General features: G+C 47.5%; 100 protein-coding genes, 1 rRNA gene, 1 pseudogene and 1 riboswitch (1 of these 103 running past the window's edge). Of the genes and pseudogenes, 46 read left to right on the forward strand and 56 right to left on the reverse strand.

Annotated elements, in window-relative coordinates:
- The first annotated feature begins 173 nt into the window (after positions 1-173).
- The 3 genes from rrf to metH all read left to right on the forward strand — a co-directional run bounded on the left by rrf (position 174) and on the right by metH (position 5,274).
- Positions 174-289, forward strand: a 5S ribosomal RNA gene (gene rrf, locus GVI43_RS04030).
- Between the two features lie 271 nt (positions 290-560).
- A complete protein-coding gene (gene metA, locus GVI43_RS04035; RefSeq protein WP_159565473.1) occupies positions 561-1,490 on the forward strand; it encodes a homoserine O-acetyltransferase MetA in 930 nt (309 codons plus the stop codon).
- Between the two features lie 103 nt (positions 1,491-1,593).
- The gene (metH, locus tag GVI43_RS04040) at positions 1,594-5,274 is read left to right on the forward strand and encodes a methionine synthase (RefSeq protein WP_159565474.1); all 3,681 of its coding nucleotides are present in this window, start codon (positions 1,594-1,596) and stop codon (positions 5,272-5,274) included.
- A 67-nt stretch (positions 5,275-5,341) separates the two neighbouring features.
- Here the strand turns inward: metH and GVI43_RS04045 are convergent, their stop codons facing one another.
- The 3 genes from GVI43_RS04045 to GVI43_RS04055 are packed head-to-tail and all read right to left on the reverse strand — an operon-like array spanning position 5,342 to position 8,548.
- Positions 5,342-6,355, reverse strand: a complete 1,014-nt coding sequence (locus tag GVI43_RS04045) for a D-threonate 4-phosphate dehydrogenase (protein WP_425482124.1) — start codon at positions 6,353-6,355, stop codon at positions 5,342-5,344.
- On the reverse strand, positions 6,315-7,595 hold the full coding sequence (gene dtnK, locus GVI43_RS04050; RefSeq protein ID WP_159565476.1) for a D-threonate kinase: 1,281 nt from the start codon (positions 7,593-7,595) through the stop codon (positions 6,315-6,317). The genes GVI43_RS04045 and dtnK overlap by 41 nt, the downstream gene beginning before the upstream one ends.
- Positions 7,592-8,548: a 2-keto-3-deoxygluconate permease 1 gene (locus GVI43_RS04055; RefSeq protein WP_159565477.1), complete on the reverse strand. Its 957-nt coding sequence runs from the start codon at positions 8,546-8,548 to the stop codon at positions 7,592-7,594. The genes dtnK and GVI43_RS04055 overlap by 4 nt, the downstream gene beginning before the upstream one ends.
- Positions 8,549-8,951: 403 nt before the next feature.
- On the opposite strand from GVI43_RS04055, the gene GVI43_RS04060 reads away from it, so the two are divergent.
- Positions 8,952-9,710 carry a DeoR/GlpR family DNA-binding transcription regulator gene (locus GVI43_RS04060; protein ID WP_159565478.1) on the forward strand — a complete coding sequence of 253 codons (759 nt, stop codon included), beginning with the start codon at positions 8,952-8,954 and terminating at the stop codon, positions 9,708-9,710.
- Between the two features lie 73 nt (positions 9,711-9,783).
- On the opposite strand, the gene GVI43_RS04065 is transcribed toward GVI43_RS04060, so the two are convergent.
- Both GVI43_RS04065 and lysC read right to left on the reverse strand, forming a co-directional pair.
- The gene (locus tag GVI43_RS04065; protein ID WP_159565479.1) at positions 9,784-11,238 is read right to left on the reverse strand and encodes a DASS family sodium-coupled anion symporter; all 1,455 of its coding nucleotides are present in this window, start codon (positions 11,236-11,238) and stop codon (positions 9,784-9,786) included.
- Between the two features lie 391 nt (positions 11,239-11,629).
- Positions 11,630-12,979, reverse strand: a complete 1,350-nt coding sequence (gene lysC / locus GVI43_RS04070; protein ID WP_159565480.1) for a lysine-sensitive aspartokinase 3 — start codon at positions 12,977-12,979, stop codon at positions 11,630-11,632.
- A gap of 112 nt (positions 12,980-13,091) precedes the next feature.
- Positions 13,092-13,356, reverse strand: a riboswitch (Lysine riboswitch).
- Between the two features lie 535 nt (positions 13,357-13,891).
- Here lysC and pgi point away from each other — a divergent pair.
- The 4 genes from pgi (at position 13,892) to ubiA (ending at position 17,550) form a co-directional block, all read left to right on the forward strand.
- Positions 13,892-15,535: a glucose-6-phosphate isomerase gene (gene pgi, locus GVI43_RS04075; RefSeq protein WP_159565860.1), complete on the forward strand. Its 1,644-nt coding sequence runs from the start codon at positions 13,892-13,894 to the stop codon at positions 15,533-15,535.
- A 78-nt stretch (positions 15,536-15,613) separates the two neighbouring features.
- Positions 15,614-16,021 carry a phosphate-starvation-inducible protein PsiE gene (psiE, locus tag GVI43_RS04080; protein WP_159565481.1) on the forward strand — a complete coding sequence of 136 codons (408 nt, stop codon included), beginning with the start codon at positions 15,614-15,616 and terminating at the stop codon, positions 16,019-16,021.
- A 149-nt stretch (positions 16,022-16,170) separates the two neighbouring features.
- Positions 16,171-16,677, forward strand: a complete 507-nt coding sequence (ubiC, locus tag GVI43_RS04085) for a chorismate lyase (protein WP_159565482.1) — start codon at positions 16,171-16,173, stop codon at positions 16,675-16,677.
- A gap of 12 nt (positions 16,678-16,689) precedes the next feature.
- On the forward strand, positions 16,690-17,550 hold the full coding sequence (gene ubiA / locus GVI43_RS04090) for a 4-hydroxybenzoate octaprenyltransferase (protein ID WP_425482119.1): 861 nt from the start codon (positions 16,690-16,692) through the stop codon (positions 17,548-17,550).
- A 78-nt stretch (positions 17,551-17,628) separates the two neighbouring features.
- On the opposite strand, the gene plsB is transcribed toward ubiA, so the two are convergent.
- Positions 17,629-20,079, reverse strand: a complete 2,451-nt coding sequence (gene plsB, locus GVI43_RS04095) for a glycerol-3-phosphate 1-O-acyltransferase PlsB (protein WP_159565483.1) — start codon at positions 20,077-20,079, stop codon at positions 17,629-17,631.
- Positions 20,080-20,203: 124 nt separating this feature from the next.
- Here plsB and GVI43_RS04100 point away from each other — a divergent pair, with 124 nt between their 5' ends.
- Together GVI43_RS04100 and lexA are read left to right on the forward strand one after the other, a co-directional pair.
- Positions 20,204-20,569: a diacylglycerol kinase gene (locus tag GVI43_RS04100; RefSeq protein WP_159565484.1), complete on the forward strand. Its 366-nt coding sequence runs from the start codon at positions 20,204-20,206 to the stop codon at positions 20,567-20,569.
- Between the two features lie 99 nt (positions 20,570-20,668).
- Positions 20,669-21,280 carry a transcriptional repressor LexA gene (gene lexA, locus GVI43_RS04105; protein WP_159565485.1) on the forward strand — a complete coding sequence of 204 codons (612 nt, stop codon included), beginning with the start codon at positions 20,669-20,671 and terminating at the stop codon, positions 21,278-21,280.
- Positions 21,281-21,343: 63 nt separating this feature from the next.
- Here lexA and GVI43_RS04110 read toward each other — a convergent pair whose 3' ends face one another.
- Together GVI43_RS04110 and zur are read right to left on the reverse strand one after the other, a co-directional pair.
- Entirely contained in the window at positions 21,344-21,886 is a 543-nt protein-coding gene (locus GVI43_RS04110; RefSeq protein ID WP_159565486.1) for a hypothetical protein, read from the reverse strand.
- Positions 21,887-22,046: 160 nt separating this feature from the next.
- Positions 22,047-22,493 (reverse strand): zinc uptake transcriptional repressor Zur, encoded by a 447-nt coding sequence (zur, locus tag GVI43_RS04115; RefSeq protein ID WP_159565487.1) that lies wholly within the window; start codon positions 22,491-22,493, stop codon positions 22,047-22,049.
- 290 nt (positions 22,494-22,783) lie between these two features.
- On the opposite strand from zur, the gene dusA reads away from it, so the two are divergent.
- Positions 22,784-23,782: a tRNA dihydrouridine(20/20a) synthase DusA gene (dusA, locus tag GVI43_RS04120; RefSeq protein WP_159565488.1), complete on the forward strand. Its 999-nt coding sequence runs from the start codon at positions 22,784-22,786 to the stop codon at positions 23,780-23,782.
- A 59-nt stretch (positions 23,783-23,841) separates the two neighbouring features.
- On the opposite strand, the gene GVI43_RS04125 is transcribed toward dusA, so the two are convergent.
- The 4 genes from GVI43_RS04125 to GVI43_RS04140 all read right to left on the reverse strand — a co-directional run bounded on the left by GVI43_RS04125 (position 23,842) and on the right by GVI43_RS04140 (position 26,646).
- The gene (locus GVI43_RS04125; protein ID WP_159565489.1) at positions 23,842-24,813 is read right to left on the reverse strand and encodes an aldo/keto reductase; all 972 of its coding nucleotides are present in this window, start codon (positions 24,811-24,813) and stop codon (positions 23,842-23,844) included.
- Entirely contained in the window at positions 24,813-24,965 is a 153-nt protein-coding gene (locus GVI43_RS04130; RefSeq protein ID WP_159565490.1) for a hypothetical protein, read from the reverse strand. Before GVI43_RS04130 ends, GVI43_RS04125 begins: the two co-directional genes overlap by 1 nt.
- Before the next feature lie 109 nt (positions 24,966-25,074).
- The gene (locus GVI43_RS04135) at positions 25,075-25,566 is read right to left on the reverse strand and encodes a YfbM family protein (protein ID WP_159565491.1); all 492 of its coding nucleotides are present in this window, start codon (positions 25,564-25,566) and stop codon (positions 25,075-25,077) included.
- A gap of 96 nt (positions 25,567-25,662) precedes the next feature.
- A complete protein-coding gene (locus GVI43_RS04140) occupies positions 25,663-26,646 on the reverse strand; it encodes a quinone oxidoreductase (protein ID WP_159565492.1) in 984 nt (327 codons plus the stop codon).
- Between the two features lie 145 nt (positions 26,647-26,791).
- Between GVI43_RS04140 and dnaB the strand changes: the two genes are divergently transcribed.
- Both dnaB and alr read left to right on the forward strand, forming a co-directional pair.
- Positions 26,792-28,216, forward strand: a complete 1,425-nt coding sequence (gene dnaB, locus GVI43_RS04145) for a replicative DNA helicase (RefSeq protein WP_159565493.1) — start codon at positions 26,792-26,794, stop codon at positions 28,214-28,216.
- A gap of 152 nt (positions 28,217-28,368) precedes the next feature.
- Entirely contained in the window at positions 28,369-29,466 is a 1,098-nt protein-coding gene (gene alr / locus GVI43_RS04150; RefSeq protein WP_159565494.1) for an alanine racemase, read from the forward strand.
- Between the two features lie 118 nt (positions 29,467-29,584).
- Here alr and GVI43_RS04155 read toward each other — a convergent pair whose 3' ends face one another.
- Entirely contained in the window at positions 29,585-30,898 is a 1,314-nt protein-coding gene (locus GVI43_RS04155) for a cation:dicarboxylate symporter family transporter (RefSeq protein WP_246201509.1), read from the reverse strand.
- Between the two features lie 585 nt (positions 30,899-31,483).
- Here GVI43_RS04155 and GVI43_RS04160 point away from each other — a divergent pair.
- Positions 31,484-31,843 carry an MmcQ/YjbR family DNA-binding protein gene (locus tag GVI43_RS04160; RefSeq protein ID WP_159565495.1) on the forward strand — a complete coding sequence of 120 codons (360 nt, stop codon included), beginning with the start codon at positions 31,484-31,486 and terminating at the stop codon, positions 31,841-31,843.
- 239 nt (positions 31,844-32,082) lie between these two features.
- Here GVI43_RS04160 and uvrA read toward each other — a convergent pair whose 3' ends face one another.
- Positions 32,083-34,914, reverse strand: a complete 2,832-nt coding sequence (gene uvrA, locus GVI43_RS04165) for an excinuclease ABC subunit UvrA (RefSeq protein WP_159565496.1) — start codon at positions 34,912-34,914, stop codon at positions 32,083-32,085.
- Between the two features lie 214 nt (positions 34,915-35,128).
- Here uvrA and GVI43_RS04170 point away from each other — a divergent pair, with 214 nt between their 5' ends.
- Positions 35,129-35,647, forward strand: coding sequence for a single-stranded DNA-binding protein (locus tag GVI43_RS04170; protein WP_159565497.1), 519 nt, complete (start codon positions 35,129-35,131; stop codon positions 35,645-35,647).
- A 308-nt stretch (positions 35,648-35,955) separates the two neighbouring features.
- Positions 35,956-36,468 carry a deoxycytidylate deaminase gene (locus GVI43_RS04175; protein WP_159565498.1) on the forward strand — a complete coding sequence of 171 codons (513 nt, stop codon included), beginning with the start codon at positions 35,956-35,958 and terminating at the stop codon, positions 36,466-36,468.
- 87 nt (positions 36,469-36,555) lie between these two features.
- Here the strand turns inward: GVI43_RS04175 and GVI43_RS04180 are convergent, their stop codons facing one another.
- Entirely contained in the window at positions 36,556-36,885 is a 330-nt protein-coding gene (locus tag GVI43_RS04180; RefSeq protein WP_159565499.1) for a hypothetical protein, read from the reverse strand.
- A gap of 191 nt (positions 36,886-37,076) precedes the next feature.
- On the opposite strand from GVI43_RS04180, the gene GVI43_RS04185 reads away from it, so the two are divergent.
- A complete protein-coding gene (locus tag GVI43_RS04185; protein WP_159565500.1) occupies positions 37,077-37,829 on the forward strand; it encodes an HNH endonuclease in 753 nt (250 codons plus the stop codon).
- A gap of 55 nt (positions 37,830-37,884) precedes the next feature.
- On the opposite strand, the gene GVI43_RS04190 is transcribed toward GVI43_RS04185, so the two are convergent.
- Together GVI43_RS04190 and GVI43_RS04195 are read right to left on the reverse strand one after the other, a co-directional pair.
- Positions 37,885-38,766, reverse strand: a complete 882-nt coding sequence (locus tag GVI43_RS04190) for a DMT family transporter (RefSeq protein ID WP_159565501.1) — start codon at positions 38,764-38,766, stop codon at positions 37,885-37,887.
- A 186-nt stretch (positions 38,767-38,952) separates the two neighbouring features.
- Positions 38,953-39,567 (reverse strand): LysE family translocator, encoded by a 615-nt coding sequence (locus GVI43_RS04195; RefSeq protein WP_159565502.1) that lies wholly within the window; start codon positions 39,565-39,567, stop codon positions 38,953-38,955.
- Between the two features lie 225 nt (positions 39,568-39,792).
- On the opposite strand from GVI43_RS04195, the pseudogene GVI43_RS15850 reads away from it, so the two are divergent.
- Positions 39,793-40,014: pseudogene (locus tag GVI43_RS15850) on the forward strand (hypothetical protein); the annotation flags it as partial.
- Here GVI43_RS15850 and kdpE read toward each other — a convergent pair.
- From kdpE to GVI43_RS04225, 6 genes are read right to left on the reverse strand one after another with little or no spacing between them, the layout of a single operon-like run.
- Entirely contained in the window at positions 40,011-40,700 is a 690-nt protein-coding gene (kdpE, locus tag GVI43_RS04200) for a two-component system response regulator KdpE (RefSeq protein ID WP_159565503.1), read from the reverse strand. The pseudogene GVI43_RS15850 and the gene kdpE overlap by 4 nt on opposite strands.
- Positions 40,697-43,396: a two-component system sensor histidine kinase KdpD gene (kdpD, locus tag GVI43_RS04205; RefSeq protein ID WP_159565504.1), complete on the reverse strand. Its 2,700-nt coding sequence runs from the start codon at positions 43,394-43,396 to the stop codon at positions 40,697-40,699. The genes kdpE and kdpD overlap by 4 nt, the downstream gene beginning before the upstream one ends.
- A gap of 8 nt (positions 43,397-43,404) precedes the next feature.
- Complete coding sequence (kdpC, locus tag GVI43_RS04210) at positions 43,405-43,983, reverse strand: potassium-transporting ATPase subunit KdpC (protein ID WP_159565505.1); 579 nt, start codon at positions 43,981-43,983, stop codon at positions 43,405-43,407.
- Positions 43,984-43,998: 15 nt separating this feature from the next.
- Entirely contained in the window at positions 43,999-46,065 is a 2,067-nt protein-coding gene (gene kdpB, locus GVI43_RS04215) for a potassium-transporting ATPase subunit KdpB (RefSeq protein ID WP_159565506.1), read from the reverse strand.
- A gap of 16 nt (positions 46,066-46,081) precedes the next feature.
- Positions 46,082-47,758: a potassium-transporting ATPase subunit KdpA gene (gene kdpA, locus GVI43_RS04220; protein WP_159565507.1), complete on the reverse strand. Its 1,677-nt coding sequence runs from the start codon at positions 47,756-47,758 to the stop codon at positions 46,082-46,084.
- On the reverse strand, positions 47,758-47,847 hold the full coding sequence (locus GVI43_RS04225) for a K(+)-transporting ATPase subunit F (RefSeq protein ID WP_159565508.1): 90 nt from the start codon (positions 47,845-47,847) through the stop codon (positions 47,758-47,760). The genes kdpA and GVI43_RS04225 overlap by 1 nt, the downstream gene beginning before the upstream one ends.
- Before the next feature lie 292 nt (positions 47,848-48,139).
- On the opposite strand from GVI43_RS04225, the gene GVI43_RS04230 reads away from it, so the two are divergent.
- Positions 48,140-48,469: a 1,4-dihydroxy-2-naphthoate prenyltransferase gene (locus GVI43_RS04230; RefSeq protein WP_159565509.1), complete on the forward strand. Its 330-nt coding sequence runs from the start codon at positions 48,140-48,142 to the stop codon at positions 48,467-48,469.
- Between the two features lie 125 nt (positions 48,470-48,594).
- On the opposite strand, the gene GVI43_RS04235 is transcribed toward GVI43_RS04230, so the two are convergent.
- Positions 48,595-48,879, reverse strand: a complete 285-nt coding sequence (locus GVI43_RS04235) for an IS1/IS1595 family N-terminal zinc-binding domain-containing protein (protein WP_159565510.1) — start codon at positions 48,877-48,879, stop codon at positions 48,595-48,597.
- A gap of 96 nt (positions 48,880-48,975) precedes the next feature.
- The gene (locus GVI43_RS04240) at positions 48,976-51,510 is read right to left on the reverse strand and encodes an autotransporter family protein (RefSeq protein ID WP_159565511.1); all 2,535 of its coding nucleotides are present in this window, start codon (positions 51,508-51,510) and stop codon (positions 48,976-48,978) included.
- Between the two features lie 1,553 nt (positions 51,511-53,063).
- Here GVI43_RS04240 and GVI43_RS04245 point away from each other — a divergent pair.
- Entirely contained in the window at positions 53,064-54,431 is a 1,368-nt protein-coding gene (locus GVI43_RS04245; protein ID WP_159565512.1) for an NCS2 family permease, read from the forward strand.
- Between the two features lie 294 nt (positions 54,432-54,725).
- Here GVI43_RS04245 and fis read toward each other — a convergent pair whose 3' ends face one another.
- The 5 genes from fis to GVI43_RS04270 form a co-directional block, all read right to left on the reverse strand.
- Entirely contained in the window at positions 54,726-55,022 is a 297-nt protein-coding gene (fis, locus tag GVI43_RS04250; RefSeq protein ID WP_159565513.1) for a DNA-binding transcriptional regulator Fis, read from the reverse strand.
- Between the two features lie 24 nt (positions 55,023-55,046).
- The gene (gene dusB, locus GVI43_RS04255) at positions 55,047-56,012 is read right to left on the reverse strand and encodes a tRNA dihydrouridine synthase DusB (protein WP_159565863.1); all 966 of its coding nucleotides are present in this window, start codon (positions 56,010-56,012) and stop codon (positions 55,047-55,049) included.
- Positions 56,013-56,439: 427 nt separating this feature from the next.
- The gene (gene prmA, locus GVI43_RS04260; protein WP_159565514.1) at positions 56,440-57,327 is read right to left on the reverse strand and encodes a 50S ribosomal protein L11 methyltransferase; all 888 of its coding nucleotides are present in this window, start codon (positions 57,325-57,327) and stop codon (positions 56,440-56,442) included.
- Positions 57,328-57,372: 45 nt separating this feature from the next.
- Positions 57,373-58,815, reverse strand: coding sequence for a sodium/pantothenate symporter (panF, locus tag GVI43_RS04265; RefSeq protein WP_159565515.1), 1,443 nt, complete (start codon positions 58,813-58,815; stop codon positions 57,373-57,375).
- Positions 58,805-59,047, reverse strand: a complete 243-nt coding sequence (locus tag GVI43_RS04270; RefSeq protein WP_159565864.1) for a YhdT family protein — start codon at positions 59,045-59,047, stop codon at positions 58,805-58,807. The genes panF and GVI43_RS04270 overlap by 11 nt, the downstream gene beginning before the upstream one ends.
- A 260-nt stretch (positions 59,048-59,307) precedes the next feature.
- On the opposite strand from GVI43_RS04270, the gene GVI43_RS04275 reads away from it, so the two are divergent.
- A complete protein-coding gene (locus GVI43_RS04275; RefSeq protein ID WP_425482120.1) occupies positions 59,308-60,057 on the forward strand; it encodes an FCD domain-containing protein in 750 nt (249 codons plus the stop codon).
- 70 nt (positions 60,058-60,127) lie between these two features.
- On the opposite strand, the gene GVI43_RS04280 is transcribed toward GVI43_RS04275, so the two are convergent.
- On the reverse strand, positions 60,128-61,213 hold the full coding sequence (locus tag GVI43_RS04280) for a mandelate racemase/muconate lactonizing enzyme family protein (RefSeq protein WP_159565517.1): 1,086 nt from the start codon (positions 61,211-61,213) through the stop codon (positions 60,128-60,130).
- Positions 61,214-61,883: 670 nt separating this feature from the next.
- Here GVI43_RS04280 and GVI43_RS04285 point away from each other — a divergent pair.
- The 4 genes from GVI43_RS04285 to GVI43_RS04300 all read left to right on the forward strand — a co-directional run bounded on the left by GVI43_RS04285 (position 61,884) and on the right by GVI43_RS04300 (position 66,990).
- The gene (locus GVI43_RS04285; RefSeq protein ID WP_159565518.1) at positions 61,884-63,362 is read left to right on the forward strand and encodes a mannitol dehydrogenase family protein; all 1,479 of its coding nucleotides are present in this window, start codon (positions 61,884-61,886) and stop codon (positions 63,360-63,362) included.
- A complete protein-coding gene (locus tag GVI43_RS04290; protein WP_159565519.1) occupies positions 63,359-64,375 on the forward strand; it encodes a zinc-binding alcohol dehydrogenase family protein in 1,017 nt (338 codons plus the stop codon). The genes GVI43_RS04285 and GVI43_RS04290 overlap by 4 nt, the downstream gene beginning before the upstream one ends.
- A gap of 13 nt (positions 64,376-64,388) precedes the next feature.
- Positions 64,389-65,411, forward strand: coding sequence for an Ldh family oxidoreductase (locus tag GVI43_RS04295; RefSeq protein WP_159565520.1), 1,023 nt, complete (start codon positions 64,389-64,391; stop codon positions 65,409-65,411).
- A gap of 331 nt (positions 65,412-65,742) precedes the next feature.
- A complete protein-coding gene (locus tag GVI43_RS04300) occupies positions 65,743-66,990 on the forward strand; it encodes an MFS transporter (RefSeq protein WP_159565521.1) in 1,248 nt (415 codons plus the stop codon).
- 103 nt (positions 66,991-67,093) lie between these two features.
- Here the strand turns inward: GVI43_RS04300 and GVI43_RS04305 are convergent, their stop codons facing one another.
- The 7 genes from GVI43_RS04305 to acuI form a co-directional block, all read right to left on the reverse strand.
- On the reverse strand, positions 67,094-68,017 hold the full coding sequence (locus tag GVI43_RS04305; protein WP_159565522.1) for a hypothetical protein: 924 nt from the start codon (positions 68,015-68,017) through the stop codon (positions 67,094-67,096).
- 117 nt (positions 68,018-68,134) lie between these two features.
- Positions 68,135-69,505, reverse strand: coding sequence for an acetyl-CoA carboxylase biotin carboxylase subunit (gene accC, locus GVI43_RS04310; RefSeq protein WP_159565523.1), 1,371 nt, complete (start codon positions 69,503-69,505; stop codon positions 68,135-68,137).
- A gap of 11 nt (positions 69,506-69,516) precedes the next feature.
- Positions 69,517-69,981, reverse strand: coding sequence for an acetyl-CoA carboxylase biotin carboxyl carrier protein (gene accB, locus GVI43_RS04315; protein ID WP_159565524.1), 465 nt, complete (start codon positions 69,979-69,981; stop codon positions 69,517-69,519).
- 41 nt (positions 69,982-70,022) lie between these two features.
- Positions 70,023-70,466 carry a type II 3-dehydroquinate dehydratase gene (gene aroQ / locus GVI43_RS04320; RefSeq protein ID WP_159565525.1) on the reverse strand — a complete coding sequence of 148 codons (444 nt, stop codon included), beginning with the start codon at positions 70,464-70,466 and terminating at the stop codon, positions 70,023-70,025.
- A gap of 229 nt (positions 70,467-70,695) precedes the next feature.
- The gene (gene msrQ, locus GVI43_RS04325) at positions 70,696-71,301 is read right to left on the reverse strand and encodes a protein-methionine-sulfoxide reductase heme-binding subunit MsrQ (RefSeq protein ID WP_159565526.1); all 606 of its coding nucleotides are present in this window, start codon (positions 71,299-71,301) and stop codon (positions 70,696-70,698) included.
- Positions 71,301-72,302: a protein-methionine-sulfoxide reductase catalytic subunit MsrP gene (msrP, locus tag GVI43_RS04330; protein WP_159565527.1), complete on the reverse strand. Its 1,002-nt coding sequence runs from the start codon at positions 72,300-72,302 to the stop codon at positions 71,301-71,303. The genes msrQ and msrP overlap by 1 nt, the downstream gene beginning before the upstream one ends.
- A 142-nt stretch (positions 72,303-72,444) precedes the next feature.
- A complete protein-coding gene (acuI, locus tag GVI43_RS04335; protein WP_159565528.1) occupies positions 72,445-73,425 on the reverse strand; it encodes an acrylyl-CoA reductase (NADPH) in 981 nt (326 codons plus the stop codon).
- A 351-nt stretch (positions 73,426-73,776) separates the two neighbouring features.
- On the opposite strand from acuI, the gene csrD reads away from it, so the two are divergent.
- The 13 genes from csrD (at position 73,777) to GVI43_RS04400 (ending at position 89,791) form a co-directional block, all read left to right on the forward strand.
- A complete protein-coding gene (gene csrD / locus GVI43_RS04340; RefSeq protein ID WP_159565865.1) occupies positions 73,777-75,681 on the forward strand; it encodes an RNase E specificity factor CsrD in 1,905 nt (634 codons plus the stop codon).
- A gap of 301 nt (positions 75,682-75,982) precedes the next feature.
- A complete protein-coding gene (gene mreB, locus GVI43_RS04345) occupies positions 75,983-77,026 on the forward strand; it encodes a rod shape-determining protein MreB (protein ID WP_029097016.1) in 1,044 nt (347 codons plus the stop codon).
- A 180-nt stretch (positions 77,027-77,206) separates the two neighbouring features.
- Positions 77,207-78,319, forward strand: coding sequence for a rod shape-determining protein MreC (mreC, locus tag GVI43_RS04350; RefSeq protein ID WP_159565529.1), 1,113 nt, complete (start codon positions 77,207-77,209; stop codon positions 78,317-78,319).
- The gene (gene mreD, locus GVI43_RS04355; protein WP_159565530.1) at positions 78,316-78,804 is read left to right on the forward strand and encodes a rod shape-determining protein MreD; all 489 of its coding nucleotides are present in this window, start codon (positions 78,316-78,318) and stop codon (positions 78,802-78,804) included. The genes mreC and mreD overlap by 4 nt, the downstream gene beginning before the upstream one ends.
- An 8-nt stretch (positions 78,805-78,812) precedes the next feature.
- Positions 78,813-79,409, forward strand: coding sequence for a Maf family protein (locus tag GVI43_RS04360; RefSeq protein ID WP_159565531.1), 597 nt, complete (start codon positions 78,813-78,815; stop codon positions 79,407-79,409).
- A complete protein-coding gene (gene rng, locus GVI43_RS04365) occupies positions 79,406-80,875 on the forward strand; it encodes a ribonuclease G (RefSeq protein ID WP_159565532.1) in 1,470 nt (489 codons plus the stop codon). The genes GVI43_RS04360 and rng overlap by 4 nt, the downstream gene beginning before the upstream one ends.
- A 94-nt stretch (positions 80,876-80,969) precedes the next feature.
- Positions 80,970-84,797, forward strand: a complete 3,828-nt coding sequence (gene yhdP / locus GVI43_RS04370; protein WP_159565533.1) for an AsmA2 domain-containing protein YhdP — start codon at positions 80,970-80,972, stop codon at positions 84,795-84,797.
- Between the two features lie 5 nt (positions 84,798-84,802).
- On the forward strand, positions 84,803-85,651 hold the full coding sequence (gene nit1 / locus GVI43_RS04375) for a deaminated glutathione amidase (protein ID WP_159565534.1): 849 nt from the start codon (positions 84,803-84,805) through the stop codon (positions 85,649-85,651).
- Between the two features lie 4 nt (positions 85,652-85,655).
- Complete coding sequence (gene tldD / locus GVI43_RS04380; protein WP_159565535.1) at positions 85,656-87,101, forward strand: metalloprotease TldD; 1,446 nt, start codon at positions 85,656-85,658, stop codon at positions 87,099-87,101.
- A 132-nt stretch (positions 87,102-87,233) separates the two neighbouring features.
- Positions 87,234-87,734: a DUF1993 domain-containing protein gene (locus GVI43_RS04385; RefSeq protein ID WP_159565536.1), complete on the forward strand. Its 501-nt coding sequence runs from the start codon at positions 87,234-87,236 to the stop codon at positions 87,732-87,734.
- Positions 87,735-87,991: 257 nt separating this feature from the next.
- Positions 87,992-88,858, forward strand: a complete 867-nt coding sequence (locus GVI43_RS04390) for a DUF817 domain-containing protein (protein ID WP_211959066.1) — start codon at positions 87,992-87,994, stop codon at positions 88,856-88,858.
- A 160-nt stretch (positions 88,859-89,018) separates the two neighbouring features.
- Entirely contained in the window at positions 89,019-89,525 is a 507-nt protein-coding gene (locus GVI43_RS04395) for a ribonuclease domain-containing protein (RefSeq protein ID WP_159565537.1), read from the forward strand.
- Positions 89,525-89,791 carry a barstar family protein gene (locus tag GVI43_RS04400; RefSeq protein WP_159565538.1) on the forward strand — a complete coding sequence of 89 codons (267 nt, stop codon included), beginning with the start codon at positions 89,525-89,527 and terminating at the stop codon, positions 89,789-89,791. The genes GVI43_RS04395 and GVI43_RS04400 overlap by 1 nt, the downstream gene beginning before the upstream one ends.
- Positions 89,792-89,825: 34 nt before the next feature.
- Here the strand turns inward: GVI43_RS04400 and GVI43_RS04405 are convergent, their stop codons facing one another.
- The 6 genes from GVI43_RS04405 to yjgA all read right to left on the reverse strand — a co-directional run bounded on the left by GVI43_RS04405 (position 89,826) and on the right by yjgA (position 97,910).
- Positions 89,826-91,280 carry an AAA-type ATPase lid domain-containing protein gene (locus GVI43_RS04405; RefSeq protein ID WP_159565539.1) on the reverse strand — a complete coding sequence of 485 codons (1,455 nt, stop codon included), beginning with the start codon at positions 91,278-91,280 and terminating at the stop codon, positions 89,826-89,828.
- A 424-nt stretch (positions 91,281-91,704) separates the two neighbouring features.
- Positions 91,705-93,351: a thiosulfate reductase cytochrome B subunit gene (gene phsC, locus GVI43_RS04410; RefSeq protein ID WP_159565540.1), complete on the reverse strand. Its 1,647-nt coding sequence runs from the start codon at positions 93,349-93,351 to the stop codon at positions 91,705-91,707.
- Positions 93,352-93,358: 7 nt separating this feature from the next.
- Positions 93,359-93,793, reverse strand: a complete 435-nt coding sequence (locus GVI43_RS04415; protein WP_159565541.1) for a cytochrome c3 family protein — start codon at positions 93,791-93,793, stop codon at positions 93,359-93,361.
- 15 nt (positions 93,794-93,808) lie between these two features.
- Positions 93,809-95,434, reverse strand: coding sequence for a flavocytochrome c (locus GVI43_RS04420; protein WP_159565542.1), 1,626 nt, complete (start codon positions 95,432-95,434; stop codon positions 93,809-93,811).
- 19 nt (positions 95,435-95,453) lie between these two features.
- Positions 95,454-97,115 (reverse strand): HAL/PAL/TAL family ammonia-lyase, encoded by a 1,662-nt coding sequence (locus tag GVI43_RS04425; protein ID WP_159565543.1) that lies wholly within the window; start codon positions 97,113-97,115, stop codon positions 95,454-95,456.
- A 243-nt stretch (positions 97,116-97,358) separates the two neighbouring features.
- Entirely contained in the window at positions 97,359-97,910 is a 552-nt protein-coding gene (gene yjgA, locus GVI43_RS04430; RefSeq protein WP_159565544.1) for a ribosome biogenesis factor YjgA, read from the reverse strand.
- 281 nt (positions 97,911-98,191) lie between these two features.
- Here yjgA and pmbA point away from each other — a divergent pair, with 281 nt between their 5' ends.
- Positions 98,192-99,532, forward strand: a complete 1,341-nt coding sequence (pmbA, locus tag GVI43_RS04435; protein WP_159565552.1) for a metalloprotease PmbA — start codon at positions 98,192-98,194, stop codon at positions 99,530-99,532.
- A 101-nt stretch (positions 99,533-99,633) separates the two neighbouring features.
- Here the strand turns inward: pmbA and rapZ are convergent, their stop codons facing one another.
- From rapZ to kdsD, 8 genes are all read right to left on the reverse strand, one after another.
- Positions 99,634-100,503, reverse strand: coding sequence for an RNase adapter RapZ (gene rapZ, locus GVI43_RS04440; RefSeq protein WP_159565553.1), 870 nt, complete (start codon positions 100,501-100,503; stop codon positions 99,634-99,636).
- A gap of 211 nt (positions 100,504-100,714) precedes the next feature.
- Positions 100,715-101,227 carry a PTS IIA-like nitrogen regulatory protein PtsN gene (ptsN, locus tag GVI43_RS04445; protein ID WP_170324311.1) on the reverse strand — a complete coding sequence of 171 codons (513 nt, stop codon included), beginning with the start codon at positions 101,225-101,227 and terminating at the stop codon, positions 100,715-100,717.
- A gap of 18 nt (positions 101,228-101,245) precedes the next feature.
- Positions 101,246-102,676: an RNA polymerase factor sigma-54 gene (gene rpoN, locus GVI43_RS04450; RefSeq protein WP_159565557.1), complete on the reverse strand. Its 1,431-nt coding sequence runs from the start codon at positions 102,674-102,676 to the stop codon at positions 101,246-101,248.
- A 49-nt stretch (positions 102,677-102,725) separates the two neighbouring features.
- The gene (lptB, locus tag GVI43_RS04455; protein WP_159565558.1) at positions 102,726-103,451 is read right to left on the reverse strand and encodes an LPS export ABC transporter ATP-binding protein; all 726 of its coding nucleotides are present in this window, start codon (positions 103,449-103,451) and stop codon (positions 102,726-102,728) included.
- 46 nt (positions 103,452-103,497) lie between these two features.
- A complete protein-coding gene (gene lptA / locus GVI43_RS04460) occupies positions 103,498-104,022 on the reverse strand; it encodes a lipopolysaccharide ABC transporter substrate-binding protein LptA (protein WP_425482125.1) in 525 nt (174 codons plus the stop codon).
- A complete protein-coding gene (gene lptC, locus GVI43_RS04465; RefSeq protein ID WP_159565559.1) occupies positions 104,018-104,593 on the reverse strand; it encodes an LPS export ABC transporter periplasmic protein LptC in 576 nt (191 codons plus the stop codon). Before lptC ends, lptA begins: the two co-directional genes overlap by 5 nt.
- The gene (gene kdsC / locus GVI43_RS04470) at positions 104,590-105,138 is read right to left on the reverse strand and encodes a 3-deoxy-manno-octulosonate-8-phosphatase KdsC (RefSeq protein ID WP_159565560.1); all 549 of its coding nucleotides are present in this window, start codon (positions 105,136-105,138) and stop codon (positions 104,590-104,592) included. The genes lptC and kdsC overlap by 4 nt, the downstream gene beginning before the upstream one ends.
- A gap of 48 nt (positions 105,139-105,186) precedes the next feature.
- Positions 105,187-106,155: an arabinose-5-phosphate isomerase KdsD gene (gene kdsD, locus GVI43_RS04475; protein WP_159565561.1), complete on the reverse strand. Its 969-nt coding sequence runs from the start codon at positions 106,153-106,155 to the stop codon at positions 105,187-105,189.
- 541 nt (positions 106,156-106,696) lie between these two features.
- Between kdsD and mlaF the strand changes: the two genes are divergently transcribed.
- From mlaF to murA, 7 genes are all read left to right on the forward strand, one after another.
- Positions 106,697-107,500, forward strand: coding sequence for a phospholipid ABC transporter ATP-binding protein MlaF (mlaF, locus tag GVI43_RS04480; RefSeq protein ID WP_159565562.1), 804 nt, complete (start codon positions 106,697-106,699; stop codon positions 107,498-107,500).
- The gene (gene mlaE / locus GVI43_RS04485; RefSeq protein WP_159565563.1) at positions 107,500-108,282 is read left to right on the forward strand and encodes a lipid asymmetry maintenance ABC transporter permease subunit MlaE; all 783 of its coding nucleotides are present in this window, start codon (positions 107,500-107,502) and stop codon (positions 108,280-108,282) included. Before mlaF ends, mlaE begins: the two co-directional genes overlap by 1 nt.
- Before the next feature lie 4 nt (positions 108,283-108,286).
- Positions 108,287-108,811 (forward strand): outer membrane lipid asymmetry maintenance protein MlaD, encoded by a 525-nt coding sequence (mlaD, locus tag GVI43_RS04490; protein WP_159565564.1) that lies wholly within the window; start codon positions 108,287-108,289, stop codon positions 108,809-108,811.
- Positions 108,812-108,850: 39 nt separating this feature from the next.
- Entirely contained in the window at positions 108,851-109,483 is a 633-nt protein-coding gene (mlaC, locus tag GVI43_RS04495; protein ID WP_159565565.1) for a phospholipid-binding protein MlaC, read from the forward strand.
- On the forward strand, positions 109,483-109,803 hold the full coding sequence (gene mlaB / locus GVI43_RS04500; RefSeq protein ID WP_159565567.1) for a lipid asymmetry maintenance protein MlaB: 321 nt from the start codon (positions 109,483-109,485) through the stop codon (positions 109,801-109,803). Before mlaC ends, mlaB begins: the two co-directional genes overlap by 1 nt.
- A 201-nt stretch (positions 109,804-110,004) precedes the next feature.
- Positions 110,005-110,259, forward strand: a complete 255-nt coding sequence (ibaG, locus tag GVI43_RS04505) for a BolA family iron metabolism protein IbaG (protein WP_159565569.1) — start codon at positions 110,005-110,007, stop codon at positions 110,257-110,259.
- A gap of 123 nt (positions 110,260-110,382) precedes the next feature.
- Positions 110,383-111,642, forward strand: a complete 1,260-nt coding sequence (murA, locus tag GVI43_RS04510; RefSeq protein WP_159565571.1) for a UDP-N-acetylglucosamine 1-carboxyvinyltransferase — start codon at positions 110,383-110,385, stop codon at positions 111,640-111,642.
- A 71-nt stretch (positions 111,643-111,713) separates the two neighbouring features.
- On the opposite strand, the gene degS is transcribed toward murA, so the two are convergent.
- The 4 genes from degS to dpiA form a co-directional block, all read right to left on the reverse strand.
- Positions 111,714-112,799: an outer membrane-stress sensor serine endopeptidase DegS gene (gene degS, locus GVI43_RS04515; protein ID WP_159565573.1), complete on the reverse strand. Its 1,086-nt coding sequence runs from the start codon at positions 112,797-112,799 to the stop codon at positions 111,714-111,716.
- 89 nt (positions 112,800-112,888) lie between these two features.
- A complete protein-coding gene (gene degQ, locus GVI43_RS04520; RefSeq protein ID WP_159565575.1) occupies positions 112,889-114,262 on the reverse strand; it encodes a serine endoprotease DegQ in 1,374 nt (457 codons plus the stop codon).
- Positions 114,263-114,514: 252 nt separating this feature from the next.
- Complete coding sequence (zapG, locus tag GVI43_RS04525) at positions 114,515-114,925, reverse strand: Z-ring associated protein ZapG (protein WP_159565577.1); 411 nt, start codon at positions 114,923-114,925, stop codon at positions 114,515-114,517.
- Between the two features lie 271 nt (positions 114,926-115,196).
- A protein-coding gene (dpiA, locus tag GVI43_RS04530; protein ID WP_159565579.1) for a two-component response regulator DpiA crosses the window boundary here: on the reverse strand, positions 115,197-115,343 show its end. The gene runs 549 nt beyond the window's last position; 147 of the gene's 696 nt are visible here — the last part of the coding sequence; its start codon lies off the right edge, out of view — the gene reads right to left on this strand; the stop codon is at positions 115,197-115,199.

Below are 115,343 nucleotides of genomic sequence, written 5' to 3' on the forward strand. Positions count from 1 at the left end.
GTGTAAGCGTAGCGATACGTTGAGCTAACCAGTACTAATGAACCGTGAGGCTTAACCTTACAACACCCAAGGTGTTTTGGGTGAGATTGAAGAGACGAAGACGAATTTCAGCGAAGTTTTGGATTGAGATTGATGGTTATACGCAGGTATAACGGTTGATGAAACGGAATATGCCTGGCGGCAATAGCGCGGTGGTCCCACCTGACCCCATGCCGAACTCAGAAGTGAAACGCCGTAGCGCCGATGGTAGTGTGGGGTCTCCCCATGCGAGAGTAGGGAACTGCCAGGCTTTAATTAAACGGATAAGCCCTCTGCGAAAGCAGAGGGCTTTTTCTATGGAATTTTTTAATCAAATTGACCTTAATGACAACTATTCTGGCTATAGCGTTATTAACCTCCAGCCCTATATACCCTCTGTTATCCTTCATTTTTTCAAACTCATTTATTGATTATAAGCAAATAGCAAATTATCGAATTTCTGGCTCGACACGTCATGTAAAAAACGCTATTGTTGGCTATCTAGAAGTCTAAACGTATAAATGGATATTGAGGAATAAGTAATGCCGATTCGTATACCTGATGAGCTACCTGCCGTTAACGTCTTACGTGAAGAGAACGTTTTTGTGATGACCTCTACGCGCGCCAGTCATCAGGATATTCGTCCGCTTAAAGTTCTCGTACTTAACCTCATGCCTAAAAAAATTGAGACTGAAAATCAGTTTTTGCGCTTGCTATCAAACTCGTCTCTACAGATCGATATTCAGCTACTGAGAATTGATAACCATGAGTCGAAGAATACGCCGAGTGAGCACCTGAATAATTTCTACTGCAATTTTGAGGATATTCAGGACCAAAACTTCGACGGGCTTATCGTTACCGGGGCACCATTAGGATTAGTGGAATTTGATGATGTTGCCTACTGGCCGCAGATCGCACAGGTTATTGATTGGGCAAAAGAGCACGTCACTTCTACTCTATTTGTTTGTTGGGCGGTTCAGGCCGCGCTGAATATATTGTATGGTTTGCCTAAATTAACGTTGAAAGAGAAACTGTCAGGGGTATATACACATAAGATCTTACAGCCACAGGCCCCGTTAACCCGCGGTTTTGACGATCAATTTCTAGCGCCGCACTCTCGTCATGCTCATTTTCCCACCGACTATATCCGTGAGCATACCGATCTGGATATTCTGGCAGAATCAGACGTAGCCGGTGCCTACCTTTTTGCCAGTCACGACCGCCGAATGGCGTTTGTAACCGGGCATCCTGAGTACGATGCAACGACACTTGCCGGTGAATACTTTCGGGATCGTGAAGCCGGGTTAAATCCTAAACTGCCGCTCAACTACTTTCCTCAGAATAATCCGGATTTGCATCCGAGCGCCACGTGGCGTAGCCATGGGCATTTGCTATTTAACAACTGGCTTAACTACTTCGTATATCAAATTACGCCTTACGATTTACGCCAGATGAATCCGACGCTAGATTAATTTTTAGACATAGCTAATGTCAAAACATAGCCTATGTTGTAATCTTATTATTCAGATAGTTATGCCTGATTTCTGCAAGCAGCTTTGTTAAGAGATAAACCGGATGAGCAAAATAGAACAATTACGCCAGCAGCTAGCGAAACGCATTATGCTTCTCGATGGTGGTATGGGAACCATGATCCAAAGCTACAAACTAAGCGAAGAAGATTACCGGGGAACACGTTTTTCTGACTGGCAAAGCGATCTGAAAGGGAATAATGATCTATTGGTGCTGACTCAGCCTGAGATTATTTCGGCTATTCATAACGCTTATCTGGAAGCTGGCGCTGATATTTTAGAGACCAACACGTTTAACTCCACGACGATAGCGATGGCTGATTACCATATGGAATCACTGTCGGCTGAAATTAACTATGAAGGCGCTCGTTTGGCTCGAGCCTGCGCCGATGAATGGACAGCCCGAACTCCCGATAAACCGCGCTACGTGGCCGGTATTCTCGGACCAACTAATCGTACGGCTTCAATCTCTCCGGACGTTAACGATCCTGCATTTCGCAACGTTACTTTTGACCTGCTGGTTGAAGCCTATCGAGAATCCACCCGCGCCTTAGTCAAAGGCGGGGTGGATATCATTATGATTGAAACCATTTTTGATACCCTGAATGCCAAAGCGGCGACCTTTGCTGTGGAAACTGAGTTTGAGGCATTGGGCGTTGAACTGCCGATCATGATTTCTGGTACTATTACCGATGCCTCTGGCCGAACTTTATCCGGTCAGACGACGGAAGCCTTCTATAACTCTCTGCGCCACGTTAGGCCGCTTTCATTTGGCCTGAACTGTGCGCTGGGTCCTGATGAACTACGTCAGTATGTTGCTGAGCTTTCCCGCATATCTGAATACTCGGTTTCTGTTCACCCTAATGCCGGTTTACCCAACGCTTTTGGTGAATATGATTTAGGTCCTGAGGACATGGCGGTTCAAATTGGAGAATGGGCGCGGTCAGGTTTTCTGAATATTGTCGGTGGCTGCTGTGGCACAACTCCGGCTCATATAGCGGCTATTGCGCGAAAATTAGAGGGTGTAGCTCCGCGCGCATTACCCGATATTCCCGTGGCCTGTCGGCTGGCAGGCCTTGAACCTCTAACGATTGATGCCAATACGCTTTTTGTCAACGTGGGTGAACGTACTAACGTAACCGGTTCGGCTCGCTTTAAGCGCCTCATAAAAGAAGAAAAATATGGGGAAGCATTAGACGTTGCGCTACAGCAGGTTGCAAGCGGCGCTCAGATTATCGATATCAATATGGATGAAGGCATGTTGGATGCCGAAGCTGCCATGGTGCGCTTTCTGAATCTGATAGCCGGTGAGCCTGATATTGCCCGGGTTCCCATTATGATCGATTCATCAAAGTGGGACGTTATTGAGAAAGGGCTAAAGTGTATTCAGGGCAAAGGCATCGTTAACTCTATTTCGATGAAAGAGGGCAAAGACAAGTTTATTCAACAGGCTAAGCTGGTTCGTCGCTACGGTGCGGCGATGGTGGTGATGGCGTTTGATGAAGACGGTCAGGCCGATACCCGCGAACGTAAAATTGAAATCTGCCGCCGGGCTTATCGCATATTGACTGAAGAGGTTGGCTTTCCGCCGGAAGATATTATCTTTGATCCGAATATTTTCGCCGTGGCCACCGGTATTGAACAACATAACAACTACGCCGTTGATTTTATTGAAGCCTGTGCGGATATTAAACGTGAACTTCCCCACGCTTTAATTTCAGGCGGAGTCTCTAACGTCTCGTTTTCATTTCGCGGTAACGACTCGGTACGCGAAGCCATTCACGCCGTATTTCTCTATTACGCCATCAAAAATGGCATGGACATGGGGATAGTGAACGCCGGGCAATTAGCTATTTACGACGATCTCCCCGCTGACCTTAAACAAGCCGTTGAAGACGTTGTACTTAACCGCCGGGCCGACGGTACTGAGCGGTTGCTGGATATAGCAGAAAAATACCGTAGTACTGGTAATGATGGTGAAATCGAAAAGCAGCAGGCCGAGTGGCGCGGCTGGCCTGTAGTAAAACGGCTTGAATATGCGCTGGTTAAAGGGATTACCGAATTTATTGAGCTGGATACAGAAGAGGCCCGCAAGCAGGCCACTTTACCTTTGGAAGTGATCGAAGGGCCACTCATGGCCGGCATGAACATTGTCGGCGATCTGTTTGGCGAAGGTAAAATGTTCCTGCCTCAGGTAGTCAAATCAGCACGCGTTATGAAGCAAGCGGTAGCTTATTTACAGCCGTATATTGAAGCCAGTAAACAGCAGGGAACGGCTGCCGGTAAGATTTTATTGGCTACGGTAAAAGGCGATGTTCACGACATAGGCAAGAATATCGTTGGCGTGGTGCTTCAATGTAATAACTACGAAATTATTGATCTCGGGGTTATGGTTTCAACCGAGAAAATCCTTAAAACTGCCCGGGAAGAGAAGGTCGATATTATTGGGTTATCCGGTTTGATTACGCCATCCCTTGACGAGATGGTTAACGTAGCGAAAGAGATGGAACGACAGGGGTTCACCCTACCATTGCTGATTGGCGGCGCAACAACGTCTAAAGCCCACACTGCCGTTAAGATTGAGCAGAACTACAGCGGTCCTACGATATACGTGCAAAATGCTTCGCGTAGCGTAGGCGTTTGCTCCGCGCTGATTTCTGACGCTCAACGAGACGATTTTGTCACCCGTACGCGCAAAGAGTATGAGACCGTTCGTATTCAGCATGCGCGTAAAAAGCCAAGATCGGCTCCGATAACCCTTGAAGCAGCCCGAGCTAACGGTTGGGAATGCAACTGGCATGAATATACTCCGCCAGTCGCGAAGAATTTAGGCGTGCGTAAGGTGGAAGCCTCTATTGATACGCTTCGGCGCTATATCGACTGGACGCCGTTCTTTATGACCTGGTCGCTGGCTGGCAAATACCCGAAAATCTTAGAAGATGAAATTGTTGGTGAAGAGGCCAAGCGGCTGTTTGCGGATGCTAATGCATTATTGGATTTATTGGCTAAAAATAACCGGCTGAATCCACGCGGTATTATGGGGATCTTCCCTGCTAACCGGGTTGGGGATGACGTTCAGGTGTATGCAGACGAAACTCGCAGTGACATTCTGCTCACCGGGCATCATCTGCGCCAGCAAACAGAAAAGAGCGATTTTCCCAACTATTGTCTGGCCGATTTTGTTGCGCCAAAGAGTAGCGGAAAAGCGGATTATTTGGGCGCGTTTGCCGTTACCGGTGGCTTAGAAGAAGATGCGTTGGCCGATGCTTTTGATGCTCAGCATGATGATTATAATAAGATCATGCTCAAAGCGCTGGCCGACCGCTTAGCTGAAGGTTTTGCTGAATATCTGCACCAGCAGGTGCGTAAAGAAATTTGGGGCTATGCCGTAGATGAAAACTTATCAAATGATGACCTGATTCGTGAAAACTATCAGGGGATTCGCCCTGCTCCTGGCTATGCCGCCTGCCCTGAGCATACTGAGAAAGCGGCTATTTGGCAGCTATTAAACGTTGAGCAGCAGATTGGTATGAAACTCACCGAGTCGTATGCCATGTGGCCAGGCGCTTCCGTTTCCGGTTGGTACTTCAGTCATCCTGACAGCAAGTACTTTGCCGTGGCCCAGATTCAGCGGGATCAGGTTGAGAGTTATGCTAAGCGTAAAGGGATGAGTATCTCTGATGTGGAACGCTGGTTGGCACCCAACTTGGGCTACGATGCGAATTGATTGGCGGGATTAACGTAGTCTGATTATGTTGCTTGTATCAGACTACGTTTTATCCGTATGCCTATTGCTATGCTAGCTTTATTGCTAACTTGATTGCGGTAGCCATACTGTCAGCGTTGGCTTTTCCTGTCCATGCTATATCGAATGCGGTTCCATGATCTGCTGATGTCCGAATAAACGGTAATCCCGCAGTTATATTCACTCCGTCATAGAAACCGAGTAGCTTCAGCGGAATATGTCCCTGATCGTGATACATAGCGACAACCATATCGTATAGGCCTTCATGGGCCTGCAGGAATACGATATCCGGTGGGCATGGGCCATGTACGTCCAGGCCCTGTTGCTGCATGGTTTTAACCGCAGGACTAACGATATTAATCTCTTCATCACCGAACAGGCCATTTTCTCCCGCATGTGGATTAACGCCAGCCACGGCAATTCGAGGGTTATCAAAACCAACGCGCTTCAGGAAGGTATTAGCAATATTGACGACGGTCTTTATTCTGTCCTGATTCAGCGTGTCGAGGAATTTCCGTAGTGATATGTGGGTCGAAACATGGATCACTTTCAGTTTGTCGGTATAAAGTACCATCGCGTAGTCGCTGCTGTGAGTCAGCGTAGCTAACAGTTCAGTATGCCCGGGGTACATGTGGCCCGCCATATGCATGGCTTCTTTATTCAACGGTGCCGTTGCGATCGCATGGACTTCTCCGGCCTGCGCCAATTCAGCGGCGCGTTTTACGCAACGGTAGGCTAAATCACCTGCCTGAGCCTGAACTTTACCTGAAACTAATGACGCCGGTTGAGCCAAAGGCTCATCGAGAACGTGAATCACGTTGGGCGAAAAATGCGCGTCTGAAACCTGATGAATTTCCTTCAGCTCAACGGGAGGCGTAATGCCTAATGCCTGAATACGTTTTAGCGTTTGTAGGCAGCCAATAACGACGGCAGGAATGCCTGCTAGTTCACCTTCCGACATTGCCTTGATGATAATTTCCGGGCCGATACCGGCTGGATCTCCCATCGTGATGGCAATTATTTTACTTTTCACTGTACATCTCCTCGATAAAATAAAGTGCATCACGCAATGTGCCCGCTGCACCGAATCCTCCAGCCTTAGTAATTACAGGCAAATCATCTATTTCACTGTTAACAAAGGTACCGCATGGTACGCATGGCGCGACTTCGCTAATAATGCGATATCCTTCAGCATTAAGAGCTCTGGCTACAGCAATAGCAATATCGCCGCCCGTCAAGAACAGACCACCAATCTGTGACTCCCCAATGACCTCGAGAGTTATCTGACCGAGTACAGCACTGATTTTGTCGCCCAATTGCTGACGAGAAAGATCATAATCGGTGCAAAGTTTATCAATCATCAACCGTGCATCTGCATCCTTGCAGGTTCGCAATACGCAGTGCTGATTTTGATGTAATACCACTAGCGCTTTTTCAATAAGCGTCTTTATTGTTTTTTGTGAGTCGGCCTGTAGCAGCGATTCCACATCGACATCCACGATACCCAGCGAGTTTTCTTTGACCGCTACGTTTATCTGATTGCGCGTCACTTCACTCATCGAACCCGCAACGACCAAGACGGGCAACCGTTTTTTGGGGGTAAGATAGCTGGCCGTAGGTAGCGCATTAGCCAATCCGGCAGCCCCAACTAAGAGATAGGGCATTGCCATTTCAGATAGCGTATGGGCGATCAGCGCCAAATCATTTTCAACTTCTGCATCAGCAATGATGATGCAACGTTCTTTCAAGCCTAACTCGTTTAGCGACTGTAACAGCGCGCCGCTACGAACGGTTTCAAGATTTATTTCATGGATTGGATACTGGCTTTGCATGCCAATCAGCGTCTTAATATGCGAAGACACGATTGGCGTTTTTGGATCGTTGGCAAATTCGGTTTCAAGCAGCGGCACGTTATTGACCAGACATTGACCATTAATGGTTGTTCTGCCCGCAGCGGGTATTGCCGCTGCGACTAACGCTATTTGTACGCTACTGATGTTCATTGCCGCATCAATTTCGGCCCCGACGTTGCCACGAAACGTTGAATCTATTTTTTTATAAATTAACGGGTTATTAGCCGGATCCGTTTTTGAACAAAAAACAGAAAGTGCATCATGAACTTTTTTCGCTGCTGCTTGCGCATTCAGCGCCCGGCTTTCTGTATTAATAACCTGTACATCTGCTCGTTTAGATGGTTTATCTACTTGATTCAACATGACTTCGGTTCTGGCTCCCTTTTTGGCCAGCTGAACGCCGGTGTCATTTGCACCAGTAAAGTCATCTGCAATTACGACTATTTTCATGCGTTATTCTCTTTAGCCGCCGCCATGCGCGCATTACGTTTTGCTACCCATGAAGTCAAAATTGGTGTGAGAATCGCGGTTGTTATTACGGACGCAGCAATCAATGGCGCTGCGGCCTGAGCGACAGCCATCAAAGATGGATCCGCTTGGGCAATGGCTAGCGGTGTGGCGACGGCATTTCCCGCGGTGCTGGATGCGGCTGCGCCAGCAATTCCTGTACCACCGGCCAGACGGTCAGCGCGAATATTAAATATTCCACCAATAAATGTTGTCAGAACGCCTAACAGAATACCGGCAAGACCACCTTGTAATAGCATTTCAAGGTTGATGCCTGCACCTAGAGCAAAGGCGAAGAAAGGAATCAGGAGTGGGCCACCTTTTGTCAGAAAATCGCGCATCATAGGATCTAAATTACCTAGCACCATTCCTACAATCAGAGGTATCAGAACTGCGACTAAGGCCATTCCTGGAATGTTAGCCATTCCCGCAGCTCCCAGCGCAATCATGGTGAAGAAAGGACCGTCGTTTAATGAAAGAATGGATATTGCGCCAACGTCACGTTCATTGCCAAACTCACCAACCAGCGCAGCATAAAGGCCGCCATTAGAGTTACTCATAGCGGCAATAATAGCTAAACCACTTAGACCAAAAATGCCACTGGACCCAAACAGATGTTCAACACCAAGGCCTAGTGCAATAGCAACCAATAGTTTTGTTAATGTGATCGTTCCGCCTTGTAATATGGCGCGTGGGGCCGCTTTAACACTAATTCCTGCGCCCATGCACAATAAGAACGCACCAATTAGCGGTGCGGCTCCATTTTTAAATAGTGCGGTAGTAAAACCACCAATACTAAATACTTCTGGTGCAAATGTATTAATCACTGCTCCAAGGATTAAAGGGACCACCATCATGCCCCCAGGAATTTTCTCTATTGTCTTTTTAATATTCATTTTTATAGTTATCCGAATTGATTTTTAATAGTCATGGTGATTATATTCAATCAAAATGGAAAGACCGAGATCTGGCTCCCATATTTACTATAAAATTGCCCATATGGATTTCTGTTTCCAATAATAAATTGATTATATTAGATTTTATTTTCCGTTTTGATTGTTGGTTTCATTGTTGATTTTAATTGATATTTTTCTAGATATGATAATAAATAGTCATTTCCACGAGGCTGATATTGAACAACGTTGGGATGAAAAGACGATAGGTATTTTCGCTAAACAAGAGGCTAAGTTAGAGAATTTAACCGCTTGATATAGCATGGACAGAAAAAGGAAAGTCTGAGAATATGGAAGAATCTATTCAATTAGCCATATAGCTTGCCTGATATTACGTTAAGGGATCATGAAGGGACAAAACCGCTTAGACCAGATTATGAACTATCTGAAAGGGCACAATCTGGTTACTGTTGAAGAATTGGTCACGGCTATCGATGCCTCTGCGGCAACTATTCGGCGCGATCTGATAAAGCTCGATGAACAAGGCGTAATCAGCCGTACTCATGGCGGCGTTACGCTCAATCGATTTATTCCTTCTCAGCCAACGACTAATGAAAAGCTTCAGCGTAATCTGGTTGAAAAAGGGGCTATTGCCGAAATAGCGGCCAAGATGGTGAAGCCTGGCGACTCTGTGGTGTTGGATGCCGGTACGACTACGCTCGAAATAGCCCACCGGTTAACTCATCTCCCGCTGCGGATAATTACGGCAGATCTGCACATTGCGCTGTTTTTTTCCGAGTTTAAACAAATTGAAGTGACCATTATTGGTGGCCGCATTGATGACAGTAGTCAGTCTTGTATTGGTGAACACGGCCGTCATCTGCTGCGACAGGTTTATCCGGATATCGCTTTTATGAGCTGTAACTCATGGAGTCTGGATAAAGGCGTCACGACGCCAACTGAAGAAAAAGCGGCAATTAAAGCGTCTATTGTGGCTAATGCTACCCGTCGGGTTTTAGTAGCTGACAGCAGTAAATACGGGAATTATTCTTTGTTTTGCGCTTATCCATTGACGCAGTTTACTGATGTCGTTACGGATTTAGCTCTGAGCCCGGATATTCAGCAGCTGCTTAGAAAGCAACCGTTTACCCTTTCGCTGGCGTAATCTTTATAGCTTGCCGGTAAGTAAAAAAAACACGTCAGAAGACGTGGTTTTTTATCGGAAAATCTCTTGGCTATTAATATAGCCCGATCGCTTTCCACCAAAGCAGGCCGAGTACCAAGAATATCGCTTGGTTAATCAGGCTAACAACAAATCCAACCCGCCACCAGGTTCCGGTTGGAACGTACCCTGCACCAAACAGGATTGGGCCTCGGGCGTGCGAGTATTGAGTTAACGAACAGTACAGGCTGCTGGTGAAAGCCAGCATCAGCGCCATTGGCATCACGGGAATATGTAAGTTAATGCCCACGCCGAGGAATACCGCATACAGTGCGGCGATTTGAGCGTTACCGCTGGCAAAGAAATAGTGGGTATAGAAATAAGCGGCATTCAGCAATACCAAGATTAGAATCCAGCTACTACCGCCCATCATGCTGCCAATATGGTCGCCGATTAAATTACCAAACCAGGTTGTGAACCCGATTTTTTTAAGCTGGTTTGCCATCATTAACAGCGCGGCGAACCAGATTAAGGTATCCCACGCGCCTTTCTCGCCTTTTACGTCTTCCCAGGTTAATACACCGCTCAACAGTAGAAATGACAGGCCGACGAATGATGCGGCGGTTGGGTCAACGCCCAATTTATCACCAAAGATCCACAGTATAAGCAGCAGAATAACCGTTGCGGTCATAATCCATTCGCTGCTGCTCATGTTGCCCATTTTAGCCAGTTCTTCTTTTGCTAACTTAGGTGCATCAGGCGTGCGCTTAATCTCAGGCTTGGTTAACCAATACACTAACAGGGGAACGATGATTAATGAGGCTAAGCAGGGAACCACGGCGGCGACAAGCCAGCTTCCCCACGTCAGAATAATGCCTTCATTGGCGGCTAATTTTACCGCTAATAGGTTACCCGTATAGGCTGTCATAAACATTGCCGCAGTAACGTCATTAACGTTACCAATACAGGTTATTAAGAAGGTACCAATTTTATTGCGTGATTCATCTTCCGGATTGGAATTAAAGCTGCGGGATAATGAGTCAGCGATAGGGTAAATAACGCCACCGCACCGGGCGGTATTACTTGGCATGGCAGGCGACAAGATCAGGTCTGCGACGGCCAGGCCATAGGCTAAGCCCAAGGTTCTTTTCCCCAACAGGCGAATCATCTGCAGCGCGATGCGACGGCCAAGCCCGGTTTTAATAAACCCTCTGGCGATCATAAAAGCAACCACGATCAGCCAGATTAATGAACTGTTCAGATCGCTGAGCGCGATGGTAATGGCGTCAACCGACGTTGTGGCTCCCGAAGCATAAGTGAGCGCAAACACGGTGATACCGATCAGGCCAACCGCCCCGATAGGCAACACTTTTGCTACGATACAGGCAATAGTTGATACGAATACGATGGCCGAATGCCATCCGGCAATGCTCAATCCTTCCGGTGGAGATATATGCCAAAGCGCCGTTGCACAAATGACGATAATAATTAGCGGTAACCAATTAACCGGAGATACATTTTTTGATACCACAAATTGTCCTTACTCTATTTAAATAGAGGTAAATTAAAGGATGCTAAGTAATAACTAACTAATAATGATTAACCTATTTTGGGTGCCGATAGAATAGACTTTTATTTATAATATTAAATATTAATATGTTTCAACATAATTCAGAGTTTATCAATTTGTCGCGGTAAGCATAAAAAAGAGGATTCTCTCTCGACTATAGCTCAGTTAACTGGTTTACGCTGAACCGGCCTGCCCGGCTGGCCAATGTTGTTATGCATCACGACGGCAATAGCCACTATAAAGCCAACGGAGGCAATATGGTTTTAGCGGCTGGCGATGTAATAGAAAAGAAAAAGCTGGCAAGTAATGAAGCGGTTACTTGCCAGCTTTAATTGGAATGGTTAATTCACGTTTATTCGAAGAGGTTGTGGTGCAGCGTTTTAATCACGTGCTCTGCATCATCGCCGGGAACTAACAGGCATAAATTATGGCTGCTGGCTCCGTAAGAAATCATGCGGATATTAAACGGTTCTAATACGCCAAATACCTCTTTACCAACGCCGCGGGCGTGCGCCAATTGATTGCCAATTAAGGCGACCAATGCCAGATTCTCTTCAACTTCAACCCGACAAAGCGCCGAGAGTTCGGTGAGCAATGCGCTAGTGAGAAGGCTTGCTCCACAGGTTGATGAACCGGCGGTGTCCAGCGTCAGGGCTATGCTGACTTCTGAGGTAGTAATCAGATCGACAGAAATATGGTGGTTGGCCAGAATATTAAAAATCTCAGCCAGAAAGCCGTGTGCGTGCAGCATACTCAGGCTGTGTAGCGTTAATAACGTCTGTTTACGGCGCAGGGCTAATGCGCGAAACAGGGGCGGTTGGCTGGTTTTGTTACACACCAATGTGCCACCGGCAGCAACATCTTTGCTGGAGCCAACAAAAACCGGGATATCGCTACGTATCGCAGGAAGCAACGTTGCCGGGTGCAGAATTTTTGCGCCGAAGGTTGCCATTTCAGCCGCTTCTTCAAAGCCAATTTCATCAATACGCTTGGCCGTGGGTACTACACGCGGATCGGTGGTATAAATTCCGGCAACATCGGTCCAGATATCAACGCGCTTAGCGCCCAGCGCTTCAGCTAACAGAGCGGCCGTATAGTCACTGCCACCGCGGCCCAGCGTGGTAGTGCGCCCTTTAGGTTCGCTGCCGATAAAGCCTTGCGTAATGACTAACGTTTGCTCTAGACGCGGCTTTAGGTGCTGCCGGCAAAGGTCTGTTAATGTGATAATGTCAGGCTCAGCTTTGCCAAAACGGTCGTTAGTGATCATCACTTTGCGAACGTCAAACCATTCGGCGTTTACGTTTCTGTTCCTGAGTAATTCAACAAACAGCAGCGTTGACATTAATTCACCGTGGCTGACTAATTCATCGGTTAATGCAGCCGATGTTGCTAAACTGGCTGCTTCAGACAGCGTGGTAATATTTTCCAGAATACGGTCAATTTCTTCCCGGACGACGTCGGAGCCGGAAACGCTATCCAGAATTTGGTATTGAATACGGCGAATTTGATCGATTTTATCCGTTCGGTCTGCGGAGCCACATCCATCGGCCAGAGCGACCAACAAATTAGTTATGCCCGCTGAAGCAGAAAGAACGACAACTTTAACGTCAGGATTAGATAGAACAACATCCGCAGAGTTATTCATGGCTACGCTGTCAGCTACGCTGGTTCCGCCAAATTTTGCAATAACTATTTGAGACATAATAAAATAATTCCTCGTGTCAGGGGGGCTATGTGGCCCTCAAAATTCATTAACCTTGGCACAAAGGAAGCGCGGTAAACAGGGGGCAGGCGTAGGTGAGACACGCTACGATACACCCAGAAGCGCCCCACCTTGTTGAGAGTCTATTCATGTGTTCCACGCAAAGACGGCCGCGTTTAGCATTCCACTGTATAAACTCTTATTCTCACAATATGTCTGTGAGCCACATTGGTGACAACCCAAGGGATTCAGCCCTTGTGGTCGACAACATTCTTGTCCGGACAGAATATTGCCTCGGCGTCGCATCCCCTTAAATGGCCTCTTAGGATTCCGGCTCCTCAGTCATTCTACCTGAGCGACGCGCCTCTTCTGGCTTATGTACGGGTACATAAGTAGGCTTTAAGAAATAGCGGGTTATGGGCTGGCTGTCAATCAGCTTTACGCGCTCGTTTTGTTATCGCTTTGCCGAAGTGCTAGTGGTTTACGCGGATTTGTATTTAATAGGTAGATAAATGATTTATAATTATCTAGTATTTTGGTGGTAGATGCTGAGATTGTCGCTGTTTCTATGATAAATATTTTTTAACTTTTCAAATAGTGTAATCCGTATATTTAGCTATCTCAGCGATAGCCGTAAAAAAATTGGTATTCCGATAGAATTCAGTATCAGCGCCGCGAGCGTTACTAAACCTGCTTAGATGAACGTTGTAAAAATGATGAATGCTGGAAAATATATCTCGCGTTTGAGCTAAATGATTCTCGGTGCTCCATACTAGGAAATCGTCTATTGAGCCATTGGCTATGGTGTTTAAAACCAGCAGACCAAAAGTTAAATAAAAGCGATTTCAATCGCAGGTGAACAGGTTACAATCGAGCTATATTCCGTTTTTATTTCATGTATAAGGGCCCATGATGAGAAATATTAATCCAACCACAACGGCTGCCTGGCAAGCGCTGGAAAAGCATTTTGAACAGATGAAAACGGTCACTATGCGTGATTTGTTTACTCAAGATAGCGAGCGCTTTAACCGTTTTTCTGCCACTTTCGATGACCAAATGCTGGTGGATTTTTCGAAGAACCGTATTTCTGACCAGACGTTAGCCCTGCTGCGCGACTTGGCTAAAGAGACCGATTTATCCGGTGCAATTAAATCGATGTTCAGCGGTGAAAAAATCAACCGGACCGAAGATCGTTCGGTGCTGCACGTTGCTTTACGTAACCGCTCTAGCACGCCAATTATGGTTGACGGCAAGGATGTGATGCCGGAAGTGAATGCCGTGCTGGCCAAAATGAAATCATTCTGCCATCGAATTATTAGCGGTGAATGGAAAGGCTTCACCGGCAAAGCTATTACTGATGTTGTAAATATCGGCATCGGTGGTTCAGATCTTGGGCCTTATATGATAACGGAAGCGTTGCGTCCTTATAAAAACCATCTGAATATGCATTTTGTCTCTAACGTTGATGCTACTCATATTGCTGAAGCACTGAAGACCCTGAACCCTGAGACTACGCTGTTCCTGATTGCGTCTAAAACGTTTACCACTCAGGAGACCATGACGAACGCGCATACTGCACGCGACTGGTTCCTCAGTGCCGGTAAAGAAAGTGACGTAGCTAAACATTTCGCCGCTTTATCGACTAACGGCAAGGCGGTGAGTGAGTTTGGTATTGATACCGCCAACATGTTTGAATTTTGGGACTGGGTGGGTGGTCGTTATTCGCTGTGGTCAGCCATTGGCCTGTCGATCGCTTTATCCGTCGGTTTCGATAATTTTGAGAAATTGCTCAGCGGCGCTCATGCCATGGACCGCCACTTTGCCGATACGCCGGTTGAAAATAATCTGCCGGTAACGCTGGCTCTGATCGGCCTCTGGTACAACAACTTCTTCGGTGCAGAAACGGAAGCGATTCTGCCGTATGACCAATATATGCACCGGTTTGCGGCCTATTTCCAACAGGGAAATATGGAGTCTAACGGTAAATGTGTCGATCGTGACGGTAACAAAGTCAGCTATCAGACCGGGCCAATCATTTGGGGCGAGCCGGGTACTAACGGTCAGCATGCGTTCTACCAGTTGATTCATCAGGGCACTAAAATGATTCCGTGTGATTTTATTGCACCGGCGTTAAGCCATAATCCGTTAAGCGATCATCACGTTAAGCTACTGTCTAACTTCTTTGCTCAGACTGAAGCTTTAGCCTTTGGTAAGAGTGCCAAAGAGGTTGAGGCTGAGTTTGCTAAGATGGGGCAAAAGCCAGAAGAGGTCGCTCATATCGTGCCTTTCAAGGCATTTGAGGGCAATCGCCCAACGAACACCATTCTGCTGCGCGAAATTACGCCATATAGCTTGGGTATGCTGATCGCGCTGTATGAGCATAAGATTTTCACTCAGGGCGCGATTATGAATATCTTTAGCTTTGACCAGTGGGGCGTAGAGTTAGGTAAGCAACTGGCGAATCGGATCCTGCCTGAACTGAAGGATGATAAACCGGTGTCGAGCCACGATGCTTCAACCAATGGACTGATTAACGCCTTTAAGCAGTGGCGATAGCTGGTTAAATCGTGCAGTGTGCGGGCTGTAGCCCCGCGCTGCCGACAAAAGTGATATAGAAGTGATATGAGAGTTATTATGCAGAACCTACAGCGCTCGACGACGGTAGCAAGAATTCTACAAACTATCCTGAACTTTGGCCTGCTGATACTGGCAGTGATTCTGATTGCCTTTCTGGGTAAAGAAACCTACGCGTTAATTCAGGTTCTATTTATCAACACCGAACAGTCTTCAACCTATTTATTGATTGAAGGCATTGTTATTTATTTCCTCTATTTTGAATTTATTGCGCTTATTATCAAATACTTCCAGTCTGGGTATCATTTCCCTCTGCGCTACTTTATTTATATCGGTATTACCGCCATTATCCGCTTAATCATCGTGGATCATAAAGATGCCGGAAGTACGCTGGTTTATTCAGGTGCAATATTAATTCTGGTTGTGGCTCTTTATTTAGCCAACACCGATCGATTAAAGCGGGAATAGCTCGCCTCTGCCATGTTATTGTCGATTTGTTATAAAATAGTTCTCAAATTGAAACCTTCGGTGTCTGTTGTGTCACTTTTTGCGATACAATAGCCACCGGTTTTATTTCGGTTATACGTTACCAATGCTGAATATATTCGGGTGTTACGATGGGAAGTAGGGCTATCTCTGTACCAAACTGGAAGGACAGATATTGGTTTTCTCCGCAGGGCTACCCTCTGAATAAATCCATCGCTGACTGGTTATTGGAAGAAGAGTCAATGACGCGTCGGTGTGAGTGTTATTGCCGTGAAGTCACTGTACAACCGCAGTTTGAAGGGTATGTGTCCGCAGAGTCTCTTGCCGGTGAAGCATCTGAATTGCCTGTAGACCAACGCTACTGGGTTCGTGAAATCTTGTTGTTTGGTGATAACATTCCCTGGCTGTGGGCCCGCACCGTGGTTCCCGAATTTACTTTATCAGGCCCGGAACTAAGCCTGAAGACATTAGGCACCACACCTCTCGGGCGCTATTTATATGCTCAGCCTGCGCTTGAACGGGACTATATTCAGATATCTTTACTGGATAGCCTGTGGGGGCGACGATCCCGGCTGCGGTTATCAGGAAAACCATTGCTGTTAACTGAAATTTTTTTACCGTCGGCACCGTTGTATTAACTGGGGGATAATGTGACTCAAAGCAAATGGCTGGCATACTGCCGTTTGATGCGTATAAACAAACCCATTGGAGCGCTGTTACTGCTTTGGCCTACCTATTGGTCTTTGTGGCTGGCAGGGCACGGAACGCCGGATATTTATATTCTGGCCATTTTCACCGTTGGCGTTTTTCTTATGCGCGCAGCAGGTTGCGTAATTAATGACTTTGCTGACCGCCATTTTGATGGCCACGTTGAGCGTACCCGCAGCCGCCCAATGCCGTGCGGCGCGGTAAGTGAAAAAGAGAGCAAAGTGCTGTTTCTGGCGCTGGTGACCGTCTCGTTTTTATTGGTATTGACCCTGAACCGCCTGACGATTGCGCTCTCTTTTGCCGCCGTGATACTCGCGTGGATATACCCGTTTATGAAGCGTTTTACCCATCTTCCTCAGGTGGTTTTGGGGATGGCATTTGGTTGGTCTATTCCCATGGCCTATGCGGCGGTGGGCAATTCGCTGCCGCTGAGCTGCTGGCTACTGCTGCTAACCAATATTTGCTGGACCGTGGTTTATGATACCCAATACGCGATGGTCGATCGCAATGACGATTTAAAAATTGGTATCAAGTCTACGGCTATTCTGTTCGGTCGTTTTGATAAGCTGATTATTGGTATACTCCAGCTGGCGACGCTGATATTGCTGGCTTTGGTGGGGTATTTAAATCATCTGGGCGGCGTTTTTTACGGGGCTCTGTTATTGGTAGCTGCGCTGTTTGTTTATCAGCAAAGGTTGATTGCCAACCGGGAGCGGAAGCAATGTTTTCAGGCCTTTATGAATAATAACTATGTCGGGCTGGTGATATTTTTAGGCTTATTGATGGCGCTGGTGCTGGAATAATAGTCCGTTGGTTTGGTCGATACGAAAAGAAAAAGCCTGAGGATCCTCAGGCTTTTTTGTGGCTTCAATCAGTGATTTTTATTCTGAGTCTGTGCCCGAAACATTAAGTTCACTGACGCTTTCTATTGTCAGCTTCACTTCAGGGGTCATTAGCTTGGCCAGCATGTCATACATTGACTGAATGTTCTCAGGGATGGCATCACCCACGTCGTTAATGTAGCCAGCGTTGCGCAAGGTCGCAACCAGCGTTGAAAATACCGCTTTATCAAAGAACTCTGGCGCATTAATACCGTGCAGAACGGACAGGCGCTGGGCTAACAGTCGGCTCTCTTTCTCCAGCATACCGCGATTAATGCTTGGATTGGTTCGCAGCAGGGAAAGCGTGATGGTATATCGCTGTAGCGTTTCCCGCACGCCTGCGGCCAGAAGCTGCAGCGTTCGGATGCGCGGCGGATTTAACGCTAATAGCCCATTTTCATGAGTACGAATAAGCTGTTGGCGCTCTAACTCGTTGGTCAAAGTTTCAAGCACTTGAGGTAATTCTTCATCGGTATAGTGCATGAAGAGTTCTTCACGCAGTAGCGGATAAATCAGACTCACCTGTTCTATCACAGCCTGACGAGATATACCGTCATGATGCATGACGATACAAGCAATTAACGACGGCAGAACCAGCATGTGATGAATATTATTGCGGTAGTAAGTCATCAGCACGGCCTGTTCACGCTGTAAAATAATAATCTCACCGGCGTTATCTTTTTCGACTTCAAACTTACTCATTTTCAGCGCATGTTCCAGCATCTCTTCCGGCGTATTGCTTGGAACAGTGGAATCCTGAGTATAAGGAACATTCTGCAATAGCTGTTGGTAACAGTCTAACTGCTCAAGCAGTTGCTCACGGGTTAAAGCGCGCTGGCGTGAGGCTAGTAGTGCCGTACAGCATAAATTCATCGCATTTGCTGCAGCCGCATTATTAATGTTAATCATTAGCTTATTGGCTATTTGATTGACCGTTGGCGTTAGCCAGCTTGGCCGCGGCGTTTCAATCGGGTCGATGGAATCCCGCCAGTTAGGCACGTTTTGGTTTAAGTGCGTCAGTAACGGGATTGGTTCACCAAAGTTCACGTAGCCCATACCGAAGTTACGCAGTCTGCGTATTGTGCGAACCACTTGCCACAGATTTTCTTTCTGCTTTGTTGCTCCGCGCAGCTCATTGGCATAAGTGCCCACTTCCATCACGTGTTCGTAGCCGACATATACCGGAACGATCGTGATAGGGCGATTTCCACCGCGCAGCATGGCCTGAATAGTCATTGCTAAGGTACCGGTTTTCGGCTCTAACAGTCTGCCGGTCCGGGAGCGTCCGCCTTCTACAAAATATTCAACGGAATAACCGCGGCTAAACAGCTCGCCTAAATATTCACGGAACACGGTGGCGTAAAGCTTGTTGCCTTTAAAGGTTCGGCGGATAAAGAAAGCGCCTAACCGGCGGAAGATAGGGCCCGCTGGCCAGAAGTTCAGGTTGATTCCTGCTGCAATATGCGGTGGTACTAACCCCTGATGATAGAGAACATAGGAGAGTAATAAGTAGTCCATATGGCTACGGTGGCAGGGAACATAGACGATACCGTGACCGTCCTGCGCTAACTGACGAACGCGCTCTGCGTTATGGACTTTAATACCTTGATAAAGCCGGTTCCAGGTCCAGCTCAGTACGCGGTCGGTGACTCTCAGCGTTTCATAGGTAAAGTTGGCAGCTATCTCTTCCATCATATCGACAGCATTTTGCTGTGCTTTAGTGATAGATATTTTTTTCGCGCTTGCCTCTTCTTCAACGGCTTTTTCAATCGCCTTAGAAGTTAATAGTTTATTAAACAGGTCTTGGCGAACCGGCAATTTGGGGCCGGTAGCGGCCAGACGTTGTCTGGCGAAGTGCATTCTGGCAACTCGGGCCAGTTTCTGGGCGATGGTTTTATCGGTACCGTGTTCATCTGCCATATAGCGCAATGAAACCGTTTGTGAGAATCGCACAAAGCTATCGCGGCCTAACCACAGCACCACAAAGAATTTCTGTATGCCGTTAAACACGCGTAGTTTAGCCGGCTCATGGCTTTCCTGACCTTCGCGCCCCGGTGAACGACCAAACATGATCGAGACCGGTACCATTTGGATATCCAGCGTCGGGTGGTTACGGTGCAGGTCTAGGTATTCGTGGAACAGCTTTACCGACTCTTCTTTTGGCGTGTAATAGTTGAACACCCGCGGCCCGTCATGAATAAAGACGTAGCGGGGGAGAAGCTGGCCGTCCATCTCAAAAGGCTCTAGCGGATCGGGTAATTCTTGTGCTAAACACTGCCCGCGCAGGGTTAGTAAGTCTGCTTTTGAGTTGTATGGCAGAACGTATAGTATGGGGCGAGTGGGATCTAATCCTAACTCCGCAATAGGATCGGAAGGAATACACTTGCTGCGAACCAGCATTTTAATTGGTATATTCAATAACTTATAGTAAAGTTTTCGCCAACCAGACATATAAATCGCCAAGCCTCTTATAGATAATGAAACGCAAGAATACCAGAACTCGCGCGAATCTGTGATGATGTGTTGTCTGATAATTGCTAAAATTGAAGAGAAACTTTCAAAGGATCCCTTTTAAATGAACAAAGCGACAGGATTTACCCGCATCATTAATGCTACCCGCTATTCTTGGAAAGGGCTGCAGGCGGCATGGAAGAACGAAGCGGCATTCAGGCAAGAAAGCCTGTTGCTTATTGTCGCTATCGTCATAGCCACATGGCTTGATGTCAGCCCGATAGAGCGAATCTTGCTAATTGGCTCAGTGGTACTGATTCTTATTTTCGAAATAATCAATAGTGCAATAGAGGCCGTTGTTGATCGTATTGGCCCGGAGCATCATGAGCTGTCCGGTCGCGCAAAAGATATGGGATCTTCCGCCGTATTAATAGCCATTTTACTGGCTCTGTTTGTCTGGTGCACCGTTATCTATAGCCATTTCTTCTGACGTAGGTCATAAAGCTGAGCTTTTAGGTTTTCATCTGGCGCATACCTGTATATACTCACAGGATAACTGTATATAAAAACAGGGTGAGGGTTTAGAAACATGAAAGCATTAACAGCCAGGCAGCAACAAATTTATGACCTGATTCGCGATCACATTGCCCAAACGGGCATGCCTCCGACTCGAGCGGAGATTGCTCAGACTTTAGGGTTTCGTTCACCGAATGCGGCAGAAGAGCATCTAAAAGCGCTGGCTCGTAAAGGCGTGATTGAGATCGTTACCGGCGCATCACGTGGCATTCGCCTGTTAATGGAAACCGAAGATGAAGGGCTACCCCTGATTGGGCGCGTAGCCGCCGGTGAACCACTGTTAGCTCAAGAACATATCGAAAGCCATTACCATGTTGACCCAGCCTTATTTAAGCCTCACGCTGACTTCTTGCTGCGGGTAAGCGGTATGTCGATGAAAGATATTGGTATTATGGACGGCGATCTGTTGGCCGTTCATAAAACGCAGGATGTACACAACGGTCAGGTTGTCGTAGCCCGTATTGACGATGAAGTGACGGTTAAACGTTTAAAGAAGCAGGGGAATGTGATTCATTTGCTGCCTGAAAACGAAGAATTCTCACCCATTGTGGTCGATTTACGTGAACAAAGCCTGACGATTGAAGGTTTGGCCGTTGGCGTTATCCGCAACGGAAACTGGATGTAAGCTATTTTTACGTCAGACAATAATAAAAAAGCGCCTTAAGGCGCTTTTTTCACATCTATCGGATCATTTCTTTGGTAGGAAAATGCTGCTCATTAGCTGGTTCTTATATTTTTCTAGCCGAGTAATATCAGAATTACTGGTAAGAAGAACCATATAAACTTTATTCTCATAGCGGGTAAAGACAAAGATACCGGAGACGTTTTCGTTCTCTTCAGAGGTACTCAGATCGATCTCCTCGGTACTGACCGGGCCATAGGTGCCGGAGATGCGGGTTACTTTCGCAGACTGAGTTTTAAAGCTATCGGCCATCAGGTCAACTTCATCTTTCAGCAGGATATCATCGTCGATTAGCTGTGCAGAAATTCGCCCCTGTAAATTAGGATCGTCCTGATTCTTTAATAGCCAGATGGCTGACAGTTCAGTCTCGATGAGTTCCCAATGGGCGGGTAAACTGCCGGGAAGCCCAGTGATCTCAGCCCAGCTCGGGGCAGTAACGCGTTGATTGCTATCGCTGGTAAGGCTCATCGGTATGTCTGTTGTTGCTCTGGCAGCAAAGCCTGAGAACGCACCCGCAAGTGCTACCATCGCCCACATGAGCTGCTTCATTGATAATTTCCTTGAAAAACAGATTAAATCAATTTATCGATACCAAGATAAAAAAGTCGCGGTATTACTGATTAATGAGTGTGAAATATATACCGAATTGGTAAGCGGGACAAAATCAAAACTCGCTATTGGCCTAATCAATTGGCTCGTAGTTACTATTTTATTTAGCGCAAAGGCTACAGGTGCCATGCGTTTCTAACACGCTGTGTTGAATCATAAATCCCGTTTTGAACGCCAATGCTTGAAGTAACCGATCGATACCATCGGCATGGTGCTCTGTTACTTGCCCACAGCTATCGCAAATAAACAGCGCCGAGGTGTGAAGCGGCTCTCCAACGTGGTGACACACCACATAGCTATTGGTTGATTCAATTTTATGAATGAAGCCCTGCTCCATTAAGAAATCGAGAGCCCGGTATACCGTTGGCGGTTTGGCCTGAGGTTCGGACACCCGAAGCAAGTCCAGCAAATCGTAAGCGCTGATGGCGTTTTTCTGACTGGCCATGAGGCGTAACACCTGTTGGCGCTGGGGTGTCAGACGTACCGCCCGCTGTTCACACATCTTTTGTGCTTTTGCTAATGTCGACTCTACACCGGCTGGTTTCATTTTTATCACTTTTCTTCGCAATGTTGCCACCGATTCTATCATGATTAGAGATTAACGCCGATAGTTCCCCATGGATAAACCCCGCTGAAATTTAGTCGGGGTTTTATCTGGCCCGAAGCGGGTACGTTGCCAGCTTTCGCTGGGTTTTCTATGTTAGAATAACCCTTAAGTTCATTTACTTTTCTGCGTCTAAGCACCATCGATGTCGTTTGGTAAGCAGAAACACAGTCAACCTGTACTAGATCTTATTTATTTATAAAACTCGTATCCATAAAACTCGCGAATCTCTTATGAACTCTGATAATGCCGTTAATTACCCTTCTCACCGTTTCTCCGTAGCCCCGATGCTCGACTGGACCGATCGTCATTGCCGCTACTTTCACCGCTTGTTAAGCGGGCAAACGTTGCTGTATACCGAAATGATTACTACCGGTGCAATTTTGTTCGGAAAAGGAAATTATCTGGCTTACAGTCAGGAAGAGCAGCCGGTGGCATTACAGCTAGGCGGTAGCGATCCGCAGGCGCTGGCGGAGTGTGCTAAGCGTGCCGAAGATCTTGGCTACAGCGAAGTCAATTTGAACGCAGGCTGTCCTTCCGATCGCGTGCAAAACGGGCGGTTTGGCGCTTGCCTGATGGCCGAGCCAGAGCTGGTTGCTGACTGCGTTAAGGCTATGAAGAGTGCGGTATCTATTCCTGTTACGGTAAAAACCCGCATTGGTATTGATGATTCAGATAGTTATGCATTTTTACAGCGGTTTATTCAGCTCGTGTCAGAGCAGGGGGGATGCGATAATTTTACCCTTCATGCCCGTAAGGCTTGGCTGTCCGGGCTAAGTCCGAAAGAGAACCGCGAGATCCCACCGCTGGACTATTCACGAGTTTATCAGGTTAAACAGGACTTTCCTCATCTGACCGTGGCGATTAACGGCGGTATCAAAACGCTGGATGAAGCGAAACAGCATTTACAGCACGTAGACGGCGTGATGATGGGGCGCGAAGCCTATCAGAATCCGGGAATATTGGCAGACGTAGACCGCGAACTGTTTGGCCTTCAGTCGCCAGCGCCGGATGTCGCAGCGGTGATTGAAGCCATGTATCCATATATCGAACGCGAGCTTTCACAAGGAACTTACCTCGGGCACATTACCCGTCATATGCTCGGTATTTTTCAAGGTATTCCCGGCGCTCGCCAGTTCCGCCGTCATCTTAGTGAAAATGCGCATAAAGCGGGCGCTGACGTTGAGGTTTTACGTCAGGCTTTGGCGTTCGTTACGGGTAAGAATGGTTAATCTCTATTTTAGAACAGCCACCCGTGCGGGTGGCTGCATAGGGTTAATCTCGTGATTGACTATTCGTGACCGGCCAGCTCTCTAGGGCGATAGGGTGCCTGTAGAATATTCACTTCGTCGTCCGATAGCTTTAGCGTAAGCGCCGCAACGGCATCATCCAAATGGTGAGTTTTAGACGCGCCGATAATCGGCGAGGTGATTCCTTCGCGCCCGTTTACCCAAGCTAATGCAACCTGAGCCGGTTGAACGCCACGAGCTGAAGCAACCTGTTCAACGGCAGCGACAATTGCGTCTTCTTGCGCCTGTTGGTTATACCAGCTATGAGCCGGTGTATCGGTGGCTGCCCGGATAGTTTTGCTTTTTCTGGAGCCGGTGAGAACGCCTCGGGCTAACGGTGACCACGGCGTAACGGCGATCCCCATTTCACGGCATAATGGCAGCATTTCGCGCTCTTCTTCGCGATAGATCAGATTGTAGTGGTTTTGCATTGAGACAAATTTAGCTAATCCGAGCTGTTCCTGCAGGCCCAGCATGCGCATAAATTGCCAAGAATGCATCGATGACGCGCCAATATAGCGGGCTTTACCTGAACGAACTACGGTATCTAACGCTTCGATGGTTTCTTCAATCGGCGTTTCAGGATCGAAACGGTGAATGATATACAGATCGAGATAATCTGTGCCTAAGCGTTTTAACGATGCGTCGATGCTGTTGAGTATATGCTTACGGGATAAGCCCCGATCGTTGGGTTTATCACTCATCGGGTTAAAGACTTTACTGGCGATGACGACATCGTCTCGTGGCACCATGCTGAGTAAGGTTTTGCCTAATACCCGTTCGCTGGTACCTAGTGAATACATATCGGCGGTATCAAAGAAGTTAATCCCCAGATCGAGAGCCTTCTTGATAAACGGCCTGGTTGCGCTCTCATCCAGAACCCATTCCCGCCACTCAGGGCTTCCGTATGTCATACAGCCCAAGCATATAGGCGACACTTTCATACCAGTGGAACCGAAGCGTACATACTCCATTAGGAGCCTCCTGTTTTATCAAACACCGGATGGCTGCAATAGCCATCAATCTTCTTATCGAGCGCCAGCAGGCAGTGTTCTAATTCAGCCAGATGGCTACGGACTTTTTCTCTATATAAAAAAGCCTTTTTGCCGGTAAGTACGATAACCATAAAGGTTTGAGTGCACTCTAAGCCAAGGAAATAGTCAGGACGCTCTATTTTGAGTAAATGTCATCACCGCCGTCAGAATGAAACGGCGGCGCTGGAAGAGCCATTTGGTTTAGTAGATGCTGACAACAATATGTCGATCGCTGTTCATGGCGTTTTTATAGAAGGCAGTTAACTGCTGTAATGCCTGCTCCAGCTCAATGAACAGTGAATTTTTGTCTTCTTTAACCCAGATATTCGGGTAGATCTCTGCCTGATTTAGTTTGGATGGATTAAACTCTGCGCGCAGTTGCTCGATATTCACCTTTGCCAGGGCTGCAACAATCGCATCCAGCTCATTGTTACCGATGGCAGCAATAAAGTTATCTTCATCCATGACGTGAATACCAACAATAGCATCGCTTAACGGATCGTCTTCAATCGGCGTGCTGGCAGAGGTTCCGGTCAGAATAAAATGCAGCCCGTCCCACATTTTGCCAATATCCAGCGCGTCATTGTTTTCCTGCAGCTCTTCAAGCGCGTCAACCAACGCTTGCCCTTCAAGGTCGATAAGATTGCTTAACTGGTGCTCTTCGATAGCCATGTAGCAGGCGTTCATTCCCATAGGTGGTATCCGCATTTAAGGTTAGATGAATAAAACGGTCAATAGGGGACCATGATAAACATGCGCCGAAGTTTTATCACCTGCGGCGCAACAATATTAAGGAATGAGCAGGCTAGAACCTGTGGTAGAACGGCTTTCTAACGCCTGATGGGCCCGAACAGCCTCTTTCAGTCGGAACTGTTGTTCAACCGCGACGTTAACGTTGATGGCCCCGCTGGCTACCATCGAAAACAGCTCATTCGCGGCATGTTGAAGCAGCTGTTTGGTATTAATGTAGTGGCCAAGGGAAGGGCGAGTGACGAACAGACCGCCTTTTTGGTTTAATATGCCGAGATCAACGCCGATCACCGCACCGGAGGAATTACCAAAGCTAACCATAAGCCCATGAGGCTTAATACAGTCTAGCGAATCTAACCAGGTTGCTTTACCCACGGAATCATAAACGACGTTGACTTTCTCTCCGTCCGTCAGCTCGAGAACCCGCTGAGCGATATTTTCTTCCCGATAGTTAATCGTGGCCCACGCTCCGTCTTGCATAGCCTGAGCCGCTTTTTCTGCAGAACCCACGGTGCCGATAAGCTTCACGCCTAAGGCTTTTGCCCACTGGCAGGCTATGCGGCCTACGCCACCGGCAGCGGCGTGAAACAGAATAATCTCTCCGGGTTTCACTCTATAGGTAAGGTGAAACAGGTAATAAACCGTTAAGCCTTTGAGAAACGACGAACCGGCCTGTTCATAAGAGATAGCATTAGGCAGCTTGGCGACCTTGTCGGCCGGCACGCAGTGATATTCGCTGTATGCTCCCAACGGAGCCTGTGCATAGACTACCCGATCGCCGACGTTAATATGCGTTACGCCAGAACCCACTTTTTCAACAATGCCTGCGGCCTCAGTACCTAAACCAGAGGGAAGATGCGGCGGCGGGTATAAACCGCTGCGTACGTAGGTATCGATATAGTTAATGCCGATAGTAATATTGGAAACTAAAATTTCGTTTGGTGCAGGATCTCTGGGCGTGTAATCAACATATTGCAGTACTTCGGGCCCGCCGTGAACAGCAAACTCAATACGCTTAGCCATTGTTTTATCTCCGGAGTGAGGCATTTTTATATAAATCTTATTTAAATTTAGCATAGCAGCGACGTTGATCGTTGGGTAGGCCGCTATCATCGAGTATACTGAGCATTGTTAATTTTTAATCGCAATCTGGATAGCTAACAATCCCATGTCTGGCAAAACACCTTTTACAAATAAGCAAAAATACCGTTCAGAACAACGGCCTGTAGACCGCCAAATGGAAGGGCTGAAAATGCCGCCTCACTCCCTTGAGGCCGAACAGTCCGTACTCGGCGGCTTAATGCTGGACAACGAACGGTGGGATAACGTTTCAGAACGCGTGGCGGCTAACGATTTCTATAGTCGCCCGCACCGGACGGTGTTCGCTGAAATGCAGCGTTTGCTGGAGCTGAACAAACCGATCGATCTGATTACCCTATCAGAATCACTTGAGCAGAAAGGTGAACTGGATCAGGTCGGTGGGTTCGCTTATCTGGCTGAGCTATCTAAAAACACGCCAAGTGCGGCAAACATCGGCGCTTATGCCGATATCGTTCGCGAACGCGCCGTTGTTCGTGAAATGATTTCCGTTGCCAATGAGATTGCCGATGCAGGCTATGACCCTCAGGGCCGTACCAGCGAAGACTTACTGGATTTAGCCGAATCGCGGGTTTTCCAAATAGCCGAAAGCCGGGCAAATAAGGATGAAGGCCCGAAAAGCATTGATAAGATTCTCGAAGACACGGTTTCCCGCATCGAGCAGCTTTATCAAAGCCCCCACGATGGTGTGACCGGCGTATCCAGCGGTTTTGTCGATCTTGACAAGAAGACCGCCGGGTTCCAGAAGTCTGACTTGATTATCGTTGCGGCTCGTCCGTCAATGGGAAAAACCACCTTCGCCATGAACCTGTGTGAAAACGCAGCCATGATGCAGGATAAGCCGGTGCTAATCTTCAGTCTGGAGATGCCCGGAGAACAAATTATGATGCGTATTCTTGCGTCGCTTTCCCGGGTTGATCAGACCAAAATTCGTACCGGTCAACTGGATGACGAAGATTGGGCCCGAATTTCCAGCACCATGGGCATTCTGCTCGAAAAGCGCAATATGTATATTGATGACTCCTCTGGCCTGACGCCGACGGAAGTGCGTTCCCGCGCCCGTCGCGTTTTTCGTGAGCACGGCGGCATTAGTCTGATCATGATCGACTATCTTCAACTGATGCGCGTTCCGTCACTGTCGGACAACCGTACGTTGGAAATCGCCGAAATTTCCCGATCGCTTAAAGCGCTGGCAAAAGAGCTTCAGGTGCCGGTTATTGCCCTGTCACAGCTGAACCGTAGCCTGGAGCAGCGGGCCGATAAGCGTCCGGTTAACTCCGACTTACGTGAATCGGGTTCTATCGAGCAGGATGCCGACCTGATTATGTTTATCTATCGCGATGAAGTGTATAACGAGAACAGCGAAGAGAAAGGCGTTGCTCAAATTATCTTAGGTAAACAGCGTAATGGCCCGATCGGTTCCGTTCGGCTAACGTTTCAGGGTCAGTGGTCGCGGTTTGATAACTACGGCGGTCCACAGTATGACGATGAATAACGTGGCCTGAACCGGTAGCCATCGGTTATATGACGTCACTAATTCATACACACTTCACAATCATATTATAAAAATAAAAGACCAATCCGTGGGTATTTACCGGTTTTTGAGGGCTACCCACGTAGCAATAATGTCATAACCAAGGAATAGAAATGATCTCGGCAACGGCTGTCATCGATCGCGGTGCTCTGAAACATAACCTGCATAGAATTCGTGAAATGGCGCCCAAAAGCCGTATTATCACGGTGGTTAAAGCCAACGGTTACGGGCACGGTCTATTAGATGTTGCACACGCATTACCTGATTCCGACTGCTTTGGCGTTGCGCGAATTGAAGAAGCGCTGATGCTGCGTTCAGGCGGAGTGATAAAACCCATTCTGCTGTTAGAAGGCTTTTTTTGCGCCGAAGACTTACCGCTGCTGGCGGTGAATAATATCGAAACTGTGGTACACAACATTGAACAGCTGGAAGCGTTAGAGCAAACCGATTTAGACCGTCCCGTTCGCGTTTGGATGAAACTGGATTCCGGTATGCATCGCTTAGGGGTTCGCCCTGAACAGGCCGATGCTTTTCATCAGCGCCTGAGCGCCTGTGAAAATGTGGTTCAGCCGGTGAATCTGATGAGCCACTTTAGCCGTTCAGATGAGCCAGAAGTTGACGCCACTCTCAAACAGATTGACTGCTTTAATACCTTTGTTGCGGGTAAGCCGGGGCTACAGTCGTTGGCGGCGTCCGGCGGTATTTTACTCTGGCCCGACGCCCATCGCGACTGGATCCGCCCCGGCATTATTATGTATGGCGTTTCTCCTCTGGCCGATTCACACGCCGATACCTTTGGCCTTAAGGCCGCAATGACGCTCAAAGCCAGTCTGATTGCCGTTCGCGAGCATAAAGCCGGTGAGCCCGTTGGCTATGGTGGAACCTGGATCAGTGAACGGGATACCCGTTTAGGCGTGGTGGCGATTGGCTATGGTGATGGCTACCCGCGCAGTGCTCCTTCCGGCACGCCCGTATTAGTTAACGGGCGTCAGGTGCCGCTGGTGGGTCGGGTTTCGATGGATATGATTTCTGTCGATTTAGGACCGGATGCCACTGACAAAGTGGGCGATGAAGTGATTATCTGGGGGCCGGAGTTGCCGGTTGAGACAATAGCGGCGCATACCGGCATTATTGCCTATGAACTGATTACTAAGCTGACCGCCAGAGTTTCAACCAAATACATTGATAGCACCTACTTCTATAGTAAATAAGATTGATCGGCCATAGATTGAAATAGATAAGTAGCCAATAAAGCGAAATCCCGCGTTCAGTAGTTTATCTGAACGCGGGATTTTTACATTGTTCCTGCTGAGACCCTTCAGAATGGCTCTATTCTTCAGCTTCCAGTCTGGCTCGTAGCGTAGGATCGTATTCCCCGTTGATTTTCGCGACCACTACGGTGGCCACGGCATTACCGATAATATTGGTGGTGGCCAGCGCCATAGACATAAACCGGTAAACACCAAACATGACGGCTACGCCTTCCAACGGCAGTATGCCGGTTGTGGTTATGGTGGCAGCAAATACAACAAACGCACCGCCGGACACCGTCGCCGCACCTTTAGATGTCAGTAACATAATCAGTAAAATACCGAGTAGCTGTTCCATACTTAGCGAAACGCCGTAAGCATTAGCCAGAAAGATAACGCCCATCGACATATAGATTGAGGTGCCGTCCAGATTGAATGCGTATCCGGTAGGAAGCACTAGCCCAACGGTTCGTTTGGTGATGCCATATGTAGGCAATTTCTCCAGCAATCGCGGCAGTACGCTTTCCGATGAAGCGGTACCGAAAGTAATGTACAGCTCATCTTTAATAAACTGGATGATGTTAAACAGATTCAGTTTGAACATGGCGCAAATACTACCCAGTACAACGCCAATAAACAGCAGTAAAGTGGCATAGAAGGCCAGTACCAGATAGGTCAGCTTGAGCAACATATCGACACCGTTACTGCCTACCGCATAGGCGATAGCGCCAAAGGTACCAATCGGGGCTAACAGCATGATCACATGAATAAATTTGAAGAATGCTTTAGCAACAAAATTCAGCGCGTTTTCAACCACTTCTCTCTCTTTGGTTTTCAGTAGCAAGATACCAAAGCCAAACATCAGCGCCAGAACCAGAACCTGTAGCAGATTATTGCTGGAGAAGGCGCCAACAAAGCTATCGGGAAAAATTCCCAGAAAGAATTGACCGAAAGATTGAGGTGCGGCGTGGGAAGCCTGGATTAAGCTTGTCGCCTGAGCGTTAACTGCACCATTGGTAAGAACGGTACCGCTGCCGACGCTAAACAGTTCGCCCATCCCAAAGCCAAACAGGATGGCAATAGTAGAAACGATTTCAAAGTAGATGAGGGCCGTAAGCCCGACTTTACCGACCTGTTTGATATCTCCGGTGGAACCAATACCGAGGGCTACCGTCAGGAAGATGAGCGGTGCCACTGCACTTTTGATTAAACGCAGAAAAATATCACCGAGAATTTTCAGGCTGGTGGCAAATTCAGGCCAGATAAAACCGACGAGAATACCAAGGATCATGCTAACGACAATTTGAAAACCAAGGCCTTTCCAGAGTGCTTTCTTAGGCTGTAACGTCAGTAATTCTGTATCTTGACCCATAGTTTGAGAGTTATTTATCATATAAGTATGCCTTAACTATCTGTCTTGTTGGAATAATAAAAATAAGAATATGAAAAACGAGAGGAATATTGCTCAGACCGTGGGGTTAGCCTGAACAGATGGCCTACAGGTTGTTATATTTGTTTTATCTATGTACTGAGGCAAAACATAAATAGTAATTTTTATGGTTTAAAGTTAAACGTTATAAAGTGGTTATAGCAGCTTTACTGTCTGATGTACCACGAAGCAAGCCGTCAGCTTATTCTCTTGCTGGCAAAACAAAGATGTCGGTCTGATAACCTACATCTAGGCCATGTTATATTTCTTTTTCTTTGTTATAACCAGATTCATTAGCGTGCTATGTCGTACAAATGTGAAGTTAATCACTAATTAGATTAATTTATCTGGAGTTTAATTTTAGATCGGATGAGCGTGCGTCAATAATTTCGGCGTTTGCACATTTTTAATACTATCTAACTTCCTCAATTTTATTTTGATCTAAATAGTGTATAACCCAAATTAGGTGGATATATTTTAATTTAATTTTAATCGCGGCTAATTAAATTAATAAAGTAAAATAAATTTATTTAAATAATGAGAAAAAATATGAATCACGAAACGCTGATTGAATATTGTTTAACAAAGCTGGGTTCGGTGCATGATTATGAAGCCACGTGGGAAGCCGATCGGGTTAAAGTATCTGGCAAAATGTTTGCTCTGTTGGGCGACTTTGATAATCGTCCGATCATTACGCTTAAATGCCCGCCGGCGCTGGCAGAGCAGCTGCGGGATGCCAATAAAGAGGTGATCCCCGGTTATTATATGAATAAAGCGCACTGGAATACGCTGTTTCTTGACGGGCTGCTGGATGAGGCGTTTGTCCACCAGATGATTGATATCTCTTATCAAGAAGTTTTAAAGACCTTGCCCAAGAAGGTACAGCTTACGCTGAGCGGGTCGTTATAGACTGTGTGCGTTCTGGCTGCTGACAATGTAGTTTAATTGGATTGCCGCGTAAGTTTCGTCCGCGAAAAGCACGTCGAAATATTAGCTTTTTCGAGCGGCCGAGGGGCGACGTTTTTGAGTATAGCGTGCACCGGGCCTAGGATTATATTTTTAAGACTAAATAGTTAACGGTTGGGTTTGTCATCAATCTAAAACGGGATAAACCATACTAACTGGTTTATCCCGTTTAGCTTTTTAGCCTAACCCTTAGCCAGAATCGGCTTTAGGAAGCGCGCAGTATGTGAATTTTCACATTTCGCGACGGTTTCTGGCGTACCGGCAACTAAAATTTCACCGCCACCGCTACCGCCCTCAGGGCCTAAATCAACGATCCAGTCAGCAGTTTTAATTACGTCCAGATTATGCTCAATCACCACGATAGTGTTACCCTGATCCCGCAACTGATGAAGCACGGTCAGTAGCTGTTCGATATCGGCAAAGTGCAGGCCGGTGGTTGGTTCATCCAATATATACAGCGTCTGGCCGGTACCGCGTTTCGACAACTCTTTGGCTAGCTTAACCCGCTGTGCTTCACCGCCTGATAACGTGGTGGCCGACTGACCCAAACGAATATAAGACAGGCCAACTTCCACCAACGTCTGTAGCTTACGCGATAGCGCAGGCACCGCATCGAAAAACTCACGGGCATCTTCTACCGTCATATCCAGAACTTCATGGATGCTTCTATTCTTGTACTTCACTTCCAGCGTTTCACGGTTATAGCGTTTACCTTTACACTGATCGCAAGGCACGTAGATATCCGGTAAGAAGTGCATTTCGACCTTAATCACGCCGTCGCCCTGACATGCTTCGCACCGGCCACCCTTAACGTTAAAGCTAAAACGGCCCGGATTATAGCCACGAGTACGGGATTCAGGTACGCCGGCAAACAGTTCACGGATCGGGGTGAAAATGCCGGTGTAGGTCGCCGGATTAGATCGCGGAGTTCGGCCAATCGGGCTTTGGTCAATATCGATAACTTTATCGAAGTGCTCCATGCCGGTGATTTCTTTATAAGGGGCAACTTCCCCTTCGGCAGCACCGTTTAGCTGGCGCTGAGCGACAGGGTAAAGCGTGTCATTAATCAGCGTTGATTTACCCGAACCGGAAACGCCGGTAATACAGGTAAACAGGCCAACCGGTATCGTCAGCGTGACGTCTTTCAGGTTATTGCCGGTTGCACCGATGACTTTAAGCACTTTGGTTGGATCTGCCGCTACTCGCTGCTGCGGGATGGCAATTTTGCGTTTGCCCGACAGGTACTGGCCGGTCAATGATTCTGGTACCTTCATGATGTCATCAACGGTACCTTCGGCAACCACATGGCCACCGTGAACGCCGGCACCCGGGCCGATATCAATCACGTGGTCAGCTTCGCGAATCGCATCTTCGTCGTGTTCAACGACGATCACCGTATTACCCAGATCGCGCAGGTGAATCAGGGTTTCCAGCAGGCGCTCGTTATCACGCTGATGCAGGCCAATCGAAGGTTCATCCAGCACATACATCACGCCGACCAGCCCTGCACCAATTTGGCTTGCAAGGCGGATACGCTGAGCCTCACCGCCGGACAGGGTTTCGGCAGAGCGGGACAGCGACAGATAGTTCAGGCCTACGTTAACCAGAAACTTCAGCCGATCGCCGATCTCTTTCAGAATTTTATCGGCAATCTGTGCGCGCTGGCCTTCCAGCGAAAGTGCGCCAAAAAACTTCAGTGCATCACCAATGCTGAGCTCAGAAATTTCCGGCAATGTGGTGTTTTCAACGAAAACGTGGCGGGCTTCTTCTTTCAGGCGCGTACCTTTACAGGTCATGCAAGAACGGTTGCTGATAAATTTAGACAGATCCTCGCGCACGGCGGAAGATTCGGTCTCTTTATAGCGGCGTTCCATATTGTGCAACACGCCTTCAAACGGGTGTTTACGCACGGTAGTATCACCGCGATCGTTAACGTATTTGAACTCAATCGTCTCTTTGCCGGAACCGCTCAATACCGCTTTATGGATATTGTCTGGCAGAGATCCAAACGGCGCTTCGATGTCGAACTTATAGTGCTCAGCCAGCGAACGCAGCATTTGGAAGTAATAAAAGTTACGGCGATCCCAACCGCGAATAGCGCCACCGGCCAGCGAAAGCTCGGGGTTTTGCACTACGCGCTCAGGGTCGAAAAATTGTTGAACGCCCAAGCCGTCACAGGTCGGGCAGGCACCGGCCGGGTTGTTGAACGAGAACAGGCGGGGTTCCAGCTCACGCATACTGTAGCCACACACCGGACAGGCAAAGTTAGCGGAGAACATCAGCTCTTCAGCCTTTGAATCGTCCATATCGGCGATAACGGCGGTGCCGCCGGACAGCATTAATGCGGTTTCAAAAGATTCGGCTAAACGCTGGGCCAGATCTTCACGCACTTTAAACCGGTCAACCACCACTTCAATGGTGTGTTTCTTTTGTAGTTCCAGCGTTGGCGGATCGGATAAATCGCAGACTTCGCCGTCAATTCGGGCGCGGATATAGCCCTGACTGGCCAAATTCTCTAGCGTTTTAACGTGCTCGCCTTTGCGATCTTTAACGATCGGGGCCAGCAACATTAAGCGATTACCTTCAGGTAATCCCATCACTTTATCAACCATCTGGCTGACCGTTTGAGCCGTTAGCCCAATATCGTGCTCCGGGCAGCGAGGCTCACCCACGCGGGCAAACAGCAGACGCAGATAGTCATGAATTTCGGTGATGGTTCCCACGGTAGAGCGCGGGTTATGAGAGGTTGATTTTTGCTCGATAGAAATTGCCGGAGAAAGACCTTCAATATGGTCTACGTCGGGTTTTTCCATCAGAGACAGGAACTGGCGCGCGTAAGCTGACAGTGATTCGACGTAACGGCGCTGCCCTTCAGCGTATAAAGTATCAAACGCTAATGATGATTTACCTGAACCCGACAGGCCTGTGACAACAATCAGCTTGTTGCGAGGCATAATCAGGTTAATGTTTTTTAAATTATGGGTGCGGGCGCCCCGGACTTCGATCTTATCCATTTCTACAGGCCTTAAGTTATTTCCGACACGGAACTAGAAATTATGGCATAAAATAAACTGAATGGATATACAGTATTATGATGCAATCATGTTCATGTTGTAATAAAATTTGTGCACTAAATTCCATCTTTCTACAGTAGTGTGGATCGCCTATTGCCATGCTACAATCGTTAGATTAAAAATCGTAGACCTTTACTCATTCAGGAGAATTGATATGGCCAGCAGAGGCATCAATAAAGTAATTCTTGTCGGAAATCTGGGGCAAGACCCGGAAATTCGTTATATGCCTAATGGTGGTGCCGTAGCGAATATTACTATCGCGACTTCCGAAAGCTGGCGTGATAAGCAAACCGGTGAGCAGAAAGAGCGCACCGAATGGCACCGCGTTGCTATTTTTGGCAAATTAGCTGAAATAGCCGGTGAATATTTGCGTAAAGGTTCGCAGGTCTACATTGAAGGCGCACTGCAAACTCGTAAATGGCAAGATCAGGCCGGTCAAGATCGTTACACCACTGAAGTTGTGGTTAACATTGGCGGCGTGATGCAAATGTTAGGCGGGCGTCAGGGCGGCGGAGCACCAGACGGTCAGCCACAGCAGCAGGGCAGTTGGGGCCAGCCTCAGCAGCCACAGGCGGAAGGTCAGGCTTCACGTCCGGCTCCTAGCAGCGCTCCGGCAGCGCCGCAGGGTGGAAATGAACCACCGATGGATTTCGATGACGACATTCCGTTCTGATTTTAGCCATGGCTAAAAACTTAGTATAAAGAGCTCTATTTAACCGTAGAGCTTTTTTTTGGCCTCAATTTCACCGACGAATATATTGAAGTATTAATTAGATAGAACTAATTTCCGGACAAAACGTAGATCTGAGCACGGGCCAACTGACGATTAAAGCCTGTTGTGGTAAAACCAACTCTTTCTCTGTATAGCAAAATAGAAAAGCGCTACTTTGGCTGGTATATTGTGGCCCAAGCTTAGTTTTCTGGCGATATCAGCGGCAGATATCAACTAATTCAATTTATTACCCCCTCTGGAGCGACAGTATGGAAAGGCATGAGTACTACATGAATATTGCGATGGCCGTACGTAAGAAAGCCAACTGTCTCGGTCGCAAAGTGGGTGGTGTAATGGTGAAAGATAACCGGATAATTTCGACCGGTTATAACGGTACGCCGGAAGGAATAACCAACTGTACCGACGGTGGATGCGTTCGCTGCCGGGAGCGTGAGGCGTATAAAGCCAGCGTCGGCTATGACGTGTGTATCTGCGTTCACGCTGAGCAGAACGCGATTATTTCAGCGGCCCGCTTTGGCAACCCGGTTGAAGGTTCCGTGGTGTATTCAACGCTGCGCCCCTGCTTCGACTGCACGAAATCCATGCTACAGGCTAAAGTTCAGGCGATTTACTACCTCCATGACTGGATACATCCGATTAGTGAACTACAGGAACAGTATGAATTGCTACAGGCTCAGTTTGCCGGCGGCGTTCATCAGGTAGTGATGGACGATCCCGAAGCCGATTGGGCTAACGCGGTGCCAGCACCGGTGCAGGGTTAGTCTTAAGAATGGGTGATTCAGGCGGCGGATTAATTCAGTCAGATTAATGGCTGCCTGAAGATCGGACTATATTTGTCTGGCGGTATTTTAGAATTCACTCGTGGCGTCTAACCAACTGTCCAAATTTGTCAGCCGGTGTTTGCGGTAATAGTCGGTAAAAATCGTAACCACTTCATTGAGATCGGTGGTTATATAACGGTAGTGAATAAAGTTATTATCCGTCATTACCCGAGTTTCAATCATATATTGATTGCCGTCGAGAGCGGCTTGTAAATAGATTGACCCACCGATTGGCGTTTGTGGTTCGAGAACGATAAAACTATCAATATCATCATATAGCCCGGCAATAGCTTCCTGTAATACCTCGAAGTCTATTCCTACCTGTATCCGGCCATTAATCATAATGTTGAAGTTCATAACGTACCGCTTCTGTTGTAGGGCATGGACAAACCGATTAAATCAGTGACGTATGATAATACTGCGTTCTCGTACGTAATTATAGCGATTATCATACGCTTCCTGACCGGTACCCATTTAATTGAATTTGACAATCTTTCACCGCTGCTGAATATTGGCCCCCTTTTATCGATATTCCATTGGAGATGGTTTTGGCATTGATTACCCAATTTGGCCAGGCACAGGATAATGCCATTCGTTTTTCAGCGGTTTTGCAATACCAAGAATCACGTATTTTTAGCCAGTTAAGCCATATTGAGCGTTGGTACTATTTTCCTGATGCCGGCGTTTTTGCTCCGGGAAAATTTATTGAGTATCAGGATGCTGATTTTAATCATGACGGCTTAACCTATATTGATAAGGCTTTAGATACGGTTAATGTGCTTGAGCAATGGTTCTCTCCGTTAGATCCCAATACCTCAATGTACAACGATCTTGAGCGGCAGCTAAGCCAATTTCTTGCTAAGTTAGGCCACGTATTGAGTGAGGAATTCATCAGCGATCGGGGTGGAATTCACGTTCCGGTTAGCGATTTTTCGATAACCCATTACCCCGACGACGTCAGTGCACAATATTATCGTGAAGGCTCGGTCAGGTCGGTATTAGTCAGCGGCTATGAGCGTAATCCAACGGTCAGAACGGCGTGCATCGATTATTACGGCTGCGTTTGTTACGTTTGCCATTTTGATTTTGCCAAGGCGTATGGTGAAGTCGGGCGAGGCTTTATTCACGTTCACCATCTGAAAGAGCTCTCACTGATTGCCGATGATTATGAAGTCAATCCGGTTGCCGATCTTCGCCCGCTATGCCCGAACTGCCATGCGATGATCCACCGCACCCGACCGGCGATGTCGCCGGAGGCGTTGAGAAGCCTGATAGATGAGAATATAAACGGGAAAACCTGATTTGTCGGGGTAGCGCCGATCGGCTACCCCGCAGCGTTCTATTGCTATCGAGAGCCTAGGGCTTTCTCTTGCCTATAGGCGTGCGTAATCGCTGGGCCAGAATCACGCCAATCAATGCCACCCCGCCGCCAATAATATGATAGCTGTGCAATGGTTCGTGTAAAACGCTGATGGCAATCACTGCGGTAAACAGCGGTGCCAGATTCATAAATAGTGCGGCTTTGTTGGCTCCCAGCTTCATTACTCCGAGGATCCAAAAGTACGGCGCAAGTATCGACGCTGGAATCCCGGCATACAGCACCAGCGGAATATTGGTGGCGTTCAGTGAAACGTCCGCCGTCATCAGGAAGTTAGGCAGCAGCGCTAGCGCACCGAAGAATGCCTGCACGTACAGCGACTGCCAGCTGGTTAACGGGATAGCCCAACGCTTAGTTAACACGCCGTATAGCGCATAAGAGATAGCGGCTGCCAGCATCATCAGCTCGCCTTTACCCACGCCCATATGCAATAACTGGCCGGGATTACCCGCGCTGATTAACCAGACGATACCGCTAAAAGATAGAATGCCGCCAAGAACGGTGCCCAGCGTTGGCGGAACGCGCAGTACGGCAACGCTGATTAACACCGTCAGTAACGGAATTAACGACACAAATATTCCGATAGTCAGTGCACTGATAGTGTAAGCCGCGTAATAGGCCAGACTTTGGTAAAGCGCCATGCCCAGCAGGCCGAGTATCAACAGCTTTCCCAGATTCAGATACACGGTCTTTCTGTTGCGGATAACGCCGGGAAGAATAAAAGGAGTCAGAATTGCCACTGCCAGCGCCCAGCGATAGAAGGAGATGGCCGCCGGGTCAATGGCCCCTGCAGACAGCTTATTCACTATCGCATTGATAGCCCAGATGATGACGGCAAACAGTGGAAACAAAATGGCCATGGGCGGAAAACTCTTACACCGGTAAAATTGAAGCACAGAGTGTACCTCTGTCAGGTTTGGAAAATATAGCTAAAAACAGACAAACGTAGCGTCTTTCCGATAATTGATCGGGCTCTTGGTTTAATCAGCAGATTCGCTCAATTGGTATTACTCAATGCTTTTACTCTCCAGCCTGTTCTGTGCTCCTTATACCAACGCCCGAAACGTTCGCCACTCATCCAGCAGCAGCCAGCCCGCGGTAATCGCCAGCGATCCGGCCATCAGGCCATTAAACACCCTAAGCCGCCAGCCGACCCGTAGCGTTTGCTGTAGCCTATCGCCCATCCATGCCCAAACGTAAACGCAGGGAAAGCCAATAATGGAAAAGGAGCCCGATAACAGCAGAGTGCTGTTGATGATATTACCCTCTTTCGCCGTGAACAAAATGGCCGCGTTAATCAGCATCAGCCACGCTTTAGGATTTACCCACTGGAATAGCATCGCACCGACCAGCGTCATTGGCGCGGCGTGTTCACGTCCTACCGGGCTTCCCGACAGCCAAATTTTCCATGACAGCCACAGTAGGTACAGACAGCCAAACACTGCCAGCGGCAGCCTGATGGCTGAAATATGGGTAATGATGGTGCTAAGAGAAAAGGTAATACACAGGCATAAAACGGCACAACCGAGGCTAATTCCGACCAAATGCGGAAGCGTGCGCTTTAGGCCGAAGTTTACACCGGAAGTCGCCAGCATCAAATTATTGGGGCCGGGGGTAATACTCATCACAATGATGTAACTAATCAGGGCAATATCGGGCATCGTTGTTCCTGCGCTAACTAATAAAATATTTAAATATAGTAGAGGGGAAATTCACTGGGTAACAAATACAGAAAATATATTTTTAGATGAATACAGTTGTACTAATTTTATTCTATCGAACTGAAAGCCCAGAGACTAACTGATGATACCCTCCGACAATGAAGCGACGCTATACCAACAGCTAGCCGACGGCATTGGTAATGCCATACGGCGCGGAGTGCTTGAGTAATATTTTGTACCAGCTTTACTAAAACGTTAGCGCCTGATTTTCACATTGGCTGGATGTCGGGCGTGCTGTTTTCACCTAACGGCCGGTATAGCCATGTATTCCGTTTATCCTGCTGTTACCCGTTTGACCAGCGTTATAGCTGGGCGATTAAGCGAATCGGGGAGCTGGCGGGAGAGATGTTAACCCAATATAACCGTGATTGCGGTCAACCGGCCTAAAGCATAAACCGATATCCAACGCCGATTTCAGTAATCAAATGCCGAGGACGGCTCGGATCCTGTTCCAGCTTTTGCCGCAGGTGGCCCATATAGATACGTAGATAGTGACCGTGTTCGGTACTGTTCGGCCCCCATACGCTGTTGAGCAGCTGGCGCTGGGTCAGCACTTTTCCGGGGTTGGCCAGAAGTTCAGACAACAGGCGAAATTCGATCGGTGTCAGGTGGATCGCCTCGCTATCACGCATAACCTGACGGTTAATTAGATCGACGCTGATAGTGGAAAAGGTAATTATCGGATCTTCCTGAGCTGAGTTCGGGCGGTGGCGCAGGGCAACTCTGACTCTGGCCATCAGTTCGCTAACGCCAAACGGCTTAACCAGATAGTCTTCGGCCCCGGCGTCTAATGCGCTGACCTTATCCTCCTCCGAGACTCTGGCCGACAGTACAATAATCGGAATGGAGCTCCACTGGCGCAGGTCACGGATAAAATCTAAACCGTCGCCGTCCGGCAGGCCAAGATCGAGGATAATCAGATCGGGCTTACGGGTTCCGGCTTCGATTAATCCACGCTGCAAGGTTTCACTTTCGAACACCCGGCAGTTCTCATGCTCTAGCGCGGCCCGCACAAAGCGGCGGATCTCTTTTTCATCTTCAACGATTAATATGGCCGGTGACGGTTGGGTCATTGTTCTTCTATTCCGGTTATCAGCTCGGGTTGGGGCTCTAACGGCAGCGTAAAGTAGAAACGGGCTCCGCCGTTGGGGCCATTTTCTGCCCGTATAGTACCACCGTGTAGCTTAATAATAGCCTGACAAATCGCTAAACCTAACCCGATACCATGAATGGCGGACTCTTTATTGCCGCGGGAAAACTTATCAAAAATAGCCCGCTCTTGCCCGTGGATAATTCCGCCACCGTTGTCGTTAACCTCAACTTCAATAAACTTATGGTTAGGCTGCTCATGAGCGCTGATGCCGATTATAGCGCGTTCTCCTGCATACTTAACCGCATTCTCCAGCAGGTTAAGAAAAATGCGTTCAATCAGCGATGAGTCACAGTTAATGAGCGGCAGGTCCGGCGGTAGGTCAATATTAACCTGATGCTGATCCAGCAGGTTATCTAGCGTATGTAAGGCGCTGCCAATAATTTCTTCCAGCGACTGCCACTCCTTTTTGGGCGCAAACCCACCCGACTGAATGCGCGCCATATCGAGCAAATTGTTGACCAACTGAGTGGTATTCAGTACATATTGGCGGATTTTCTCCGCCTGAGGTGCATATTCTGAACGGGCGGCTTTGAGGCCAAACGCCAGAATGTCTGTCTGGCCCAGCAGGACTGTCAACGGTGTACGTAAATCATGGGACAGGGCGGCCAAAAGTGAGTTACGAAGCTGCTCTCTGTCGGCATCCAGCTTAGCCGCTTCGGCCGTTTTGGTTAAATCAAGCCGCTCCAGCGCGTTAGCAATCAGAACGGTATAAGTTTGTAATAGCCGCTGTTGTTCGGGGATCATTAACTGCCTCAGGCTAGCCGGTTCAATGGCCAAAACGCCGAAGGTTTTATTCTGACTGATTAATGGCTGAAGTTGGTAAGGAACGCTGGGCAGGGTATCGGTACCGGAACCGGCCGGCGAGCGTTTATCAAAACACCACAGGGAGATGGCGCTGTCAACGTTGACGATATTGTGGCTGTCGACGTTAACGGGGGTCAGAATGCCCCGCTCATTGGGCAGCAGCAGGCTGTTTTTGGCGTTAAAACTGCTGGAAATAAAGTAGCTGCTGCTCTTGGCGATATCTTCAACGGTCAGCGCCCGACTGAGCATTTTAGACATTTCGTACATATGCTGAGCGCGCTGTTCGCGGGTTCTGGCAACCTTAGCCTGATAACGAACTCCGGCAGTCAGGTTACCGATCACTAAGCCGACCATCAGCATAACGCCGAAGGTGACAATATATTGCATATCCGTGACGGAAAAAGACCAGCGGGGCTGGACGAAAAACAGGTCAAAGCAGGCGACGTTGGCGACGGTGGCTAATACCGATGGCCAGCGGCCGTAAAATAATGCCACTATCACCACGCCCAGCAGATAGACCATCACGATATTGGCCAAATCGAACATCGGTAGCTGCCAGTGTGCCAGCATGGTAATCAGACCACACAGCACCAGTGCCACCGCACAGCCCTGAATTTCTAACTTCCATTTTTCGCTAAACGGGCGGGCGTCAATCTCTCCACTATGAAGAGGCGCGGGGTTTTCCTCTACGGCGATAATTACCAGATCGAGGTCTGGTCCCAGTTTGCCCAATCGATCGGCAAAGCTTTTGTGCAGCTTCCAACGCTGTTCGCTGCGGCGCCCGATAATGATTTTGCCTAAATTATGCTCTCTGGCATAGCGTAAAACGGCCTGCTCTTCACAAGGATCGGATAGGGTTGCGGTTTCGGCTCCTAGCTCCTGAGCTAGCTTTAAGGAGCGTAGAATTACCCGACGCTGGTCTTTAGGAATTTGATGTAACCGAGGCGTTTCGACATACACCGCGTGCCAGATACAGCCAAGCTTAGCCGCAAGGCGGGCTGCCGTTCGCACCAGCTTATCGCTACCGCTATGACGACCGATACACAACAATATGGCGTCTCTGGTGTGCCATACTCGTTCTCCATCGCCGCTTTTACGAAAAGCCTGCATCTGGTCGTCCACCCGATCGGCGGTGCGCCGCAGGGCCAGTTCGCGCAGAGCGATTAGGTTACCCTTGCGGAAAAAGTGTTCAATGGCCCGCTCGGCCTGCCCGGGTAAATACACCTTGCCTTCGTTGAGCCTTTGGCGCAGATCGTCAGGGGGAATGTCCACCAGAATAATGTCAGTGGCATCGTCAAATATCCGGTCAGGAATGGTTTCACGAACCCGAATGCCGGTAATACCGCCAACGATATCGTTCAGGCTTTCCAGATGCTGAACGTTAACCGTGGTGAAAACGTCGATGCCAGCGTTGAGCAACTCTTCAACGTCGTTCCAGCGTTTAGGATGGCGAGAACCTCTGGCGTTGGTGTGGGCCAGTTCGTCGATCAGGATAACCGCCGGATGGCGGGCTAGCGCAGCGTCTAAATCAAATTCTCTGACGTGACGGTTTTGGATATTGATACGCTTGAGCTGAAGTACCTCTAACCCCTCAAGCAGGGCGGCGGTTTCGCTGCGACCATGGGTTTCAATCACGCCTGCGACCACGTCATGCCCCTGAGCTCGAAGCCGCTGGGCCTCCTGTAGCATCGCATACGTTTTCCCAACGCCAGCGCAGGCACCAAAGAAGACTTTTAGCTTACCGCGGGTCTCTTCGGCAACCTGAGCGAGTAGCTTATCCGGGTCTGGCCGCTGAAGTTGGTTATCCGACATACGTATCCTCATTGTCTGATTTTGGTTTCATTATCCAGCGCCAGATTGAGCTGCAGCACGTTAACGACCGGTTCACCCAGCACGTTAAAGGGTTCTGACGTATTCAGTTTAATCAGTTGGTTTATTCTGTCCACAGGAATCTCGCGGGCCAGCGCAACACGGTTGGCCTGATAGTATGCCGCCTGCGGTGAGATTTGCGGGTCTAAGCCGCTGGCCGATGTGGTTACCAGCTCAACGGGAACCGGGCCGGACTGAGCCGGGTTATCGTGGCGGATCTGCTGAATCTGGCTGGCGATCCTTTGTTTTAACAGCGGGTTGCTGCCAGCAAGGTTACTACCGCCGGACGCTAATGCATTATAAGGCATCTCGGCGGTTGCCGACGGTCGTCCGTGGAAATAGTCCGCCCGGGTAAAGTTCTGACCGATCAGGGCGGAGCCGACCACTTGGCTATTGGCGGTTATTAGCGAGCCGTAGGACTGCGCCGGGAAAAATAGCTGTGCTAAGCCAGTAACGGCCAGCGGATAAACTATTCCGGTAGCCAACGTCATTAATATCAATAGTACAAAGGCCGGGCGTAAGTAGCTCATGATGTTGGTTCCCATTTAAGCCAGACCTAACAAGGTCAGCAGCATATCGATCAGTTTAATACCGGCAAAAGGAACCACCAGACCGCCAAGTCCGTAAATTAGCAGATTACGGCGCAGCAGCGCCGCTGCCGACATGGCGGTATAGCTCACGCCCTTCAGCGCCAGCGGGATCAGAAATACGATAATCAGTGCGTTAAATATTACCGCAGACAGAATGGCCGATGAGGGCGATGTCAAATACATAACGTTGAGAATATTCAGCTGTGGATAGGTTGCTGAAAACGCGGCAGGAATAATGGCAAAGTATTTAGCCACGTCGTTGGAAATGCTGAACGTGGTCAGCGATCCCCGGGTCATCAGCATCTGTTTACCGATGTGCACCACTTCAATCAGTTTAGTTGGGTTAGAGTCCAGATCGACCATATTCCCGGCCTCTTTGGCCGCCTGAGTTCCCGAGTTCATCGCAACGGCAACGTCGGCCTGTGCCAGCGCGGGAGCGTCGTTGGTACCGTCACCGGTCATCGCCACCAGGCGGCCTTCAGACTGATACTGACGGATCAGGGCCAGTTTCGCTTCGGGCGTTGCTTCAGACAGAAAGTCATCGACCCCGGCTTCGGCGGCAATGGCAGCAGCGGTTAAGTGGTTATCACCGGTGATCATCACGGTTTTTATGCCCATCAGGCGTAGCTGCGCAAAGCGTTCTTTAATACCGCCTTTGACAATATCTTTCAGTGCGACCACGCCCAGCACCCGATTGCCTTCGGCAACCACCAGCGGAGTTGCGCCGGTACGGGCAACCTGCTCGACCAGAACGTTAACCTCTGCCGGGAACTGGCCCTTATTGGAGGCCATATAGTTGCGAATAGCGTCAACGGCGCCTTTACGAATATGGCGGCCCTGAACGTTGACGCCGCTCATGCGGGTTTGGGCAGAGAACTGAATGAAGGTGGCGTTCAGTGCGTTGAGGTCTCGTTCGCGCAGGTTAAAACGCTGTTTAGCCAGTACCACAATGCTGCGGCCTTCTGGGGTTTCATCCGCCAGTGAAGCAAGCTGTGCGGCATCGGCCAGCTCTTGCTCTTTTACGCCGTGAGCGGGTAAAAACTCTGAAGCCTGACGGTTGCCCAACGTAATGGTTCCGGTTTTATCCAGCAGCAAAACGTCTACGTCACCGGCGGCTTCAACGGCGCGCCCGCTGGTGGCAATCACGTTAGCGCCCAGCATCCGGCTCATTCCCGCGACGCCAATAGCGGAAAGCAGGCCGCCGATGGTGGTTGGAATCAAACAGACCAGCAGGGCGATCAGGATAGTTATCGATACGCCGGTGCCAGAGCCATTCGCTTCCACGCTAAACAGAGAGAAGGGGAAGACTGTCGCCGTGGCTAATAAAAATACGATAGTTAAGGCAATCAGCAAGATGGTCAGCGCCACTTCATTTGGCGTTTTGCGGCGTTTCGCGCCTTCAACCATGGCAATCATCCGATCGAGGAAGGTTTCACCCTGATTGACCGTGCTCTGGATAATCAGCCAGTCAGACAAAATTCGCGTGCCGCCGGTGACGGAAGAAAAGTCGCCGCCGGATTCACGGATCACCGGTGCGGATTCACCGGTAATGGCGCTTTCATCGACCGAGGCGCCTCCTTCAATGATTTCCCCATCGCAGGGAATGATATCGCCAGCCTTGACCAGCACGATATCGCCTTTTTGCAGGCTCTCGGAGCTGACGGTTTCAGACGGTGAATTCAGCCGTGGCTCAGCCAGCTTATTAGCCCAACTGGTTTTTTTAGCGCCCTTCAGGCTTTGCGCCTGTGCTTTACTGCGCCCCTCTGCCATTGCTTCTGCAAAGTTAGCAAACAGAACGGTAAACCATAGCCACAGGGCAATATTACCGGTAAAAAGAGCGCTGCCCTGAGATTGACCCGCTAAGATCGTTAGCCAAATCACGGTGGCAATAATACTGCCCAAATAGACCACAAACATTACCGGGTTGCGCCATTGGGTGCGCGGGCTTAGCTTTTTGAACGCCTCTTTCAGCGCGGTGCGTAGTAATGCGGGTTCAAAAATTGCGCGTTGTTGACGAGTCATTTTGTTGTCTCTTCTGTCAGAACTGGAGATATTCAGCGATCGGGCCTAAAGCCAGAGCCGGAACGAAGGTCAGCGCGCCTACCAGTAAAATAGTGCCAACCAGCAGGCCGATAAACAGCGGGCCTTGGGTCGGTAAGGTGCCATTTCCCGCCGGCTGTCGTTTTTTCGCGGCCAGCCGACCGGCAATAGCAAGAACCGGAATAATGACGCCGAAACGGCCGAGAAACATGATGACGGCCAGCGTCAGGTTGTAGAACGGGGTATTGACGCTCAGCCCGGCAAAAGCGCTACCGTTGTTGTTGGCGGCGGATGAAAAGGCATAAAGCACCTCGGTAAAACCATGAGCGCCGGGATTAAGAATGCCCGCTTTGCCCACGTCGGTAACCAGCGCCAGCGCCGTACCAAGCAACACCAGCGTTGGGGTGACTAAAATCGCCAGTGCGGTCATTTTGATTTCGAACACGTCGATTTTTTTGCCCAGATACTCAGGGCTGCGGCCAATCATCAGGCCCGACAGGAATACGGTCAGAAGCACAAACAGCAGCATGCCGTAGAGCCCTGAGCCAACGCCGCCAAATACCACTTCGCCAATTTGCATTAGCCACAGCGGCATCATCCCGCCCAGCGCCGTAAATGAATCATGCATCGCGTTCACAGCGCCACAGGAGGCGGCGGTAGTGACGACGGCATATAGCGAGGAGGCGATGATACCAAAACGCGACTCCTTGCCTTCCATATTGAACCGGCCGTCTAGCCCTAGCTGAGTGAAATAGTCCGGGCCATTAAGCTCGGCATAAACCACGACAACGGCGGCGATAACAAAAATGATCGACATTGCCCATAGCAGGGCGTTGCCCTGCCGACTGTCTCCAACTGCCCGACCAAAGGCCATACACAGTGCACAAGGGATCAAGAATATGGCCAACATCTGCACCATATTGCTCAGCGCGGTAGGGTTTTCAAACGGATGGGCGGAATTTGCGCCAAAGAAGCCGCCGCCGTTAGTGCCCAGTAGCTTAATGGCTTCCTGTGATGCCACCGGCCCCATCGGCAGTACCTGATGTGAACCTTCGAGGGTCGTCAGGTGAAGGTAAGGGCTGACGTTTTGTAATACGCCTTGGCTGACGAAAAAGAGGGCCAAAATCAGCGACAGCGGCAGGAGTATGTAAAGCGTTATGCGGGTTAAGTCTACCCACGCGTTGCCGATAGTTTGCGATGAGTGGCGGGCGAACGCCCTGATTAGCGCAAAGGCTACGGCAATACCGGTGGCGGCCGACAAGAAATTCTGCACTGACAGCCCGACCATTTGGCTGAAGTAGCTTAGGGTATTTTCTCCACTGTAAGCCTGCCAGTTGGTGTTGGTGACAAAGCTGACGGCGGTATTGAAGGCTAAGTCCCATGACATATTTGGCAGCTGTTGCGGGTTGAGAGGTAGCCCTGACTGGGCCATCAGCAAGATAAACAGCACAACCAGCCCGCACAGATTGAATACAATGATAGCCAGCGCGTACTGAAAGCCGGTCATCTCTTTTTGTTTAATCGCACAGCCGCGCCACAGTTTTTTTTCTATACGCAACAGGCCATAGGCTGGCTCGCCTTCGATCAGTTTAACCAGCAGCTTACTCAAGGTGAGCGCTAGCATCAGTAGTACGGCGAGAAAAACCGTAATAGTGAGAAACAGGGTTGCGTTCATCAGAAATCCTCAGCGTTAAACAGGGCATACACTAAGTAGCCGAGTAACAGAATGACGAATAACACACCGGCGATAATGCTAATACTCATGATATGCCTCCGGAGGCGGCCAGTTTGGATGCCTCCAGACTAGGCGGGTGGGTGCAAAGATGTTGATAAAATAGTTTTGAAAGGTGTAAAAAAAGTATAAAAATTGTTGAGCCGATTTGGCACGACTTGCCTTTATTGGGTATTTACCTCAATTGATTAATTGCTATAGTAGCCCCGATAATTTTTCGGAACCAAGTTTCTAAATCAAAGGTCGCGGTGAGGTACTGTTGCTGGTGCGGATACCCATTTTTGTTTTTATGCTTTCAACCGTACGGAATTAAAAGGCATTGTGATGTTAAGAAGAATTTCTTGGGTATTTGGCGTGTTGTCGGTGCTGGTTCCTGCCGTGCTATTTTTATGGCAGTGGATTCAACATCAAAAACTGCTGGCAGCAGGTTTGGTCACTGATGAGCTCGGGTGGACGCTGAGCGTATTGTTTGTCGACGTATTTGTCGCTGGCGTATTGGGCTTTGTCGCTGTGGTTCTTAATGCCGTTGCGCTGTACCGTCTTCCTGCCGAGTCGACGTTTAATCCGGTGCTCAGAGTGCTTGAAATGCTGCTCCTTTCACTGCCGCTGTTTGTCTGTTTGTTCTTCTTAGGTACGTTTATCATTCATGGTTAAGAGAATGGTTAAGCGGGCTTTTTAGCCTCTGGTTTCTTTGATTCTGTGGGCGCAGGCCCCGGTTCTAAACTTCAACCTTGCAGACTGAGTCTAATTTAGCTGTACTCGCCCAGATTACGGTTAAATTACCGCTCACTCTCATTGGCCAACATACAAATATGTCGGCTAATCACATTCAGCTTAATGCCCAGCTGGCCAGCTATATCAACGTTACTTTTCCCTTCGGCCAGCAGTTTCTGGATTAACCGGTGTATATCTGCTTCATTGCCCTGATAAATATAAGTGGTCTGAAAGGATCGATTACAGGCCTTACACAGGTAACGCACCATTCCCGATCTGGACTTTCCGTGCTTACAAACATGATTCTTGTCTTCACAGTAGTGACAGCAAGGATTCGGTTTGATTTCCATATGTTCCACACCTCTTATCCGGATGAAATATAAACCATGGCCGTGGATAGTATGAAGGCCCGCAATGGATAACTGCGGGCCGGTATGTCAGACCTGTTAGAACGTGTATTTAAATCCAACGGTTAACAACGTGTCGCTGTAGCCATCATCACCCAGTTGCTGGGCTACGTTAGTCCACAGATTGGCGTGTTTATTCAGCTGGCCTTCGGCCCCCAGCTTCAGTTCGCCAACGTTGCTATTTCCAGCCTGTTTCATCGTCACGCCGTCCATGACGGCACCCGCCTGCTCGGTGTTATGCAGCCAGTTCGCTTCCGCATACACGGTAAACAGTTTGTCGCTGTTCTTGTCCATATTGCTCACGCCATCACGCGATAGTTTGACGCCCAGACGGGTCTGAACGTTATTGTTGCTGTCAGATGTGACGCGAGTACCGTTGGTCTCCGTATGGTCATCGGCTTTGATGCCGCTCCAGATTATTTGGGCCTGAGGGGTCACAAACACGGCACCGTTCTCACTCTGATAAACCGGGATCCGATAGCCGCTTTCTACCGATGCGCTCAGGCCGTTGATATCGTAACGCTCGCCCGATAGCTGCTCGCCGTGCACTTCACCGTTAAGCCAGCTGTACTGCACCCAGCTGTCAACGTAAACGCCGTTTAGCGTTTTCGCATCCTGATACCAGGTGGCGTAAACCCCGGCGCTGTAGCCGTCAACCTTGCCTTTCGAGTGATAACCGCTGTGACGGTTACTGCTCTGGCTGTCAGCCTCACCGTAGCCTAACATCAGGCCAACGCCTAAACGGTCAGCGTCCGTAAACCGGGTTTCAGCCACTTCACCGCCGCCCTGTACCACGTAGCTGTTGGTGGCGGTTTTAATCTGACCGCTGGTGTCCCTGAACTTGGTGCGCGAACCCTGCTGGCGCAGCCACATGCTGGAGTTTTCTGCCCGACCTTCACGGTCTTCTAAGCGCAGATTAAACAGTTTACCGGCTGCGGCCATGTTGGCTAGGTAGCTGCCCGCTTCAGGTCTGAGCAGGGGATCGTTATTCTCTGGAGTAGGGTTCGGCGTAGACTCTGGTGCTTTACTGGTCAGATACCAGTTACCGGCATTAACATCCGCCCCGCGTACCAAAGAGTAATCATAAGCACCGGCCACGATACGGCCCTGTTGAACAAACTCGCCGCCAGAAGTGCCATTAACCTGTATTAGTTCAATGCCGTTTAAGGTAACTGCGCCGCTGCCACCGACATTGGTTACGCTAACCCGAGTAACGCCAGCAGTATTACCGGTAACCACCAGTTTATCGGTCGCGGAGCTGTCATCACTGAGCGCGGTATTGAAATTCAGTAAGCCGTTATTACCGGTATAATCACCGGATACGGTCAATACAGCGCCGGGCGCCCCGTTAAAGCTCACTATGCCGCTATTATTCAGGCTAGCGACCGCCTGGTCATAACCGGCCAAATTCAACTGACCGGCACTCTTCACGGTAAAATCGGATGCGGCGCTGAACGCCCATGCTGCCCCGGCTTTCAACGTTCCGGCACTAACGGTAGTCACGCCCGCATAATCGTTAGCAGAGGTCAGCGTTGTCGTACCCTGATTCATCTGATTAACGGTTAAAAAGCCCGACATCGGCGGTGAAAAGTCGATATCGTCAGTATGGTTAAAGTTGACCGTTGCAGAGCCGTCACCGCCGGTGATACTCTCCGCATTAAAGGTACCGGACTGATTTCCATTACCTATATTTAAGGTACCAACACCGGTTGAGCCAACAGCCATATATACTGGGCCAGCAGAAACTTCTGCCCGATCGGAAATGGTCAGTGAGCCATTTCCGTAATAACCAATATAGATTTTACGTTGATTATTCCACTGAGAGCCAACGCCGGATATCGAGACAATACCTGATGAACCCTCCTCGTTACCAATTACGCTAAAGTAGCTGCTAACAAAACCGCCATCACTAACCGTGAGCTTGGCATTACCTTCATAGCCAATATGGACTTCACGTTGATTATTCCACCGCGAACCAACGCCGGATATCGAGATAATACCTGATGAGCCTTCCTCGAGACCAATCACGCTACCGTTACTGCTAACCATGCCACCATCGTTAATCGTTAACGAGGCATCACCGGCGTAGCCAACGTAGAGAAAGTAGTCGTTATTCCACTGTGACCCAGTACCGGACACCTCGACAAGGCCCGTCGAACCGGCCATATGGCCGATATGGCCATCATAACTGCTAGCAACGCCGCCATCGTTAATCGCTAGCGAACCATTACCGGAATGACCAACATAGAGTTTAGTGCTGTTATTCCACTGAGACCCAATACCGGACACCTCAACGCGGCCCGTCGAACCAACAGCATCACCAATAAAGGCCATCTTGTTTTCAACAACACCGCTATTGTTAATGATGAGCGCACCATTACCAGTTTGGCCAATGTAAATGGAGTTATTACCAAGGTTCCAAGGCGAAGTCTGTGTTCCCGGAACCGTAACGGTTTGGCCACCGTCAACGATCGTATCGGCAGCAGTGGCAGGCGTTGCGTTCAGGAGCGAAGCCGAAAGCACAATGGAAAGGTAGCTAAGCTTAAACAGGCTTTTCGTTGTTGTACTAGACATCGAGTTGCTTTTGCAGGCAGAAGCGTGGGAAAAATGATTTTTTTTAGCGCTTCCTGCTGATTTTGAATAAGTAGTACGAGGGATTTTATTCATAATTTAATTCCATTTTAAATGTAAGAATATCTTTAATGAGATAATAGAATTATCCCAATACGTTATTTATTATTTATAGAACAGCTATTAATCAGGAGCCGAATAGACGTCACAATGCTCGTTCAGTATTTTCATGAATAAAATATGATGAGTATCGGTGTGTCGTATGCAACGCGTTAACCAACGGGGATAAATTAAATTTCGGCCATAAATTTTTATTTTATATAGATAATCAAGGCAGCTAAAATTCATCTCAACACTAACAGCATCAGGGCTATTTTTTAGAGGTGGGCGCTGTAGAAAATCTACGTTAGCAGGTTGCATAATCGGAGAGATAGAGGAGAGTAAATTTAGGTAATGCCACCTTTTTGTTACAACTGCCTTTGCCATATTGTCCATTTTTTACCTCATCCTTAACCATAAAAAATAGTAGCGCTGGTACCCTGATTTGTTGTCATTTAGGACCATTTTGACAATATAAGATTTAAATATTCAAATGATGATAATAACATTTATAATATATTGTGTGATTTATTTTGTATGGTTTTTAATATTAAGAAATGGAGCTATTTAATGTGTGAATATATTTCTAAAAAATAATTTTGATACAATTCATTTATAATTTAATGGGTTGGTGATTTATTGAGCATGGAAAAATTCCTATAATTCAAAATGATGATGAATAATGCTGGATCTTTATTTTTGATTCAGAGAAAATAAAAACCGTCAGATCTGGCAATTGACATTTTGGTCCTAATTGCCACCTATTTTACCCCCGATTTTAACTGCCATATTGCTTAAATCCCTCCACTCAATTTACCGTATACCGCACTGCGCGGTGGCTTTTCAGTGCCTAAATAGTCTTGCATTAATTGGTATCAGGCTAAAGTAAGGCCGTAGGTATGGTGAACCTATGCTGACCAAGCGAGCACCGCGGGTCTTTCTCTAACCTATGAATGATGTTATAGAATTGTTGCCTAGATAGTCCCGCCTTTTGCAGGTTGAAAATAGCCATTAGCATTCTCCATTTGTGTTAAAACCGTCCAGATTTAATAAATATTTTTCTTTTGGAATAATATTTTACTGCTTAATAAATAAAAGTATTAGATAAGCTTTAATGCGTTGTTTATATAATTTCATCGTGGTGACCTTTATATCTCTTCCCGTTCGGCAACCGTGGCCATTAAGACAATGGATTTCCAATTCTTGCTTAGAATATGGGGCAGGGTGGGCCACGGGTACAGAGGCACTCCAACGGGATAACAATCCTGAAGAAGCCAAAACGGTAAAGTAGGAGGTCTGATTGGTCAATTCTGCCTGTTATCTGCTCAATCTCATCCTTCTGTCATAAAAATATCCTCAAAAACTGTAATATAGGTTGAAATCAGGGTATATAAGCTCAGATAATCGTTTGCTTAGGCGAATTAAACCCGAAATTCTACTTCCAGAGGACATGTTGTATGTCGAGCATTGACGATCAGAAAGGCAAATCTGCAGGTCAAAATAGTGGCGTTGATGGCTATTTTAAAATTTCTGAGCGAGGCAGTAATGTCCGTCAGGAAGTACTAGCCGGGCTAACTACCTTTTTAGCGATGGTGTATTCCATCGTTGTGGTACCCAATATTCTTGGTCAGGCTGGGTTTCCGGTTGAGACCGTATTTGTGGCTACCTGTCTGGTCGCTGGCGTGGGCTCTATGGTAATGGGCGTGTGGGCTAATCTACCGATGGCGGTGGGTTGTGCTATTTCGCTAACGGCGTTTACCGCATTTAGTCTGGTTCTAGGCCAAGGCCATTCAATACCGGTAGTCTTAGGTGCAGTATTTGTGATGGGCGTTCTTTTTACGCTGATCTCAGCAACCGGTATTCGGGCGTGGATTTTACGTAATATTCCGATTGGTATTGCTCACGGAACCGGTATTGGCATTGGTTTATTCCTACTGTTAATTGCTACCAGCGGCATTGGTGCGGTGATTAAAAACCCTATTGATGGTCTGCCGGTTCAGTTTGGTGATTTTAAATCCTTCCCGGTGATGATTGCGTTTGCCGGTCTGGCAGTGATTATTGGTTTGGAAAAACTGAAAGTACCCGGCGGTATTCTGCTGGTGATTGTTGGTATTTCTGTTCTCGGCCTGATTTTTGACCCCAAAGTGACTTATAAAGGTCTGGCTTCAATGCCTACACTGGTAGCCAAAGATGGGACATCGCTGATCTTTAGTCTGGATATCAAAGGTGCCCTACAAATGACGGTGTTGCCGAGCATTTTGGCGCTGGTGATGACCGCGGTATTTGATGCCACCGGTACTATTCGGGCGGTAGCCGGGCAGGCTAACCTGTTAGACAAAGACGGTCAGATTATTAACGGCGGTCGCGCTCTGACGACAGACTCCGTCAGCAGTATTTTGTCTGGTCTGGTAGGCGCAGCACCCGCTGCGGTATATATTGAATCGGCAGCCGGAACCGCAGCCGGTGGTCGTACTGGCTTAACGGCATTAGTGGTTGGCGTGCTGTTCCTGTCACTGTTGTTTCTGTCTCCTCTAGCCAGTTTAGTTCCGGGCTATGCTACTGCGCCTGCGCTGATGTATGTTGGTTTACTGATGCTGAGCAACGTTTCTCGCTTAGACTTCAACGATTTTGTTGATGCCATGTCTGGCCTGATTTGTGCGGTATTTATCGTGTTAACCGGCAATATTGTTACCGGCATTATGCTGGGCTTTGCTTCTCTGGTTATCGGCCGTGTTTGCTCTGGCGAATGGCGTAAGCTGAATATCAGCGTTGTTCTGATAAGTATTGCGCTGGTTGCGTTCTACGTTGGCGGCTGGGCAATTTAAGTCCGTTTGTTATCGGCAAGGCCCCTCTCTTTTGGGGGGCTTATAGCGGTGATTCTGATTAGAACTATTTACCCCCCCTTTACCCCCCCTATATCCAGCCTTCATCTAATCCTTATATAGCTACGCATTTTCCGGCGAGGGATATTATCGTTATGTAGAATACATTCCGCTGGGCGTGGCTAATATACGACGTGACGGGACTCGGGATGATGGCAGAAGAAAAAGAGGAGTATCAATAAAAAAGCGCTACCGGTTGCCCGACAGCGCTTCTAAAAGCATTCAAACTGATTAGTATCAGTTCATGCCGTATCTTTTCAGTTTCTTGCGCAGCGTACCACGGTTGATACCCATCATTGTTGCTGCGCGAGTTTGGTTACCGCGGGTGTACTGCATAACCATGTCTAACAGAGGCTGTTCTACTTCAGCCAATACCAATTCATATAGATCGTTAACGTCCTGACCGTTAAGTTGAGCAAAGTAGTTCTTTAATGCTTGTTTAACCGAATCACGCAAAGGTTTTTGGGTAACTTGGTCTTGAGAGTTTACGGTGGCGACTGTTAGTACGTCAGAATTTACGCGTTGTTCGAACATATTTCTGTTAGCTCTTTTATCTGTTTAGGCAAAATTTTCAAAATATGCCCCCAACGCATCCAGCTGTTCGCTGGCATCCTCTATCGCGTTGAAGGTGCGCCGAAACTGGTCATTTGGGGCATGCGCTTGGATATACCAAGAAACGTGCTTACGTGCGATGCGGAGTCCTTTGCCTAGACCGTAAAAGTCGTGCAATTCTCTCACATGCTCGTTTAACAAGCGTTCCACTTCTGCCAACGGCATTGGTGATAACAGCTCCCCTGTGTCCAGGTAATGCTGGATTTCCCGAAAGATCCACGGTCTTCCCTGAGCAGCTCGTCCTATCATCAGAGCGTCAGCTCCAGTGTAGTCCAAAACGGCCCTGGCTTTATGCGGGTCAGTAATATCCCCGTTAGCAATAACCGGTATATCTACATTCTGTTTAACCGCACGGATGCTGTCGTATTCTGCTTCACCGTTGAATAAACAATGACGAGTGCGGCCATGTATTGTAATGGCCTGAATACCACTGCGTTCCGCCAGTTGGGCAATCTCAACGCAGTTACGGTTTTCTGGATCCCAGCCGGTACGAATCTTTAAGGTTACCGGAACGTCAACTGCGCTCACGACGGCGTTAAGAATTCTACCAACCAGTTCAGGATATTGTAACAGTGCTGAACCTGCCAATTTACGATTCACTTTTTTTGCCGGACAGCCCATATTGATATCAATAAGCTGTGCGCCGTTTTTTACATTGATGCGCGCCGCTGCCGCCATATCTTCCGGATCGCATCCGGCGATTTGAACGGCTCGAATGCCGAGCTCATCAAGGTGGACCATACGCAATCGTGACTTATCGGTTCGCCATACTTCTGGGTTAGAAGAGAGCATCTCCGAAACGGTCATTCCTGCACCCATCGCATAGCATAGCGTTCTGAACGGACGGTCCGTGATTCCCGCCATAGGCGCGGCAATTAAACGATTTGTTAGCTGAAGGTTACCAATGCGCATAGACAACGAAAGACCATATATGTCTGCAAGGGCGCGTATATTACGCATTTTTTTGCACAGATGAAAGGCCAAACTTTGAACAATCTACGACTAAAATCAAAGAAAGAAATATGTGTTAATGGTCAAGATGTTATTCACCATGTTTAACAATAAGTTATGTTTTCACTGAACGATAATTTTTTTATTATAATTCATGTCGGTTGTCTCTGTTGAGCGCTTTTTGACCATATTTTATTGGTTTTTATGTTAGAAATGTGGGGGGCTATATTGTACTTGATGCCTGCTCTTGCGGGCCGTTTATCTGGCTGGTTGAGCGGTTGTTGGGGCGGTAGCTGGAAGGAGAAGGGGGAAGATTGTGTCGATAAAAAAACCGCTGATGCCGGGTAAATGGTATCAGCGGTTTATTCTATTTTAGGCCGATAAGCGGTTAGTCAGGCTTTCTGACGCCGGTGATCCGGCACCATTCTTCTTTTTCGGCAACCGAATCGAGCAAAAATAGCGCCTGATAGGCTTGCGCTACGCCTTCAGCCTGCGTTGCCAGAACGCCCGACAGGCCTAAATGGCCATTGGCTTTTGGCAGTTGCCCGATAATCGGCGCCAGTTCTCTTAGCGGGCCAGCAAGGATGTTGGCAACCACTACGTCGGCCTTTAAGTTATCCGGTTGGTCTTTAGACAGGTAAAGCTCTAAACGCTCTGAGACTTGGTTACGTTGAGCATTATCACGGCTGGCCTGAATGGCCTGCGGGTCGATATCGATGCCGATAGCTTTAGCGGCACCTAGCTTCAGAGCGGCAATGGCTAAAATGCCGGAGCCACAGCCAAAATCAATAACGGTTTTGCCTTCCAGATCCAGCCCGTCTAGCCACTGTAAGCACAGCGCGGTAGTTGGGTGGGTTCCGGTTCCAAAAGCCAGACCCGGATCGAGCATGACGTTAACCGCATTGACATCCGGCACATCGCGCCAGCTTGGGCAAATCCACAAACGTTCACCGAAACGCATTGGGTGGAAGTTATCCATCCATTCACGCTCCCAGTCTTTATCTTCCAGCTGTTCGATTTTATGCACAAAACCGCTACCGAGCAGCGGATTGTATTCCAGCATGGCGACAACCTGTTTCATATCGGTTTCTGCGTCGTACAGGCCGATAACGTCGGTATCGCCCCACAGGCGAGTTTCTCCCGGCAGTGGCTCAAAAACCGGTACGTCGTTCGTGTCCTGAAAGGTGACTGACACTGCGCCGCTTTCGACCAGCGCATCACCAATAGATTCGGCCTGCGCGCCGGTAGTATTTAACTTTAGTTGTATCCAAGGCATAGCTAATTCTCTTACGGGGGATAACCTAGTTATCCCATCAATTTATCATGTACGAGCTGCTTTCGCGGCTAAACGTTCGCCAAACATATTGGCGAGCAGAAAGCTTACCGCGCCTAACAGCAGCGAAGGAACGATCGGATGTAGCCCGTACATATGGATATTTAAGGTTGCCAGTAGGCTATAGCATACCGCGCCACAGACCATTGAGGTTAAAGCACCGCAGGCGTTAGCGCGTTCCCAATAGAGGCCAAAGACTAATGGCCATAGGAATACGGCTTCCAGACCGCCAAAGGCCAGCAGGTTCCACCAGATAATCATTTCAGGCGGGCGCCATGCGGCAAGGATTAATAGCAGCCCGAGCACCAGCGTGACGGTGCTGGATATTCTAGCCAGCCTCCGCTCATTGCGGATTTGCTCCGGTTTAACGCTGAGATAAAGATCTTTGATCAGCGTTGCCGAAGACTGTAACAGCTGTGCGTTAATGGTCGACATGATTGCTGCCAGCGGTGCGGCTAAGAATATACCCGCAGCGAAAGGCGGTAATACGGTGATCATCAGGGTTGGGATAACCTGATCCGGAATCATTAGATCGGGTAAAATCGCCCGCCCCAAAGCCCCTGCAAGGTGCATACTGAACATCAGGATAGCCACGACAATCGTGCCAATGATAATTCCACGGTGTACGGCTTTACTGTCTTTGTAAGCGATACAGCGAACGGCAGTATGCGGCAGGCCGATAACGCCGAAGCAGACTAGAATCCAGAACGAAGCCATAAACGGCAGGGACAAGAAGTCACCCGCACCGGTAGGCGTTAGTAGCTTGGGATCGATATGCTGCAGCTTGCCTACGGCGCTCTCTAGCCCGCCGGCGGCGTAGATAACCGCAACCAAGAGCAGAATGGCACCCACGAGCATCACTAAACCCTGCAGGGCATCGTTGAGCACGCTGGCGCGAAAGCCGCCAAAGGAAGTGTAAAGGGCAATGGTTACGCCGAAAATCAGTAGCCCAATATCGTAAGGAATACCGGCTGCGGTTTCTAGCAGACGGGCTCCGCCGATAAACTGCACCGTCATCGCGCCGACAAAGGCTAGCAGTAAGCTGATGCTGGCAAACCATACCAGTAGCTTGCTTTTAAAGCGGGCATACAGCACATCGTTCAGGGTGACGGCGTTGTAGCGCCGGGCCAGAATGGCAAACTTTTTACCCAGTATGCCAAGGGACAGCCAGACGGCAGGAAGTTGAATCATTGCCAGTAGCACCCAACCAAGGCCATATTTATAGGCAGCTCCGGGACCACCGATAAACGAACTGGCGCTGATATAGGTTGCCGTCAGGGTCATGGCTAGAATAAATCCACCCATTGAACGATCGCCAAGGAAGTAGTCGTTAAGAAAATTTCCTTTCTGACGTTTAGTGTAGGCGTAAATAGACAGGCCAAAAACCAACGCCAGATAAGCCCCCAGAGGCAAAATTACATCAATCTTCATTGTTGTCCTCCAGTGGAATATCGCGGAAGGCGTAACGCACCATAAACCAGCACAGCAGAATAAATATCAGTGGAATCAACAGGCAGGACATTTCAAACCAGTGAGGTAGTCCGGTAATTCCTGACTGATTGTCCGGCAGATAGGCAGCCAAACACCAGGCTATCAGGTAGGCAATGGTCAGCCCCAATGCCCAAAGCGCTTCTTTATGGGCTTGGATAAAGCGAGGATCCATCATGTTCTTCGTCGCCGTTGGTTGAAAATGAACTAGGAATAGGATTGTACGGAAAGGAATGCGTTTGCCTAGAATTATTTTAGCTGAGATGAAGGAGGAAGATGGACTGAAATTAAGCCCGTTAAAGTTAATCCGATGCCATAATATCGGCCAGATAAACTGACAGGCATTATACTTACAGGAAAATTGCTTACCATAGACATCGGGATTTGTTTACACTATGGGCAAGTGAAACAAACAGCGTTTGTATAGGCTTAAGCATGGAACATATTATAACTAAACGTCGCTATTATGACGTGGGACTACAAATCGAAGAGCTGCTTTATTCCGGCATTTTCAAAGCCGGCGAGCGTCTTCCTTCGGAGCGGGAGCTCGGTGAGCGTTTTAAAACGAGCCGAACGATTATCCGTGAAGCAATTATCATGCTTGAACTAAAGGGCGTTGTAGAAGTTAAACAAGGTGCAGGTATTTACTTCATTGATAGCCCAGAAAACATAAATCACAAGGCGTTGTTGCCTTATTCTGATATTGGGCCCTTTGAGCTGTTACAAGCCAGACAAGTGATAGAAAGTAATATTACCGGCTTTGCTGCAACTCAAATCAGGCTTAATGAACTGCATGAGCTTAAACGTATTATTGAACAGCAGGAAAAACATATTAAGGGCAATAGCGACAAGTTTGAAGAGTTGGATTGCCAGTTCCACAATATTATTTCAGAGTCTACCCAGAACAGGGTTTTAATGAAGCAGTCTGCCGAACTTTGGCGAGCCGTCAGAACTGAAAATCCGCGCTGGAAACAATTAAACTATAAATATCTGCACAAAACTGAATTGAGAATGAGGTGGGTAGAAGATCACCGCAATATTTTCCTTGCGTTACAGAAACGTAATGTAGAACAGGCCCGGCAGGCATCCTGGAACCACCTAGAAAATAGTAAGAATGAACTAGTGAATATATTTCAGCAAGACGATTCGCTAGAGGATTTTGACGACTTTTTCTTTGCTACCTAGTAATAAATCGATGTCTTTCTCTTTGCTGGCCAGCTGGACCTGCCAAATGGCAGGCCCAGAAAAGGCATAATTAAACCTCATAAGGGTTCAATTTTTCCCAATCAAACTCTACGCCAGTGCCGTGATCATCAGGCGCAACGGCGCGATAGTTTTCCACAACCAGAGGCCGTTTAGTATATTGGTCGATAGGAAAACTATGTACCTCCAGCCAGCCAGTATCAAAGGCAGACACCAAACTAACGTGCAGTTCCTGCATCCCATGAGAACACACGGATAGTCCGTAATTGGTAGACAGGTTTGCCGCCCTCAGCCAGCCAGTGATTCCACCGCAGTTAGAAGCATCGGGCTGAATATATTTCAGTTTTGCTCTGTCCAGCGCGTAGCCAAACTCGTGAATAGTATGAAGGTTTTCTCCCATCGCCAGCGGAATCGAGGTTTGTTCGGCGATTTTTGCATAACCATCATAGTCATCAGGGATGGTAGGTTCTTCAAACCAAGTGATATTACAAGACTCAACCGCTTTCGATAATGCAATAGCCTGTTCAACCGAAAGAGAATAGTTAGCGTCGATCATAAATGTAATATCAGGGCCAACCAGCTCACGTACCGCCTTAATGCGCTCGATGTCTTCTTGCTGATTTTTACGACCAATTTTAATTTTTACACCATTAAACCCACTGTCTAAATAACCTTGGATGTTACGTAATAGTTTTTCCAGCGGAAACGCCAGATCGATACCGCCGCAGTAAGCATTACAGGTATTATTTTTCCCGCCGGCCATTTTCCATAGGGGGAATTTTTCATGCTTACCCTTCAGATCCCACAGGGCAATATCTACTGCAGACATGGCAAATGAGGCTATTCCCCCTCGGCCTACATAGTGAATATGCCACTCCATAAAGTCGTAAATATCGTCAATAACGGCTTCTTTTCCGACCAGAACAGAAGCAAGATCGTGATCGATCATAGCTTTAATAGCATATCCACCTTTTCCTCCGGTATAGGTGTATCCGGTACCGCTGGAGCCATCTTCCAGCGTGATAGTCGTTGTGACGAGTTCAAAGTGGCTGTGATCGCCGTGTTTGGCATCAACCAACACTTCCGCTAAAGGTACTTTAAAAAGTCTTGTCTTAACCTCTTTAATTTTTGTTCTCATTATCTACTCTCTCCTATTTTTTATTTATTAGTCAATTTGTTACAATTTTATGATGTTCTTGGTCCAATTATTTACTGTCTACTAACCATTCTCTGACCTTCTTCTACCGGCCTGCTATACAGGCTGGTATCGATACGATAGTGATCCACATTATCTGGTTGTCTTAAATGACTCAGCCGCCTATCTAATTCATCACTTTACCCAAAATTGATATACCAATCCTGCCGACCAAATTAACTGCGGTGCATTGAATAATCTGATTATTATCATTTAATTATAGGAGAAAACTTCATAATCACGGCTGCTAACTGGTTTACCAAAATTTGCTCTGTTTGCTTTTTTTATTATCTAAAAATGAATGGCTGCATTCGGATGTTTTTAAATATCGCTTATAATTCAATCAAATAATGTTCATTTCACTCTGGTTGGATTTTTATGGTATACCAATATCGGTCTGTGTTTTATAATCGGCGTCACATTTTTATGCTTCTCTAAAATTTCATAATAAATTAAAAAATTAATTCGTTGTTAATCAGTTTGTTATGCTATTTCCATGATCGTATCTATTATCCTCTCGATATTAAGGTTTACCATTTGCGATCTTGATCACTGATTTTGGTATATTGATTAAGCAAAATTGGTAAACAAAATGGTAGCCGAGAACGCTTTAATGGAAACGGAAAATAATCTTGTGGAAATGGCAAATCACAGCTTAAAGACCACCTACCCACAATCCGAATTAGAAACCAACATCGTGCATATTGGTTTTGGTGCCTTTCATCGAGGCCATCAGGCTGTTTATAACGATTTGACCAATGAAATAACGGGAAAACGTTGGGGGATTTTTGAGATCAACATGTTTGGTAGTGCTGAGCTTATTGACGCGCTTAACGCCCAAAATTGTATGTTTACGGTAGTGGAAAAATCGGCAGGCTCAACAAATAGCCGCCGGGTTCGTACCATAACCGGAGCGCTACACACGCCGGACTCCGGTATTCAGGCCGCAGTAGATAAGCTGACTGAACCGCAGGTCAAAATTGTTTCTTTGACAATAACCGAAAAAGGGTACTGTACCGACCCGCAATCTCGAAAACTTGATCTTGCCAATCCCCTTATCGCGCACGATCTTACCAATTCTCAGCATCCCCAATCCGCTATCGGTCTGATCGTTGAAGCATTACGAATACGTCGTCAAAGGCAACTAAGGCCATTTAGCGTACTGTCGTGTGACAATATTCCAGAAAATGGCCACCTGACCAAAGGGGCGATTATTAAGTTTGCAAATCAGCTCGATCCTATGTTGGCACTGTGGATTGAACAAAACGTCACCTTCCCAAATACCATGGTGGATCGCATTGTCCCGGCTATGACGGCTGAACAGTTTGAGGTGATTAAAGCCGAAACGGGCTATGCGGATCCGTGCGGCGTGGTATGCGAAGATTTCCGCCAGTGGGCGATAGAAGACAACTTTATTGCAGGCCGACCTGACTGGGATAGAGCCGGTGCAATGTTTGTCAGCGATGTGGTTCCCTATGAAGAAATGAAGCTACGTATGTTGAACGGCAGCCATTCGTTTCTTGCTTATAACGGTAGCCTTGCCGGGTATGAATTTATCTATCAATGCATGGAAGATCCCGTATTTAAAGCGGCCGTGCATTATTTAATGATTGAAGAGCAGGCCAAATCTCTAAACCCCAATTTGGCCGTGGATGTAAACCAATACGCGCAGTTGCTTATTGAACGATTTAGCAATCCCAACATTAAGCACAAAACTGGTCAAATCGCTATGGACGGCTCCCAAAAGCTTCCCCAACGGGCGGTAGACCCCTATTTCACGCTACAGGCACGCGGCATTAGAGGCATCGCTCTGGCAACGCTGATTGCTGGCTGGCTTCACTACGTGATTAATGCCGTTTCGCAGGGCCAGAGCGTTTCCGATCCTCTCGGTAATCAATTCTACTCATTGATTAAAAGCCACAGTTCGCCGTGGGAACAGGCTCTGTCATTACTTCAGATAAGTAGCATCTTTGGAACTCAGGCAAAGGATAACGCCGATTTTTTAAACGACGTCCAACAAGCGTTTACCCATATCGAATCGGACGGCGTAGCCGCCACAATTAACCATTTACTTCTACAAGGTCACGTATGAAAACACTTATTTGCCATTGCCCAGAAAAAATCGAATACGTTGAAAGGGATTTGCCCAATTTAAACGACGATGAAGTGCTATTAAAAATAAGGGCCGTGGGTATTTGCGGCACTGATATTCACGCTTTTGCCGGGCGGCAGCCATTTTTCTCCTACCCACGGGTTCTTGGCCATGAAATTTGTGGCGCGGTGGAAAAACTGGGCAAATCGTGCCGAAGCGTAAAAGTCGGACAGCGCTACAGCGTTATTCCCTGTATCCCTTGTGGCGTTTGTGTCGCCTGCCGGGAAGGAAAAACCAACTGCTGTGAAAAAGTTTCTTTGTATGGCGTTCATCAAGACGGGGGATTTACCGAATACCTGGCCGTCCGTGAGCAAAATCTGGTCGCGCTGCCGGACAATCTTACCGACAGCGCGGGCGCATTGGTCGAGTGTTTTGCCATCAGCGCACATGCGGTACGCCGCGCAGAAGTTAAACCGATGCAAAACGTGCTGGTGGTGGGTGCCGGACCTATTGGGCTGGCAGCGGCAGCGATAGCAAGAGCGAAAGGCGCAAATGTGGTAGTGGCAGATATTGATGCAGGACGCCGTCGGCAAATCGCTGAGAAAGTTGGAGTGGATACGCTTGATCCATCCGATGAGAATTATATTGACGCGTTAAAAACGTGCTTTAGTGGTGAACTAGCCTGCATTCTATTTGACGCTACTGGTAATAAGTCCTCCATGAGTAGATCCGTCAACCTTATTCGCCACGGAGGAAAAATTGTATTTGTCGGCCTGTATATTGGCGATTTAGTCATTGACGATCCTACTTTCCATAAGAAAGAGACCACCTTATTAAGTAGCCGTAATGCAACGCGCGAAGACTTTGAATGTGTGATTGAGTTAATGGCTATGGGGACTATTAACGAAATGATGATGAAAAATAAGGAATACGATTTTTACACGTTTGGCCATCAATACAAAGAAAACGTTGTAGAAAATAAAGAGTTAGTTAAAGGCGTCATTAAATTTTAATAGTGGGATACTTATGTCTATCGTATTAGTTAAAGAAAATAAGCTAAAAGAGTTAGTTATTAATAAATTAACTCATGCTGGCTTGAATAGTGAAACCGCCGAGCAGGTAGCGGATGTTTTAGTTCACGCCGATCTTACTGGAGTTCACTCTCATGGGGTGATGCGCGTGGAGCACTATTGTATGCGTCTGCGGGCTGGCGGGCTTAATCCACAGGCAAATGTAAGTATTGAACAGATTTCACCTTCCGTTGCTATTTTGGATTCCGATGATGGAATGGGGCACTCTGCGCTGATTGCGGCGACGGATCACGCGATTAAGCTAGCAACAGAAGTAGGGTTAGGCTTTGTCGGCGTTAAAAACACCTCCCACTGTGGGGCATTGTCCTACTTTATTGAACGGGCTACTCATCGGGGGAAAATAGCTATCGCTATGACGCAAACAGATACTTGCGTTGCCCCACACGGCGGAGCCGAACGGTTTTTGGGAACTAACCCCATCGCATTTGGTTTTCCAGTTAAAGACGAGTATCCAATAATTGTTGATATGGCGACCAGTGCCGTTGCATTTGGCAAGATTTTACACGCCAAAGAAACCGGACAGCACATCGGGCACGGTCTGGCGCTAGACAAAGAGGGGCGTATCACCACCGATCCTCATAAAATAGAAAATTTATTACCCTTCGGCGGACATAAAGGTTCGGGTATCGCTTTGGCTATTGACGCCCTGACTGGGGGGTTGATGGGGGCAAATCTTGGCAACCATATTGTTCGCATGTACGGTGATTATGACAAGATGCGAAAACTGGCGAGCCTCATTATTGTGATTGATCCTCAGGTATTGGGTACTCCGTTATTTTCTAACGCCATGAAAAATATGAGAGATGAACTAAGAGCGGTAACGCCCGTTCCCGGCGTTGATAAGGTTCTTGCGCCTAACGATCCTCAAATGACATATAAAGAAAAATGTCTGAATGAAGGAATTCCGGTAGCCGAAAGTATCTATCAATATCTTATCGGCCCACGGTCGCATGAATAATATTTTAGGCAGGTTTAGCATGTCATAGAGAACTATAAAAATGTCGGGGAAAAGGATAACGATAAAGGCAAGCTGTCAGTATCCGATTTGTTTTCTAATCCTTAATCTCTACAAATACAATGCATATAACCGAAAATGGAGGTTCACAAATTCTATATTGAATTCAGCTATTATTTAGCTACGGTATGAAAATTGGAAATAGAATAAGAAATTAATAATTAATATCCAAAAAGACAGATATGACTAATGTGGGACTCATTTACGCCATATTATTGATAAAAGAGAATTAAAACCAATTGGTAATAGAAATATCTTTATCATGGAGAAAAAAATGTACACTAATCGCAGGTATTTTATACTTATACTCCTTTTTATTGCATCAATGATTAACTATATTGACCGGGCGGCATTATCTATTCTTGCTCCTTACATTACTGCAGACCTCAACGTTAACAAGGCTGAATTGGGACTTATTTTCAGCAGCTTTGCTATTGGCTATGCGGTGTTTTGTTTCGTCGGCGGCTGGCTGGCCGATAAATATGGGCCTCGGCGGGTATTTGCTGGCGCAATGGGCCTGTGGTCGCTGTTTGCGGGCCTCACCTGCGCGGCATTCAACTTTACTTCGTTATTTATTATCCGCGTTATCTTTGGTGCAGCTGAAGGGCCTATGGGCTCAGTAACCAACAAAACCATTGTGAAATGGTTTCCCGCCACTGAGCGTGCCAGAGCCGTGGGTGTCTCTTTTTCCGGAAATCCGATGGGTGGTGCCGTATCGGCCCCGATCATCGCCGCCTCCGCACTGGCATTCGGATGGAAAATGACATTTATCGGCATGATGTTGATTGGTTTCGTCTGGGTTGTTATTTGGCTTGCGGCGACAAAAGGTTCTGAAAGCAAAGAAAGCGAGGGTAGCTCTACTCTCCCATCCGCGACGTTACCCGATGCCCAAGACGTTAGCGTACCAAACGAGAAACTTTCCTTTTATTTGAAACAGCCGATTATTCTTTATACTGCGCTGGCGTTTTTTGCCTATAGCTATATTCTATTTTTCTTTATGACCTGGTTCCCGAGCTATCTTCTGGATGCGCGGGGGCTTAATATGCGCGATATGAGTATTGCCAACGTATTACCTTGGTTACTTGGTTTCGTTGGGCTTATTTCCGGTGGATTCATTTCAGACTATATTTATAAGGTTAGTAAGAATCTTCTGTTTTCACGCAAAATAGTCATCGTTACTGGGTTAATTATCGCTGCTATTTGTATTACTGCCTCCGCATTAGTCGCTAATCTCTATGGCGCAATCGGTCTGATGTCTGTCGGCATGTTTGCCATGTATGTCACGACTTCCTGCTATTGGGCTATTGTGCAGGATACGGTGAAAGGCAGTAACGTTGGCGCAGTCAGCGGCTTTATTCATTTCCTTGCCAACCTTGCTGGCGTGTTCGCGCCTATGATTACCGGTTTTATTGTTCAGGGAACTGGGGAATATTATTCGGCATTCTATCTGGTAGGTGCATTAGCAATAATATCGGCCGTTTTGTTAATGATGGGTGGCCGCAACAAAGTTGCAATAATTTAAATCAATAACAACAAAATAGCTGAATAAGATTCTTTATTCAGCTATTTAATTACCGTTGATTTTCACCTTGAAATTACTTCTAACGCACAGTCACAATAGACGCTTATTCATCCGTCGGTGCCGTGCCGAAGATATAGCCAATAGCAAACTTCTGCGTTAGATAAGAGATATAGGTAAAGATAAACAGGTTAATAATAATAGCCATCGCCGCGTAGATCATCAGGGAGGCATAAATATTAAATATATTAATAAAAACAATAAAAGAGATAAGCAAATTAACCACAACCGTGAGGGTGAGTAACATAAAAGAGCTGAGTAAGCCTGAAAGTAAAATAGGCTTAATCTCAAGGCGTGACTGAGGGGTATTTCTTATCTTTATATAAACGTTAAAAGAGATAAAGGCGTTAATAATGGTTAAGATCAGGAAGGGCATCTGTAAGTATGAGGATATTGAGTACCACTCAAAATAGGGTAGAAATGAAATCAGGCAACAGTAGAGTGATGCTATCAGGGCAGTATATAAACACGCATTAATTTTTGTGGTATTTTCTTCTGCTTCTATCGTGTTAGTGCGCGCTTCCGGTGCCAGTGCGATCCTCAATATAAAGAACAGCGCAATAAAAATCAGGTAATAACAAATAAAGCCAAATACGGCGATAAGCGCTGATAGGTGCTCATAGCCACTAATACGTTCGACCGTCGGATAAATGAGGTTAGTAATAATAAACTCGGATGCTATACCCGGTATTTTTAATTGAAGAAAGAAAAAGATAGCGCTGATAAACCAAGCTTTGGGCGTTGCAAAATAGGCCTTTCCTTGGTTCAGTGAGGCGAACAGTAGGAATATTAACGTTGAATCAATGATGAAGTAGGGAATTTGGCTAATAAATGAGAGTTCATCTAACGCACCGCTTTCAACAAAAAATCGAATGTTGTAATAAATTAAAAATAGCAAATTAGCCAAAATAATAGCCAAAGGCAGGGCGAACTGTGCATTTCTTTTTAAGATGATATTTTTTGACGTCACCGGGATCGCTCCTCGTTAGATAAATAAGCAGCCACAATTGTGATATACAGGTTCAGGCCTATAATAAAAAAGGTCGATTTTCATCGACCTTTTCACAATATCAGAACCAGTAACTAATTACTTTTCCTGAATGCCCAGCATTTTTTCCAGATAATGAATGTTGGTTCCGCCTTTCTCGAACCCTCTATCATTCATGATCCGCATTTGCAGACTTACGTTGGTTTTAATACCGTCGATAATCAGCTCGGCCAGCGCATTCTTCATACGGGAAATGGCAACTTCACGGGTTTCACCGTAAGCAATCAGTTTACCGATCATTGAATCATAGTATGGCGGTACGGTGTAGCCGGCATAGATATGAGATTCCCAACGAATGCCAAAACCGCCCGGTGCGTGGAAACGAGTGATTTTGCCCGGAGAAGGTAGGAAGTTATCCGGATCTTCTGCGTTAATACGGCATTCGATAGCGTGACCATGAACGTGAATATCTTTTTGCTTGATAGACAGTTTCTGACCGTCGGCAACGCGAAGCTGCTCTTTGATCAGATCAACGCCGGTAATCATTTCAGTGACCGGATGCTCTACCTGAATACGGGTGTTCATTTCGATGAAATAGAACTCGCCGTCTTCATATAGAAATTCAAACGTACCTGCGCCACGGTAACCGATTTCAATACAGGCTTTAGTACAGCGTTCGCCGATATAACGACGAAGCTCCTCAGTAATGCCCGGTGCCGGTGCTTCTTCAACCACTTTCTGGTGACGACGTTGCATCGAGCAGTCGCGTTCAGCCAGATAAACCGCATTTCCCTGACCGTCGGCCATGATCTGAATTTCGATATGGCGTGGGTTTTCAAGGAATTTTTCCATATAGACCATGTCGTTATTGAAAGCCGCTTTGGCTTCCGCACGGGTCATAATAATGGACTCTTCCAGATCTTTGTCGCTGCGTACAACGCGCATACCACGACCGCCACCGCCGCCTGAGGCTTTGATGATAACCGGATAACCGATGTGTTTAGCAAACTCACGGTTTCTTGCCATATCGTCATCAAGCGGGCCATCAGAGCCCGGTACGCAAGGTACGCCAGCTTTTTTCATCGCATGGATTGCAGCAACTTTGTCACCCATAATGCGGATGGTTTCTGCTTTTGGTCCGATGAAAATAAAGCCAGAACGTTCAACCTGTTCTGCGAAGTCAGCATTTTCAGATAAGAAGCCATACCCAGGGTGGATTGCGTCGGCGCCGGTAATTTCAGCGGCGGCAATCAACGCCGGGATGTTCAAATAGCTTTTTACCGATTGAGCAGGCCCGATACATACCGTTTCGTCTGCCAGCAGTACGTGTTTTAAATCGCGGTCTGCGCTGGAGTGAACGGCAACCGTTTTAATTCCCAGCTCTTTACAGGCACGTAAAATACGTAATGCGATCTCACCGCGGTTCGCGATGACAACTTTTTCAATCTTGTCCAGTTTCTTCTTAGACATAGCTCGCCTCGTTATTCGATGATGACTAGCGGCTCGTCAAATTCTACCGGCTGTCCGCTTTCTAACAGGATAGCTTTTACTACGCCTGATTTATCAGCTTCGATTTGGTTCATCATTTTCATTGCTTCAACGATACATAGGGTATCGCCAGCAGAAACGGTTTGCCCCACTTCGATGAATGCTTTCGCATCCGGGCTTGGGGTACGGTAGAAAGTACCAACCATTGGGGAGCGCACGATATGGCCGCTGATAGCAGCAGGCGCTGCTTCAACCGGTGCTGCAACGGCAGCAGGAGCTGGCTGAGCGGCAGGTGCCATCATTTGAGGCATGGCATATTGCTGCATAGGCATAGCGTAACTACCGGCAACCGGGCCACGGCTGATACGAACTGACTCTTCGCCTTCAGAAATTTCTAGCTCGTTAATGCCAGACTCTTCAACCAGTTCGATCAGTTTTTTAATCTTACGAATATCCATAGGTGTGATTCCGTATTCTCTTGTTGTGTTGAATAAAAACGTTATTGCAGTCGGCGGGCTGCCGCCTGCAGGGCAAAGTCATAGCCGTCGGCACCTAAACCACAGATAACACCGACTGCAATATCAGAAAGATATGAGTGATGCCTGAATGGTTCGCGGGCATGGACGTTAGACAAGTGAACTTCAATAAAAGGGATATTGACGGCCAATAGAGCATCACGAATAGCCACACTGGTGTGGGTGAATGCGGCCGGATTGATTAAAATGAAATCTACTGAGCCACGAGCCTGATGAATTTTATTAACGATCTCGTGCTCTGCGTTTGATTGCAGATGTGAAAACTCAAAGCCTAAACGTTGGGTTTCGCTATCTAATTTTTTGACAATATCAGCCAGCGTAGTATGGCCATATTTCTCTGGCTCGCGGGTACCTAACAGGTTTAGGTTAGGACCGTTTAACAGCAAAATGTGCGCTTTTTTCGTCATTGTGCTGGCATCTCCGGCAATCAAACAGTAATCGTTAAAAATAACCCGATGTTAGCCAATTGTCACTAGTCTAATTGGAAAATTGTAGGGTATCGAAAAATTAAAGTGCGCCATTATATCTATATCGACGAAATTAGCAGCCTTTTACTGGTCTTATCAGCGAAGATTGTTTAAGCAGTTACGGTAAGGCCTTGTTCGATAAGCCCTTCACGCAATAAAAAGATGAAAGTTATTTGCGATTTCGCATCCAATTCGTGACCTTTTTATAGCGAAAAGTTAACAAAAACGCGGAAATCAGGGCATAGATTACCAGCTGTAGGGATAGCACCTTCGTTGATAGTAATCCGTGTATTGGCGCTAATATCGCTACCAGATAGACGAAGTTATGTATCCGTTGCCAGTGATAACCGAGTTTCCGCTGTAGATTCTGCGTTGAGGTGATGGCCAGCGCTAGCAGTATTATCCAACTGATAATGCCCAGTATCAGGTAATTACGTTTAGCCAGCTCGCCGAGCAATAGCGACATATCCAGCCCCAGCTCAAGAACGCTGTAGCTGACTAAGTGCAAAGACGCCCAGGCAAAACACCATAAGCCCAGTAACCGGCGGCATCTCACCAAAATTGGCATGTGCAGGTAATGGGCAAGCGGTGACACTAATAGCGTGGCTAACAGTAATTTTAGGGCCATTTTCCCGGTGTAATGCTGAATATCTTTTGCCGCATCGGCGCTTAGCCAGCCCTGATTAATTGACAGGAGCAGCCACAGAAAGGGGATAAAAGCCAGTAAGTGCAATACCAGCTTTAGCCACTTGAGGTTTTTGGGTGTTAGGCGCACTAAAAGTTGCTCCGTAAATCCAGATCTTTATACAGAGACGCAACTTGATCTGCGTAACCGTTAAATAGCAACGTTGGTTGGCGTTTTACATCCAGAATACCGCCGGAACCGATCACCCGTTCCGTGGCCTGAGACCAGCGCGGGTGGTCAACCGTAGGGTTTACATTGGCGTAGAAACCGTATTCATTGGGGGCACTCAAATTCCAGGTTGTTGGTGGCCGTTGTTCCGTTAGTTTGATTTCAACAATAGATTTAATACTTTTGAAGCCGTACTTCCACGGAGTAATCAGCCGTACCGGAGCGCCATTCTGATTAGGCAGAGCCTTGCCGTAAACGCCAACGGTGAGCAACGTTAAGGGATTCATTGCTTCATCGATACGTAGCCCTTCAACATACGGGTAATCCAACCCACCGCCGACAAACTGGCTGGCCTGACCGGGCATCTGTTTAGGATCGTAAAGCGTCTGAAAGGCAACATATCGCGCCTTGCTGGTGGGTTCTGCCAACTGAATCAGTTTACTTAACTCAAAGCCAATCCACGGGACGACCATCGACCAGGCTTCGACGCATCGCAGGCGATAAATACGTTCTTCCAGCGCGAAACGTTTAAGTAAGTCGTCCATATCGAGCACGATCGGCTTTGCCACTTCACCGCTAATACGAATTTTCCACCCTTCAGTTTTTAACGTTCCGGCATTAGCGGCGGGATCGGCTTTATCTAAGCCAAATTCATAGAAATTATTATAGCCGGTTACTTTATTTTCAGGCGTTAAGGGCAGATCGGGGTGATAAACCGCTGACTTGGTAAAGTTCAGGGGTTTACTTGCCGATACCGGCGCTTTTTCATCGCCCTTAAGCCAGGACAACAGTTCGGCCTGAGCGCTAACTGGTAAGGTTAACGCGGCGGCAGTAATGCCCAGCGCTTGTAATACCTTGCGGCGTTGGTAAAAAATCTCTTCAGGCGTGACGTTGTTTTCGGTTAACTTCGATTTATTGACCATGATGGTTTCTCTGCCTGAATGAGGGACATAAGGATATCTTATAGACAAAGGATTGTCGGAAAAGTGCTTTTACGCCAGTAGATAAAAAGAATCAAAGCGTAACGCCGTAGGTGAATAATCCGACGTTACGTTTATGGCATATTTAGCGGATCCGAACAATAACCCGGCCGGTGACGGTATTGTTGAGTAACTCAGCGGCCACCTTAGGTACTTCAGCCAGCGATATTTCTGTGGTCGCTAAGCGGTAGAAGCTTTCCGGTAGGATTTCCGCCAGACGTTTCCACGCCTCAGCCCTGCGGGCTGCCGGGGTCATGACGGAGTCAACGCCCTGTAGGCGGACATTTCGCAGAATAAATGGCATCACGGTAGTCGGAAGCTGGTAACCGCCCGCCAGACCGCAGGCTGCAACGGTAGCGTTATAGTGCATTTGGGCAATGATTTTTGCCAGCATATCGCCACCGGCTACGTCAATTGCTCCGGCCCAGAGCTGTTTTTCTAGCGCACGGGCTGGCTCATTGAAACGCTCTCTTTCAATGACCGAGTTCGCGCCAATAGAGCGCAGGTACTCGGCATTTTGCTGGCGCCCGCTGACGGCGGTGACTGTGTATCCCAGTGCGTGCAGCAAGGCCACCGCCGTACTGCCCACTCCACCACTGGCTCCGGTCACCAAAATGTCACCGCTTTCGGGCGTAATGCCGCCATCTTCCAGCGCCATAACGCACAGCATCGCGGTAAAACCGGCGGTGCCAATAATCATCGCTTTGCGTTGATCCAGACCCGCAGGCAGGGGAATCAGCCAGTCACCGTTGACCCGGGCTTGCTCTGCTAGCCCACCCCAGTGTGTTTCTCCCACGCCCCAGCCGGTAAGTAATACATTCTGACCGGCCTGAAAACGCGGATCTTCGCTGGCACGGACCGTACCGGCAAAATCAATACCGGGTACCATAGGGAAATCGCGAATAATTTTACCCTTACCGGTTACCGCCAACGCATCTTTATAGTTAATACTGGACCAGTTCACGTCTACGGTTACGTTACCCGCCGGTAATTGCTCTGCTGAAATGTCTCGTAATGACGCTACAGTTAGCCCATCTTGCTGCTCAAGAATTAGTGCTTTTGTCATATTATGGCTCTTATCCAGAAGGTTCGAAGGGACGGATGGATAGTAACTCGTTCATCCGGCATTCAGTATTTGGGGTATTATTCGCTTTTGCTCCACGGGGGGCAATCAATAAGGTGCTAACCTCTGAACATTGCGGGCTGATAATTCAGCATTAATTCACCTTCATTAGTCTTTTTACTCGGAAATCCTGTTTTTATCATAAGATTATTTTTTCTTTAAAAAATAAGGAATAGGCCAGTTAAATTCTAATAAATTAGCTATAATTTAGTTCGTTAGTTGAAATTTTCATGGATGAGGTAGTTTTCTCTCATCATCTATTTATCTTACTGATTAGAATTGATCTTTATGGGAATGAGACTTACCGCCAGATTATCTATTTTTATCTCTTTATTAGTTTTTCTGACCATGATTATCGTGCTCATTACCAGCATGTTGAGCATCTATTTTGTCGGAGAAAATAGAATGGAGAAGCATTGGCGGGCGCTTGCTTCTACCGTTGATCAAGCCTTGAGTCATCAATCTTCAGAATATTATAACGACTGGCTTCCGGCCCTTATATATGCGACCGACGTTCGTCATTTGACGATTAGTGACGCGCAAAACAACGTGATATATACCCATTCCAGTGAACGCAGAACCGGGTTCTGGGATCGCTTTCATAGTTTGAGCGAGGCCGATCTTGAACTGCCGCTGCATCCGAATTATGACCTGAAGATTGTCTATGCCAGTCCTATCCTGAGCACTATTTTTTCTATTCCTACGCTGTTATCTATATTAACCACAGCCGTTTTTATCTCACTGATTTTGTTTTTGTGGATCCGCTGGTTAAAACAACAATTTAACGGATTGCTATTGTTAGAAGAGCGATCGTGGCGGATTCTGGCAGGGGAGCGGGAAGAGGTGGCCGCGGGCAATATTCATGAGTGGCCGGTGAATACCAGTGGGGCAATAGACCGCTTACTGTCAGATTTGAAAAATTTGAGCGAAGAGCGGCTCCGGGTAGACAAACTGATCAGAGCTTTTGCCGCTCAGGATTCGCAAACCGGGTTAAATAACCGGCTGTTTTTTGATAATCAGCTGGCAACACAGTTGGAAGAGAACAATGTTCACGGCGTAGTCATGATGATCCGCTTACCTGAGTTAGAGCTGTTAACCGAAGCTCACGGTAAAGAGGTGGTCGACGATCTACTGTATATGCTGGTGAACATGCTCTCGACGTTTATTATGCGTCATCCTGCTGCGCTGTTGGCGCGCTATTTTAGTAACGATTTTAGCGTGATGTTACCGCATCGTTCCTTAAAAGAGGCCGATGCGATAGCCAGTCAACTGGTGAACGCGGTTGGCACATTACCGATCCTCCCGAGCATCAAGCGTGATTCTCTGATTCATATTGGTATTTGTGCATACCATAGTGGCCAATTGCCCGATCAAATAATGGATAATGCCGAGCAGGCAGCCCGCACCGCAGAGCTGCAAGGCGGAAACGGGTGGTCCATTTACGATAGCCCGGTGCAGAATGTGGTCAGAGGTAGCGTGCGTTGGCGGACCTTGCTTGAACAGGTATTAAGCCGTGGTGGCCCGGATATTTACTATAAGCCAGCGGTGAATATTAACGGTAAGCTGAACCATCGAGAGATATTGGTTCGTATTCACGACGAAAAGGATGAATTACAACCCGCAGAGTTTATGCCATTGGTGCAGCAATTTGGGCTGACGGAGCGCTTTGACCGACAGGTTATTGGCAAAAGCTTACCGTTACTCGATTTGTGGCCGAACGATTCAATTGCGGTTTCAATCACCGTTGATTCCCTGTTAAAACACTCTTTTCAAATATGGCTACGGGATAATTTGCTGGAAAGAACGAAAGAACAGCGTAAGCGAATTATATTTGAACTTGCTGAGGCCGATGTTTGTCAATATAGCGATCGTTTACGTCCGGTTGCCCGTTTATTAACCGCCGTTGGCTGTCGTTTAGGCATTATGCAAGCCGGTTTAACCGTTGTCAGTACCAGTTATATTAAAATAATGCCGATTGAAGTGATAAAGCTTCATCCGGGACTGGTGCGAAATATCGATCGGCGGTCAGAAAATCAGCTGTTTGTCGATAGCTTAGTCAGCGCTTGTGAAGGAACAAATATTGCCGTTATGGCTGCGAGTGTCAGAACGCATCTTGAATGGGAAACGCTGCGTTCTCGCGGGGTTGTGGGTGGACAAGGTGACTTTTTTGGCTCGCCGATACGTATTCCAACCTCATAATGAAAAAATACTGGCGTTATCATCATTTTTAACTCTGAATTATGTATGTTTTTCACGTAGAATAGCGTTCCTTGCTGACCTATCTTTATTTGCTCGTACATACAATCGTGCGTAAGCCAATAAAAATAAGCTAAAAAGTTTATGCGCTGTATGTTGGTAGCCCTAAAATTCAGCATACAGATTGAGTTCACGCTGGTTGCAGTCACTAAAATGCACGCTTTTGTGCCTTGTAGCAGTCCGTCGTGATTGGTAAAGTAGGCGAATTAATATACCGCCTCAGCTTTCAGGATTACTCTCTAGAATGTTTAAGAAATTTCGTGGCATGTTTTCTAATGACTTGTCCATAGACTTGGGTACTGCGAATACTCTGATCTATGTAAAAGGGCAAGGCATCGTCTTAAATGAACCTTCAGTGGTTGCTATCCGTCAAGATCGCGTCGGTTCGCCGAAAAGCGTTGCGGCTGTTGGCCACGAAGCAAAACAAATGTTGGGTCGTACTCCTGGCTATATTGCCGCGATTCGCCCAATGAAAGATGGCGTTATCGCCGACTTCTTCGTGACTGAAAAAATGCTTCAGCATTTTATCCGCCAAGTGCACAGCAATAGCTTTCTACGTCCTAGCCCTCGGGTATTAGTGTGTGTGCCCGTTGGCGCTACTCAGGTTGAACGTCGGGCTATTCGTGAATCCGCTCAAGGTGCGGGTGCCCGTGAAGTGTTCCTGATTGAAGAACCAATGGCTGCAGCGATCGGTGCCGGTTTACCGGTTTCAGAAGCAACCGGTTCGATGGTGGTTGATATCGGTGGTGGTACGACTGAAGTTGCGGTTATTTCACTTAACGGCGTGGTGTATTCTTCTTCGGTACGTATCGGCGGAGACCGTTTTGATGAAGCGATCATTAATTATGTGCGCCGCAACTATGGCTCATTAATTGGTGAAGCGACGGCAGAACGCATCAAACACGAAATCGGTTCAGCCTATCCGGGCGATGAAGTCCGTGAAATTGAAGTTCGTGGCCGTAATCTGGCTGAGGGCGTACCTCGCGGATTTACCCTGAACTCTAATGAAATTCTTGAAGCATTACAGGAACCGCTGGCGGGTATCGTTAGCGCTGTCATGGTTGCTTTAGAGCAATGTCCTCCGGAGTTGGCGTCAGATATTTCTGAGCGTGGAATGGTGTTGACCGGTGGTGGTGCTCTGCTGCGCAATTTAGATCGCCTACTAATGGAAGAGACAGGTATTCCTGTTGTTGTCGGTGATGATCCTCTGACCTGCGTTGCCCGCGGTGGCGGTAAAGCGTTAGAAATGATCGATATGCACGGTGGCGATTTATTCAGCGAGGACTGATTTCGTTTTTGTTGCCTGAATGTAGGTAGTTATCGAGAATTAAGGCATTGGCTCCGTGGTTTTTGGAGCCTGTTTCCCTTTATCCGTGATGATGTTTGCCGTATCCGGTAACAGGAAGAAATAAGTTGTCGCTGCCTGAGGGGCTTTGGCCCCTTTTTATCGTCAAGGATAATGCGATTTATGAAGCCTATTTTTAGCAGGGGTCCATCTCTGCAGCTCCGGTTATTCCTAGCCGTCATCTTTGCTATCGTTCTGATTGTTGCCGATAGTCAGTTGAGCATTTTTTCGAAAGTACGATCTTATTTAGATACGGCGATCAGCCCGTTCTTTTTCGTAGCTAATGGGCCGCGTGATGTTCTGGATGGCGTTTCAGACACCTTTGCTTCTAGTCAAGATCTTCAAAAAGAAAACCAAACCTTAAAACAAGAGTTACTGTTGAAAAACAGTGATTTGCTGCTGCTTGGGCAGTTACAGCAGGAAAATAATCGCTTACGTCAGCTGCTGGGTTCTCCGCTGCGCGGTGATGAACACAAGATGATCACTCAGGTACTTTCTACTGAATCAGATCCTTATAGCTATCAGGTGGTTATTGATAAAGGTTTTCAGAACGGTGTGTATGAAGGCCAGCCCGTTATTAATGATAAGGGCGTGGTTGGTCAGGTGGTTGCCGTTGCCCGCAATACCAGTCGCGTTTTATTAATTTGTGATACTTCCCACTCGTTGCCGATTCAGGTTTTGCGTAATGATATTCGGGTTATTGCCGTGGGTTCTGGCTGTACTGATGATTTACAGCTGGAATATCTGCCTCGTGATACCGACATTCGCGTTGGTGATGTTCTGGTTACTTCCGGGCTGGGGGGGCGTTTTCCTGAAGGTTATCCGGTTGCCGTGGTTTCTTCAGTAACTATCGACGATCAGCGGGCAAATACGGTGATTCAAGCTCACCCTACGGTTGGCCTGCAGCGTTTACGCTATTTGCTACTACTCTGGCCAAGCGATCGGGATGGAGAACGACCGGTGCTGCCGGAAGAGGTCAGGCGTATTGCCAAAGAGCGGTTACGTCAGATGATGCCACAGGTATTGCCGCCTGAAGCAACCCCGGCTCCGACAGATACAACAACGCCAGCAGCCAGCACTCCGGCAGCGCCGGCTGGGGCAACGTCAGCGTCAACAACCGCTACGCCAGCCTCTCGTTCTACTCCGGCAACGCCTACGCCAGCCAGAAGCGTGCCAACAAACTCAGCTCCGGTCGCTCAGCCGGCAAATAGTCAGCCGCCACGGGGCCGTCAATGAGTCTCTATATTCGCTCAGGCCGTTGGGTGATTTTGCTGTCTTTTCTGATTGCTTTAGTTTTGCAGACTATGCCTTGGCCTGAAGAGTTATATCTGTTTCGGCCATCATGGGTCACTCTGATACTGATCTATTGGGTGATGGCATTGCCTCACCGGATTAGCGTCGGTACTGCGTTTGTTTTGGGTCTGATTTGGGATTTAACGCTTGGTTCGACCTTGGGTGTTAGAGGGCTGGCTTTGGGAATTATTGCCTACATTGTGGCTTTCCGTTGTCAACTCTTACGCAATATGGCGCTGTGGCAGCAGGCACTGGTTGTGGTTTTGTTGTCTTTAGTTATGGGCGTTATCGTGTTTTGGGCCGAGTTTTTAGTCCGTAATGTGACTTTCCGGCCTGAAATTTTCTGGAACAGCGTGAGCAATGGTTTGCTATGGCCATGGATTTTCCTATTGATGCGTAAAATACGCCGGCGCCTTGCCGTTAGATGAGGCTTGATATGCAACCTATTTATCTGGCCTCTGCCTCTCCCCGTCGCCAAGAATTACTGACTCTATTACAAATCCCCTTTGAAAGATTGATCGTCGATGTTGAAGAACGGCAGCAAACGGGGGAAACCGCCTCCGATTACGTTTGCCGTCTGGCACAGTCTAAGGCACAGGCCGGGGTTCAGGTCGCCAAGAAAGATTACCCGGTGCTGGGTGCGGATACGATTGTGGTGCTGAACGGTAGCGTTTTAGAAAAGCCGCGTGATAAAAACCACGCCGCCCGTATGCTGAGTGAGCTGTCAGGGAATCAGCATCAGGTGATTACGGCAATTGCATTTGCTAATCAACGAGATGTGATGTGCTATTCTGTTACCACTGACGTGGTTTTTCGTTCGCTAACTCAGCAGGATATCGCGTCCTATATTGATAGCGGTGAACCAATGGACAAAGCCGGTTCTTATGGTATTCAAGGATTCGGGGGCAGTTTTGTCCGCTCTATTAACGGTAGCTACCATGCGGTTGTAGGGTTGCCCTTAGTCGAGACTCGTGAGCTTCTGACCAAGTTTGTTCAGGTGAGCTATGGCGGTATAAATAAGGAATTGGAATGACAGCTGAATTATTGGTCAACGTTACCCCGTCAGAAACCCGCGTGGCTTTTATTGACGGTGGAATATTGCAAGAAGTGCATATCGATCGCGAATCTAAACGCGGCATCGTAGGAAATATTTATAAAGGGCGCGTCAGTCGGGTTTTGCCCGGAATGCAGGCTGCGTTTGTGGATATCGGGCTGGATAAAGCTGCTTTTCTTCATGCATCAGACATCATACCTCACACTGAATGTATTGCTGATAATGAACAAAAACAGTTTAACGTGCGGGATATTACCGAGCTGGTCCGTCAGGGGCAGGATTTAGTGGTTCAGGTAGTCAAAGATCCACTGGGAACCAAAGGCGCTCGTTTAACCACTGATATTACGCTTCCTTCCCGCTATTTAGTGTTTATGCCAGGTGCTTCTCACGTTGGGGTTTCTCAACGCATTGATAGTGAAGAGGAGCGTGAGCGGTTAAAGCAGATCGTCTCTGAATACTGCGATGAGATGGGCGGGTTTATTATCCGTACTGCCGCCGAAGGTGTAAAAAGTGAAGAACTGGCTCAGGATGCCGCCTTTCTCAAGCGCCTGTGGAGCAAGGTTCTGGAGCGTAAGAAGCGTAGCGGAACCAAAAACAAACTGTACGGTGAACTGGCGCTAACGCAGCGCGTGCTGCGGGACTTCGCCGGTGAGTCATTAGACAAAATTCGGGTCGATTCCCGCCTGACTTACGATTCGCTGGTTGAGTTCACCACTGAATTTATGCCGCAAATGACCGAAAGGCTCGATCGCTATATTGGTAAACAGCCGATTTTTGATCTGTATGACGTTGAAAATGAAATTCAGCGGGCGCTGGATCGTAAAGTTGAGCTTAAGTCAGGCGGGTATCTGATTATCGATCAGACTGAAGCGATGACTACGGTAGATATCAATACTGGCGCATTTGTCGGCCATCGTAATTTGGATGAAACCATCTTTAATACCAATATCGAAGCAACGCAGGCGATTGCCCGTCAGCTTCGGTTACGTAACTTAGGCGGTATTATCATTATCGATTTTATTGATATGACGTCTGAAGATCACCGCCGCCGGGTTCTGAGCTCTTTGGAACAGGCACTGGCTAAAGATCGGGTGAAGACCGGGGTGAATGATTTCTCTGCTCTTGGGTTAGTCGAAATGACCCGTAAGCGCACTCGGGAAAGTTTGGAACATGTGATATGCGGTGAGTGTCCAAGCTGTCGAGGTCGGGGAAGAGTGAAAACCGTTGAAACGGTTTGCTATGAAATTCTGCGTGAAATCGTTCGGGTTCACCACGCTTATGATGCCGATCGTTTTCTGGTTTATGCTTCACCAGACGTTGGTGATGCGCTGAAAAGCGAAGAGTCATACTCTTTGGCCGAGGTTGAACTATTTGTTGGAAAACAGGTTAAAATACAAATAGAACCGCTATATAACCGAGAGCAGTTTGACGTAGTTATGATGTAGCTATGATGTAGTCCGTCATTGCATTAGCGCAGAGAATATTCGCGCAGAGGTCTTGGTTTGGCCTGTGTTTAAACCGTTGAATTAGGGGGAAGGTATGGGGCGATCTAGCCACATGCTGTTAAAAGTACTCGCTGTACTATTGGTGCTGCTTACGTTGATCGTCGGTAGTCTGCGCCTCGCTTTACCCAATATTAATCAACATCGCGAATTCGTTTTAGACCGCGCCCATGACGTGACCGGCATTCCAATGCAGATAGGTCGCATGGACGGCAGTTGGGAGATGTTTGGCCCGACGTTAGATTTACGTGATATCTCTCTACAAACCCCGGCCGGTAACGTTGATATTTCCCGCGTCACGCTCGCGCTCGATGTCTGGCAGTCTTTACTGCATTTTCGCTGGCAGTTCCGCGACCTCACGTTTTATCGATTAACCGGTGATTTGGACTATACCTTTGGTCAGCCTCAGAAAGATGAAGCTAATCCGCAGGCAGGGACGCTGGAAAATATCTTCTTAAAGCAGTTTGACCATTTTATTCTGAAAGATAGTCAGATCTCCTTTTTAGGCTTTTCCGGCGAGCGGGTTTCACTCAATATACCTAGTTTAACCTGGCTCAACGATCGTAATCGTCACCGCGCGGAAGGGCAGCTTGATGTTTCCACGCCGGAAGGTAAGCATGGACTATTTCAGCTGCACTTAGATCTCAACGATCAACAGGGTTTACTGGATAACGGCACCGTCTATTTACAGGCCGATAATGTAGATATGCTGCCGTGGCTGAGCCGCTGGTTTAAGATTAACTCAGGTTTTGATAACGCTCAGTTTAGTCTGGCATCTTGGCTGCATATTAAAGACGGTGAGATTAACGGCGGCGATGTTTTACTCAGTCAGGGCAACGCGACGTGGCATAACGGGAATAATCAGCATCGGATGGATGTTGACCAATTGACGATGAATATGAGCCGTCAGCCCAATGGCTGGCGCTTAGATGTACCCTCTTTGAATTTAAAAACCGACGGCAATGAATGGCCAAAAGGTAAAGTCAGCCTGTTCTGGCAGCCTGAGGCGGTTTTAGCGTCGGGCGAAAAGCAGGAACAGCAGCTGCGTATTCGTGCCAGCAACCTGAATCTTGATCGAATCAACCCGCTATTACCCATATTTAGCTTTCTGACGCCGGACGTATTAAACGTCTGGTTTAGCCTAAAACCGCAGGGTGACCTGCCTCTGGTGGCTTTGGATATCCCATTACAGACGCCGGAACAAACCCGATTTTTAATTGATTGGAAAGACGCCAGCTGGCAGCCATGGCAACGTCTTCCCGGCGGGGATCATACTGATGGCTCTATTTCAGGAAGTGCCAGCGGCGGAATGGCTAACGTTGTTCTGAATAACAGTACGCTGCCTTATGACAGCATGTTCAAGGCCCCGTTAGAAGTCAGTCAGGCTAACGTTACGGTCAACTGGCTAAATACTAAAGATCAATTCCGCCTGTGGAGTGATAGCGTTGACGTGCAGGCGAAATCCCTGTGGGTCAATGGTGGATTTGATTTCACTTCCGTTGAGGGTGAAGAACCTTGGTTAAACATTCTGGCCGGTATTCGGGTTTATGATGGCGGTGACGCATGGCGCTATTTTCCCGTACCGTTAATGGGACAACAGCTGGCCGATTATCTTTCTTCCGCCATTCTTGCCGGGAAGTCTGACAACGCCACGCTGATTTTTTCCGGTAATCCTAAAAAATTCCCTTATCGCAACAAAGACGGGCTGTTTGAAGTCTATGCACCGTTGCGCGATGCAACCTTCAAGTTTCAGCCAACGTGGCAGCCGTTGACGGAGATGCCTATTGTTCTGGACTTTGTTAACGATGGCCTATGGATGAATGCAGCTCAGGCTAAACTGGGCAACGTTAACGCCACGAACATTGAAGCCATTATCAAACAGTTTGATCAACACCAGCTGGTCGTTACCGCTGAGGTTAGCGGTGAAGGGCGTGACGTTCGCGATTATTTCAATAACTCACCGATGAAGCCAACGATTGGCTCCGCGCTGAATGAGCTGGATATCGGCGGAAAAGTCAGTGGGCACTTACAGTTGGACATTCCGCTAAATGGCCATGAAGCGGTTAAAGCTCAGGGCAAAGTCAGATTAAATGATAATAGCCTGTTTATTAAACCGATCGGTTCTACTTTAGAAAACCTCAGCGGCAGCTTTAGCTTTGATAACGGTAACCTGCTCAGCGAGCCTCTAACGGCAAACTGGTTTGAACAACCGATAGGCCTGAATTTTAGTACTCAGCAGACTGAGAAAGACTATAAGGTGAACGTTACGCTGAATGGTAACTGGGCATTGGCAAAGCTGCCTTGGCTTCCGGACAGCGTGAAGCCTGAGTTTTCGGGTAATGCAAACTGGAACAGCGTGCTCGGCATTACGCTGCCGCCAAAAGGTACGGCTAAGTATAACGTCATCTTCAACGGCGATCTCAAAAGTGTAAGCAGTCACTTACCTGCACCGTTGAATAAAACCGCCGGGACGGCACTACCGATAAAGCTGGATGCCAGCGGTGACCTGCATGGATTTACTATGAGCGGGCTAGTTGCCGGTAATCAGGCGATTAATAGTCAATGGACGTTTGGTGAGAACCTCGTTAAGTTATCGCGCTTTGCGTGGGCGATGAACAGCGTGAAAACGCCGGCATTACCGGCAACAGAGATGTTGTCTGCTCAGCTACCGGCCCTTGACGCAGAACAGCTATTCCCGGTACTGGCTCCGCTACTCAGTACGTCAGGCGTGGCGAGTACCACGGCTAATGGCGCCGCTAGCCGATTCCAATTGCCGGAACGCTGGCGGTTCTCTTCTCCACAGGTAGCATTAGCCGGGCAATACTGGCGTAACCTAACGGTAGATGTTCATAACCAGCCGACTGCGATGACGATGGCCATTAAAGGCAACGAGATTAACGGAACGCTGAATATGCCGCCTAACGGTCCATTGCATATCGATTTGGACTATCTCTACTTTAATCCTAAAATTAATCCGCTGCTGAATACCGATAGCACCGATATGGCTCAGGTAGGTAAACGTAAAGTGCCTGCTTTTAATATTGAGCAATTACCGCCAATGATGGTTCGCTGTAAAGAGTGTTGGGGAATGGGGCAGCGCCTAGGCTCCGTGAATGCAGATCTGAGCTTCCGTCGCGATAGCATCAGTGTAACTCATGGTCTTATTGATGCTGGCGTTGCCAAACTCATATTCAAAGGCGACTGGTTACGCTCTTCTGCTGGTTCAGCAACCCAGTTTGACGGTACGTTTTCCGGAGATAAGCTCGATCGGGGAATGAATTATTTTGGTGTTAATACACCATTACAGGAGGCTCCGTTTAACGTCGTATTCAATTTCGCGTGGCAGGGTGCACCGTGGAAGCCTCAGATGAACACGCTCAACGGTCAGATGACCGCCAAGTTAGGCAAAGGCCGGATTGCCAACGTTGGCGGCCATACCAGTCAGGTCCTTCAGCTGTTAAGCTTCAATTCACTGTTGCGTAAGCTGCAGCTGGATTTTAGTGATACCTTTAGCAGCGCCTTCTTATTTGATAGCATTAACGGTACTACTACGGTAGTTAACGGTATTGCTAAAACCAATGATTTGTTAGTCGATGGGCTATCAGCGGATATCGCGATCGACGGTAAAGTTGATTTAGTCAACCGACGGCTGGCGCTTAACGCGGTAGTGGCGCCTGAAATTTCGACTACTGTGGGTGTTGCAACGGCATTTGTGATTAACCCGATAGCCGGTGCAGCGGTATTCGCAGCCAGTCAGGTCTTGTCACCAATATGGAATAAAGTTTCGTTTATCCGCTATAAAATTGACGGTGATTTTACTAATCCAGTCGTGGACGAAGTGTTACGTAAACCCAAAGAGGATTAAAGTTGATGAGAAAATCTAACGTTGCCTTATTACAATTATGCAGTGGGGATAATGTTCGCGCTAATTTAGCGCAGATTGAGCAACAAATTAAACAACTGAAACCTCATGTTAAATTGGTCATGACGCCGGAGAATGCGCTGCTGTTTGCGGATACTCAAACCTACTATAAACATGCCGAAACCGAAGGCAGCGGCCCGCTGCAGGATGCTATTCGCGAGATGGCTATCCGCTATGGGGTTTGGATTCTGATCGGTTCAATGCCGCTAATCAGTAAAGATGATCCGAATCGCCTCACCGCCAGCAGCCTGCTGTTTGACGAGCAGGGAGAACTGAAGGCCCGCTATGATAAACTTCATATGTTTGACGTTGAGGTTGCCGACAGTCACGGTCGCTATCGCGAATCAGACACCTATGACTACGGTAAGCATATTACCGTGGTCGATACGCCGGTTGGCCGGTTAGGTATGACCATTTGTTATGACCTGCGTTTCCCTGGCCTGTATCAGGCCTTGCGTGAACAGGGCGCCGAGTTAATTTCTATTCCAGCCGCATTTACCCGCGTGACCGGTGAAGCCCACTGGGAGATCTTATTGCGTGCGCGTGCGATAGAAACCCAGTGCTGGATTTTAGCGCCGGCTCAGGTCGGGCGTCATGGTGCGACCCGCCGTACATGGGGCCATACTATGGCGATTGACCCGTGGGGTACGATTATCGGGCTGAACGCCGATACGGTTGAAGGAATAAAGATTCATGTTGATACCTCCGGTATGCAAAAGCTCCGGGAGCAAATGCCGGTGGTGCAACACAATAGATTTCAGCCCGTGCTGATAAACTCACAGACTAAGAGCGAATAATTATATGAATCTGACATTGGTCAGTGAGCAGCTACTGGCTGCTAATAAATTAAGCCATCAGGACTTATTTAACGTTCTTGGCCAAATGTCTGAACGCCGTTTAGATTATGCCGATCTCTATTTTCAATCTAGCTTTCATGAATCATGGGTTATTGAAGATGGCATTATCAAAGATGGCTCTTATAACATCGATCAGGGCGTAGGCGTTCGGGCCGTTAGCGGTGAAAAAACCGGTTTTGCCTATGCAGATCAGATAACCCTAAACGCATTAACCCAAAGTGCCCACGCCGCACGTAGTATTGTCAGCGACAAAGGCAATGGTAAAAGTCACGTGCTGGGCGCAGTGAGCTATCTACCTCTGTACCCGGCGTTAGACCCGTTACAAAGCCTCACTCGCGAAGCCAAAATTGAGCTTCTGCATCAGGTTGATAAAGTGGCCCGTAATGCCGATAAGCGTGTGCAGGAAGTAACGGCCAGTATCAGCGGTGTCTATGAGCAGGTTCTGGTTGCAGCAACGGATGGAACTCTGGCCGCCGACGTTCGCCCGCTGGTTCGTTTTTCTGTCAGCGTTTTAGTTGAAGAAGACGGTAAGCGTGAACGCGGCTCCAGCGGCGGCGGTGGGCGTGCTGGCTATGATTACTTCTTAGAAAATACCGATCGGGGCATTCGGGCTGAAGTGTATGCCCAAGAAGCGGTGAGAATGGCCTTAATTAACCTGTCAGCCATTGCCGCGCCCGCCGGGGCTATGCCCGTGGTGTTAGGTGCCGGCTGGCCGGGCGTGTTATTGCATGAAGCCGTCGGCCATGGCCTTGAAGGCGACTTTAACCGTAAAGGTTCATCGGTGTTCAGCGGCCGAGTGGGCGAGTTGGTGGCTTCCAAGCTTTGTACCGTGGTTGATGACGGCACGATGGCAGGGCGAAGAGGTTCAGTGGCTATCGATGATGAAGGCGTTCCCGGTCAGTATAATGTGCTGATTGAGAACGGTATTCTTAAAGGCTATATTCAGGATAAGCTTAATGCCCGGCTGATGGGGCTCTCTCCGACCGGCAATGGCCGCCGTGAATCGTATGCTTGCCTGCCAATGCCGCGTATGACCAATACTTATATGCTGGCCGGTCAGTCGACTCCCGAAGAGATTATTGCCAGCGTAAAACATGGCCTGTATGCGCCGAATTTCGGCGGTGGTCAGGTTGATATTACTTCCGGTAAGTTTGTTTTCTCTACCTCAGAGGCCTATCTGATTGAAAACGGCCGAATTGGTAAAGCGGTTAAAGGTGCGACCTTAGTTGGTTCAGGCATTGAAGCGATGCAACAAATTTCGATGGTCGGTAATGACTTAGCGCTGGATAAAGGCGTCGGCGTGTGTGGCAAAGAAGGCCAGAGCGTGCCCGTCGGCGTGGGGCAGCCAACGCTGAAGTTAGATAACCTGACAGTTGGTGGCACGGCTTAGTTTCTATTTAGGCTATTTAGGTCAGAAAACGGGATTTCTGCCCGAGCTGAATTTCAGCCCGGGAGGCTGATTACCTTTTGAGCTTAACGCCAAAAGGCACAATCGTTATGCACTGTTTTTCAGGAGTTAAAAATGAGTCTGTCTTATTATCAAATTGCTACTCAAAGCACTATTCGGGTATTGAATAATCTGGATCATTTAATCGATTTGGCGGTTATTTTCTGTGCCGAGAAAAAGATTGAACAGTCGGTGTTGCTGAATGCGCGCCTGTCGCCGGACATGTTTCCATTGTCTCGCCAGATTCAATTAGTCAGCGATATGACTAAAAGCTGCGCCGCGCGGTTAGCGGGGGCTGATGTGCCAAGCTACGAAGATAATGAAGCAACCTTTGAACAGCTTAAGGCGCGAATTGCGAAAACTATCGATTTTATCAAAACGGTGAAAGAGGGCGACTTTGCCGGCTGTGAAACGCGTAAAGTTGCGCTGAACTGGTACCCTGAGCCGATGATCAGCGAGGTGTTCTTGCTACAGCATGCGCTGCCAAATATCTATTTCCACATTACCACCGCGTATAATATTTTGCGCCATAACGGCGTTGCCGTGGGTAAACGGGATTATTTGGGCCAGATTTAATACTGGCGTAAATCTGAATCAAAGCCTTGAGGGTCTCCTTAAGGCTTTCTTTTTACCCGGGTAATTTTATTTGTCAGCGCCATGACTCGTTTTTTTCTGGTGTTAATCATATTTGAGATTTGCAACTGGACGCTATATACGCGGTCAATAGGGTAATAAGCGATAGATTTCAATTTTTTCACTTCACATAAGCTTCATTAACTTCACACATTACATAGTTATTCTGGCCGCATTATCGAATAGGGTCGGAGCTAGCAATGTCTGTTATTTATCCTACATCCATTATTTCTAATTATGCTTGCCCATGGTACCTGCCCCGATGGATGCGTAGCCTGCCTTTACCTTTATTAGAGTTTTGGAGCTTTGGCATTAAAGAGGCTCTGAGCTGTGCTTTTGCCGTCTCCTTTTTTATTACGTTAGCCCTATCAAAACTGGTTTATTTTGGCAGTTTACCCCGCTATGACTTTATTTTAATCGTGGCGTTGGGGGTGCAGTTTGCAATGGTTTATAGCGGGCTGGAAACTAAAAAAGAGCTGATGGCTATTTCCCTGTTTCATCTGCTAGGGCTAGCGCTGGAGATATTTAAAACTTCACCCGAAATAGCTTCGTGGGTCTACCCTGAATTTGCTTATACCAAGGTATTCGGTGCTCCGCTGTACAGTGGGTTTATGCATGCGGCCGTTGCCAGCTTTATGCTGCAATCGTGGCGACACCTCTGTTTAAGGCTTAGCGATTATCCACATCATTGGGTGGCGATATTATTGGCGACAACAATTTATCTTAATTTCTTCACTCACCATTATATTGGCGATTACCGTTGGCCACTGACCTGTATTTTGCTGGCTACTTTCTGGAAGACTAAAGTTCATTTTAAACCGATAGAGCGTGAATTCTGGATGCCTTTACCCTTAGCATTTCTGTTAATTGGCTTCTTTGTTTGGATAGCTGTAAATATAGTTACGCTGTTTGGCGGCTGGCAATATCCTAATCAGGTTAATCATTGGGAGTTAGTGAGTTTTGGTAAGATTGGGTCGTGGGGGTTATTAGTGGTTATTACTTTTGTTATTGTGGCTGAATTGAAATTATTCAGTAAACGTAAAGAAGAAAATGAGTTGAGAGGCTAATAAGTAAAGGTATTTTATCTTATAACGATTATTTCGATACATATAGTCACATTTTATCGAGCAATTTTTTTGGTTAATTCTCTACTAATGATAGGATGACCAAGCTGGGCTATTTAATCTGGCCCATATATTAAAGGTAATAATCGTTGATAAAGAAGATATGAAGAGAAATTCGTTAAGTATATTAGTGTTGTTTGTGCTGTTAGTTATTGGTGGAATTGTTATCAACAGGATGTATTTAACCGATAACCGCCCGCAGGTAACCGAGTCCGTCGGGCGTCAGAGTTCTGATGTGCAACAACCAACTTCGGTAAATGCCCCTTCCGTCGATATTGACCGACTGACTCAACAAGGCGTAGTGGTTAATTATTTACGCCAGAATAATAGATTGCCTGATTATTACATCACTAAGAATAAGGCGCGCTCTCAAGGCTGGGATGCACGCGATGGGAACCTATGTCGAGTATTACCCGGTAAAGCCATTGGCGGCGATCGATTTTCTAATCGCGAAGGCACTTTGCCTGAGGCTAAGGGGAGAATATGGTTTGAGGCAGATATTAATTATCGCTGCGGCCACCGGGGAGCAGATCGACTGCTTTATTCCAGCGATGGTTTGATTTATGTAACTCATAATCACTATAAGCGTTTCACAGAGGTTAAGAACTAATGAGAAAGGTCATTTTTGATTTTTCAAATATTCATTCTATGTCCGATTTTTATCTCCAGTTTGTAGATTCATTTCTGCTGCCAGACTGGTTTGGTAATAATTTAGATGCATTATGGGATGTATTAACCGTACAAATTAACTTTCCGGTTGAAATAGTTTTTCTCCATTTTGATCGTTATTCATTAGATTTCCGTTCGCTATTTACGCTGCTTAAAGACGCAGAGGAAGACTTAGACGGCCAGCTTACCTTCTTGACCAGCCCGTAATTGAGCTTTGGCAATGCGGGCCTTGGTGGCCATTTTAGCTGAACGTTTCTTTGGTTATTCCCAGCTTTTTCATTTTACTATAAAGGGTATTACTATTTACCTTAAGCATTTGGGCTGCGCCACCGTCTCCGGATATTTTTCCATTGGTGTGCTTTAGCGTCTCAATAATATGCCGCTTTACTATCTCATTTAGCGATAAAATCGTGTGCTCTTTTGGCGACGTTTCCTGAGCGTATTCACCCGGCCTGATATCTAAAATGTCAGAGTGAGAGGCGATCAGTGCTTTTTCTAAGCGGGCTATTAGCTCGGTAATATTTCCCGGCCAGCCATAGGTTAATAATGATTGCTGAAAGCGTGTTGATAGCAGTGGCAGACGCCGTTGGTGTTTCTTACCCAGTTTTAGCAAATAATGAGTGACCAGCTCAGGAATATCTTCCCGCCGTTGTCTGAGAGGTAATAGCGATATACATAGGCAAAATAGCCTATCTAAAGAACTGCAGGTTAATAGGTGCTCAGGATCTACCCGCGTTTGGTTTGGTAAGGTTCGGGTAATAATAATGCGGGGTAAACAACCCTGCTGTTGCCTTATCTGAATGTTCTTTATTAGCTGTTCTTGCAGGTTTTCATTCAGACACTCAATATTTTCAATCAGGAACGTCCCGTCTCCTGCATTATTCAGCAGAGTATCGCTGGTAATGCTTTGCAGAGAAAGTGTAGATATTTGGGGTGGCCTATTTGGTCGGTTGATAAACAGTGTCATCGTCTCGGCGTAAAAGACCGTAAGCGGTTTATCCGGGTGGTTAAATAATTGATGAAGATGGTGGGCTAAGCGTGATTTTCCCGTTCCTTCTTCACCTTTAATCATAATGGGCTGTTGGCTTTGGGATATTGACGGTAGCTGGCAGAATAGTACCGATATCGGACTATTTTGCGCGGCAATAAATCCGGCCGGTAATATTTTTGTAGACTGAGACGTATGATGAGAATAGCGGGTGTGCTTATTCTCTTCATTAATTAGCCCCAAATGCAGTAGCGCACGGGATGATAACAGCGAAAACGGGCCGCGTAGAGACTCAACCCGCTCGCCGTGTACCGGTTTGAATGCGTTAGTTTGATAGCTAAAAAACACCACCGCACCTAAACGTGTGTCGTCGACTTTTAATCGCATAACGATGGCGGACTTTACTTTGCGAAAGTGAGTTTTAATCACGAAATCGGTTAATGGCTCATCGGATAGCTGGTTTAGAATGACGGTAGTAAAATTATCGCTGACGATAAAATTAGACAGAACGTGCTGTGGAATTGAAAGTACGTCGAGCTTCAGGTGTCCGCGATTTCGGGTGGCTAAAGCCAGAAACTGAATGCTTTGAATATCATCGCGATAATAATTAAGAAATATGCCGTCAGCGGGAAAATCTTCCGGAGCGGCTTTTACGCAGGCTGAAATAGCTTTATCTAAATGAAGCGTACTACATAAAGCTTCGTGCATAATGAGTTATTCCTACTATTTAACCTCTGGATGCTGGAAAAACGTCAGTAATATACCCGTTGTACCTCAAGCCGCAGGTACGTTGACTGCACACACTTTCTTGCTGTCACTCTCTTTATTTAAGGTATAAACCGGATATTTATTTATCAGCTTTTTGATTGATTAATTATGGTGATAATTATGAATGTAAACTTTTGTATGGGGATATACTCTGACCTATCTCAAGATAATCGACTATTTCAAACTTCCGTTTAATAAAATGAATTTATTCATCTAGGTCATATTGTGTCCGGTGGTTAACTTATTGGCCGGTATGTTTTATTTTCTCGAACACCCTATTTTTTTATTTGACCATGAAATTAAAAAGCCCCTTTTATCGATATCAGATAAAAGGGGCTTAGCTTAGTGCTGGTAATAGGCCAGATTACTCGTCGTCACTTTTTCCTCTATAACGGTGATAGCCACTAATCATGCCTTTAAACAACGCAGTGAGGCTATCTCCGGTGGTACAAAGATAAAGGTGGACCATCAGGAACAACAACGAGATCGCTGCCAGTCCGTAATGGGTATAAACAATAACCTGCTTGCCCGGAAGGCCAAATAGTATTGCTGGCGTATAGTTTGAATAGAGCATCAGTAATCCAGTAATTATCAGCAATGGCACGACTAAATACATCATAGTGACGTAGCCTAACTGTTGTAACGAATTAAATTTACTCTTCGCAGACGGGTGCTCCGGGTGTTCGGCACCAACAAAGATCCCGTATAGGTAATAACGAGTTTGTCGCAATATTTTGCCTAACAGGCCTTGGATCCGGATGAGGTAATGATGGCCATTACCCAGCAGGTTAATCACAATAAACACCAGCCAGATAAAGCACAGCGCAAGGCCAACCAGGTTATGCAGGTCAACCCAGACTGACAGTTCGCCCTGACTGAAGTGCATACCAATGCCGGAAATTAGCAGCAAAATAAAGCACAGGGCGTTGAGACCGTGCCAGAGCCTGACCGGTAAGGTATACAGGTAGGTTTTATGCAATGACATACCGTTGGACAGTAAGCGACGTTTTCTGGCTGTCAGTAAACGAATCAGGCCGTGTCCCGCTAACAGCAGGAATAGGGCGGCTGCAATAGCGCTGATGGCTTTATCTAGTCGAATATTCCCGTTTGCGCCAATCATATAGGTGTTAGTAAACAGGTTTCCGTTAACCCACTGAATGCCTCTTTCGGCCGGAATTCCACCCAACGCGTTGAGCTTGTCCTGAAGTGCCTTGTCGTCAAACAGCCCTTGTTTGAGCAAACTGCCCGCCAGATTCTGCTCGGTCGGCGTAAAGTTTTGCCGTTGAGCCAGCAGTGATTCTGCGGTATGGCACTGGTTACAGGCCACGCTCTCTTTTGCCGGAGCAATGTTATGCAGCGTTGGATCTTTACTATCAGCATGACAGTCGATACAGCGCAGTGAGCTTAGGTGCAGAGGCGGATTTGGCAGAGATCGGTGGGTAAGATCCTGCTCGGTGACCTTTTTTCCACCCGACAGCGCTTTATATTCCGTTGGCCGGGTATGGCAGTCGGTACACATGGCGTTTGATGCCGCTATTTGTGGTACCGTCGGCTGGGTAATGATGCCCGGCTGCATGGTGTGAGCGTCATGACAGGATTCACAGGTAAACTTACCCTGCTCACTCTTGGTTGCATGAACGCTCTTTTTGTACGCATCGGTTATCTTATGCTGCACCAGCCCATGACAGCTTTCACAGCTGTTGGATGCCACGGTGGTCTGAACGTGGGGCAGGGCTTCAAACCCGGCATTACCATTGACGCTCTGATGGCAGGCCACGCAGGGAACGCTAGCATGGACACTATCCTGATAGCTTTCATCGGTAATCAGTAGCTTGGCACCGGCATTGCCTGATGTGACCGCATGAATATCGCTGTCGTTATGGCAGCGCTGGCACTGAGCATTAGGATCGTTAGCGGCCTGAGCATAGAGGGAAAGAGTCAATAGCCCTAAGAGCGTCACGGAGCGAAATGTGTACTCCAGCCATTTTGTTATGGATGCTGTCTTCATCATATCCTCATCATGGCTTCATATTGGGGTATTTGAACAAGTGACAGCTATTGCAATAGACTTTAGACGGCTGATGTTCGCTATGACACGCGCTGCACGGGACATCTTTTCCATAATGGATTGAGTTATGCGGGTTTGGCTCTGGATGCGCTTCGTCTGACTTAGGTTCCGTCATGGCGGCAACTTGGTCGGTGCTTCCGTGGCAGGTTAAGCAGCTCTTATCGTTCGGCGGCGTAGTCGGCGTTTTTGCACCATGGCACAGCTGGCAGCTGGCCTGACTGTTCGTGGCTTCCAGCGGTTTATGGTAGGGTTTAATGGTGATGCCGCTGAGCTTTTGCTGAAAAGCTTTAGCGTCATTAGGCTGTTGCTCCGCAGTTTGTTGGGCCCACGTACTCAGGCTGAACAGCGCCAGTAAAATAATTGCGATGCGTTGATAAATAGACATAGCTTCTCCCGTAGCTTAGGCGTTGTCTGGTACAGACGAGTTAAACAAAGGATCGGCTGGTCTAGTGGCAATATGTGCACCGGCAACTCGCCCCAAAACTAATCCATCAGCGACGGCGCAGCTACCGAGCCGGCTGGCACCGTGCGGCCCTCCGGTCACTTCTCCTGCGGCATATAGGCCGGGGATAGGTTGCCCTGACATGGAGTCGATGACCTGAGCATTGACGTTAATCTGAACCCCACCCATGGTGTAGTGCACTTTAGGCCAAACCCGGACCGCAACGTAGGGGCCTTGCTCGATAGAAATTGCCCGGCTAACGTCTTTACCCATTGGGTCGCCGCTGCCTTTTTTCACCGCGGCATTATAGGTATCAACTTCGTTTTGCAGGTTTTCATACGGAATAGCGAAGTGGTCGGCCAGCTCTTTTAGCGTATCAAACTGCCAGGCGACGTTATATTTCATCGCGCCGGGCAGGCTTTGAGCCTGCTTAGCGCCTTCGAGATTAGTAAAGCAGACGGGATAAACCGGTTTTCCACTGGCGTCGCGCTGGGCAAGGATCGCATCTTCACGGGCCTTGCGGTCGGCGAGTTCATTGGTAAAACGTTTACCGGTACGAACGTCAACCATAATTCCTTTCGGGTAGCCCGCAATGGTATTGAACTGAGAGACATAGCCGAAGCCTTTTTCATCCGGAGAACACCATGGGCCAAGCTGTATTAGATCCAGCTGAACCGGCGTAGCGCCGATTTTTAGCATTGCCATAATGCCTTCGGCCGTAGCGCCCGGATGGTTTGTTGTATCAACATCGGTGCCTAATTGAGGGTCTTGAAGCATCCGAAAGCGCAGGTCATTGCTGAATCCGCCGTTGCACATCACCACGCCTTTTCGGGCTCCGTAGCTTTTTAATGTACCGCTCGATTCATCGGGGAAGCGATAATCGTCCTTAACCTGAATGCCGAGCACCGTTTGCTGCTCATTTTGAATAAAAGATTCAAACTTACAGCGGTTTTTGAATACCACTCCCATTTTTTGTGCTGACTGACGCAGGGGCATAACGATACCGGCACCCGAACTTTCAACGGTTTGTAAGGTGCGTGGAACGGAGTGTCCGCCGAAGTGTTGAACAAACGGTTTGTAGCGGACACCGTGCTGTAAAGTAAACTGATAGGCTTCCTGCGTGCCGTTAACCAATACGTGGAGCAGATCGTGATGATTCAGCCCGCGACCGGCTTTTAGCATGTCTTTGAACATCAGCTCCGGCGAGTCTTCAATGCCAGCCTCTTTTTGCAGCGGCGAACCGGCGACGGCAAACGCGCCGCCGTTAATGGTTGAGTTACCGCCGAATACGGCCATTTTATCGATCACCAAAACGCTTTGCCCTTTAGCTCTGGCTTCCAGCGCCGCCGCCAACCCGGCAAATCCGCTACCGACAATAATCACGTCATAAATTTGGTGGAACCGGGTTCTTCCCCCGGTTACCGTTTCAGGGATATTAACCGTCACAGGAGCAGCCTGCCCGGATTGGACCATGGCCAGTGACATCACTCCGCCGGTAGCTAATATCGCGCCGCGAGTTAAAAAGCGCCTGCGGGTGGGGTTATTAAGGCTATCCGGTGATAGCGTTTTTTTATCATTACTCATATCAATATCCCTCAGAACCTTACTTTTGGCCGTGATAGCTGGCAACAATCTCTGCACCATGTTTGATATCGTCGCTGTAAATCCGGTCCTGATCGACGAAAGGAATCATTTTGCGGTAGGTCTGGTAGAGATCTTGAGTTTGTTTACTCATTTTGAGTTTTGGCATGATTTCTTTTCTTAAATCAATAGCCTGAGTAGAGTGAAGCAGCTCAAGTCCGTAAATCACGCTGATATTATCAACAATGTGCTGTAGACGCTGAGAGGCGTACAGATTGTTGGTGAACGTATCTTCAATGGTGCCGGCCATTACCTGTCCGTCCAGCGATACAGGATTGGCTAAATCGACAATTTCAGACTGAAGTGCAACCTGAGGCTTTTGAATGGCACCGAAAGCGTGTCCGGCATTTCCTTTAGCAGTCAGAAAGCGGCTGAGGCCGGTGAAGTGATCGTCAGATAGGTGTAAGGTGCGTTGCACGCTGTTATGAGATAAATGCGCCAGTGATAGCGATAGATGCTCAACGGCCAGCGCCAGCGGTAATGGCTCAAAGTTAGCGCTTGGATAGATTGCGCCTTTAATGTCTTTACCCTGTACGTAGTACTGTTTTACCTGACTGTTATCGGCATATTCTTCAGTGGCATTCAGAATAACCGCCGGGTTGTCGTCAGAGCTGTTCATCTGTATTGATAACATTTGTTGGGCGTCAGCCAGATCGCGTTTAGCTTCGTTTAACGCAAAAACCGTAGTGCGGAAAGAGAGCGGATCCTGAAGAGGACGGGTTTCATTTTTATCCCACAGATAAGAACCGGTCAGCGCGTCGCGAATATCTTTGGCGCTATCGGCTAAGCCGGGGAAGGGGCGAACCGCGATAGTTTGCGGTAATACCGGCGAGATATTACCGTTCAGGCCTTCCAGACTCATGGCAAATACTACGGGAGTCATGTCAATAATCTGTTGAGCGTCCATAATTGCTTTGGCAGAGTAAGCGGTAGAGATGGCGTTGGTTGATAAAATAGACAGGGCGTCTTTACCAACGGGTTCTAATGGCTTAATCGCGGCTTTGTTTAAGGCTTCTGCGGCAGGAACTTCTTTTCCATTTACCGTAACGCGCCACTCACCCATCATGGCATCACCGATATGTGAGGCTAACGTGATGTCGGCTTCACCCACTGAACCGCGGGAAGGAACCACTGGGGTAATCCCCTGATTAAGGAATTTTTCATACAGTTCGGCTACGTAAGGCTGTGCTCCGGTAGCGCCGGTCAGCATGGTATTTAAACGAATAACCATCGCAAGGCGAACCATATCAACCGGCATGTTGGGCCCAACGCCAGCCCCGTGGGCGCGTAATGCGTTGCGATTGAAGTCTTTTGAGGCTGCTAACACCTCCGGGCTGAGCTTGCCATGGGCATCAAAAAGCGACTTATCTTTGTTTAGCCCAACGCCTACGGTTAACCCATAAACAGGAACGCCCTGTTCAGCCGCCAGCATTAGCAGTTGGTTTGATTTTTTCATTCGTTCCATTGCGGCCGGATCGATTTGAACATTTTTTCCTTCGGCCGCAACGGCCCAGGCTTCGGCAACCGTTAGGTTTTGGCCATTGAGTACCAGAAATTCCTGTGCCATTAAACAGCCGCTGAATAGCGAGCCTGCAATAAGTACTACCGCTGAATATTTTTTCATTGTTATTCTCCATAATAAAGTTATGGATATTCTAATTATTTATAGGTAGCCGGAATTAGAGACGGTGAGCACATCAGGTCGGGGGATTTTTGATATATCGTGAAAAAGCGAGAAGGCTAAATATTCATCACAGGTTTGTTACGGACTGTTGGCAGAATCGTTATTGAATATCGAGAGCTGTGGCGAGAGGGGCTGGCCATTATCCCGCGTTGAAGAGGATAACGGCACAGGGCGCAAAGAAACTTAGTCTTCTATATTCTCGGCAAGCTCTCGCAGATAATGAAAAATCTGACGGTAGGTTTTTGGCGGTTTCTTGGCCGAACGCTCTTTCTGAGCCTGACGTACCAGCGAACGTAACTGCTGGCGGTCTGCGTGAGGATAAAGATCCATCACGGTGGTAATGGCATCGTCACCGTCGTCCAGCAGGCGATCTCGTAAATGTTCCAGTTTATGAAACAGGGAAATTTGCTGGTTATGGCGATTTTTTAGTTTGTCCAACGCGGTCTGGATCGGTTCAACGTCGGTAGAACGCAACATTTTGCCAATCAGCTGAAGTTGGCGACGGCGGCCTTCCTTTTTTATCCGCTGCGCCAGATCGACCGCCGCGCGTAAGTCTTCGCCTAATGGGATGCGATCCAGCGCATTTTTCCCCAGTTCGACGAGTTCCGCGCCAAGATCTTTAAGGGCTTCAGCGTCGCGTTTGATTTCACTTTTACTGACCCAAATAATCTCATCGTCTTGCGGATCTTCTTTCGGCAAATCGTCTTCGAGCCATTCGCTATCGAATTTATTCATATTTTACTTAACCTAAATAAAGGTGCTTTAAAGTTGGTATTAATTTATTTCTGTGTCTCTTTGCAGAAACAGGGCCCAAATAAGCCAAAGTTACGGCCAGAAGCTATTATTTAGGATCGCTATATTTACTATTAATCTTAACAGGTAGTTGGCTTTCTGCGAAATCCTGTCTCTCATTCTGGCTCTGAAACTTATTACCGGGCCGTAACGCCAATTACTTTGAAGTGAGATCCTGTTAAACTTTGTTCAATCTCTTTTTGATGATGGCAGAACCTAAGACAATGAATATAGTCACTCAAGTTGCAGAGCAACGCAAAATGCTGGAGCAGGCGGTTGCTCAGGCACTGGAACTCGCCGGAGCTGCTTGCGACGCTGCAGAAGTTTCGATTACTAAATCTACCGGTATTGGCGTTACTACCCGTTTCGGTGAAGTCGAAAACGTAGAGTTTAACAGCGATGGCGCTTTAGGTATTACCGTTTATTACCAGCAGCGTAAAGGAAATGCGTCATCAACAGATTTAAGCCCCGAGGCGATTGCTCGCGCGGTTCAGGCGGCGCTGGATATTGCCCGATATACGTCGCCGGATCCATTCTCAGGCCTTGGCGATCGTGAACTCATGGCGTTTGAAGCGCCTGATTTGGACTTGTTCTACCCGACTGAGCTGGATGCAGAAAAATTTATTCAGCAAGCATCGATTGCCGAGCGTACGGCGCTGCAGGTCGATAAGCGCATTACTAACAGTGAAGGTGGAAGCTATAACAGCCATTACGGCATTAAAGTTTATGGTAACAGCTACGGTATGTTGCAAAGCTATCGCTCTAGCCGCCATTCCCTTTCATGCTGCGTTATTGCTGAGCATAATGGCGAAATGGAGCGTGATTATGCGTATACCGTTGCCAGAGACATTGCCGATTTAGAAACGGCCGAGTGGGTTGGTCAGGAATGTGCCCGCCGTACGCTTTCCCGTCTTGATGCCCGTAAGCTTCCCACTATGCAGGCGCCGATTATGTTTTCGGCCGAAGTGGCAACCGGTTTATTTGGCCACTTGGTTTCCGCTATCAGCGGCGGCAATATTTATCGTAAATCCTCTTTTTTACTCGACCACTTGGGTAAGCAGATTCTGCCGGACTGGCTGACGATTACTGAATATCCTCACCTGCTAAAAGGGCTGGCTTCAACGCCGTTTGATAGTGAAGGTATTCGGACCCAGCAGCGCGATATTGTGAAAGCAGGCATGCTGGAGACCTACCTTCTTACCAGCTATTCTGCCCGTAAGCTGAATATGACTAATACCGGCCACGCCGGAGGTATCCATAACTGGCGGGTGCCGGGGCAGGGTAATGACTTTGATGCCATGCTAAAACAGATGGGTCGCGGTTTGTTAGTGACTGAGCTGATGGGGCAGGGCGTTAGTACCGTAACCGGTGATTATTCTCGTGGTGCGGCCGGTTTCTGGGTTGAGAACGGTGAAATTCAGTATCCGGTGAGCGAGGTGACGATTGCCGGTAATCTTAAAGATATGCTGCGCAATATTGTGACGGTTGGTGATGATATTGAAACCCGTAGCAATATTCAGTGCGGTTCGGTGTTGCTTGAGCAAATGAAGATTGCCGGAGAGTAGCTGATCGTGGCGTGATGGCTATAAAAAAACAGACTTCGATGATTGAAGTCTGTTTTTTTGCTGTATTTAAAAAGGCTATCAATCAATCTTTTTAACTGTTATTAGCTACTTTTACCGTCATTCTTGCGCTTTTCTAAGGTGCGATGACGAGACTGAACGTTTTTACCGCGAGAGCGGAAATAATCAGCCAGCTGTTCTGCAACGTAAACCGAACGGTGCTTACCGCCGGTACAACCGATAGCAACCGTCAAATAGCTACGGTTGTTGGTTTCCAACATCGGTAGCCACTGTTCCAGATAGCTACGGGTCTGATAAATAAAGTTGTGAACCTCGGTATGGCGATCGAGAAACGAGGCCACTGGCTTATCCAAGCCGGTCATTGGGCGCAGTTTCGGATCCCAGTGGGGGTTTGGCAGGAAGCGCACGTCAAACACGTAATCCGCATCGATAGGAATACCGTGCTTAAAGCCGAAAGATTCAAATACCATGGTGAGTTCGCGTTCACGTTTGCCTAGCAGGCGAGTTCTTAGCATTTCGGCTAATTCATGAACCGACATTTCTGCAGTATCAATGATCAGATCTGCTCTGGAGCGTAGCGGCTCAAGCAGCAGGTTCTCTTCATCGATAGCGCTTTCCAGCGACAGGTTTTTATTGGATAACGGGTGCAGGCGGCGAGTATCGCTATAGCGCCTGATTAACGTATTCCGGTCAGCATCAAGGAACAGTAGCTGCGGAGAAAAGTTGCTGGGTAAATTGTTCAGCACTTCTTCCAGAACTTCTGGTGTTTCAGGCAGATTACGCACGTCAACGCTGACTGCCGCTGAGATATTTCGCTCGGCTAAGGTTTCCGCTAGCTGTGGCAATAAAACAACCGGTAAGTTGTCGACGCAATAAAAACCCATGTCTTCCAGTGCGCGTAATGCAACCGATTTTCCTGAGCCTGAACGGCCGCTGACAATCATCAGCACCATGTTGCTACTCCCCTTGATAATCGTAATACGATCTTAAATGCTAAACCCAGTTTATACTGGCAACCTTCAATTTCTGTTTACATTACTAGCCTACAACCGTTTCAATCTTAGTAACAATCTTAGTTATTCAGGTCATTAATAGGCTGCCGTAATGGACATTTCTGCTTCTTCATTTTAACAATAGCTATGACGTTAACATGAACCATAATTTTTAAACAGGCTGATTTTCTATCGTTGGGTTTTCTATTCCGTTAGAAGGCTGTTTGGTCAGCAACTGATAAAGTTCTTCATCCGTTCTCGCCATTCTCAGCTGGCGGCAGAGGGATTTATCGGCCAGCTGCTGGGCAATCGCCGATAGCGTTTCCAAGTAGGTTTGACACTCTTCAGCCGGTACTAACAGGGCAAACAGGATATCAACCGGTTGGTTATCAACGGCATCAAAATTCACCGGATGTTCCAGACAGATAAATACGCCGATGGCGCGGGTAGTATCTTCAGTTAGCTTGCCGTGTGGAATGGCAATGCCAGCGCCAATTCCGGTACTGCCCATCCGCTCGCGGTTCAGGATAGCTTCGAATACTACAGCCGTAGGAATATTGAGCTGGCTGGCGGCCAGTTCACTGACTATTTCTAAAGCACGTTTCTTACTGGTGCAGTGAACGGCACTGCGTGTGCTTTCTAATTTTAGAATAGAGCTTAAATGCATATTGGATTGACTGTTCATCATGTTGATGCCATTGAGTCAAATCAGCTGTTTCCGCTGATTTGATGGGGGAATAGATAACGACTCCCTGTACTTTGCTACCGTCCGTCTGGCAACAATAATCCCTTGTTCGGTCAGCATGTCGGCAATTTTACTATCGCTCAACGGCTTCCCTGAGTTTTCTGCTGAAATTAATTTTTTAACCAATGCCCGGATGGCGGTTGATGAGGCTTCACCGCCGGTATCCGTATTTACGTGGCTGGAAAAGAAGTATTTTAACTCAAATATTCCGCGGGGGCTATGTAAGTACTTTTGCGTAGTTACGCGTGAAATGGTTGACTCGTGCATATCCACGGCTTGGGCGATATCTGCCAGTACCATCGGGCGCATGTATTCAGCCCCCAGCTCAAAAAACTCTACCTGTCGTTCAACAATACATTCTGTTACGCGAAGCAGGGTGTCATTGCGGCTTTCTAAGCTTTTGATCAGCCACTTGGCATCTTGCAAATTAGTGCGGATATATTGATTGTCACTGGCATTATGCGTGTTAGTCATTGACGCATAGTGTTGATTAATCTGTAGCCGGGGGATGCTTTCGGTATTTAATTCAACGGTCCACTTCCCCTGAATTTTGCGTACCAGCACGTCTGGAATCACATACTCTGACTCACCAGCGTGAATTGACTGGCCGGGGCGCGGGTCTAAACGTTGAATGAGCAACATCGCCTCTTTAAGCGATTCTTCTTTAATGCGGCTGAGCTTAAGCAAAGAGCGGAAGTCGTGGCTTCCCATCAGGGCTAAGTGCCGATCGACAATCTGTCGAGCTTCTGCGAGATAGGGCGTTTTGACGTCTAACTGTGATAGCTGGACCAGCAGGCATTCGCGCAGATCGCGCGAGGCAACGCCGACCGGGTCAAACCATTGGATGCGTTTTAGTACGGCCTCTACTTCATCAAGGTCGATATTATCTTGGCCCAGCCCCTCCAAAATTTCTTCAAGAGAGACCGTGAGGTAACCGGTAGTATCTACGGCGTCAATAATCGAGGTGGCAATGGCTTTATCGATATCAGAAAATGGCGTTAAATCCATTTGCCACATCAGATGATCCTGCAGCGTTTGAACGGTTTCGCCCTGAAAAATTGGCAATTCTTCGCTGCCGTAGTCATTACTGGTGCCTGATGGCGTTCCGGCCGAATAGATCTCGTCCCATGTCGCATCTAGCGGCAGGTCTTCTGGAATGTCTGACTGCTGTAGCGCTTCGCTGGTATCAAGCTGTTCGCTGTCTTGCTCTTCACGAGCATCTATCTCTTTGTGAAGATCGGTTTGCTCAAGCAATGGATTACTTTCCAGCGCGAGTTGAATTTCTTGCTGTAGCTCAAGCGTCGACAGCTGCAGCAGACGTATTGCCTGCTGTAGCTGTGGAGTCATGGTTAGTTGTTGACTTAACTTGAGCTGTAAACTTTGCTTCATAATAAGTTACTACGCTTCTTTATTATTACTGGTCGTTGGTAGTCGACAGCTACAGGCGGAACTCGTTGCCTAAGTAAACCCGTTTCACGTGTTCATTTTCCAGAATTGATTCCGGCGTTCCGTGAGCAATTAAGTGGCCCTGATTGACGATATAGGCCCGCTCACACACGTCGAGCGTTTCACGGACGTTATGGTCGGTGATTAGCACGCCTAGCCCGCTATCGCGAAGATGTTCAATGATCTTTTTGATGTCGATAACGGATATCGGGTCAACGCCGGCAAAAGGTTCATCTAGCAGAATAAATTTAGGATTAGCCGCCAGCGCCCGTGCAATTTCTACCCGACGGCGTTCACCACCGGAGAGGGACTGCCCCAAATTTTTACGCAAATGGTCGATGTGGAACTCTTCTAATAGCTCATTAGCGCGATCTTCTCGCTGCTGGCTGGTCAGATCGTTGCGAATTTGCAGCACACCCATCAGGTTATCGTAAACGCTCAGGCGGCGAAATATTGACGCTTCCTGAGGCAGATAGCCGATGCCGCGACGGGCGCGGGCATGCAGAGGTAACAGGCTGATATCTTCGCCGTCAATGAAAATAGAACCCGCATCTCGCTGAACTATGCCGACAACCATATAGAACGTTGTTGTTTTTCCGGCTCCGTTTGGCCCGAGTAAACCTACAATTTCACCTGAATTGACGGTAAGGCTGACATCTTCGACAACCCGGCGGCCTTTATAGGCTTTAGCTAAATTCTCTGCTGTTAACGTTGCCATTCGCTGTTGTTTACTCTTCTGTATTTAGATTGCTATTAAAATGGAGTTAGTTTTTTTTCTGTAACTGGGAAGGTACCAATATTGTGGTTACGCGTTTTCCCTTGTCGCTGAAAGCTTCCATTTTTTGCTGTTTAACTTTATAGGTAATACGATCGCCTTTAACGTTGCTATCTAGCTGTTCCAGATAGGCATTTCCGCTTAGATCGACGAAGTCATTGGCCAATTCATAGCGAAGTTTAGCCCCGTGGCCTTTAACCGGCTTGCCGCTGTCTTGCATCTGGGAGAAGGTAACCGGATTACCAAAGGCTTCAACCACTTCATTGCCTTTTTCTTCTGTGCGCGTTACCACAACTTTATCTGCGCGGATATCAATGCTGCCTTGCTTAACGACAACATCGCCGGTAAATGTCACCACGTTGCCTTCCATGTCCAAAGACTGCTGGGCGGACGTGATATTGATAGGCTGATTAGTATCATCCTTCATTGAAAAAGCGGGCGCACTGCTAACCAGAAAAATCCCGGCTATCACGGTACTCGCCATCACGCTCTTAGCGCTATTTCGGGATTTAATTTTTAGCTTTTGGTTGAACTTCATAATAGGTTTTTACCTTTTCAATCAGCTTCGCTGTTTTACTGCGCAGGTTACCACGCATTTTCATTCCTTCGGAGGTAAAATTAGCTCCGTACAGAGTCACATGGTCGTCAGAGCTGATGTCTTGCGTTATCAAATTGACATCAGCGTTATCCGTTTTGATTCTTTCCAGCTGAGATGTTGTCGTCAGGCTGTTTACTTCCACGTTACTATAAAGATACAGCATACGATTTTTAGTCAGCTTTGCCCGATCGGCCCGAACGGACCACGTAGCAACGGTATCTTTATCAAACATAATCATCATTGGCTTAGTAAACCAAGTATCTTCCGAGGCGGTATAATACTTAACGTCTTCTGCCGTTAGCTTATAGTTTAACTGACCTTCGGGATTGTACACTATCGTGACCATTTGTTGGCTTTGATAGGTAGGTTCTTTCTCGTCCGGCGGCGTTGCCGTTTTTTTATCGTCCATATCGGCCAAGTTCCAGCCAATCAGGGCCACGGCGATGAGGGTCAATATCATTGTCAAAATTAGCTTCATTCTACTCATATTGACAGCCCCTGTGCGCCTTCCAGCTTATTTTGAGCCTGCAAAATTAAATCACAGAGCTCACGTACTGCACCGCGGCCACCGGCAATTCGTGTGACATAGTGCGCTTTGGGTAACAGTAACGGATGAGCATCGGCAACGGCGACGGATAAACCTACCTTTTCCATTACAGGCCAATCAATCAGGTCATCGCCAATATAGGCAACTTGTTCTGGTAGTAGCGATAAGTTGCTTAAGATTTTGTCAAATGCAATCAGTTTATTGGACTGCCCTTGATACAGATGAGTGATGCCTAGCGTTTTAGCCCGATGTTCCACTAGGCTTGCGTTTCGCCCGGTAATGATAGCGACCTCAATATCCGATGTTATCAGGCAGCGGATACCATAACCATCACGCACGTTGAATGCTTTTAACTCTTCGCCATGATTGCCCATATAAATCAGGCCATCTGACATAACGCCGTCAACGTCACAGATCAACAAACGAATATTTTTCGCTCGCTGAAAAACGTCTTTACTTACAGAGCCGTAGCACGTGTTAATCATGTTTATTACTCATCCGAAACGCTTTATTCGTTTATTGACTATTTTGCTTTAAACAACGCCAGCGCGCAGCATATCATGCATATGAACGATGCCGCGTAATTGATCGCCTTCCGCCACTAAAACGGCGGTAATGTGGCGAGATTGCATCAGGTTCAGCGCCTCAACTGCCAGCATGTTTGGTGATACTCTGATGCCACCTTTAGTCATTAAATCGCTAATTTTGGCATCATTAAACTCAATGCCTTGATCGAACACGCGGCGTAGGTCGCCGTCGGTAAAGATACCCTGAATAATCAGGTCGTCATCGCAAATCACCGTCAGGCCTAAATTCTTTCTGGTAATTTCAATGAGCGCTTCACGCAGTGATGCCGTTTTATTGACGCGTGGAATGTCATCGCCGGTGTGCATGATATCACTAACCCGTAGCAGCAGTTTGCGGCCCAGTGCACCGCCGGGGTGAGAAAGCGCAAAGTCATCAGCCGTAAAGCCTTTGGCTTTGAGCAGGGCAACGGCTAAAGCATCACCGATAACCAGCGTGGCCGTTGTGCTGGTTGTTGGGGCTAATCCAAGCGGGCAGGCTTCTTGGGGAACATTGATGCAAAGGTGGGCATCTGCCGCTTTGCCCATCGAACTATTCGGATTACCCGTCATGCAGATCAGCGGGATTTGCAACCGTTTTATCACCGGGATAAGCGCGGTGATTTCATTGGATTCGCCTGAGTATGAAATGGCAATAACGATGTCATCAGCGGTGATCATGCCCAAATCGCCGTGGCTGGCTTCACCCGGATGAACAAAGAAAGACGGCGTTCCGGTACTGGCGAATGAGGCAGCCATTTTACAGCCAATGTGGCCTGATTTTCCCATACCCATAACGACCACTTTGCCTTTGCAGTTGAATATCATTTTGCAGGCTTGTTCAAAATTCTGGTCGATATATTGATAGAGCTGTTCAAGCCCGGCTCTTTCAATATCAAGAACTTCTTTACCCGCTTGTTGAAAATCAAAACTAGACATGACTCAATCTCACTCTATTCAAGGGCTCTTCGTCCTGTTACGGCAATATAGCTAGAAACAGCATATTTATTAGCGTGTAGAATACGTTATGTATGCCAATATAAAAGATAAAACTGGCCACTAACAGGGCGTAGTGATGGTTCGATACGCTGGCCTATTAAGCACATAATACCGTTAATATGGTTCAACGCCCAATTTTTACTCCGTAACGTTAAAAACCAAACGGCGTAGGTGACAAACTGGCAAAATGGGCAACCCTATTAGGTGGTACTAAAGAAATAAGATACTTTTATCTCTAAGTCTATGGAACTTTAGCAATCGAGTCTTCGTCTTAGTGGAGAGTAACGTCAGGTTCCAATTGTATTGGCCTTGAGGTTACTGCATTATCACCGGAGATACTCCCTTGGGAAGTAGAGTGAAAAATGTAATACAGGCTGAAATGGTTAGTTATACAACTCTGGCAATCAACTATTGAGCCGGAGTATCTAAATACTTATGATGGATAGAATAGGTATTTCATCCTGAGTAGTTAAAGGACGCTATGAGTAAATCGACAGATAATTTGGTCGAAGTGCGGGAGATGTCGTTCTCCCGTAACGGTCGTCCAATTTTTCAGGATATCAATATGACGGTGCCTCGCGGTAAAGTGACTGCGATTATGGGGCCTTCCGGTATTGGTAAGACCACATTATTACGGCTAATCGGCGGGCAACTGGCGCCGGATAGTGGTGATATCTTTTTTGACGGGGATAATATTCCTACGCTTTCCCGGCGACGTTTATATGAAGTGCGGAAAAAAATGAGCATGCTGTTCCAGTCGGGAGCGCTGTTTACTGATTTAACCGTATTTGAAAATGTGGCTTATCCCTTACGAGAACATACCCGGTTGCCCGAAGAGTTGCTGCGTAGCACCGTGCTGATGAAATTGGAAGCGGTAGGGCTGCGGGGGGCGGCAATGCTGATGCCAAATGAGCTTTCTGGCGGTATGGCACGGAGGGCTGCGCTGGCCAGAGCTATTGCGTTAGAACCCGATCTGATCATGTTTGACGAGCCTTTTGTCGGGCAAGATCCGATTACCATGGGGGTTTTAGTCAAGCTGATTGATGAACTGAACAGTTCATTGGGTATTACCTGCATTGTGGTTTCTCATGACGTGCCGGAAGTCTTAAGTATTGCTGACTATGCTTATATTGTTGCAGAGCATCGGGTTATTGCCGAAGGAACACCGGAAGCATTGTGTGCTAACCCAGATCCTCGCGCCAGACAATTCTTAGACGGGGTGGCTGATGGGCCGGTTCCTTTCCGTTTTCCTGCCGATGATTATAAAGCGGAGTTACTAAGTTAATGTTGTTACAGGCATTGGCGTCTTTAGGGCGTCGTGGTATTCAATTTGCAGTCTCATTTGGTCGGGCAGGAATGATGCTTTACGGCGCGGTAGTTGGAAAACCCGAGTTTCGTAAACAGTGGCCGCTACTGATGAAGCAACTGTACGTTGTCGGTGTGCAATCCCTGCTGATTATTATGGTTTCCGGATTGTTTATTGGCATGGTACTGGGCTTGCAGGGCTATATTATTCTAACGACCTACAGCGCAGAGGCTAGCCTCGGAATGATGGTGGCGCTGTCTCTGTTGAGGGAACTCGGGCCGGTGGTCACCGCACTGTTGTTTGCCGGTCGGGCTGGATCTGCGCTAACCGCTGAAATTGGTTTGATGAAAGCTACTGAACAGTTATCCAGTTTAGAAATGATGGCGATTGACCCACTGCGTCGGGTTATAACGCCACGTTTCTGGGCGGGAATTATCAGTATGCCGTTACTGACCGCCATCTTTATTGCGGTCGGTATCATGGGCGGAGCAATGGTTGGCGTTGACTGGAAGGGAATCGATGATGGTTTCTTTTGGGCCGCCATGCAGGGTTCTGTCAGCTGGCATACCGACTTATTGAATGGATTAATAAAAAGTATTGTATTTGCAATCACCGTAACCTGGATTGCTCTTTATAACGGCTATGACTGTATTCCGACATCGGAAGGTATTAGTCAGGCGACTACTCGTACCGTCGTACATGCATCTTTAGCCGTGCTTGGTGTGGATTTTGTATTGACTGCAATGATGTTTGGGAATTAAACCGATGCAAAGTAAAAAAACGGAAATCTGGGTGGGAATATTCATGGTCATTGGACTATGCTCTCTTTTATTCCTATGTCTAAAAGTTGCTGATGTGAAGTCGTTAGGTAATGAGCCAACATATCGACTCTATGCTAATTTTGACAATATTGGCGGCCTAAAAGAGCGTTCTCCTGTGAAAGTCGGTGGCGTGCTGGTTGGACGAGTGGCTGAAATTTCTCTTGACCCCAAAAGTTACTCTCCACGCGTGAGCATTGATGTGCAGCGGCGTTTTGATCATATCCCGGACACCAGTTCTCTCTCTATCAGAACGTCAGGCCTGTTAGGCGAGCAGTTTTTAGCCCTGAATATTGGTTTTGAAGATGAAGATATGGGAACTAAGATTTTAGCTGACGGTGATACGATCAAAGATACTAAGTCTGCGATGGTGCTTGAAGACCTTATCGGTCAGTTTTTATATAAAAGTGGTGGTGACGATGCGAAAGATGAGACACCAGCACCAACTGAAGCTGCTCCTGCAGTACATTAATTTTTCATACGGACTTGAAGCCAGATAAGAGGAATATATATGTTTAAGCGATTTATGATGGTGTTACTTTTAGTTATCGCACCTTTAGCGGTTAACGCGGCTGACGCATCTAACCCTTACCAACAGATGGCAGTTGCGGCCGATAAAGTATTTACTCGACTGAAAAATGAGCAGCCAAAGATTAAGCAGGACCCAAACTACCTGCGTACCATAGTAAAGCAAGAGCTACTGCCGTACATTCAAATTAAGTATGCGGGCGCGCTGGTTTTAGGCCGTTACTATAAAGATAGCACTCCGGCACAGCGTGATGCCTATATGCCTGCGTTTGAGGCCTATTTGGAACAGGCTTACGGTCAGGCGTTAGCCATGTATAACGGTCAAGGTTATACCATTTCACCGGAACAACCGTTGGGCGATAAAGATAATATCGCTATTCGTATCACAATCAATGATACCAACGGCCGCCCGCCGGTTCGTTTAGATTTCCAATGGCGTAAAAATAGTAAAACCGGTGAGTGGCAGGCTTACGATATGATTGCTGAAGGTATCAGTATGATTACTACCAAGCAAAATGAGTGGGCTGAAACTTTACGCAGTCAGGGCGTTGACGGCCTGACTAAGCAACTCATTACTTCGGCTAGTCAACCTATCAAGCTGGAAGATAAAAAGTAATGTCCAATTCCCTGAATTGGCAGGCTGAAAACGGTATCGTGACTTTCAGCGGTGATTTAGATCGGGAAACGTTGCTGCCGTTTTGGAACAAACGGCAGCAGATCTTAACGCCTGATATACAAGTATTGGATGTCGCTAACTTAGACCGGGTCGATTCAGCCGGTTTAGCACTGTTAATCCACATATTGGATGAAAGCGCGCAGCGGAACCAAATGCTGAAGCTGGCGGGAATGACTGGAAAGCTACAGACGTTGGCCGCTTTATATAACCTGCAACAAATAATTGAGCCTTATCTGGTGAGTCCTACTGATATGGTGTGATAATATTGTCGGCAGACTGATTTGATATAAGCTGCGGAGGTGTGAATGCACCTCCGTAATATTTTTATATCTCATCTACCATTATGCCTTTAGGCGTAGCCACCATTTTTTAATTCTCAGGGGTTAAACCACCGCTGTTTTCTGTTTATTTGAATTGAAAGCGGATACTGAGATTTTAGTTAAATAAAGACTGTGAAGACTATGGAAAATAGTGAAATTAAACAAATTTTAATCGATGCACTCAATCTAGAGGATGCACACGTTACCGGTGATGGTAGCCATTTTCAGGTGATTGCTATTGGTGACGTATTTACCGGAATGAGCCGCGTTAAACAGCAGCAAACGGTTTATGCTCCACTCATGGAGTACATTTCTGATAACCGTATTCATGCACTTTCTATTAAAGTTTATACCCCGCAAGAGTGGCAACGGGATCGTAAGCTCAACGGTTTTTAATTGCTGGTCAGATCTAGCACTAGGCTATAAAGGTATTGCTATTGGCCGAATAGAACTAAAATAAACAGCCTAAGGCTGAAGCAATATCATCATTTACTTGTTGTTTTTAAGAGAGATTAGGTTATGGATAAATTTCGAGTACAGGGCCCGACAACGTTAAACGGTGAAGTCATCATTTCCGGTGCTAAAAACGCAGCCTTACCCATTCTTTTTGCCGCTCTGCTGGCTGAAGAATCGGTTGAATTACAGAACGTGCCGCAGCTAAAAGACATTGATACAACTATTAAGCTGCTAAGCCAACTGGGCGTGAAAATTGAGCGTAATGGTTCAATTTTCATTGATGCCAGCAATGTTAATGAGCTTTGTGCACCTTACGACTTAGTTAAAACCATGAGGGCTTCTATTTGGGCTTTAGGGCCATTAGTTGCCCGTTTTGGTTATGGTCAGGTATCGCTACCCGGCGGTTGTGCTATCGGCGCACGTCCGGTTGATTTGCACATTAGCGGTTTAGAACAGCTGGGTGCAGAGATCAAGCTTGAAGAAGGTTACGTTAAGGCTTCAGTTAATGGCCGCCTGAAAGGCGCTAACATTGTGATGGATAAGGTTAGCGTCGGAGCAACGGTCACTATAATGAGTGCTGCAACGCTGGCTGAAGGTACGACAACGATTGAGAATGCGGCCCGTGAGCCGGAAATCGTTGATACGGCAAACTTCCTCAATACATTAGGCGCTAAAATTACCGGTGCAGGTACTGACCATATTACTATTGAAGGCGTTAAGCGTTTAGGTGGCGGTGTCTACCGTGTTCTACCCGATCGTATTGAAACCGGTACATTCTTGGTTGCGGCTGCGGTATCCGGTGGTAAAGTGATTTGTCGGAATACACGCCCGGATACGCTGGATGCCGTATTGGCTAAGCTGCGCGAAGCCGGGGCCGAAATCGAAGTCGGTAGTGACTGGATTAGTCTGGATATGAAGGGTAAGCGCCCTCGCAGTGTGAATATCAGAACCGCTCCGCATCCTGGTTTCCCTACCGATATGCAGGCTCAGTTCTCTCTGCTCAATCTGATTGCAGAAGGCACCGGCGTTATTACCGAAACAATTTTCGAGAATCGCTTTATGCATATTCCTGAGCTGATCCGTATGGGCGCTCATGCAGAAATTGAAGGCAATACCGTAATTTGTCATAGCATTGAGCACTTATCTCCGGCTCAGGTGATGGCAACCGATCTTCGCGCTTCTGCTAGTCTGGTGCTTGCCGGTTGTATCGCGAATGGCGTAACTACCGTCGATCGTATTTACCATATCGATCGGGGCTATGAGCGCATTGAAGAAAAATTAAACGCGTTGGGTGCAAATATTCAGCGAGTAAAAGCAGAATAGGTAGTTTTGCTTATTTATTAAATACAAAAAAGGACGCATAGCGTCCTTTTTTAATGTCTGGCAAGAAGCCATTATTGTGTAATCGGCACTTCCTGAGCCGCAGGATATTCACTCACGGTCAGCGTAATATTCAACCGCTGTCCCTGACGCAATACCACTAACGGAATGCTAGTACCCGGGCGGATTTCTGCCACTTGATCCATGACTTCTACCGCAGAAGTTGCGGGTTTATTATTTACGCTAGTCAGGATATCTCCGACCAGCAACCCGGCGTGATCTGCTGGCCCGTCGAGAGTAACGGCACCGACTAATATTCCCTGCATGCGATCAAAAGGGCTTCCCTGATTCTGCACTTGGCTAAATTCGCGGCCTTCGATGCCCATATAGCCACGGATAACCCGACCATCACGAATCAGCTTATCCATAATCTTGGTGGCTAAGGCCGTTGGAATCGCGAAGCCGATACCTTCAGGCGTATCGCCATCGGTGCGTTTATCCAGCGAGAGGGTATTGATACCCACAAGTTCACCCAACGAATTAATTAATGCCCCGCCCGAGTTACCGTGATTGATTGATGCATCGGTTTGCAGCAGGTTTTGTCGGCCATAGGGACTTAGCCCAATTCGCCCGGTAGCGCTAATTATTCCCTGAGTGACGGTTTGCCCTAGGTTATAAGGGTTACCGATGGCCAAAACAACATCGCCAATATGCGGCGTGCGTTTTGAATTAATTAAGATAACCGGTAGGTTATTATCTTGGATTTTCAGTACGGCAAGATCCGTGAGTGTATCAGAACCGACTAACAGCGCTTCATACACCTGACCATTTTGTAAGGTAATAATGATTTGGTCAGCATTTAAGATAACGTGCTTATTGGTAAGAATATAACCCTTTTTGTTCATAATGACGCCTGAACCAAGGGTGTTAATACCTAAATTTTGAGTGGATGAGCCAGATGAGCTACGGTTGTATACATTAACGACGGCAGGGGCTGCTCGCCTTACCGCGCTGTTATAACTTACAGGAGACTCATTCAGCGGTAAATATAAGGAATTATCAAATAGCCCTGTCGCCGAGCGTAGCGACGGGAAGATAAGTAATAAAGCTGAAGCAATAACTAAACCAATAATTATTGGTCGTAAGAGTTTGGCAAGCATGCATACAATCAGTAAGAAATAAAGGTTGTTAAGGATAACATGACTTGAACGGATACGGCACATTACCGTATCCGTTTTTGCGATCGGGGTTAACGTAAAATTAGATAGATGTTATCGTCGCCGCGTAAAATGTTAAGCGCCATGACGTTTGGCTTACTATCAAGAATCTTACGTAGTTCGCCAATATTCTGGATACGCTCACTGTTTACGCCAATAATCATATCGCCATTTTGTAGACCGTTTTGCGCCGCGGGTGACCCTTTTACCACCTCGTTAATGATGATGCCTTTATTGCCTTTGACTTCACCATTATTGAGCGTTGCACCCTGTAGCGCTGGTAACAGTGATTCTGCATTGGTTGACGCCTGATCGCTGTTTTGAAGTTCGACCTGAACTTCAAGCGGTTTGCCATCGCGTAACAGACCCATCTTCACTTTCTTACCGGCTCCAGCGGTAGCGACTTTAGCCCGAAGTTCAGCAAAGCTACTGATATCTTTACCGTCAATTGAAACGATAACATCACCGGCTTTAATACCTGCCTGTGCGGCTGCCGTTTTAGGCATAACTTCGCTAACAAAAGCCCCTCGTTGGGCATCGACCTTAAAGGCTTTAGCCATTTCAGCCGTCATCTCACTGCCTTTGATTCCCAGCATACCGCGTTTAACTTCTCCGAATTGGATCAACTGGTCTATGAGGCTTTGTACCATGTTGCTTGGAATGGCAAAACCGATACCAACGTTACCACCGCTCGGAGCCAGTATCGCCGTATTGATGCCGATTAATTCGCCATTCAGGTTGATTAATGCGCCGCCGGAGTTACCCCGGTTAATTGATGCGTCGGTCTGAATAAAGTTCTCGAAGCCTTCCAGATTCAAACCACTGCGGCCCAGAGCGGAGATAATGCCGGAGGTTGCCGTCTGACCAAGGCCAAACGGATTTCCTACTGCAACGGCGAAATCACCAACGCGAAGGTTATCTGAATCCGTCATTTTAATGGCTGTCAGATCTTTTGAATTGGCATCGACTAACTGAAGCAAGGCGATGTCAGATTGTTCATCACGACCGATCAGTTTTGCTTGATATTCCCGGCCATTGTTCAACTGGACGCGGATTTTATCGGCATTGTTAATCACGTGGTTATTGGTAACTACGTATCCTTTTTCAGCATTAATAATAACGCCTGAGCCGAGACCTTCAAAAGGGCGGGTGCTTTGCTGTTCTGACGGACCGTTTGGACCGAAGAAAAATTTAAATTCTTCAGGGATCCGCTGACGCTGAACCTGAGTACCTTCAACATACACGCTGACTACCGCAGGTAAGACTTTCTCTAGCATTGGAGCCAGGCTCGGTATTTGTTCACCGGCTACAGTAACGGGTAACGTTGCATTGGCAACCGGTAGTGAAGAGAGGGATAAACCTAAACTCACAGTCAATGCGCTTAATAAAAGTGTTGTTTTCTTCATCGATTAATTCGCTCTTAATATCAACAGGTTACTGGATTCTAATCTCTAGAAAGAATCTCTGCATAAGTGTAGTTAATATAGGACCGTTTAAACATAAAATAAGTTCACGCTAAACATCTGGTTAAGAGAGGGAAGCCTCGGTGAGAAACGGCTTTAAAGCCGGTGGTAACGGGGATGGTTAAATAACGTAAAGAAAGGTAATTAAAATTAAATAGAAAAAAGCGCCATCTGAAAGATAGCGCTAAGTTTTACTTAGTCTCTGCGATCCGGGCGGAACAGCCCTGATGCACCGTCGGAATAGTCGCGAGGTGGCGCATTGGTTGTCAGTTGGTCTTTATCAGAATCAGAGGATACTGGTTTATAGTTTATGTAGCTAAATGGATTATCGCTGGTCGCCATATCTGGCAACAAAGTCGTGGAACTTTTGATCATGTGCTTTTGGAACTGACGATAGTCCTGAGCCATTTTTTCTAGCAGTTCAGCGCTGTGAGAAAAGTGACTCACTAGCTCCTGACGATAGGCTTCGAGTTCCTGCTTATTCTTATTCAGCTCCTGCTGTAATGCAGTCTGTTGGCGTAGTTTTCGATTGCCAAAGCGCATAACTACTGCGCCAATGATAAGGCCAACGATTAAACCAACAACCAGTGCATACTCCCAAGTCATACTGACTCCTTCTTACGGTCATAAATTACAGAGGGCAATCCAGGATAGCGGTATCTGAAGTCATTTTTACTCATATTCTTCATTGTCTAAACGACGTTAGACCACTATCGATACCGGACAACTATACCAGCTAATATACCTGCTAATGGCAGTCGGGTGAAACCTAGTTCACCATTACTTTACATCGTACCACGATAAAAGGCATTATTTTATCTCTTGTCTTAACGCCATAGTTGCCGGGATATAGCGGACATAAGATAAAAAAGGGCGATTATTCCGAGAGTTCAGGTCGCTGACGACGGTAAATTCGTTGCGGTCTTCCTACTTTTCCATAAATGATCTCTGCCAGTAAAAAATGTTCTTTGGTACAAAATTCCAAATAGCGCCTGGCCGTTGTGCGGCTTAGCCCCAGTTTTTT

This window comes from Budvicia diplopodorum (assembly GCF_009800925.1).
GTDB lineage: Bacteria > Pseudomonadota > Gammaproteobacteria > Enterobacterales > Enterobacteriaceae > Budvicia > Budvicia diplopodorum.

Excerpts from the sequence above, each read along its gene's own strand:
- yhdP (WP_159565533.1), top strand. The coding sequence starts at position 80,970 with ATGGGGCGATCTAGCCACATGCTGTTAAAAGTACTCGCTGTACTATTG.
- kdpB (WP_159565506.1), bottom strand. The coding sequence starts at position 46,065 with ATGACTCGTCAACAACGCGCAATTTTTGAACCCGCATTACTACGCACC.
- GVI43_RS04280 (WP_159565517.1), bottom strand. The coding sequence starts at position 61,213 with ATGAGAACAAAAATTAAAGAGGTTAAGACAAGACTTTTTAAAGTACCT.
- accC (WP_159565523.1), bottom strand. The coding sequence starts at position 69,505 with ATGTCTAAGAAGAAACTGGACAAGATTGAAAAAGTTGTCATCGCGAAC.
- psiE (WP_159565481.1), top strand. The coding sequence starts at position 15,614 with ATGCAGAACCTACAGCGCTCGACGACGGTAGCAAGAATTCTACAAACT.
- acuI (WP_159565528.1), bottom strand. The coding sequence starts at position 73,425 with ATGACAAAAGCACTAATTCTTGAGCAGCAAGATGGGCTAACTGTAGCG.
- kdpE (WP_159565503.1), bottom strand. The coding sequence starts at position 40,700 with ATGACCCAACCGTCACCGGCCATATTAATCGTTGAAGATGAAAAAGAG.
- yjgA (WP_159565544.1), bottom strand. The coding sequence starts at position 97,910 with ATGAATAAATTCGATAGCGAATGGCTCGAAGACGATTTGCCGAAAGAA.
- GVI43_RS04180 (WP_159565499.1), bottom strand. The coding sequence starts at position 36,885 with ATGAACTTCAACATTATGATTAATGGCCGGATACAGGTAGGAATAGAC.
- mlaE (WP_159565563.1), top strand. The coding sequence starts at position 107,500 with ATGTTGTTACAGGCATTGGCGTCTTTAGGGCGTCGTGGTATTCAATTT.
- GVI43_RS04045 (WP_425482124.1), bottom strand. The coding sequence starts at position 6,355 with ATGCACTTTATTTTATCGAGGAGATGTACAGTGAAAAGTAAAATAATT.
- mreB (WP_029097016.1), top strand. The coding sequence starts at position 75,983 with ATGTTTAAGAAATTTCGTGGCATGTTTTCTAATGACTTGTCCATAGAC.
- GVI43_RS04230 (WP_159565509.1), top strand. The coding sequence starts at position 48,140 with ATGTTAAGAAGAATTTCTTGGGTATTTGGCGTGTTGTCGGTGCTGGTT.
- accB (WP_159565524.1), bottom strand. The coding sequence starts at position 69,981 with ATGGATATTCGTAAGATTAAAAAACTGATCGAACTGGTTGAAGAGTCT.
- msrP (WP_159565527.1), bottom strand. The coding sequence starts at position 72,302 with ATGGTCAATAAATCGAAGTTAACCGAAAACAACGTCACGCCTGAAGAG.
- GVI43_RS04060 (WP_159565478.1), top strand. The coding sequence starts at position 8,952 with ATGAAGGGACAAAACCGCTTAGACCAGATTATGAACTATCTGAAAGGG.
- degS (WP_159565573.1), bottom strand. The coding sequence starts at position 112,799 with ATGCTTGCCAAACTCTTACGACCAATAATTATTGGTTTAGTTATTGCT.
- mlaB (WP_159565567.1), top strand. The coding sequence starts at position 109,483 with ATGTCCAATTCCCTGAATTGGCAGGCTGAAAACGGTATCGTGACTTTC.
- panF (WP_159565515.1), bottom strand. The coding sequence starts at position 58,815 with ATGAAGATTGATGTAATTTTGCCTCTGGGGGCTTATCTGGCGTTGGTT.
- GVI43_RS04130 (WP_159565490.1), bottom strand. The coding sequence starts at position 24,965 with ATGGTTATCGTACTTACCGGCAAAAAGGCTTTTTTATATAGAGAAAAA.
- zapG (WP_159565577.1), bottom strand. The coding sequence starts at position 114,925 with ATGACTTGGGAGTATGCACTGGTTGTTGGTTTAATCGTTGGCCTTATC.
- mreD (WP_159565530.1), top strand. The coding sequence starts at position 78,316 with ATGAGTCTCTATATTCGCTCAGGCCGTTGGGTGATTTTGCTGTCTTTT.
- nit1 (WP_159565534.1), top strand. The coding sequence starts at position 84,803 with ATGAGAAAATCTAACGTTGCCTTATTACAATTATGCAGTGGGGATAAT.
- mlaD (WP_159565564.1), top strand. The coding sequence starts at position 108,287 with ATGCAAAGTAAAAAAACGGAAATCTGGGTGGGAATATTCATGGTCATT.
- metA (WP_159565473.1), top strand. The coding sequence starts at position 561 with ATGCCGATTCGTATACCTGATGAGCTACCTGCCGTTAACGTCTTACGT.
- phsC (WP_159565540.1), bottom strand. The coding sequence starts at position 93,351 with ATGATGAAGACAGCATCCATAACAAAATGGCTGGAGTACACATTTCGC.
- GVI43_RS04140 (WP_159565492.1), bottom strand. The coding sequence starts at position 26,646 with ATGGCTAAGCGTATTGAGTTTGCTGTTCACGGCGGGCCCGAAGTACTG.
- GVI43_RS04395 (WP_159565537.1), top strand. The coding sequence starts at position 89,019 with ATGAAGAGAAATTCGTTAAGTATATTAGTGTTGTTTGTGCTGTTAGTT.
- rapZ (WP_159565553.1), bottom strand. The coding sequence starts at position 100,503 with ATGGTGCTGATGATTGTCAGCGGCCGTTCAGGCTCAGGAAAATCGGTT.
- dusB (WP_159565863.1), bottom strand. The coding sequence starts at position 56,012 with ATGCGCATTGGTAACCTTCAGCTAACAAATCGTTTAATTGCCGCGCCT.
- ubiC (WP_159565482.1), top strand. The coding sequence starts at position 16,171 with ATGGGAAGTAGGGCTATCTCTGTACCAAACTGGAAGGACAGATATTGG.
- GVI43_RS04270 (WP_159565864.1), bottom strand. The coding sequence starts at position 59,047 with ATGGATCCTCGCTTTATCCAAGCCCATAAAGAAGCGCTTTGGGCATTG.
- GVI43_RS04195 (WP_159565502.1), bottom strand. The coding sequence starts at position 39,567 with ATGCCCGATATTGCCCTGATTAGTTACATCATTGTGATGAGTATTACC.
- pmbA (WP_159565552.1), top strand. The coding sequence starts at position 98,192 with ATGAATATAGTCACTCAAGTTGCAGAGCAACGCAAAATGCTGGAGCAG.
- GVI43_RS04300 (WP_159565521.1), top strand. The coding sequence starts at position 65,743 with ATGTACACTAATCGCAGGTATTTTATACTTATACTCCTTTTTATTGCA.
- GVI43_RS04390 (WP_211959066.1), top strand. The coding sequence starts at position 87,992 with ATGTCTGTTATTTATCCTACATCCATTATTTCTAATTATGCTTGCCCA.
- fis (WP_159565513.1), bottom strand. The coding sequence starts at position 55,022 with ATGTTCGAACAACGCGTAAATTCTGACGTACTAACAGTCGCCACCGTA.
- lexA (WP_159565485.1), top strand. The coding sequence starts at position 20,669 with ATGAAAGCATTAACAGCCAGGCAGCAACAAATTTATGACCTGATTCGC.
- mlaC (WP_159565565.1), top strand. The coding sequence starts at position 108,851 with ATGTTTAAGCGATTTATGATGGTGTTACTTTTAGTTATCGCACCTTTA.
- ptsN (WP_170324311.1), bottom strand. The coding sequence starts at position 101,227 with ATGAACAGTCAATCCAATATGCATTTAAGCTCTATTCTAAAATTAGAA.
- metH (WP_159565474.1), top strand. The coding sequence starts at position 1,594 with ATGAGCAAAATAGAACAATTACGCCAGCAGCTAGCGAAACGCATTATG.
- GVI43_RS04100 (WP_159565484.1), top strand. The coding sequence starts at position 20,204 with ATGAACAAAGCGACAGGATTTACCCGCATCATTAATGCTACCCGCTAT.
- GVI43_RS04275 (WP_425482120.1), top strand. The coding sequence starts at position 59,308 with ATGGAACATATTATAACTAAACGTCGCTATTATGACGTGGGACTACAA.
- aroQ (WP_159565525.1), bottom strand. The coding sequence starts at position 70,466 with ATGACGAAAAAAGCGCACATTTTGCTGTTAAACGGTCCTAACCTAAAC.
- kdpD (WP_159565504.1), bottom strand. The coding sequence starts at position 43,396 with ATGTCGGATAACCAACTTCAGCGGCCAGACCCGGATAAGCTACTCGCT.
- GVI43_RS04170 (WP_159565497.1), top strand. The coding sequence starts at position 35,129 with ATGGCCAGCAGAGGCATCAATAAAGTAATTCTTGTCGGAAATCTGGGG.
- GVI43_RS04055 (WP_159565477.1), bottom strand. The coding sequence starts at position 8,548 with ATGAATATTAAAAAGACAATAGAGAAAATTCCTGGGGGCATGATGGTG.
- GVI43_RS04240 (WP_159565511.1), bottom strand. The coding sequence starts at position 51,510 with ATGTCTAGTACAACAACGAAAAGCCTGTTTAAGCTTAGCTACCTTTCC.
- zur (WP_159565487.1), bottom strand. The coding sequence starts at position 22,493 with ATGAAACCAGCCGGTGTAGAGTCGACATTAGCAAAAGCACAAAAGATG.
- uvrA (WP_159565496.1), bottom strand. The coding sequence starts at position 34,914 with ATGGATAAGATCGAAGTCCGGGGCGCCCGCACCCATAATTTAAAAAAC.
- plsB (WP_159565483.1), bottom strand. The coding sequence starts at position 20,079 with ATGTCTGGTTGGCGAAAACTTTACTATAAGTTATTGAATATACCAATT.
- lptB (WP_159565558.1), bottom strand. The coding sequence starts at position 103,451 with ATGGCAACGTTAACAGCAGAGAATTTAGCTAAAGCCTATAAAGGCCGC.
- GVI43_RS04225 (WP_159565508.1), bottom strand. The coding sequence starts at position 47,847 with ATGAGTATTAGCATTATCGCCGGTGTGTTATTCGTCATTCTGTTACTC.
- kdsC (WP_159565560.1), bottom strand. The coding sequence starts at position 105,138 with ATGATTAACACGTGCTACGGCTCTGTAAGTAAAGACGTTTTTCAGCGA.
- degQ (WP_159565575.1), bottom strand. The coding sequence starts at position 114,262 with ATGAAGAAAACAACACTTTTATTAAGCGCATTGACTGTGAGTTTAGGT.
- GVI43_RS04160 (WP_159565495.1), top strand. The coding sequence starts at position 31,484 with ATGAATCACGAAACGCTGATTGAATATTGTTTAACAAAGCTGGGTTCG.
- GVI43_RS04155 (WP_246201509.1), bottom strand. The coding sequence starts at position 30,898 with ATGATAAATAACTCTCAAACTATGGGTCAAGATACAGAATTACTGACG.
- GVI43_RS04135 (WP_159565491.1), bottom strand. The coding sequence starts at position 25,566 with ATGGGAATGAACGCCTGCTACATGGCTATCGAAGAGCACCAGTTAAGC.
- GVI43_RS04285 (WP_159565518.1), top strand. The coding sequence starts at position 61,884 with ATGGAAACGGAAAATAATCTTGTGGAAATGGCAAATCACAGCTTAAAG.
- GVI43_RS04245 (WP_159565512.1), top strand. The coding sequence starts at position 53,064 with ATGTCGAGCATTGACGATCAGAAAGGCAAATCTGCAGGTCAAAATAGT.
- rpoN (WP_159565557.1), bottom strand. The coding sequence starts at position 102,676 with ATGAAGCAAAGTTTACAGCTCAAGTTAAGTCAACAACTAACCATGACT.
- GVI43_RS04175 (WP_159565498.1), top strand. The coding sequence starts at position 35,956 with ATGGAAAGGCATGAGTACTACATGAATATTGCGATGGCCGTACGTAAG.
- prmA (WP_159565514.1), bottom strand. The coding sequence starts at position 57,327 with ATGCCTTGGATACAACTAAAGTTAAATACTACCGGCGCGCAGGCCGAA.
- murA (WP_159565571.1), top strand. The coding sequence starts at position 110,383 with ATGGATAAATTTCGAGTACAGGGCCCGACAACGTTAAACGGTGAAGTC.
- GVI43_RS04385 (WP_159565536.1), top strand. The coding sequence starts at position 87,234 with ATGAGTCTGTCTTATTATCAAATTGCTACTCAAAGCACTATTCGGGTA.
- kdpA (WP_159565507.1), bottom strand. The coding sequence starts at position 47,758 with ATGAACGCAACCCTGTTTCTCACTATTACGGTTTTTCTCGCCGTACTA.
- GVI43_RS04360 (WP_159565531.1), top strand. The coding sequence starts at position 78,813 with ATGCAACCTATTTATCTGGCCTCTGCCTCTCCCCGTCGCCAAGAATTA.
- GVI43_RS04415 (WP_159565541.1), bottom strand. The coding sequence starts at position 93,793 with ATGTCTATTTATCAACGCATCGCAATTATTTTACTGGCGCTGTTCAGC.
- GVI43_RS04420 (WP_159565542.1), bottom strand. The coding sequence starts at position 95,434 with ATGAGTAATGATAAAAAAACGCTATCACCGGATAGCCTTAATAACCCC.
- lysC (WP_159565480.1), bottom strand. The coding sequence starts at position 12,979 with ATGTCTCAAATAGTTATTGCAAAATTTGGCGGAACCAGCGTAGCTGAC.
- ibaG (WP_159565569.1), top strand. The coding sequence starts at position 110,005 with ATGGAAAATAGTGAAATTAAACAAATTTTAATCGATGCACTCAATCTA.
- rng (WP_159565532.1), top strand. The coding sequence starts at position 79,406 with ATGACAGCTGAATTATTGGTCAACGTTACCCCGTCAGAAACCCGCGTG.
- dnaB (WP_159565493.1), top strand. The coding sequence starts at position 26,792 with ATGTCTGGCAAAACACCTTTTACAAATAAGCAAAAATACCGTTCAGAA.
- GVI43_RS04235 (WP_159565510.1), bottom strand. The coding sequence starts at position 48,879 with ATGGAAATCAAACCGAATCCTTGCTGTCACTACTGTGAAGACAAGAAT.
- mreC (WP_159565529.1), top strand. The coding sequence starts at position 77,207 with ATGAAGCCTATTTTTAGCAGGGGTCCATCTCTGCAGCTCCGGTTATTC.
- dusA (WP_159565488.1), top strand. The coding sequence starts at position 22,784 with ATGAACTCTGATAATGCCGTTAATTACCCTTCTCACCGTTTCTCCGTA.
- kdsD (WP_159565561.1), bottom strand. The coding sequence starts at position 106,155 with ATGTCTAGTTTTGATTTTCAACAAGCGGGTAAAGAAGTTCTTGATATT.
- GVI43_RS04295 (WP_159565520.1), top strand. The coding sequence starts at position 64,389 with ATGTCTATCGTATTAGTTAAAGAAAATAAGCTAAAAGAGTTAGTTATT.
- lptC (WP_159565559.1), bottom strand. The coding sequence starts at position 104,593 with ATGAGTAGAATGAAGCTAATTTTGACAATGATATTGACCCTCATCGCC.
- pgi (WP_159565860.1), top strand. The coding sequence starts at position 13,892 with ATGAGAAATATTAATCCAACCACAACGGCTGCCTGGCAAGCGCTGGAA.
- dtnK (WP_159565476.1), bottom strand. The coding sequence starts at position 7,595 with ATGAAAATAGTCGTAATTGCAGATGACTTTACTGGTGCAAATGACACC.
- mlaF (WP_159565562.1), top strand. The coding sequence starts at position 106,697 with ATGAGTAAATCGACAGATAATTTGGTCGAAGTGCGGGAGATGTCGTTC.
- GVI43_RS04290 (WP_159565519.1), top strand. The coding sequence starts at position 63,359 with ATGAAAACACTTATTTGCCATTGCCCAGAAAAAATCGAATACGTTGAA.
- GVI43_RS04125 (WP_159565489.1), bottom strand. The coding sequence starts at position 24,813 with ATGGAGTATGTACGCTTCGGTTCCACTGGTATGAAAGTGTCGCCTATA.
- tldD (WP_159565535.1), top strand. The coding sequence starts at position 85,656 with ATGAATCTGACATTGGTCAGTGAGCAGCTACTGGCTGCTAATAAATTA.
- alr (WP_159565494.1), top strand. The coding sequence starts at position 28,369 with ATGATCTCGGCAACGGCTGTCATCGATCGCGGTGCTCTGAAACATAAC.
- csrD (WP_159565865.1), top strand. The coding sequence starts at position 73,777 with ATGAGACTTACCGCCAGATTATCTATTTTTATCTCTTTATTAGTTTTT.
- GVI43_RS04425 (WP_159565543.1), bottom strand. The coding sequence starts at position 97,115 with ATGAAAAAATATTCAGCGGTAGTACTTATTGCAGGCTCGCTATTCAGC.
- GVI43_RS04405 (WP_159565539.1), bottom strand. The coding sequence starts at position 91,280 with ATGCACGAAGCTTTATGTAGTACGCTTCATTTAGATAAAGCTATTTCA.
- kdpC (WP_159565505.1), bottom strand. The coding sequence starts at position 43,983 with ATGAGCTACTTACGCCCGGCCTTTGTACTATTGATATTAATGACGTTG.
- GVI43_RS04110 (WP_159565486.1), bottom strand. The coding sequence starts at position 21,886 with ATGAAGCAGCTCATGTGGGCGATGGTAGCACTTGCGGGTGCGTTCTCA.
- GVI43_RS04190 (WP_159565501.1), bottom strand. The coding sequence starts at position 38,766 with ATGGCCATTTTGTTTCCACTGTTTGCCGTCATCATCTGGGCTATCAAT.
- GVI43_RS04400 (WP_159565538.1), top strand. The coding sequence starts at position 89,525 with ATGAGAAAGGTCATTTTTGATTTTTCAAATATTCATTCTATGTCCGAT.